This window comes from Thalassotalea marina (assembly GCF_014656435.1).
In the GTDB taxonomy this organism is placed as follows: domain Bacteria; phylum Pseudomonadota; class Gammaproteobacteria; order Enterobacterales; family Alteromonadaceae; genus Thalassotalea_C; species Thalassotalea_C marina.
Genome location: NZ_BNCK01000002.1, coordinates 294818 through 410160, shown reverse-complemented (window position 1 = coordinate 410160; position 115343 = coordinate 294818). Strand labels below are relative to the sequence as shown.

The 115343-nt window shown below is 39.1% G+C and carries 110 protein-coding genes and 1 pseudogene (2 of these 111 running past the window's edge); 34 read left to right on the top strand and 77 right to left on the bottom strand.

Annotated features, from left to right (window positions below):
- The 4 genes from IE199_RS05125 to IE199_RS05110 form a co-directional block, all read left to right on the top strand.
- Positions 1 to 162, top strand: partial view of a TrmB family transcriptional regulator gene (locus IE199_RS05125; RefSeq protein ID WP_189767941.1) — the 3' end only. Its footprint begins 714 nt before the window's first position; 162 of the gene's 876 nt are visible here — the last part of the coding sequence; its start codon lies beyond the left edge, outside the window; the stop codon is at positions 160 to 162.
- Positions 159 to 1649, top strand: a complete 1491-nt coding sequence (locus IE199_RS05120; protein WP_189767938.1) for a serine hydrolase domain-containing protein — start codon at positions 159 to 161, stop codon at positions 1647 to 1649. Before IE199_RS05125 ends, IE199_RS05120 begins: the two co-directional genes overlap by 4 nt.
- A 148-nt stretch (positions 1650 to 1797) precedes the next feature.
- Positions 1798 to 2712, top strand: a complete 915-nt coding sequence (locus IE199_RS05115) for a DUF5050 domain-containing protein (RefSeq protein ID WP_189767937.1) — start codon at positions 1798 to 1800, stop codon at positions 2710 to 2712.
- A 29-nt stretch (positions 2713 to 2741) separates the two neighbouring features.
- Positions 2742 to 3458 (top strand): SIMPL domain-containing protein, encoded by a 717-nt coding sequence (locus tag IE199_RS05110; protein WP_189767935.1) that lies wholly within the window; start codon positions 2742 to 2744, stop codon positions 3456 to 3458.
- A 144-nt stretch (positions 3459 to 3602) separates the two neighbouring features.
- On the opposite strand, the gene IE199_RS21920 is transcribed toward IE199_RS05110, so the two are convergent.
- Together IE199_RS21920 and IE199_RS21915 are read right to left on the bottom strand one after the other, a co-directional pair.
- Complete coding sequence (locus tag IE199_RS21920; RefSeq protein WP_189767933.1) at positions 3603 to 4562, bottom strand: methyl-accepting chemotaxis protein; 960 nt, start codon at positions 4560 to 4562, stop codon at positions 3603 to 3605.
- Between the two features lie 18 nt (positions 4563 to 4580).
- Complete coding sequence (locus tag IE199_RS21915) at positions 4581 to 5450, bottom strand: hypothetical protein (RefSeq protein WP_189767931.1); 870 nt, start codon at positions 5448 to 5450, stop codon at positions 4581 to 4583.
- A gap of 194 nt (positions 5451 to 5644) precedes the next feature.
- Here IE199_RS21915 and IE199_RS05095 point away from each other — a divergent pair, with 194 nt between their 5' ends.
- Positions 5645 to 6469, top strand: coding sequence for a DUF3667 domain-containing protein (locus IE199_RS05095; RefSeq protein ID WP_189767930.1), 825 nt, complete (start codon positions 5645 to 5647; stop codon positions 6467 to 6469).
- A 44-nt stretch (positions 6470 to 6513) separates the two neighbouring features.
- Positions 6514 to 6927 carry an alternative ribosome rescue aminoacyl-tRNA hydrolase ArfB gene (gene arfB, locus IE199_RS05090; RefSeq protein WP_189767928.1) on the top strand — a complete coding sequence of 138 codons (414 nt, stop codon included), beginning with the start codon at positions 6514 to 6516 and terminating at the stop codon, positions 6925 to 6927.
- Here arfB and IE199_RS05085 read toward each other — a convergent pair.
- Positions 6924 to 7496, bottom strand: a complete 573-nt coding sequence (locus IE199_RS05085; RefSeq protein ID WP_189767926.1) for a dienelactone hydrolase family protein — start codon at positions 7494 to 7496, stop codon at positions 6924 to 6926. The two genes, arfB and IE199_RS05085, sit on opposite strands and share 4 nt — an antisense overlap.
- 459 nt (positions 7497 to 7955) lie before the next feature.
- Between IE199_RS05085 and IE199_RS05080 the strand changes: the two genes are divergently transcribed.
- Positions 7956 to 8828: a LysR family transcriptional regulator gene (locus tag IE199_RS05080; protein ID WP_189768373.1), complete on the top strand. Its 873-nt coding sequence runs from the start codon at positions 7956 to 7958 to the stop codon at positions 8826 to 8828.
- A 503-nt stretch (positions 8829 to 9331) separates the two neighbouring features.
- On the top strand, positions 9332 to 10066 hold the full coding sequence (locus tag IE199_RS05075) for a YebC/PmpR family DNA-binding transcriptional regulator (protein ID WP_189767924.1): 735 nt from the start codon (positions 9332 to 9334) through the stop codon (positions 10064 to 10066).
- Positions 10067 to 10123: 57 nt separating this feature from the next.
- On the opposite strand, the gene IE199_RS05070 is transcribed toward IE199_RS05075, so the two are convergent.
- From IE199_RS05070 to relA, 10 genes and pseudogenes are all read right to left on the bottom strand, one after another.
- Complete coding sequence (locus IE199_RS05070) at positions 10124 to 10591, bottom strand: (2Fe-2S)-binding protein (RefSeq protein WP_189767922.1); 468 nt, start codon at positions 10589 to 10591, stop codon at positions 10124 to 10126.
- 5 nt (positions 10592 to 10596) lie between these two features.
- Positions 10597 to 12753 carry a xanthine dehydrogenase family protein molybdopterin-binding subunit gene (locus tag IE199_RS05065; RefSeq protein WP_189767920.1) on the bottom strand — a complete coding sequence of 719 codons (2157 nt, stop codon included), beginning with the start codon at positions 12751 to 12753 and terminating at the stop codon, positions 10597 to 10599.
- Positions 12754 to 12863: 110 nt separating this feature from the next.
- A complete protein-coding gene (locus tag IE199_RS05060; protein WP_189767918.1) occupies positions 12864 to 14489 on the bottom strand; it encodes a winged helix-turn-helix domain-containing protein in 1626 nt (541 codons plus the stop codon).
- A 156-nt stretch (positions 14490 to 14645) separates the two neighbouring features.
- On the bottom strand, positions 14646 to 16874 hold the full coding sequence (locus IE199_RS05055; RefSeq protein WP_189767916.1) for a M4 family metallopeptidase: 2229 nt from the start codon (positions 16872 to 16874) through the stop codon (positions 14646 to 14648).
- Positions 16875 to 17203: 329 nt separating this feature from the next.
- Entirely contained in the window at positions 17204 to 18412 is a 1209-nt protein-coding gene (locus tag IE199_RS05050; protein WP_189767914.1) for an iron-containing alcohol dehydrogenase, read from the bottom strand.
- Positions 18409 to 19206 (bottom strand): enoyl-CoA hydratase-related protein, encoded by a 798-nt coding sequence (locus tag IE199_RS05045; RefSeq protein ID WP_229854531.1) that lies wholly within the window; start codon positions 19204 to 19206, stop codon positions 18409 to 18411. Before IE199_RS05045 ends, IE199_RS05050 begins: the two co-directional genes overlap by 4 nt.
- A 30-nt stretch (positions 19207 to 19236) precedes the next feature.
- The gene (gene mazG / locus IE199_RS05040) at positions 19237 to 20034 is read right to left on the bottom strand and encodes a nucleoside triphosphate pyrophosphohydrolase (RefSeq protein ID WP_189767910.1); all 798 of its coding nucleotides are present in this window, start codon (positions 20032 to 20034) and stop codon (positions 19237 to 19239) included.
- 13 nt (positions 20035 to 20047) lie between these two features.
- Positions 20048 to 20536 carry a hypothetical protein gene (locus tag IE199_RS05035; RefSeq protein WP_189767902.1) on the bottom strand — a complete coding sequence of 163 codons (489 nt, stop codon included), beginning with the start codon at positions 20534 to 20536 and terminating at the stop codon, positions 20048 to 20050.
- Positions 20537 to 20594: 58 nt separating this feature from the next.
- Positions 20595 to 20723, bottom strand: a pseudogene (mazG, locus tag IE199_RS21910) (nucleoside triphosphate pyrophosphohydrolase); the annotation flags it as partial.
- A gap of 3 nt (positions 20724 to 20726) precedes the next feature.
- A complete protein-coding gene (gene relA, locus IE199_RS05030; protein ID WP_189767899.1) occupies positions 20727 to 22922 on the bottom strand; it encodes a GTP diphosphokinase in 2196 nt (731 codons plus the stop codon).
- A 184-nt stretch (positions 22923 to 23106) separates the two neighbouring features.
- Here relA and barA point away from each other — a divergent pair, with 184 nt between their 5' ends.
- Positions 23107 to 25956, top strand: coding sequence for a two-component sensor histidine kinase BarA (gene barA, locus IE199_RS05025; RefSeq protein WP_189767897.1), 2850 nt, complete (start codon positions 23107 to 23109; stop codon positions 25954 to 25956).
- A gap of 24 nt (positions 25957 to 25980) precedes the next feature.
- Here barA and IE199_RS05020 read toward each other — a convergent pair whose 3' ends face one another.
- The 12 genes from IE199_RS05020 to rpoE all read right to left on the bottom strand — a co-directional run bounded on the left by IE199_RS05020 (position 25981) and on the right by rpoE (position 35252).
- Positions 25981 to 26229, bottom strand: coding sequence for a hypothetical protein (locus tag IE199_RS05020; RefSeq protein ID WP_189767895.1), 249 nt, complete (start codon positions 26227 to 26229; stop codon positions 25981 to 25983).
- Between the two features lie 111 nt (positions 26230 to 26340).
- Positions 26341 to 26721 carry a holo-ACP synthase gene (gene acpS / locus IE199_RS05015; RefSeq protein WP_189767893.1) on the bottom strand — a complete coding sequence of 127 codons (381 nt, stop codon included), beginning with the start codon at positions 26719 to 26721 and terminating at the stop codon, positions 26341 to 26343.
- Positions 26722 to 26727: 6 nt separating this feature from the next.
- Positions 26728 to 27459 carry a pyridoxine 5'-phosphate synthase gene (gene pdxJ / locus IE199_RS05010; protein WP_189767891.1) on the bottom strand — a complete coding sequence of 244 codons (732 nt, stop codon included), beginning with the start codon at positions 27457 to 27459 and terminating at the stop codon, positions 26728 to 26730.
- A 10-nt stretch (positions 27460 to 27469) separates the two neighbouring features.
- On the bottom strand, positions 27470 to 28150 hold the full coding sequence (recO, locus tag IE199_RS05005) for a DNA repair protein RecO (RefSeq protein WP_189767889.1): 681 nt from the start codon (positions 28148 to 28150) through the stop codon (positions 27470 to 27472).
- Between the two features lie 15 nt (positions 28151 to 28165).
- On the bottom strand, positions 28166 to 29074 hold the full coding sequence (era, locus tag IE199_RS05000) for a GTPase Era (protein WP_189767887.1): 909 nt from the start codon (positions 29072 to 29074) through the stop codon (positions 28166 to 28168).
- Position 29075: 1 nt separating this feature from the next.
- Positions 29076 to 29792 (bottom strand): ribonuclease III, encoded by a 717-nt coding sequence (gene rnc / locus IE199_RS04995; protein ID WP_189767885.1) that lies wholly within the window; start codon positions 29790 to 29792, stop codon positions 29076 to 29078.
- Positions 29792 to 30712 carry a signal peptidase I gene (gene lepB / locus IE199_RS04990; protein ID WP_189767883.1) on the bottom strand — a complete coding sequence of 307 codons (921 nt, stop codon included), beginning with the start codon at positions 30710 to 30712 and terminating at the stop codon, positions 29792 to 29794. Before lepB ends, rnc begins: the two co-directional genes overlap by 1 nt.
- A gap of 9 nt (positions 30713 to 30721) precedes the next feature.
- Positions 30722 to 32512, bottom strand: a complete 1791-nt coding sequence (lepA, locus tag IE199_RS04985) for a translation elongation factor 4 (RefSeq protein WP_189767881.1) — start codon at positions 32510 to 32512, stop codon at positions 30722 to 30724.
- Positions 32513 to 32605: 93 nt separating this feature from the next.
- Positions 32606 to 33079, bottom strand: coding sequence for a SoxR reducing system RseC family protein (locus tag IE199_RS04980; RefSeq protein WP_189767879.1), 474 nt, complete (start codon positions 33077 to 33079; stop codon positions 32606 to 32608).
- A complete protein-coding gene (locus IE199_RS04975) occupies positions 33076 to 34050 on the bottom strand; it encodes a MucB/RseB C-terminal domain-containing protein (RefSeq protein WP_189767877.1) in 975 nt (324 codons plus the stop codon). The genes IE199_RS04980 and IE199_RS04975 overlap by 4 nt, the downstream gene beginning before the upstream one ends.
- Positions 34047 to 34649 carry a sigma-E factor negative regulatory protein gene (locus tag IE199_RS04970; protein ID WP_189767875.1) on the bottom strand — a complete coding sequence of 201 codons (603 nt, stop codon included), beginning with the start codon at positions 34647 to 34649 and terminating at the stop codon, positions 34047 to 34049. Before IE199_RS04970 ends, IE199_RS04975 begins: the two co-directional genes overlap by 4 nt.
- A gap of 24 nt (positions 34650 to 34673) precedes the next feature.
- Positions 34674 to 35252, bottom strand: coding sequence for an RNA polymerase sigma factor RpoE (gene rpoE, locus IE199_RS04965; protein WP_189767873.1), 579 nt, complete (start codon positions 35250 to 35252; stop codon positions 34674 to 34676).
- Positions 35253 to 35455: 203 nt separating this feature from the next.
- Between rpoE and nadB the strand changes: the two genes are divergently transcribed.
- Complete coding sequence (gene nadB / locus IE199_RS04960; protein WP_189767872.1) at positions 35456 to 37051, top strand: L-aspartate oxidase; 1596 nt, start codon at positions 35456 to 35458, stop codon at positions 37049 to 37051.
- On the opposite strand, the gene IE199_RS04955 is transcribed toward nadB, so the two are convergent.
- Together IE199_RS04955 and IE199_RS04950 are read right to left on the bottom strand one after the other, a co-directional pair.
- Positions 37023 to 37394 carry a protein YgfX gene (locus IE199_RS04955; protein WP_189767870.1) on the bottom strand — a complete coding sequence of 124 codons (372 nt, stop codon included), beginning with the start codon at positions 37392 to 37394 and terminating at the stop codon, positions 37023 to 37025. The two genes, nadB and IE199_RS04955, sit on opposite strands and share 29 nt — an antisense overlap.
- 52 nt (positions 37395 to 37446) lie before the next feature.
- Positions 37447 to 37698, bottom strand: a complete 252-nt coding sequence (locus IE199_RS04950; RefSeq protein ID WP_189767868.1) for an FAD assembly factor SdhE — start codon at positions 37696 to 37698, stop codon at positions 37447 to 37449.
- Positions 37699 to 37843: 145 nt separating this feature from the next.
- Here IE199_RS04950 and ygfZ point away from each other — a divergent pair, with 145 nt between their 5' ends.
- From ygfZ to IE199_RS04925, 5 genes are all read left to right on the top strand, one after another.
- A complete protein-coding gene (gene ygfZ / locus IE199_RS04945) occupies positions 37844 to 38818 on the top strand; it encodes a tRNA-modifying protein YgfZ (RefSeq protein WP_189767866.1) in 975 nt (324 codons plus the stop codon).
- A 12-nt stretch (positions 38819 to 38830) separates the two neighbouring features.
- Positions 38831 to 39340 (top strand): FKBP-type peptidyl-prolyl cis-trans isomerase, encoded by a 510-nt coding sequence (locus IE199_RS04940; protein WP_189767864.1) that lies wholly within the window; start codon positions 38831 to 38833, stop codon positions 39338 to 39340.
- A gap of 263 nt (positions 39341 to 39603) precedes the next feature.
- Positions 39604 to 41742 carry a TonB-dependent receptor plug domain-containing protein gene (locus tag IE199_RS04935; protein ID WP_189767863.1) on the top strand — a complete coding sequence of 713 codons (2139 nt, stop codon included), beginning with the start codon at positions 39604 to 39606 and terminating at the stop codon, positions 41740 to 41742.
- Between the two features lie 362 nt (positions 41743 to 42104).
- Complete coding sequence (locus tag IE199_RS04930; protein ID WP_189767861.1) at positions 42105 to 44246, top strand: TonB-dependent siderophore receptor; 2142 nt, start codon at positions 42105 to 42107, stop codon at positions 44244 to 44246.
- Positions 44247 to 44350: 104 nt separating this feature from the next.
- A complete protein-coding gene (locus tag IE199_RS04925) occupies positions 44351 to 45448 on the top strand; it encodes a PepSY-associated TM helix domain-containing protein (protein ID WP_189767859.1) in 1098 nt (365 codons plus the stop codon).
- Between the two features lie 194 nt (positions 45449 to 45642).
- On the opposite strand, the gene IE199_RS04920 is transcribed toward IE199_RS04925, so the two are convergent.
- From IE199_RS04920 to IE199_RS04900, 5 genes are all read right to left on the bottom strand, one after another.
- Positions 45643 to 46344: a glutathione S-transferase family protein gene (locus IE199_RS04920; RefSeq protein WP_189767857.1), complete on the bottom strand. Its 702-nt coding sequence runs from the start codon at positions 46342 to 46344 to the stop codon at positions 45643 to 45645.
- A gap of 110 nt (positions 46345 to 46454) precedes the next feature.
- Positions 46455 to 47459 (bottom strand): M48 family metallopeptidase, encoded by a 1005-nt coding sequence (locus IE199_RS04915; protein ID WP_189767855.1) that lies wholly within the window; start codon positions 47457 to 47459, stop codon positions 46455 to 46457.
- Positions 47459 to 48535, bottom strand: coding sequence for a YjgN family protein (locus IE199_RS04910; RefSeq protein ID WP_189767853.1), 1077 nt, complete (start codon positions 48533 to 48535; stop codon positions 47459 to 47461). Before IE199_RS04910 ends, IE199_RS04915 begins: the two co-directional genes overlap by 1 nt.
- A 114-nt stretch (positions 48536 to 48649) precedes the next feature.
- Positions 48650 to 48997 (bottom strand): RidA family protein, encoded by a 348-nt coding sequence (locus tag IE199_RS04905; RefSeq protein WP_189767852.1) that lies wholly within the window; start codon positions 48995 to 48997, stop codon positions 48650 to 48652.
- Between the two features lie 70 nt (positions 48998 to 49067).
- Positions 49068 to 49604, bottom strand: a complete 537-nt coding sequence (locus IE199_RS04900; protein ID WP_189767850.1) for a Crp/Fnr family transcriptional regulator — start codon at positions 49602 to 49604, stop codon at positions 49068 to 49070.
- 79 nt (positions 49605 to 49683) lie between these two features.
- Between IE199_RS04900 and IE199_RS04895 the strand changes: the two genes are divergently transcribed.
- From IE199_RS04895 to IE199_RS04885, 3 genes are read left to right on the top strand one after another with little or no spacing between them, the layout of a single operon-like run.
- On the top strand, positions 49684 to 50415 hold the full coding sequence (locus IE199_RS04895) for an SDR family NAD(P)-dependent oxidoreductase (protein ID WP_189767848.1): 732 nt from the start codon (positions 49684 to 49686) through the stop codon (positions 50413 to 50415).
- Between the two features lie 29 nt (positions 50416 to 50444).
- The gene (locus tag IE199_RS04890; RefSeq protein WP_229854530.1) at positions 50445 to 50879 is read left to right on the top strand and encodes a DUF2141 domain-containing protein; all 435 of its coding nucleotides are present in this window, start codon (positions 50445 to 50447) and stop codon (positions 50877 to 50879) included.
- Positions 50880 to 50887: 8 nt separating this feature from the next.
- Positions 50888 to 51562 (top strand): TVP38/TMEM64 family protein, encoded by a 675-nt coding sequence (locus IE199_RS04885; RefSeq protein ID WP_189767846.1) that lies wholly within the window; start codon positions 50888 to 50890, stop codon positions 51560 to 51562.
- 48 nt (positions 51563 to 51610) lie between these two features.
- Here the strand turns inward: IE199_RS04885 and IE199_RS04880 are convergent, their stop codons facing one another.
- Entirely contained in the window at positions 51611 to 52357 is a 747-nt protein-coding gene (locus IE199_RS04880; RefSeq protein ID WP_189767844.1) for an ABC transporter permease, read from the bottom strand.
- 3 nt (positions 52358 to 52360) lie between these two features.
- Positions 52361 to 53263 carry an ABC transporter ATP-binding protein gene (locus tag IE199_RS04875; RefSeq protein ID WP_189767842.1) on the bottom strand — a complete coding sequence of 301 codons (903 nt, stop codon included), beginning with the start codon at positions 53261 to 53263 and terminating at the stop codon, positions 52361 to 52363.
- A 154-nt stretch (positions 53264 to 53417) separates the two neighbouring features.
- On the opposite strand from IE199_RS04875, the gene IE199_RS04870 reads away from it, so the two are divergent.
- Both IE199_RS04870 and IE199_RS04865 read left to right on the top strand, forming a co-directional pair.
- Complete coding sequence (locus tag IE199_RS04870) at positions 53418 to 54881, top strand: sensor histidine kinase (RefSeq protein WP_189767840.1); 1464 nt, start codon at positions 53418 to 53420, stop codon at positions 54879 to 54881.
- Positions 54866 to 55531 (top strand): response regulator transcription factor, encoded by a 666-nt coding sequence (locus tag IE199_RS04865; RefSeq protein ID WP_189767838.1) that lies wholly within the window; start codon positions 54866 to 54868, stop codon positions 55529 to 55531. The genes IE199_RS04870 and IE199_RS04865 overlap by 16 nt, the downstream gene beginning before the upstream one ends.
- Here the strand turns inward: IE199_RS04865 and IE199_RS04860 are convergent, their stop codons facing one another.
- The 18 genes from IE199_RS04860 to guaB form a co-directional block, all read right to left on the bottom strand.
- The gene (locus tag IE199_RS04860) at positions 55532 to 55960 is read right to left on the bottom strand and encodes a hypothetical protein (RefSeq protein WP_189767836.1); all 429 of its coding nucleotides are present in this window, start codon (positions 55958 to 55960) and stop codon (positions 55532 to 55534) included.
- Positions 55961 to 56137: 177 nt separating this feature from the next.
- A complete protein-coding gene (locus tag IE199_RS04855) occupies positions 56138 to 56980 on the bottom strand; it encodes an SDR family NAD(P)-dependent oxidoreductase (protein ID WP_189767834.1) in 843 nt (280 codons plus the stop codon).
- Between the two features lie 17 nt (positions 56981 to 56997).
- Positions 56998 to 58224, bottom strand: a complete 1227-nt coding sequence (locus tag IE199_RS04850; RefSeq protein ID WP_189767832.1) for an ABC transporter permease — start codon at positions 58222 to 58224, stop codon at positions 56998 to 57000.
- Positions 58217 to 58888, bottom strand: coding sequence for an ABC transporter ATP-binding protein (locus tag IE199_RS04845; RefSeq protein ID WP_189767830.1), 672 nt, complete (start codon positions 58886 to 58888; stop codon positions 58217 to 58219). The genes IE199_RS04850 and IE199_RS04845 overlap by 8 nt, the downstream gene beginning before the upstream one ends.
- Complete coding sequence (locus IE199_RS04840; RefSeq protein ID WP_189767828.1) at positions 58885 to 60030, bottom strand: efflux RND transporter periplasmic adaptor subunit; 1146 nt, start codon at positions 60028 to 60030, stop codon at positions 58885 to 58887. Before IE199_RS04840 ends, IE199_RS04845 begins: the two co-directional genes overlap by 4 nt.
- A gap of 1 nt (position 60031) precedes the next feature.
- The gene (locus IE199_RS04835) at positions 60032 to 60709 is read right to left on the bottom strand and encodes a YIP1 family protein (RefSeq protein ID WP_189767826.1); all 678 of its coding nucleotides are present in this window, start codon (positions 60707 to 60709) and stop codon (positions 60032 to 60034) included.
- On the bottom strand, positions 60709 to 61836 hold the full coding sequence (locus tag IE199_RS04830; RefSeq protein ID WP_189767824.1) for an ABC transporter permease family protein: 1128 nt from the start codon (positions 61834 to 61836) through the stop codon (positions 60709 to 60711). The genes IE199_RS04835 and IE199_RS04830 overlap by 1 nt, the downstream gene beginning before the upstream one ends.
- Positions 61829 to 62539 carry an ABC transporter ATP-binding protein gene (locus IE199_RS04825; protein ID WP_189767822.1) on the bottom strand — a complete coding sequence of 237 codons (711 nt, stop codon included), beginning with the start codon at positions 62537 to 62539 and terminating at the stop codon, positions 61829 to 61831. Before IE199_RS04825 ends, IE199_RS04830 begins: the two co-directional genes overlap by 8 nt.
- Positions 62540 to 62541: 2 nt before the next feature.
- Complete coding sequence (locus IE199_RS04820; RefSeq protein WP_189767819.1) at positions 62542 to 63429, bottom strand: transposase; 888 nt, start codon at positions 63427 to 63429, stop codon at positions 62542 to 62544.
- A gap of 11 nt (positions 63430 to 63440) precedes the next feature.
- Complete coding sequence (locus IE199_RS04815; protein WP_189767817.1) at positions 63441 to 64358, bottom strand: HEAT repeat domain-containing protein; 918 nt, start codon at positions 64356 to 64358, stop codon at positions 63441 to 63443.
- Positions 64359 to 64651: 293 nt separating this feature from the next.
- Positions 64652 to 64774, bottom strand: coding sequence for a hypothetical protein (locus tag IE199_RS22075; RefSeq protein WP_268245318.1), 123 nt, complete (start codon positions 64772 to 64774; stop codon positions 64652 to 64654).
- Positions 64775 to 64874: 100 nt separating this feature from the next.
- Positions 64875 to 65519: a hypothetical protein gene (locus IE199_RS04810; RefSeq protein ID WP_189767815.1), complete on the bottom strand. Its 645-nt coding sequence runs from the start codon at positions 65517 to 65519 to the stop codon at positions 64875 to 64877.
- A 7-nt stretch (positions 65520 to 65526) separates the two neighbouring features.
- A complete protein-coding gene (locus IE199_RS04805; RefSeq protein WP_189767813.1) occupies positions 65527 to 65679 on the bottom strand; it encodes a hypothetical protein in 153 nt (50 codons plus the stop codon).
- A gap of 16 nt (positions 65680 to 65695) precedes the next feature.
- Complete coding sequence (locus tag IE199_RS22070; RefSeq protein WP_189767811.1) at positions 65696 to 66361, bottom strand: helix-turn-helix transcriptional regulator; 666 nt, start codon at positions 66359 to 66361, stop codon at positions 65696 to 65698.
- A gap of 103 nt (positions 66362 to 66464) precedes the next feature.
- A complete protein-coding gene (locus IE199_RS04795; protein WP_189767809.1) occupies positions 66465 to 66659 on the bottom strand; it encodes a hypothetical protein in 195 nt (64 codons plus the stop codon).
- An 824-nt stretch (positions 66660 to 67483) separates the two neighbouring features.
- Positions 67484 to 69595, bottom strand: a complete 2112-nt coding sequence (locus IE199_RS04790; RefSeq protein ID WP_189767807.1) for a winged helix-turn-helix domain-containing protein — start codon at positions 69593 to 69595, stop codon at positions 67484 to 67486.
- A gap of 275 nt (positions 69596 to 69870) precedes the next feature.
- Positions 69871 to 71448 carry a glutamine-hydrolyzing GMP synthase gene (gene guaA / locus IE199_RS04785; protein ID WP_189767805.1) on the bottom strand — a complete coding sequence of 526 codons (1578 nt, stop codon included), beginning with the start codon at positions 71446 to 71448 and terminating at the stop codon, positions 69871 to 69873.
- Positions 71449 to 71585: 137 nt separating this feature from the next.
- Positions 71586 to 73058 (bottom strand): IMP dehydrogenase, encoded by a 1473-nt coding sequence (gene guaB, locus IE199_RS04780; RefSeq protein WP_189767803.1) that lies wholly within the window; start codon positions 73056 to 73058, stop codon positions 71586 to 71588.
- Between the two features lie 152 nt (positions 73059 to 73210).
- On the opposite strand from guaB, the gene xseA reads away from it, so the two are divergent.
- Positions 73211 to 74554: an exodeoxyribonuclease VII large subunit gene (gene xseA / locus IE199_RS04775; protein WP_189767801.1), complete on the top strand. Its 1344-nt coding sequence runs from the start codon at positions 73211 to 73213 to the stop codon at positions 74552 to 74554.
- A gap of 6 nt (positions 74555 to 74560) precedes the next feature.
- On the opposite strand, the gene IE199_RS04770 is transcribed toward xseA, so the two are convergent.
- From IE199_RS04770 to ndk, 10 genes are all read right to left on the bottom strand, one after another.
- On the bottom strand, positions 74561 to 75244 hold the full coding sequence (locus tag IE199_RS04770) for a PilZ domain-containing protein (RefSeq protein ID WP_189767799.1): 684 nt from the start codon (positions 75242 to 75244) through the stop codon (positions 74561 to 74563).
- 92 nt (positions 75245 to 75336) lie between these two features.
- Positions 75337 to 76779 carry a ribosome biogenesis GTPase Der gene (gene der / locus IE199_RS04765; protein ID WP_189767797.1) on the bottom strand — a complete coding sequence of 481 codons (1443 nt, stop codon included), beginning with the start codon at positions 76777 to 76779 and terminating at the stop codon, positions 75337 to 75339.
- Between the two features lie 85 nt (positions 76780 to 76864).
- On the bottom strand, positions 76865 to 78073 hold the full coding sequence (gene bamB / locus IE199_RS04760) for an outer membrane protein assembly factor BamB (RefSeq protein WP_229854529.1): 1209 nt from the start codon (positions 78071 to 78073) through the stop codon (positions 76865 to 76867).
- A 41-nt stretch (positions 78074 to 78114) separates the two neighbouring features.
- Positions 78115 to 78753, bottom strand: coding sequence for a YfgM family protein (locus tag IE199_RS04755; RefSeq protein ID WP_189767795.1), 639 nt, complete (start codon positions 78751 to 78753; stop codon positions 78115 to 78117).
- Between the two features lie 9 nt (positions 78754 to 78762).
- On the bottom strand, positions 78763 to 80037 hold the full coding sequence (hisS, locus tag IE199_RS04750; protein WP_189767793.1) for a histidine--tRNA ligase: 1275 nt from the start codon (positions 80035 to 80037) through the stop codon (positions 78763 to 78765).
- Positions 80038 to 80123: 86 nt separating this feature from the next.
- Positions 80124 to 81245, bottom strand: a complete 1122-nt coding sequence (gene ispG, locus IE199_RS04745) for a flavodoxin-dependent (E)-4-hydroxy-3-methylbut-2-enyl-diphosphate synthase (protein WP_189767791.1) — start codon at positions 81243 to 81245, stop codon at positions 80124 to 80126.
- Between the two features lie 16 nt (positions 81246 to 81261).
- The gene (locus IE199_RS04740) at positions 81262 to 82263 is read right to left on the bottom strand and encodes a RodZ domain-containing protein (protein WP_189767789.1); all 1002 of its coding nucleotides are present in this window, start codon (positions 82261 to 82263) and stop codon (positions 81262 to 81264) included.
- Between the two features lie 9 nt (positions 82264 to 82272).
- Positions 82273 to 83412 carry a type IV pilus biogenesis/stability protein PilW gene (pilW, locus tag IE199_RS04735; protein ID WP_189767787.1) on the bottom strand — a complete coding sequence of 380 codons (1140 nt, stop codon included), beginning with the start codon at positions 83410 to 83412 and terminating at the stop codon, positions 82273 to 82275.
- A 26-nt stretch (positions 83413 to 83438) separates the two neighbouring features.
- Positions 83439 to 84599: a dual-specificity RNA methyltransferase RlmN gene (gene rlmN, locus IE199_RS04730; protein WP_189767785.1), complete on the bottom strand. Its 1161-nt coding sequence runs from the start codon at positions 84597 to 84599 to the stop codon at positions 83439 to 83441.
- 286 nt (positions 84600 to 84885) lie between these two features.
- A complete protein-coding gene (gene ndk, locus IE199_RS04725; protein ID WP_189767783.1) occupies positions 84886 to 85317 on the bottom strand; it encodes a nucleoside-diphosphate kinase in 432 nt (143 codons plus the stop codon).
- 296 nt (positions 85318 to 85613) lie between these two features.
- Between ndk and IE199_RS04720 the strand changes: the two genes are divergently transcribed.
- Genes IE199_RS04720 through IE199_RS04710 form a run of 3 tightly spaced genes read left to right on the top strand, consistent with a single transcriptional unit; the run spans position 85614 to position 87812 of the window.
- Positions 85614 to 85886 carry a hypothetical protein gene (locus IE199_RS04720; RefSeq protein ID WP_189767782.1) on the top strand — a complete coding sequence of 91 codons (273 nt, stop codon included), beginning with the start codon at positions 85614 to 85616 and terminating at the stop codon, positions 85884 to 85886.
- Positions 85887 to 85890: 4 nt separating this feature from the next.
- Positions 85891 to 87525 carry a PepSY-associated TM helix domain-containing protein gene (locus tag IE199_RS04715; RefSeq protein WP_189767780.1) on the top strand — a complete coding sequence of 545 codons (1635 nt, stop codon included), beginning with the start codon at positions 85891 to 85893 and terminating at the stop codon, positions 87523 to 87525.
- Positions 87522 to 87812, top strand: a complete 291-nt coding sequence (locus IE199_RS04710) for a DUF3325 domain-containing protein (RefSeq protein WP_189767778.1) — start codon at positions 87522 to 87524, stop codon at positions 87810 to 87812. The genes IE199_RS04715 and IE199_RS04710 overlap by 4 nt, the downstream gene beginning before the upstream one ends.
- Positions 87813 to 87876: 64 nt before the next feature.
- Here IE199_RS04710 and IE199_RS04705 read toward each other — a convergent pair whose 3' ends face one another.
- From IE199_RS04705 to IE199_RS22065, 3 genes are all read right to left on the bottom strand, one after another.
- Complete coding sequence (locus tag IE199_RS04705) at positions 87877 to 89568, bottom strand: NAD-dependent malic enzyme (RefSeq protein WP_189767776.1); 1692 nt, start codon at positions 89566 to 89568, stop codon at positions 87877 to 87879.
- A 147-nt stretch (positions 89569 to 89715) separates the two neighbouring features.
- The gene (gene iscX / locus IE199_RS04700; RefSeq protein ID WP_189767774.1) at positions 89716 to 89916 is read right to left on the bottom strand and encodes a Fe-S cluster assembly protein IscX; all 201 of its coding nucleotides are present in this window, start codon (positions 89914 to 89916) and stop codon (positions 89716 to 89718) included.
- A gap of 10 nt (positions 89917 to 89926) precedes the next feature.
- Complete coding sequence (locus IE199_RS22065; RefSeq protein ID WP_268245317.1) at positions 89927 to 90052, bottom strand: hypothetical protein; 126 nt, start codon at positions 90050 to 90052, stop codon at positions 89927 to 89929.
- Between the two features lie 87 nt (positions 90053 to 90139).
- On the opposite strand from IE199_RS22065, the gene IE199_RS04695 reads away from it, so the two are divergent.
- From IE199_RS04695 to IE199_RS04685, 3 genes are all read left to right on the top strand, one after another.
- On the top strand, positions 90140 to 90385 hold the full coding sequence (locus IE199_RS04695; RefSeq protein ID WP_189767773.1) for a DUF2164 domain-containing protein: 246 nt from the start codon (positions 90140 to 90142) through the stop codon (positions 90383 to 90385).
- Positions 90386 to 90419: 34 nt separating this feature from the next.
- The gene (locus tag IE199_RS04690; protein ID WP_189767771.1) at positions 90420 to 91373 is read left to right on the top strand and encodes a D-2-hydroxyacid dehydrogenase; all 954 of its coding nucleotides are present in this window, start codon (positions 90420 to 90422) and stop codon (positions 91371 to 91373) included.
- A gap of 120 nt (positions 91374 to 91493) precedes the next feature.
- Positions 91494 to 93875 (top strand): Ig-like domain-containing protein, encoded by a 2382-nt coding sequence (locus IE199_RS04685; RefSeq protein WP_189767768.1) that lies wholly within the window; start codon positions 91494 to 91496, stop codon positions 93873 to 93875.
- A 56-nt stretch (positions 93876 to 93931) separates the two neighbouring features.
- Here IE199_RS04685 and IE199_RS04680 read toward each other — a convergent pair whose 3' ends face one another.
- Positions 93932 to 95269, bottom strand: a complete 1338-nt coding sequence (locus tag IE199_RS04680; RefSeq protein ID WP_189767766.1) for an NAD(P)/FAD-dependent oxidoreductase — start codon at positions 95267 to 95269, stop codon at positions 93932 to 93934.
- Between the two features lie 13 nt (positions 95270 to 95282).
- Here IE199_RS04680 and IE199_RS04675 point away from each other — a divergent pair, with 13 nt between their 5' ends.
- A complete protein-coding gene (locus tag IE199_RS04675) occupies positions 95283 to 95903 on the top strand; it encodes a GNAT family N-acetyltransferase (RefSeq protein WP_229854528.1) in 621 nt (206 codons plus the stop codon).
- 25 nt (positions 95904 to 95928) lie between these two features.
- On the opposite strand, the gene IE199_RS04670 is transcribed toward IE199_RS04675, so the two are convergent.
- The 9 genes from IE199_RS04670 to IE199_RS04630 form a co-directional block, all read right to left on the bottom strand.
- Positions 95929 to 97446, bottom strand: a complete 1518-nt coding sequence (locus tag IE199_RS04670) for an aminotransferase class V-fold PLP-dependent enzyme (protein ID WP_189767764.1) — start codon at positions 97444 to 97446, stop codon at positions 95929 to 95931.
- A 254-nt stretch (positions 97447 to 97700) separates the two neighbouring features.
- Positions 97701 to 98987 (bottom strand): threonine synthase, encoded by a 1287-nt coding sequence (gene thrC / locus IE199_RS04665; protein ID WP_189767763.1) that lies wholly within the window; start codon positions 98985 to 98987, stop codon positions 97701 to 97703.
- A gap of 29 nt (positions 98988 to 99016) precedes the next feature.
- The gene (gene thrB, locus IE199_RS04660; RefSeq protein ID WP_189767761.1) at positions 99017 to 99994 is read right to left on the bottom strand and encodes a homoserine kinase; all 978 of its coding nucleotides are present in this window, start codon (positions 99992 to 99994) and stop codon (positions 99017 to 99019) included.
- On the bottom strand, positions 99994 to 102450 hold the full coding sequence (gene thrA, locus IE199_RS04655; RefSeq protein ID WP_189767759.1) for a bifunctional aspartate kinase/homoserine dehydrogenase I: 2457 nt from the start codon (positions 102448 to 102450) through the stop codon (positions 99994 to 99996). Before thrA ends, thrB begins: the two co-directional genes overlap by 1 nt.
- A gap of 259 nt (positions 102451 to 102709) precedes the next feature.
- A complete protein-coding gene (locus IE199_RS04650) occupies positions 102710 to 103669 on the bottom strand; it encodes a sensor domain-containing diguanylate cyclase (RefSeq protein WP_189767757.1) in 960 nt (319 codons plus the stop codon).
- Positions 103669 to 104277, bottom strand: a complete 609-nt coding sequence (locus tag IE199_RS04645) for a chemotaxis protein (protein WP_189767755.1) — start codon at positions 104275 to 104277, stop codon at positions 103669 to 103671. The genes IE199_RS04650 and IE199_RS04645 overlap by 1 nt, the downstream gene beginning before the upstream one ends.
- Positions 104274 to 104639: a response regulator gene (locus IE199_RS04640; protein WP_189767754.1), complete on the bottom strand. Its 366-nt coding sequence runs from the start codon at positions 104637 to 104639 to the stop codon at positions 104274 to 104276. The genes IE199_RS04645 and IE199_RS04640 overlap by 4 nt, the downstream gene beginning before the upstream one ends.
- A 727-nt stretch (positions 104640 to 105366) precedes the next feature.
- The gene (locus IE199_RS04635; protein WP_189767752.1) at positions 105367 to 106056 is read right to left on the bottom strand and encodes a M48 family metallopeptidase; all 690 of its coding nucleotides are present in this window, start codon (positions 106054 to 106056) and stop codon (positions 105367 to 105369) included.
- Positions 106057 to 106092: 36 nt separating this feature from the next.
- Complete coding sequence (locus IE199_RS04630) at positions 106093 to 106428, bottom strand: YebG family protein (protein WP_189767750.1); 336 nt, start codon at positions 106426 to 106428, stop codon at positions 106093 to 106095.
- A gap of 543 nt (positions 106429 to 106971) precedes the next feature.
- On the opposite strand from IE199_RS04630, the gene IE199_RS04625 reads away from it, so the two are divergent.
- Positions 106972 to 107319 (top strand): DUF3718 domain-containing protein, encoded by a 348-nt coding sequence (locus tag IE199_RS04625; protein WP_189767748.1) that lies wholly within the window; start codon positions 106972 to 106974, stop codon positions 107317 to 107319.
- Positions 107320 to 107371: 52 nt separating this feature from the next.
- Here IE199_RS04625 and IE199_RS04620 read toward each other — a convergent pair whose 3' ends face one another.
- Complete coding sequence (locus tag IE199_RS04620; protein WP_189767746.1) at positions 107372 to 108973, bottom strand: isocitrate lyase; 1602 nt, start codon at positions 108971 to 108973, stop codon at positions 107372 to 107374.
- A 328-nt stretch (positions 108974 to 109301) separates the two neighbouring features.
- Here IE199_RS04620 and IE199_RS04615 point away from each other — a divergent pair, with 328 nt between their 5' ends.
- The 5 genes from IE199_RS04615 to IE199_RS04595 all read left to right on the top strand — a co-directional run bounded on the left by IE199_RS04615 (position 109302) and on the right by IE199_RS04595 (position 114371).
- Positions 109302 to 110252: a LysR family transcriptional regulator gene (locus IE199_RS04615; protein ID WP_189767744.1), complete on the top strand. Its 951-nt coding sequence runs from the start codon at positions 109302 to 109304 to the stop codon at positions 110250 to 110252.
- Positions 110233 to 110604 carry a CidA/LrgA family protein gene (locus tag IE199_RS04610; protein ID WP_189767742.1) on the top strand — a complete coding sequence of 124 codons (372 nt, stop codon included), beginning with the start codon at positions 110233 to 110235 and terminating at the stop codon, positions 110602 to 110604. Before IE199_RS04615 ends, IE199_RS04610 begins: the two co-directional genes overlap by 20 nt.
- Before the next feature lie 32 nt (positions 110605 to 110636).
- On the top strand, positions 110637 to 111302 hold the full coding sequence (locus IE199_RS04605; protein ID WP_229854527.1) for an LrgB family protein: 666 nt from the start codon (positions 110637 to 110639) through the stop codon (positions 111300 to 111302).
- 316 nt (positions 111303 to 111618) lie between these two features.
- A complete protein-coding gene (locus IE199_RS04600) occupies positions 111619 to 113796 on the top strand; it encodes a malate synthase G (RefSeq protein WP_189767738.1) in 2178 nt (725 codons plus the stop codon).
- A 212-nt stretch (positions 113797 to 114008) separates the two neighbouring features.
- The gene (locus IE199_RS04595) at positions 114009 to 114371 is read left to right on the top strand and encodes a hypothetical protein (RefSeq protein WP_189767736.1); all 363 of its coding nucleotides are present in this window, start codon (positions 114009 to 114011) and stop codon (positions 114369 to 114371) included.
- Between the two features lie 230 nt (positions 114372 to 114601).
- Here IE199_RS04595 and IE199_RS04590 read toward each other — a convergent pair whose 3' ends face one another.
- Positions 114602 to 115343, bottom strand: partial view of a hypothetical protein gene (locus IE199_RS04590; RefSeq protein ID WP_189767735.1) — the 3' portion only. The gene runs 212 nt beyond the window's last position; 742 of the gene's 954 nt are visible here — the last part of the coding sequence; the start codon falls outside the window, past its right edge; it ends in the stop codon at positions 114602 to 114604.

The window sequence follows — 115343 nt, the reverse complement described above, 5'->3', positions numbered from 1 at the left end:
ATTGTCTTAACCGGTGTTAAACAATTAATGCCCAATAAAGACTATCAAGGAGTACAAAAGCTTCTCGATCAAACAGCACATCTGCACCCAATTTCTACAGAAAACCAAGTATTTCAACAATATTACAACCAATATAAAAATATACGTCAGGGGAACATATGAAAGTGATAAAAACATTTACGGCACTTTGTTTTGCCGCTGGTATGACAACAAGTAATGCAACAGACTTTAGCGAAGTGACTAACTTAGTTAACGACATGAAGCAGCAAACCAACTTTCCTTACGGTACAGCTATCGCAGTAGTTAAAGGTGACGAAATAATTTACCAAGGCTATTTTGGTTATAGTGACATAGAAAACAAAACAGAAGTAAATGCCGCCACGCCTTTTTATATCGCCTCAATTACCAAACCTTATTTTGCTTTATCAATGTTATTAAAAGAGCAGCAAGGCCAAATCGACGAATCCACAACAATGGCAACTTTATTTCCAAAACTAAACTTCGCCAATATCGATGCTAAGCAAGTGACGGTAAAACACTTGTTATCACATACCATGGGAATTGATAACAGCCCACTTGCCATGATCAGTGCATATCGAGGTGGTCATAGTTTAACAGAGCGCCAACAGCTAGTTGCAAATAGTTACCCTAACAGTCAAGCGCCACTAGGCACATTTGACTATTCCAATGTTGGCTACAATATTTTGAGTGTTTGGGTAGACCAGACGGAGCAAATGCCTTGGCAAACACTGTTAGATAAAACTGTTTTTCAGCCACTTTCACTGGCACATACTTCGGCATTTATATCAGATATCGATAAAAAACACTGGCAGAAAACAAAACCATATTCCATATCAAAGCCTGAACAGGAACCACTGTATTTATCAAAATACAACGACACGATGCATTCTGCCGGCGGGATGGTCAGCTCAGCAAAGGACATGGCTTCTTTTTTAATTGCTCAGCTTAATCAAGGCAAAGTTAACGGAAAACAAGTGTTCCCTGTTGAAGTCATCAAAAAATCACAACAGCCATTAGCATCACTTAATAAAAGTTACGGTGAATTTAAACGTGAGCAATATGCATGGGGTTGGTATGTAGGGCCATATTTGAATGAAACTTTGTATCATCATTTTGGCGGCTATGCAGGTACTCATTCGCACTTGTCTTTTATGCCAGAAAAAAACATTGGTGTGGTCATTTTAAATAACGAAGATATGTTGAGTTCAAAATTCACAGGCATTATTGCGAAGCAAATTTATAGCCTGTTACTAGATGACAAAAACGCTAACATTACCGCAAAAGCAGAGGCTAACACATTAAGAAACAAACTTAATCAGCTTTCACTGCAATTAGCAAAGCAACAAAAAAAATTGGCTGAAAGAAAGTGGCAATTATCATTAGAAAAACACAGCTATACAGGAAGCTACAAACATCCACTATTGGGTGAAGTGCTAATTACAAAAGATGATAATAACAGCCTAAATGTTTCTTGGGGTCACCTGTCAACAATCGCAACGGCTTATACCAAACCTGACACAATGCGAGTTGAGCTTATTCCTAATAACGGCGAAATTATTCAATTCTCGGTCAATAATCAACAAGTCACTGGCCTAACATACGATAATGTAGTGTTCGTAAAAAACTAATCCAGTTTTCCCTTATTGCATTTAAACGTTATTTTAAGTGCAATAGGCTTTTTAAGCGTTATGTTACATTTATCTCTTTTGGTTTATTTATCATTTAGTTTATCGTAATGATATTCGACATCAAAATCAGCATTAGGATAAATTAGACGTGAAACGAAGAGAGATTTTAGCAGGTATACTTTTATCATCGACTGTTGTGTTATCCGGATGTCAACTATCCCCTCCCCCCCAAGATTCTGCTTATTCCATCGCGTTCTCATACAAAAACAATGACGAACGCCACATTCATTTTGCTGATGCAGATGGTAACTACGCCAAACAAGTGACCAACCTGATCAAAATAGAAGGTTACCCATCGGTTTCTCCAGATGGAACAAAAATGGCTTTCTATGGTAAATACGATAACAACAAAACTTGGTCTATCCATATTATTAATCTCGATGGCTCAGGCATTCGCCGAATTACAAATACACCAAACGTTTGGGACAGCGCTCCATCTTGGTCTGCTGATAGTCAAAACATTACTTTTGCTCGAGAATACAAAAATGAGCAAGGTGAGTGGCAAAATGAAATTTGGCTTGCTGCTGCGGATGGCTCGAATACACACCAAGTAAAATCGCTTCGAGGTTTAGGGCCTAAATTCATCTCTAAAAATAGAATATTATTTTTTACTCAGGATAAAACTAGCGCCATTTATATCGCAAACCGCGACGGCTCTAATTTAGTCCAAATAACCCATAATGACGCCGAAAATTGGTATCCCGATATTTCACCTAACGAACAAAAAATTGTGTTTATGTCTAATAGGGATGGTAACAGAGAAATTTATACCATGAACATAGACGGTACTAACCAAAAACGTCTGACCAATAACAATGTTGACGACTGGAACCCATCTTGGTCTTCAAATGGTGAAGAAATTGTATTTACTTCAAATGTGCCAAATCAATTTTCCGACATATACAAAATGAATCATGACGGCAGTGAATTACAAAAGCTGATTACCGGCGCTTCACAAGCTTCATGGATTAAGGCAAGGTTAATACTTAACAGCGCAAAATAAACAGCAACGCACCATTAATAGGAAAAACAATGAATCAAAAATCAGGCAATAACCTGTTTTTAGCTTTAGGTATATTTTTAGGTCTTACCCTTCTAGGAGTTGTCCTGTCAAAAGCCGCTATTTCTATAAAGGAATATGAACGAACCGTTACGGTTAAAGGGCTTTCAGAAAGAGAAGTTTTAGCAGATCTCGTTATCTGGCCAATTCAATTCAGTGCTGCCAGTAATGACCTTAAACAGTTATACGAATCTTTGGATGCCAACGCAAAAAGCATTAGCAGCTTTTTAGAAACCAATGGTATCAATCAAAAGGACATCTCATTTGCCTCCCCTTCTATTACTGATAAATCTGCACAACAATGGGGTAATGAAGGTAGAGCGGAGTTTCGTTATACCGCAAGGCAAAATGTTACTGTGTATTCAAAAGAGATAGAACTGGTTAGACAGGTAATGAGTAAATTGTCTGAGCTGGGCAAACAAGGCATAGTGTTAACAGCTGGCGACTACCAATCTCAAACGGAATACATCTATGCGAACCTCAATAAAATAAAACCTGAAATGGTGGAAGAAGCCACTAAGAATGCACGAGAGGTTGCCAATAAATTCGCCGAAGATTCTAGCAGTAGTTTAGGCAAAATAAAGCGAGCATCTCAGGGGCAATTTTCAATATCAGCACGTGATAAAAATAACCCCCATATTAAAAAGATCCGTGTAGTTTCTACGGTTGAGTATTATTTATCAGATTAAACAAAAACATCTTCATCGCTGCAACACATATTAAACTGCAGCGATGAGGTTAACTAACCTGAGGTTTGTATAAGAAATAGTGCTAAATCAAAGAAAACAATAAGTTAGCAGTCTCTTATATTTCTAGGTCGAAGCTGAGGTTAACTAGACAACAAATTTTTCCACATCTTCACGCATTTGGTGTGCGTCTTTCTCTAATGACTCACAATTGCGGCAATTTTCGCTGGAGTCAACTAACAGCTGCTCTGCGGCAACTAAAATATTGCGTGTAGCATCTTCAACATTTTGTACCGTATGGCGCTGTTCCTCCGTAGCTCCGGCAATCTGTTCGATCATTTGTCTCACTTCATTCATTGCTTTTCTATTTTCGTGAATAGAGTGTGTCGCTGATACAATTTTGTCGGTTGTCACCTGACTCATATCAGCACTTTCGAGCATTTTTGCTTCAGAATCTCTCACTTTGAGCTGCAACTCTTGGATCATACGTTCAATTTCTACCGTGCTTGCCTGTGTGCGTTGTGCTAACGAGCGCACTTCATCTGCAACCACTGCAAACCCTCGACCACTTTCACCAGCGCGCGCAGCCTCAATAGCGGCATTTAGTGCAAGCAAATTGGTTTGTTCGGTAATGGCGCGAATAACACTAGTAACATTACCAATCTCATTGCTTGACTCACATAATTGGTTCATTAGTTCAGAGTTTTCTTGAATTTGAGAGCGCAATGTTGTCATCTGATCTGACGCATTTGTCATCAGGCTTTCACCGTTTTGCATTTCTTTGTCGGCGTGACTAATACTGTTTTGCACCGACACTGAACTGTCGGCAATTAAAGTGACAGATTGCACTAGCTCATGAACGGCTTGATTAACCGCTAATGTATTGTTGCGTTGATCTTCTACGGCTTCCATCGAGCGACGGTTAAGCTCCAATGAATGATGTGCGCCCTCTTCCACATGGCTACCTTTTTCTTTAATTTCGCGCACTAAACCAGCCGTAGTATCGATAAATTCATTGACCGAATGTGCCAGTTCACTGACTTCGTCTTCTCCTCCAACTTCTAAATGTTTAGTTAAGTCGCCACCACCATGGCTAATATCGTGCATTTTATTGTTCGTTACACTTTATCTTCGCAATAAACGAAACGTTTGCCACAGCAGTACAGAAGCTATTAACCCCGTGAGAAAAATCGCCATGGAAACACCTTGCTTTTGAGAGCTGATTAATGATGACTCTATAGTGTTTGACAAGTTACCACTAACCTCCAACATGCGAGCTTCAACTTCATGAATACTTTGGCGCAATTCTCCACGCTTACCCAAGTTTTGATCTAGGCCACGGTCGATAAGAGCCTGAGTAAGCTTTGCTGCAACTGTTTCAAATTGCTCAACCTTGGGTACCATACTGTGATTAACCTGACGAAAATAGTTTTGTGCCCCTGTTATTTCTTGGTGCACTAACGATTTAACTGTTAGGTCATAATCAGATTGAAAGTCGTTTTCTAACAACACAACACGTAAAATATTAGCCAAAGCATGTTTGTCGTTACTCTCTAAAACCCCTTGGTGCAAGTCTAATTCCGCTTGGTTTAATTGTGCCCGTAATCCTTCTTTACCGGTAAAACCAATAGTTCTATCAAGTTCAACTAACTGTTCTAGTTTTAGCTGGTAATTATTGAGTAAATTTAGCGATTCAGATAAGGCTAATTGGAGCTCGGGGGCATATTTAAGCTGTGAAGATAAGCGCAAAATATTACCGCGCATATCCTCTAAGCGTTGATTAAATTTTTCGACATACTTTTCTTCTTTACGCAGTAAAAAATCCTTTTCATGACGCCTTAACATCAGCATGTCATTCATAATAGCCTTAGAGTCTGCGTACTGGTGGCCTAAGTCGGCAATTTTGTTACTGGTTTGCCATAACATGATAGACATTGCAGCCATGGCGATAAACACTAGAAAAGAGATAGATAAAAAAGCAGTTCGAATAGACATAAGCGCTCCTTGCAGATGGTGACTTCTTGTCATAAAAACGTAACTTTAAAAATTATAGTCACATTTTTTAATTCCACCGCAATTCAGCTCACTTTTTGTTCTTTTCAACATTTTATTTACAAATAGTTTTGACACAATTTAATCAGTTAGCGAGAATTCGCCCCACTAATTTTGTATTAACTTATTGTTGTATTATGGATTTTAACAATCAAACAAGCTGTAAAAATTGTGACGAACCATTAACTACCCCATTTTGTGGGCATTGTGGTCAACCTAAAGCGGTAAGAATTACCTTTAAAGAGCTTATGAGAACCATACAAATGGGGCTGCTTGAGTTTAGGTCGCCCTTTCTACATACCTTTAAAATGTTGACTATTGCCCCAGGTAAAGTGTGTCGTGATTATGTTGAAGGTAAACGAGAGCGCTATTTTAATCCAATAAAGTATGCTTTATGGGTTGTTACTGTGACCGTATTTATTTCCGCATTCACAAATAACTCATTGTCGGACTTTCAAGCATTCGGTGAAATTTCGTCAACGAAAAGTGAAGATGACAAGCAGTTTAGCGCAACACTTCGAAACTTAATCGATAGCTCTCAATTTTTTATCGTGTTTTTTTATGCGGCAGTATTTGCATTGGTGTTACGGATATTTTTTCGAAAACAGGATTTTAATATTTTTGAACTTTATATTTTAGCTATTTTGCCAAGTGCACATATTACCTGGGTGACAGCAATACTCGTTGGACTTGGTTGGTATAACACCCCTAGTGGCATAGCTGTTACTACACTCATTGGTTTTGTTTTCTGCATATACGCATATACCACATTTTTTGATGGAAAATGGCTGCCAAACCTTGTTAGATCTTTGGTTAGCTATATTCTCGCAATGCTACTTTTTGTTTTCAGTTTTGGCCTTTCTATCGGTATTGCCGCCGGAGTCAAACATGCTCAAGATCAAGAAGTTTCTATAGAACAGCAAGAAGTCGTTGATGCCTTCGAAGAAACAAAAGCTAACTAATAACCTATTATTAAACTAGAGAAAAAATACGGTAAACAGCGCTTATGCTCAAAATTTCAAACACGGTTGAATTAGCTGAATGGGAAATTGAGCTAAACGCGATTCGCTCTCAAGGCAGTGGCGGCCAAAATGTAAATAAGGTGGCCACTGCAATTCACTTAAGATTCGATATCAAACGTTCTTCTTTGCCTGCAGTTTATAAAGAAAAACTGTTGGCATTGTCAGACGCGAGAATTAGCTCAGATGGTGTTATCGTCATTAAAGCACAGTCATTTAGAACACAAGAAAAAAACAAACAAGATGCGTTAGACAGACTCAAAGAGCTTATTTTATCTGCGATGGTGGTGCAAAAAAAGAGACGCGCCACCAAACCAACTAAAAGCTCTCAAACCAAGCGCATGGACAGTAAAAGTAAACGTGGTAATACCAAAGTATTGCGCGGCAAAGTAAACTATTAATTTTTACCTTGTACGGTATCTTTGATTTTATCTAACCAAGCTTGACGAGCTACTGCGTTAAAGTATTGCGAGCTTTCATTCATAAAGCCATGTAAGGCTTCCACAAAGCTTACATCAACTAACGCCTTGTTTTGTATGTTCTTTGCTAATGTTTGCACACAAAAATGTTGCTCACTCTGAGGTAATAAAACTGTTGTTGCGCATTGGGGGGATAGGTGAGTCATGTGCCTTACTTGGTTAGGATAAAAACACATTTGCCTTTTGATTAAAGGCTTTTGCATTACACTTGAAATTTGCCAAAGCGCCGAGCCCCCAACACTAAAGCCGATAGCAAAATCAACCACTTCACCTAATTGTAATGAGCAAATAAGCTTATCTGCATAGTTATTTACACCACCAATTGAAGTAAAGTAGTCATAAGCTTGTTGCTCATCACTAAAGTGCATTTTCTGGGTTTCATATGGATCAAATACTTTGATATGCCCAAGAGAGGATAAAAACTGAGAGATAAAATCTGTTGAATCATTTAAACCAAAAATATCACTGACAATTAGAATATTCACTGGCATATTTTACGTGTTTATAAATACATGGCGCATCATAACAAATCTTTTAACTATTCGGCCAACATAGAACTACATTAGCGTGCTTAGCATAAGCTAAATAATTTAAACATAGTCATTCTATGGTTCAATTATTTAGGGAATTTACTATTCCGTTAAACAGATGAAAAATACTCACTTATTCATCGAATTTATTTCATTTGTCACTTGGTTGTCATCTCGGTATGGTTTACTTGTTTTGAAGTCTCCCCAGATTTCTACAAAACACTTGTTTGATATCCTAGCGCTGCTTTTGCAGCGCTTTTTTTTGCACTAATTAAGTGCAACGGGTGATTCAATCTGAATCAACATAATAAGTAAAACTCTCAGAATTGCTTTATAGCCCAATATAAACAACAACTTACATACTAGGCATAAGCTTTGCCTAATCCATTGTGGATTAATTAATTAATAAACACTATGCCAATTCACACACCTATTAGAGGACTGCGCTCATTTTGTATAGCAGCAAAATGTTTAAGTTTTAAACATGCAGCTGAGCAACTTTTTTTGACCCCTTCTGCCGTTAGTCACCAAATTAAGCAGCTTGAGGAACAATTAGGGTTTGAGTTATTTCAACGACATACCCGTGCTATTGAATTGACCAATGCAGGTAAACAATTTCATTTAGCCATGCAACCTATTTTAAATGAACTTGAATCAACCATTTTAAGTTTCACAAACAATAGGCCCAATCAAACCATTACTATCGCCATGCCAGAGTTTTTTGCCAGCGAGCTATTTATTCCGAAGTTAAGCTCTTGGACAAAAGAACATCCAAATATCGATCTTCAACTTGAAACGTTAAAAACAGCAGATAAATTAATGTCCAACACTGATCTTTCCATCGTACTTTCTAAAGGAGTGCCAAATACAGGAGTTGCAAAAGAATTATTTCCATTACGCTATGCTCCCGCCTGCAATAAAAAACTATATCGTCAATGGGTAAATCATGGGTTTGACGCACTTAATCACGTTCCGTTAATTTTGCACCAAGCGCGTCCTTGGTCTTGGCATCAATGGGCAGACAAAGTAAATATTCACAACTTTGATCCTAAGCAAATTATCCAATTTGATACCATGTTCGGCGTTGCCAGAGCTGCACAACAAGGTATGGGCATTGCACTTATACCTTTACCAATAAGTAAGGCCTGGTTTGCTGAACAGCTGTTGATCAAGCTGTTTGATCAAGAACTCACGACCAATGATAAATACTATTTGATCCAGCATGAAACCGTGACATCTGACAACGCTTTAGCGTTATTTTCATCGTGGATCACTAACAACTTCAAGGCTTAAACCCAATAAAACAAGGCCTTACAAATAGTTGAATTTATTTCATTCGACAGAGTGATTTATCTCGTTTGTCAGGTGATAAGCGCACGGATAAAGTTGCCATATCAACACAAAGAAATCGAGTTATAAGTCAATAGCTAAACCTACTGGAGGTAGACTATGTTCATTCTGATAAAGAACAATCTAAAAAAACACGGATTATTTTATCATCAACTCAGACATTTAAGTTTCGCTCAGTGGGACGTGGAATCAGCTCAAAGTTACGTAGTTCGTATTCAAAGACAACATCTAAAATATCGTCTGCATTAACAAAGTCTCGGTGGTACTTTTATAAAGGTACCACCTTGATGCACGCATTGTGTGCACTCAGTTTTATTACAACCAGAAACATTCAACACAATATTCCTGCAAGAATTTATATTGATCGCCTACCAACACTAGAAAGCAACTGAATTGCTTGCTAGAATCTAGCCAATTTTTTTCAGAGTCAAAGAGATAGTTAGAACATGGGTAGAGCGTTCCAAAACCGTAAGTTGTCTATGGCAAAAACCGCAGCACACAAAACTAAAGTGTATTCCAAATATGGTAAAGCAATTTATGCAGTTGCTAAAAGTGGTGGCGCTGACCCAGACGGTAACTTGGCGTTACGCAGCTTAATTGATAAAGCGAAGAAAGACCAAGTCCCTGGTCATGTTATTGACAAAGCTATCGACAAAGCAACAGGTGCCGGTGGTGAAGACTATACTGAAGCGCGTTACGAAGGTTTTGGACCAGGTAACTGTATGGTGATCATTGACTGTTTAACAGATAACGGCAATCGCACGATCAAAGATGTTCGCCAGTGTTTTACTAAAACCAACTCAAAAATTGGTTCTACTGGCACAGTTTCTCACATGTTTAACCACCAAGCGGTATTTTCGTTTAAGGGTGAAGATGATGAAGCCGTACTTGAAACATTGATGATGGCTGAAGCTGATGTAACAGATGTAGAACTTGAAGACGGCATTATTACTGTTTACGCTCCACATACTGAGTTTTTCAAAATCAAAACTATCTTTGCTGATGAAATGCCAGAATATGAACTGGAAGTAGAAGAAATCACTTGGGTTCCACAAACCTACACTGAAATTACTAACGAAGATGATATTGCGAACTTCGAAAAGTTCATGATGATGTTAGAAGATTGTGATGATGTACAAAACATTTATCATAATGCTGATTTACCAGCTCAAGAAGACTAACTTTTAGTCTTAAACAAAAAGCGCTGATACCAGCGCTTTTTTTGTCTTTGTAGAAAGTTATTTTATCTCTGTCGCCAGTTGCTCGGCAGTTTGTAAAATAGCCGTTTTAATCCTTCCATAAGTACCACAGCGGCATATATTTCCAGACATAGCTTGTTCTATTTCATGAATTGAAGGTTGTTGATTTTGATTCAGTAAACTACTTGCTGTCATTAACTGACCAACCTGACAATAACCACATTGTGGCACATTATGAACTTGCCATTGACGTTTCAATGCTGTCATCAGTTCTGTATTAACATGCTCCATCGTTTCAATTGTTTGCCCTGACAATGAAGCAATAGGAGTAATACATGACCTAACTGCTTGCCCGTTAACATGCACAGTACATGCACCACATTGACCTAAGCCACAGCCAAATTTAGTAGCAGTTAGCTTAAGTTCATCACGTAATAACCAAAGTAATGGTGTATCAGCACTTAATTCAGTATGAATATCATTGCCATTGATGTTTAACTTAGTCATGGTGGTTAGGCTCCTAAAGATGAGAAATCAACAGGTAATGAAGTAATGCGCTGCCCAGTTGCACGATAAAGTGCATTGGCAATAGCAGGTTGAATGGTGCCTTGAAGTTTTTCTCCGACCCCCATTGGCCATTCAGTACTGTCAGAGGTCAACAAATCGACTTCTACACTTTGCGCTATGCGTGCCACTGGCGAGTCGTGAAAATTTGATTGCTCTATACGGCCATTTTTTAGTGTTATTGCTTGACCAAACATCATGCTCACGGCAAAAACTGCCGAACCTTGTACCTGTGCTAGTAGTCCATCAGGGTTGATCACTTGCCCATGATCTAACGAAACGATTAAACGCTTCACACGATAGCGCTCTGCCGTTCGCTCAATGATAGCCGCTACGGCGTTGTAATATTGATACGGACCAGACGGCGCTTTTTCATGACCAAATGCGACACCAAGTGACTCATTGTCTTGCAAAACGACATTTGCCAATCTAGTTTGTAAGCGCTGTAATACCTTGATTGCTCTAGTTTCAGTGATCTGTGCCAATCTAAAGTCAATAGCGTCTGCTGCCACTTGTTCAGCCAATTCATCGATAACACTTTCAATGGCAAAATGGGTATAACCATGACTGATACCTCGTAAAATACCAACCGTCAGTGGCGATTCTTGTAAGTGCACTTGAGTTTGAAAATTTTCAATTTGATAAAGGCTGGAATCTGCACCACCATATGCCACCCAGTCCCCACTAGGCGTCCCTCTATCCCTTAAACTAAAGTGATAAGGCGAAGTTGAATAGGTTGCGACTTTATGTTGCCAAGCGTAAATTTTATTATTATCTAAACGAACGGAAATACGCTGGGCATTCAGTGGTCGATAAAAATCGTGTTGAATATCATCTTCACGACTCCAAACTAGTTTAATTGGATGAGCAAATTTTTTGGCAATATAACAAGCTTCAACAATAAAATCGTCTTGTGCTCTGCGACCAAAACCACCGCCCATATAGGTCATATTGACTCGTACTTTTTCTTTCGCTAACGACAATACTTTTGCCGCTGAGCTTTGTGCATCTTGTGAATTCTGTGTTGGTGCCCAAATTTCACAACTTCCCGCCTTTAACCAAACGGTACAGTTCATCGGCTCCATGGTCATGTGCGCAACTAATGGAAATTCAAAATCTCGCGTCAGTATTCGCTCTTTCTTTTCATCCAGTAATGCAATATCGCCCTGCTCTTTCACCACTTTGCCTGGTGCATCAAGCAGTTGTTTAAACTCTGCTAGCACTTCGTTACTAGATACGGTTGCAAAATCACCTTCTTGCCATGTTATTTGCAGTAATTTTCTTGCCGATATCGCTTGCCAGTAATTATCAGCAACAACCGCAACGCCAGATGGCACAGCAAAAATCTGCTGCACTCCTTTAATTTTTGCAGCTTCTGTCGCGTCAAAACTCTGTACTTTTCCACCAAATACCGGACATCTCGCCACAACAGCCACTTTCAGTTGAGGAAGATTGACATCAAGCCCAAACATGGCGGTGCCATTCACTTTTTCTAGCAAGTCAACACGAGGTTTACTCTGACCGATAACGGAAAAGGAGGCGGGCTGCTTTAAAGCAAGTTTATCTTTGGGTAGATCTGTTTGCACCAGTTTCGACAATTGTCCATAAGTAAGGTATTGGCCTGTTTTTAAGTTGGTAACAACTCCCTGATTTGTTTTTACCTCGCTCAGTGATAACTTCCACACTTTACATGCCGCTTCTCTAAGTAATAGGTTAATTTTAGCGCCTACTTGACGATGAAAGTTCCATGCAATCAGGCTTGAAATGGCCCCTATGGTATTTTGATGACCAAAACGAGTGTCATCTGCCCAGCCTTGTTCAACAGTCTTTAACTGTTGCCAATCAGCATCGAGATCTTCAAACAACAACTGTGTAAGACTAGTACTTACGCCCTGCCCCATTTCTGCACGAGTGTTTATTACCGTAATAGAATTGTCGGCATGTAAAATTAGTAAAGGAAACTGTGCTGCATTTTCTTCATCATTTTGACGATTCACAATGGCACTATTTTCTGCTGTGAACGCCAACCCTGAAAAAAGTAAGCCCGATGTGGTCGCTGTTAATTTAAGAAATAAGCGACGAGATTGAAGGTGTGGATGAGACATTACAACCCCTAATAATTGTTTTGTCTCACTTTAAAAAAGCCTTGTAACTGCAGATACTATAAAACGCTATAATTTTCTATAATCCATATAAAACAATACGTTAAAAATCTCTAAACTTGTTTGTTCTCTAATATACCAGTCAGATACTTCCGGATATTGTCGTTAGGTAAGGTCTCTATAAGGGCGTAAATTTTATCCGTTATTTGTTGTTTATCTTCTTGAGTAACGGTATGTGTTTTAAGGCTGAGTAGTAAAAACACCTGCTCAACTTTTAAATTGTTTTGTTTCGCCACCGCCATTGCTTCAACATAATAATCATTCGTTTGCAGCTTGTCTTTTACTTGCCATTGTAGCTCTGCCAGAGCGTGTAAATTAGCCACTTGGCCATAGGGGCAACGAAATGATTCATGATACTTGAGCGCTTCAAGATATAAAGCTTCAGCTTGGGAGTAGTAGCCTTTTATCGCTAACAATCGAGCGATTTCAGTATGTGAAAACGCAACATAAAGTTTGTCTCCATATTTATCCGCTAAGGCTCTTGATTGTTCAAAATACTTATTGGCTTTTTCAAACTGTAGCTGGCTGCTCGCAATAACCCCCTGTTGAAAGACAATACGAGAATATTCGCGCATTTTTCCCTGTCGATCAGCTTCAATTAACGCTTTGCTCGCCAGTTCTTCAGCTTGTTCATAGGCACTGCGAAATCGCAACAACTTAACTAAGTAGCGCATGGCGATCACTGAGCTAGGGCGTTGATCGTGTAATACATTAAAATATTGCTCAGCTTTATCAAAATCTTGGCGGTGAAAATGCTCCATCGCTTGCAATAAGTGGTGATCAGCATATTGCTCATTAAAGTCAGTTGCCGTTTGTGGTTCTTGATAATGATGCAATATTTGTGTGACCAATTGTGGCCAAAGCTGATCTACTGTATCTGCATAGATAATGTTTTGTTTTTGTTGATATCGCCCGACAAGGCGGTAATGCAACTGATATTGCATTGGCGCACCCAACAACTTAGTTTGTAAGGTCACTGCTTCACCCACATTGGTGCGGATCATTCTTGCTTGCTGTTCAACATTATTGAGATCAAAACTATTACCTCGCGCAAGTGTCATCATCACATCTTCAACATCAAGCACGGCAAGTTTATTTTGCGCTTGTAGTTGTTTAATCATGATGTCCATACCACCTAGCCGTACCCAAGCTAAACTTTTATCGCTCACCGTATTCTCTACCGGTAAAACAACTAACTCTCGACTCATTATCGGGCTATTTAATGCACTGCCTGCTGTATCATTCGGTTGCTGCCTATCAACTTGCCAACTACTCAGAAATAGAGCCGAAAAGACAGCGAGACAAATAGTCAATAAAGCGAATATTGCGTAACGATTTTTCTTCTGTGTAGGTATTTCGTGAGAAGTTTTAGTGACAGTTTCTACTTTTGAATAAGGATAAATCCACTGGTAACCTTGACGAGGAAAGGTTTTTACCACTTCCAAAGGCTTAAAAATCGCTCTAATTTCGTTAATTGATTGAAAGAGCACATGTTCTTGAGCACCTGCACTTTGCCAAATGGCATCTAACAGCTGCTGTTTACTGTGAATAGCGTCTTGATGTTCAAGTAAATAAACCAATAGCTGTAAAGTTTTTTGTCTTATGGGTTTATCTTCATTACCAATAACAACCTTGTTGGTTAACGGGTGCAGTGTAAAATCACCAATACAATAATGCACTAATCCCTTATCCTTAGCTAAACGTCAAATTTACTGCATTGCATTGTAAAGCAATATAGTAATGATTCGCCAATCTTTGTTTTAAGTTCATGCCTTTACAGGGTGATCACTAGTTTAAAAAAAGCGCTGAGGTTATCAGCGCTTTTGTCTTTTTATTTATGGATTAGCTTGTAGCGTTAAAGTGACGCCTGATGCGGCACTATAGCCATATAAATCTAAATGCCAGCGGCCACTGGCTGGATTGTTAAATGTACAAGACTCGCTATTACCATTTTTCCATGGACGGCAATCATAGTTATTTAAGGTTGATTGGCTACCAAATCGCACATACATATCAACATCACCAGTACCACCAGAAATTGCCACCGTCATTGAGCTGTAACCTGCTGGTAAGTCATACCAGTACCGAGTCCATGCTTGTGCACCAACAGAAATATTAGTTTCTTGTTCACTAATAGGCTGTAAACCACCACCGCTAGTGCTATAACTGCCGGTTAAGCTTACATTATTTATGGCATTCCAAGCATGAACAGTAACGTGATAGGTACCAGCCTGAATATTACTAATTGAGCAGCTTTCATTACTAGTCGAAGTTTCACTATTACAATCGTAGTCAGTTAAGCTAGCTTGACTACCATATTTAACGTATAGGTCGGCATCACCAGTCCCCCCTGTAGTAGCAAAGTTTAAGTTTGATGCGCCAGTAGGTACATTTAATGTGAAGTAATGATTTGATTTTTCACCGCCGGTGATGCCACCTTGCGCCACACCATTTTGCAATGCGATAGGATCAGTATTACCCGTTGGACACGAGCCTACTCCTACAGCACACCATGCAGTTTCAACCGCTGTTTTTTCCGCGCTACCATATAAATCTTGCGCCGCTTGTGCCGTTGCGGTTCTTGCGCCCGAAAAATTAGTGCTTTGGTTCATATAGGTAGTTAATGCGCGGTAAAAAATTTGCTCAGCCTTTAATACGCCTATACCTGGCACTTGCGCAGGAGACTTACCTCTTGGATGACTGCCACCATCGACTAATAGCGCAAAAGCTAAGTTAGCAATCCCGGAGTTACCGTGGACACCACCGTAATCGTTACCGTTATTTGGGTTTGAAGTAAATGGAATACGTTCAGGGTACCAATCTTTAGAGTAGTTATCAGCGGTTGGATTTTTCATGTAACGCATCGCGTCACCCGGTGTATTTGGTGTATAGCTCTCTTCCGCTAAATTCCAATCAACGACCGTAGTGTTATCACGATACGCCTTAGCAGTTACACCGATAATATCTGACCACGCTTCATTTAACGCACCTGAGGCGTTGTTATAAATTAAACCAGCAGTATATTGTGTCACACCGTGCGTCAGCTCATGACCAATGACATCAAAACTTAGCGTTAGATCATCAAGAATATTGCCATCACCGTCACCGTACATCATCTGGCTGCCTGTCCAATAAGCATTAGCGACGTTGTTACCTAGATGCACACTAGATACCATAGTCATACCGGCATTGTTAATGCTGTCGCGATTAAAACGAGCTAGATAATAATCGTAAACTTTTGAGGCGCCATTATGAGCGCGCTGAGCTGATGCGTCGTTACAGTTTTGATTGTTAGTGCATTTTAATACACCCGGTGCAGCGTTTTGATCTTGGTTTTGTAAGTCGTAAGTTTTCCAAGACTTAGCAGGGTAAATTTGAGGGTGACGCGTCAGTAGATCAAAATTTGCTGTATCGTAAAACAGCTTGTCTTGACCAAAATCCATCCCCCCATTGTTCCAAGAAACTTCTACTTGCCAGGCTAATTTCGTTTCTCCAGAAATAGGCAGATAAACATAAACTTGTTTTGGCGCTGAAACTATCGACCCTTCTTGGCTAGCCAGCTCTGAGACACGTTTTGAATCACTGTTAATAGATGCAGAATCGCCACCGTTATTTTTGGCTAACGGGCTATCTAGATCACGAGAATTTGCTGCACTATGCTGTGCCACAATCCCCGTTACGGCATAAACTTTGTTTTTGCTTTCACCCTTTTGCAAGCCTAGTGGCTGCTTTTCCATGTGCAAAGTTACATTTGCACCAACGACAGGTATGCCATTGATTGTCTGATTTAAACGAATGTGAGACATGCCTAGTTTATCTAACCAACGATCTTTAATTTCAAATGAAACATTTGAATTTAGTTTAATACCGTACGCGTCGCTTATCACACTCGATAATTGGCTTGCACTAGGCTTAGCAGATAACAAACCCACCTCACCCGTTACAAATGATGCTTTACCGTGTTCGTTTAATTGAGTCGCTTTGCTTTCAGCCGCTAGAGTATTTGCCGAGTATGAGACGGCGTATACCCACATGGTTGAAAGTGCCAGAAGTTTAATCTTCATGTGTATTCCTTCTTATTTTGTTATTGTTTGCCCCTAATTTGGGACTTTTCAAACATAAGACAGGAATCTGTACTTCACCCAATCGTACAAAATCAGCACACGATTACATTTTGTAACATATGTAAAATAAAGGTTACAAACAAGATAATATTTGGTTTTTAATTATTATTTTCAACAAATTAAGATTGGAAAAACACATATAAAAGCTCGACACATAACAAGTTCATAAGAAAATACGAACATAGCATTAATACCTTGCTAATAAAGCCTAGTGTTAAAGCAATGATCTGAGCTATTTCATAAGTAAAATGTAGAAAAATTTTTGTTATTTAACTGTGAGTAGTTAAAAGATTTTGCAAAATATCTCGGCACTGCGCTTCATTCATTAACCTTGGTACAGGGTAATCACAATACGCTTCTTTAATTGCACGCTCGGCTAACATGTTAATATCTGCTTGTTGCAATTGTGGTAAGTGTTTAGGAATATTTAGCGTTTCAAGTAGCTGTTCTACTCGTTTAACAAAAGTGTTTGCTGCTAATTGTTCATTACAATCCATATCCACCATGTGTAAAATTTTCGCCAATTGGGCCAACTTAGTGGCAGCATTGGTCAATGAAAAATGCAATACATGGGGTAATACAATGGCATTAGCTAAGCCATGTGGAACATGATAAACACCACCTAGTTGATGAGCGATGGCGTGAACATAACCGACGGATGTTCGAGTAAAAGCGGCACCAGCATAAAAACTGGCAATCGCCATTTCAGCACGTGCTTGTTCATTATTTCCATTGGCGTAGGCAACGGGAAGAAAGTTGAAAATTTTACTCATCGCCGAAATAGCATATTGTTTTGTTAATGGATATGCGTGGCAACCGATATAAGACTCGATGGCGTGAGTTAACGCATCAATACCAGTTTCAGCCGTAATGTTAGCAGGTAACCCTTTCATCAGTGCAGGATCTAACAAAGCCACATTAGGTACTAAACAGGGGTCAATCACGGTAAACTTTTTACGGGCAGTGGCATCTGTGATCACCGCAACTAAAGTGGCTTCTGAACCTGTACCAGCAGTAGTTGGAATAGCTATAAAATATGGCAGCTTTTTACGAACTTTAAACAATCCTGCCAGCTTATTAATCGGCTTGTTTTTAGTGATACTCGCACCTATCGCCTTTGCACAATCAATCACAGAGCCACCACCAAATGCGATGATGGCATCACAACTTTCATTCCGATATAGCTCACAACCTTGTTCAACAACCGCTATAGTTGGGTCGGGTGTAACTTGATCAAATAAGGAATAACTGATCTGAGTTTGTTTTAGGGAATCTAACAAAGGCTGTACTAAATTGAGTTTAATAAGCTGAGGGTCGGAAACCACCATAACATTATTAAATTTATGTCGATGCAGTAACTCAGTTGCATCACTTATATGGTCGGCTCCTGTCACCAAGGTAGGTAACGGAATATGAATCAGTCGATTAATATAACGTCTGCCCCCGATAACTAAATGATGCAACGTTGCTTTGATCATTTTGCTAGTTTTTCTAATAACTGGTTTACCGCCTGCATATGTTCATCGTTTTGATGACACATGCCCTGAAACGCCGCACAAATATCAAGAAAGTCGTTTAACTGAGTACGCTGAGCAAGTTTCATTGAGCGCTTGGTTTTACGCAGTGCTGCAGTAGGTTTACTCGCGATTTCTTCTGCCAATGCCATCGCCTTAGATAAAAATTCATCATGAGCATAAACCGCCAATACTACCCCCATCTGCAAAGCTTGTTCAGCATTGATCACTTTACCAGTAAACGTAAGTGCCGCCGCTTGTTGATAGCCAATCAGTCGCTGCATAAACCAAGCACCACCATCACCGGGGATCAACCCCAAGTTGATAAAGGTTTCACCAAATTTTGCCTGTTCAGAAGCAATTCTAATGTCACACATATTTGCTAAATCAAAGCCTGCACCTATAGCTGGGCCATTTACAGCGGCAATAATGGGTACATCACAGTTGTGTAATGCCTTAGGAATACGTTGAATACCTTGGCGATATTTCTGTTCTAAAGTTGCAACATCGCCAGCAAAGTCGCCTTGTTTATCAGCCATATCTTTAACGTTGCCGCCAGCAGAAAACGCAGAGCCATTACCAGTGATAACCAACACCGCAATATGTTCATATTGGTTAACCCATTCAACAGTAGCGACAATATCGTCGGTAAGTTTGGTACCAGTGAGTGCATTGCGCACGTCATGGCGATCAAACGTTAACAGTGCGATATTATTTTCAACGGTAAGTTTGCTGTCACTGAGTTTGGGTAGGTTCATCACCATTTACCTTTAGTTTTTGTTTTCTTGTTATTTTAATTGGACTTTGGCATCTTGCCAGTAATCTTCAAGTTCTTGTAAATCGTGCTGTTCAAAGGATTTTTCACTTTGTTTAACCTTTTGTTCAACATGATTAAACCGTTTAGTAAACTTGCTGTTTGCTTGCCTTAATAAGGCTTCTGGGTCTTGTTTTGCATGTCGACATAAGTTGACCACAGCAAATAATAAATCACCTAGCTCTTCCGCTAGGCCATCTGTGCCTTGATCTAACTCTTGTTTAACTTCTGCGACTTCTTCTTCAATTTTTTCAAATACTTGAAACTTATCAGGCCAATCAAATCCTACGTGAGCACAGCGTTTTTGAATTTTAGCCGCTTGAGAGAGTGCTGGTAAATTTTTAGGAATATCAGCCAAAATACTGATGTTGTCATCATTATTTTTAACCGCACGTTCTTTGGCTTTTTCATTTTCCCAATTAGCTTTAATTTCTTCATCTGTTGCTAAAGCGGTATCACCAAAAACATGAGGGTGTCGTCTTATTAATTTTTCACAAACTGCAGCAACTACAGAATCAAAATCAAACTTTTTTTCTTCTTGACCCAATTGGCTATAGAAAATTACTTGAAACAGTAAATCCCCTAATTCTTTTTCCAGCTCTGCAAAGTCTTGTTGCTCAATGGCGTCTGCTACTTCGTAAGCTTCCTCTAAAGTATGAGGCACTATAGTGGCAAAAGTCTGTTTTAAATCCCAAGGACATCCCGTTTCAGGATTGCGCAATTGCGCCATAATCCACTTAAGTTTTTCTATTGAGGCTTTGTCATTTAACATTTGAAAATATCACTCACATTTTAATATTTTTGCTGAGAACAAGTTCTACATGATTTTTAATGCAGAATTCGTTTAATTCTCTTTCAAATTCTCTTTCCGAGTTAGGAATAAAAAAAATAGGAATTACAGCTTTCTTTCGATGCTCCATTGGAACAACTTCATAAAATATATATTGAAATGATTTCGTTAAAGGAATATATATTTTATGTATTTCATTTACCTTACTAATATCGATAACATTACCATTCCAATAAATCACTCTCTCATTCAGTCTCACTTCTATTTTTCGACATTTAAACCATTGATAGAGTGGAAAAACTATTGATAAAACCATAATGTATGGAGCAGTATAATATCCAACTATTCTTTTGAAACGAGTATCCTGATGCGTCCACGCATCTGGATGTTCAAAAATGTAATATGAAAAATACGCCATTATAAAAATAAAAATCACCCAAAAATGCGTGATACTGAAATAAGTGATTTTCTTTCTAAACTCCATCTTTTTACGTTTCCACGATAAAAAAATTTAACTATGTTTTCCGTGACAAATTACATTTCTCTTCTAAAGTATGAGGCACTATAGTGGCAAAAGTCTGTTTTAAATCCCAAGGACATCCCGTTTCAGGATTGCGCAATTGCGCCATGATCCACTTTAGTTTTTCAATTGAGGCCGGTTGTTCTAACATACTTTATTTTCTCTTTGCTTCTAATACATCATCAAGTTGCATAAATTTATTTAACAGGCGTTGCAGCGTTTCTTGATGAGAAATTTCGATATCAATTGTTAAGGTATTAATGTGAGTTTTACGATCTAAACGAGTTTCAAGACCAACAATTAATATTCGCTCATTGGCAATGATGGTTGATAAATCTCGCAATAAACCATGACGATCATAAGCTTTAATTTCTATGGTGACTTGATAGTTGCCTTTGTCTTGATCGCCCCACTGCACGTCAACTTCACGTTCTGGCTGTTGCGTTAACAAGTGTTGTAGCTGTTCGCAATCAAGGCGATGCACTGAAATTCCACGCCCCTGAGTGATAAAGCCACAGATATCATCTCCAGGTACAGGGTGACAACAGTTGGCCATATGCGTTAATAAATTACCAACACCCGACACAGTAATACCATTAGCATCAACTTGCTGTTTTTGCGGTGAACTACTTGGTTTAACGATAGACTGAGGGTCAAAATCAGTTGCAGGTTTGTTTTTTTCTTCCTGAGAAGCAATCGAATTTACAACTTGTTGTAAACGGGCGTTTCCCGAGCCAATGGCTGCGTATAAATCATCAACCGTATTGACGTTATACTTTGTACAAATAGGCGTTAGATCATATTTATCAATATGTAAACGCTCAAGTTCTTGTTCAAGTTGCTCTTTGCCATGAGCAACGTGTTTGTCTCTGTCTAACAGTTTAAAAAAGTGCTGAACCTTAGCGCGCGCCCTAGGTGTATGAATATAATTAAGTGAAGGATTTAACCAGTCTCTGCTTGGGTTTGGGTTTTTACTGGTAAGTATTTCAACCTGATCACCCGTATGTAATCTATGGGTAAATGGCACAATTCGACCAAAAACTTTGGCACCAATGCAACAGTGCCCTACATTTGAATGAATATAATAAGCAAAATCTAATGGCGTAGCGCCTATGGGTAAATCGATAACATCGCCATTGGGGGTAAACACATAGATGCGATCTTCAAATACTTGGCTTCTTAATTCATCAAGTAGCTCACCACTTTCACTGACATCTTCTTGCCATTGAAGGATTTTTCTCAGCCAACTGACTTTTTCATCAAAACCACTGGTTTTCCCTGAAGCTGTACCTTCTTTATAGCGCCAATGAGCAGCAACACCAAGCTCAGCGTCATCATGCATCTGACGCGTTCTAATTTGAATTTCAACGGTTTTGCCTTCAGGGCCAAGTACTACAGTGTGAATCGACTGATAACCATTGGCTTTAGGTGTTGCAACGTAATCGTCAAATTCACTCGGTAGGTGATTCCAGCTTGTGTGGACGATACCTAAAGCACCATAACAGTCTTGCAATTTATCAACGACAATCCGCACGGCTCTGACATCAAATAATTGGTCAAAGTCGAGCGATTTCTTCCGCATTTTTTTCCAAATACTGTAAATGTGTTTTGGACGTCCATAAACTTCGCCATCAATACCCGCATCTTTGATTTTTTTGTTCAGGTCTGCAACAAAATCTAACATGTATTGTTCGCGATCTAGGCGCTTTTCATCCAGTAACTTAGCAATTTTCATGTAAGTGTCGGGATGTAAGTAACGAAAGGAAATATCTTCCAATTCCCACTTTAATTGCCCGATACCTAATCGATTTGCTAATGGTGCATAGATGTTGGCTGTTTCTTTTGCCGCGAGTACACGAGTTTCCTCGTCAGACTTTTTCACTAACCTCAAGTAAACTAAACGCTCTGCCAATTTAATAACCACTGCGCGAACGTCTTCCACCATAGCTAGTAACATACGGCGAATATTGTCTACTTGATTAACTGAAACTTTACTAGATTGACCTTGTTGTAGGGTTTTAATAGCGTCCATTTGTAAAACGCCTTCACAAAGTGATAGCACGGCTTTACTGTAATTCTCTTCAACCTGTTCGAGACTAAGCAATCGATATTCGACCAATGGCACAAGAAATGCTGCGGTAAGGGAATCTTTGTCGAGATTTAAACTTGCTAATATTTCAACCATTTCCAAAGATTTGGTCTGGCACTCTTCTTTGTCGTCAAACAACGAGTGATGTTGCTGCCATATATTATTTAATGCCAGCCTTTTATCATTTGAAATTTCTAAAGAGTCTAACCAGTGACCAAAGTTTGTTTCCGTCATTTGGTGTGATTTTCGAACCGAAACCATATTACTTCCTACAAAAAGGTTTAGCTTTCATCAAGATAAACCAAAACTGGTAAAGTCATTGATATTTTTGACTTACTGATGAAAATGTTTGACGACTGTGCCATGATACAAAAGAATGAGAAAAAAGTGTGTAACAAAACACAGAAAATTCGCAATTTATTATTTGCTCGGTTAATTTGTCATTATGCATAAATTTAGTCTTAAAGACTGGGTCATTTTATTGACCATTGTTCCCACCACAATAATTGCTTTAGCAATTGCAGGTTATTTTTCTTATAACCGCCATGTTGAGCTTAACAGTTATTTGGAAAGCCGAGCACAAAGTATCATTGAACCCATCGCCATTGCAGGTGTGCATTCGCTAAAAAATAAAGAACGTGACCGATTGCGAGAACTGGTAAATTTTGCCCACCGCAGCCAATCTGAACTGGTAAAAAGCGTGAGTATCTTTACCAAAGACAATCAACTCTTTGTCACTAGCGCATACCATGGTGATATTGAATTAATGCGAATTGACTCTGGTAGCCAAATACCTGCTATAACAACTTTTCGGCATTTTGATGACTTTATCATCGTACGTTCGCCGATTATCGATGAACAAAGTGCTACTCAAGTCATTGCTAATAACATCTCTACACAAGTGACTATGGGCTATGTTGCAATTCATATAGATAAACACCAAGTGCAATATGATAAACAAAATGAGCTTATCATCGCATTTGCAATAGCCCTATTGGGTTCATTAATTAGTGCATTGTTTACCTTAAGATTGATTAAAGATGTCACTCGACCAATTTCATCCATGGTGCAAGCGGTGGACAGGATCCGTGAAGGAAAACTTGAATCACGTATTACAGGACAATTAATTGGTGAGCTTAACTTCTTGAAAAACGGTGTTAATGTCATGGCACAATCACTAAGTGATTATCGCGATGAAATGCAGCGCAGTATTGACCAAGCAACGTTAGACTTACGGGAGAGCTTAGAGCAATTTGAAATTCAAAACGTTGAGTTAGACATCGCAAAGCGTAAAGCACAAGACGCAAACAAAGTGAAATCAGAGTTCTTGGCCAATATGAGTCACGAATTAAGAACGCCATTAAATGGAGTTATAGGTTTTACTCGCCAAGTTTTAAAAACGCCTTTATCAGATACTCAGCGAGATTATTTACAAACAATTGAACGTTCAGCCAATAATTTATTGGCAATTATCAACGACATTTTGGACTTTTCTAAACTTGACGCCGGCAAAATGGTGATTGAAAAAATTCCTTTTTCAATGCGTGAAACGGTAGAAGAAACCATTGTATTGTTAGCACCTAGTGCTCATAAGAAAAATATTGAGTTATCATTACGTGTCGCACCTGACTTACCTGATTCGCTTATTGGCGATGCCATGCGCGTTAAACAAATATTGATTAACCTTGCCAATAATGCGATTAAGTTTACCGAAAAAGGCTCCGTCAACTTAGACATCGATTGCCAAAGTGCCAACAATAATGTTGCAGTGCTTAAAATTACTGTTACCGATACTGGTATTGGTATGAACAGTGATCAACAAAACACAATTTTTGAAGCCTTTGGTCAAGCGGATAAAAGTGTTACTCGACTCTATGGTGGCACAGGTCTTGGTTTGGTCATTTCACAGCGTCTTGTTAAAGAAATGCATGGTGATATTGGCTTTATGAGTGACCAACAAAAAGGCTCTACCTTCTGGTTTACCTTTCAGTGTGAAATTAACCCAATACCAGATGATGCGCTGCTTTCACCTCCGGCATTACGCGATAAAAGTATTTTATATTTAGAGCCACACACACATAGCCGAATCGCCAACAGTGAGATTTTAGAGTCTTGGAAAATGCAGGTGACACCTGTAACTAACTTAGCGGAAGTAACCAGTGCCCTATCTCGAAAAAAATCCTTTGATTTTGCTTTGCTAGGCCACGATGTTTCACCAATAGCCATCAATGATTTAAAACAGCTAATTGTTTCTCTTAAAGCCCATATTCCATCGATACATTTAGCGATAAACAGTAACTCACCAAGCTTACAAGAAGCCCTTATTGTTGTTGGCGCCAAAAGCTGTATGAGTAAACCGTTAACGCCGGAAAAACTGTGTAAAGCCCTTATTCCCCAGCACTTTGACTTTGCCAACTCTCTGACCGAAGTACTCGAGCACAAAGTGCCTATTAAAGTACTTGCCGTCGATGACAATGACGCTAACTTAAAGCTGATAGAAGCATTGTTGCAGGAGCAAGTTGCCGAAGTGATTACCGCAACCAATGGCCAAGAAGCGCTCGATTTATGTAAAAATGAAAAATTTGCGCTTATCTTTATGGATATTCAAATGCCAGTAATGGACGGGATCAGCGCCCTCAAACATATCAAAGCACAAACGTTTAACGAAGATACGCCCATTATTGCCGTGACCGCACACGCTTTAAGTGGCGAAAAAGATAGGTTGTTACAAGAAGGTTTTGACTCGTACATGACCAAACCTATTGACGAAACAATGCTTAGACACACCATATATGAGTATTGTGACTTAGATCTTCTTGGTGCCCAAGCTTCAAGAGCAAAACTGTTAAATGCCGATTTACCCTTTGAAAAATCAGTTGAGCAGCCACTACCAGCTATTGATGTTACACCGCAGTCTGGTTTTAGTTTGGAAACTTCAAGTGTTATCAATTGGCCACTGGCTTTAAAACGAGCAGGCAGAAAACCCAAGTTGGCTAAAGATATGTTAACCGGACTTGTTGAGAGTCTTCCCGAGGTTAGAACAGGCATGCAAGAAGCGATAACTTCCCAAGATCTAGAGCGAGTAAAAGAGCTTATGCATAAACTCAACGGTGCGTGTTGTTATTCTGGCGTACCCGATCTTGGCAAACTCGTGCATCAATTAGAAACTGAATTGAAGCGAGGCGCAAACATTGATGATTTAGAGCCGGAGTTTTTAGAGTTTTTTGAACATGTCGATAACGTATTAGCGTTTGCTGACCAAGCATTTGAAGAGATAGATCAAATGAGGCGTTAATAAACGCCTCAATTTAACATTTTTTTATTTTCTGATATGGATATCTGGTGATGTGTTAATGTCACCTTCTTCGGAAATAACAGCAACGCCACCATTGCACATCATTACGGCTAAGCTATGACCATTTTCTATTCGAACAAAGGCCAGTTCATAACCGAACTTACCAAGACTGCTAGCGGAAAACTTTTGCGCCAGCGATAATTTAGACCACCAAACGGATTGCTCGGGAGGCTCTCTTCTTCTGTCTACTACTGGTTGATTAGGTGACTGCATAACACACTTCCAATAACAAAAATATACACACCAATTCAGTATAGTACATTTTTTATACAAAAAGAAAGTTATGCCAAAGCCACCTATGCTGAGTTTGGTCAATTTAGTCCGTTAGCTAGACAATACAACAAATGCCGTTGCATATTCGATTTCATCTGACAACGAAATATGCCACGATTTAGCACCTAGACCTTTAGCTTTTGTCAACGCAACATCACTCAACGCTAAAATAGGTTGTCCACTTGCAAGTGAATTGATCTGCATGTGTTGGAAAGACACACCATCGGCAATACCCGTTCCTAGTGCTTTAGCTGCGGCTTCTTTACCAGCCCAGCGTTTGGCTAAAAAGGGGATTTTAAATTTCAGCTCGTTAAACACCGCTAATTCTTCAGGTGTTAGCACCCGCTTTGCCAGTGAATTAAGTACCTTTTCAGGCATCTTTTCCAAGCGACTTATTTGCACTATGTCTGTGCCAATTCCAACAACTGACATAACGCCCTACATTCTTGCTTCTAACATCAGTCTTTTCATATCACGAACTGCTTTTTCTAAACCATCGATAGCAGCACGAGCAATAATTGCATGACCTATGTTTAATTCAATGATTTCTTCAATAGCAGCGATAGGTTTGACATTATGGTAAGTTAAGCCGTGACCCGCATTAACTTTTAGTCCAATGCTGTGGGCGTACTTAATTCCTTCTTCTAAACGCGCTAATTCTGCAAGCTGTTCTTCTTCTGTTTCAGCTTCAGCATACTGACCAGTGTGAATTTCAATAAAAGGTGCTTTTGAAGCAAGTGCGGCATCAATTTGTGTTTTATCTGCGTCAATAAACAAGCTGGTTTTGATACCATGCTCAGCCAATCGAGCAACGGCGTCAGTAATTTTATCTAGCTGACCGGCAACATCTAAGCCACCTTCGGTAGTAAGCTCTTCACGCTTTTCAGGCACTAAACAGACAAATTCTGGCTCGACCTCGCAGGCAATGGCTAACATTTCTTCAGTGACCGCCATTTCTAAGTTCATACGAGTTTGTATTGTTTCTTTCATCACATAAACATCACGGTCAATAATATGACGACGATCTTCACGTAAATGAATGGTAATACCATCAGCGCCAGCATGTTCAGCCACTGACGCCGCGTGGGCAGGATCAGGATAGGTAGTGCCTCGTGCTTGTCTTAATGTAGCAATATGGTCAACATTAACGCCTAGTAAAATATCCTTCATGTGTAATTCTCTATCGGGTAAATAATTTACGGCTGTTTAATGGCCGTCCATCTAGCAAGTAATGAATCACTTGCCTCATTAATAATTTAAATGTTTGCATTGCTGCTTTGTCTAACGCTTGCTCGTTAGCAATAGCGAGCAAATGGCTGCGTTCCAACGCAGAACCTTGATTGCTTTGCTCAAACGCAATAAATCCTACGTCAGGAAGAAACTGGCAATATTGACACTTTAGGTGTTCTAACGATGAAAAATCAAGCGCATATCCAAGCTCTTGCAACAGTTGCCATTCAAATGCACGCAAAATGGGTTCAACTTCTTGTTGCTGCGCTAAACGAGAAATAGTCTCTTGATAAAAGTCAAACAGGAGAGGTGATGGCACTGATTCAGTTAACAGCTTACATTGTAATTCGTTGACATAAAGCGCGCTAAATAAATGAGTCCCAGCCAGAACAAATGACTTTCCAGTCGCTTCAATTGCTGAAGCTGACTTTAAGTTACCTTTACCTTTGAGTGTAATAACAAGTGGAATAAAAGGCTGGAGTATTGCCTTTTTAGAGTGTTTAGACGAAGAACTAACATAAGTAACCGCTGCCACCTTACCAAGATCTTTAGTAAGGAATTCAGCGATCACCTGATTGTCTTTAAATGGTCTTGAATGCAGTAAATAGGCTTGTTGCTCAACATCACGCATAACAGGGCCTGCTGGTTATCCTGAGTAATCGTCGCCATAACCTAAGCTGCGCAGTGCTCTTTCATCATCTGCCCAACCTGATTTAACTTTTACCCAAGATTCTAAAAACACTTGTCGTTCAAACAACTCTTCTAGATCTCGACGAGCTTCGCGACCAATTGTTTTTAAACGCTCACCTTTGTTGCCAATTACCATGCGCTTTTGGCTATTACGCTCAACAAGAATTAAAGCGTTTATGTGAAGTACGCCACGATCATCAATTTTAAACTGTTCTATTTCTACCGTCGTTGAGTAAGGCAACTCATCGCCTGTGAATCGCATCAGCTTTTCACGAATAATTTCTGATGCCATAAAACGACTTGATCTGTCAGTAATATAATCTTCTGGAAACCAAAACTCGCCTTCAGGTAATGCTGACAAACAAAGCTGTTTTATTTTTTCAACGTTATCACCTTTAGAAGCAGAAATAGGAATAATATCTTTAAAATTATATTGTTCACTTAACATGCTAAGGTGTGGCAATAGCTCTTCTTTGTCTTGCACATTATCAATTTTATTGATCACCATAATGCAAGGTGCACCAGTATTTTTAACTTTTTGCAGCACTAAGTTGTCGTCGTCTGTCCAGTGTGTACCTTCAACTAAAAACAGTACTAGCTCAACTTCTGCAATAGAACTACTCGCCGCTCTGTTCATTAAGCGGTTAATTGCACGTTTTTCGTCTGAATGTAGGCCTGGAGTGTCTACTAATACTGCCTGATGATGACCTTCAGTTAAGATCCCTAAAATACGGTGACGTGTGGTTTGCGGCTTTTTAGAAGTGATACTCACCTTTTGCCCCAAAAGCGCATTAAGTAAGGTAGACTTTCCAACGTTTGGCCTACCAACGATGGCAATTAGGCCACAATGATTTACCTGACTCATATTATTGACTCGCCAATTTAGCTTTTGGGTTTTTCTCTTTGATTAATTCTAGCACTTTTTGTGCAGCTGCTTGTTCAGCTTTACGGCGACTAGTGCCTTTGGTAACAACTTCGTTGTCAATTTCACTCGTGGTACAACGCACAGTGAATTCTTGATTGTGAGATTGCCCCGTTGTTTCAATCACTTCATACACTGGCAAAGCGATTCTTCTACCTTGCAAGTATTCTTGTAGTCGTGTTTTAGGATCTTTTTGCGCTTGGCCCGGTTTAATTTGTGCTAGTTTTTTGTCAAACCAAGTTAATACCAAGGCTTTGCAGGTTTTTATATCAGAATCGAGATAAACAGCGCCAATGATGGCTTCTACTGCATCTTCTAAAATAGATTCTCTTCGATGACCGCCGCTTTTTAATTCGCCTGGGCCTAATATCAAATGTTCACCCAATTCAAAGTGTCTGCCTAATTCAGCTAAAGTTACCCCTTTCACTAAACTAGAGCGCATTCGAGTTAAGTCACCTTCATTTTCTTTAGGAAACTTGTCAAACAACGCTTGAGCGATAATAAACCCCAAAATGGAGTCACCTAAAAACTCTAAACGCTCATTGTGTAAACCTTTAGCACTGCGGTGTGTTAACGCCCGCATAAGTAAAGATTGTTCTTTAAACTGATAGCCTAAGCGTTTTTCTAACTGCGCAATTGCTTGAGGCGTATTTTTTACCATTATTCAATGCTACCTATACGAGAAAATCTAATGCCAGTTGGCACCCATGTCGGTAATAGATCTTCTTGTGTTCTTTCAAAATCAAAACTTGTCCAAATAAACACCGCTTCACCAACTAGGTTCTCTTCTGGTACAAAGCCCCAAAAACGACCATCTAAACTGTTATCACGGTTATCACCCATAACAAAGTAGTGCCCTTCAGGTACTACAAACTCATCCTTTTGAGTGCCGGCTTGTTTAAAGAAATGTGCTGTTCTTGGTAATATTTGATTGTTGACTAAAATATCGTGAGTTTTCTCACCTAGCTTTAATTTATAACGCGTTAACGGTACATCACCATCGTGGTAATCACCATTGCTGACAAAGTTCTGTTCTATTTGCTTGTAACTACCACAATCTTTCACTTCATCAGTACACGCAGGTTTTATGTAAATTGATTTATTACGATAAATAATGCGGTCACCTGGAAGGCCGATCACACGTTTAATATAATCAATACGAGTATCAAGAGGGTATTTAAATACAACAACGTCACCACGCTCTGGTGCACCAATCTCAACAAATTTTTCGCGGAAAACTGGATCACGCAGACCGTAGTTATATTTGTTTACCAAAATGAAATCACCATCAAGCAATGTTGGCATCATTGAACCTGATGGAATTTGAAATGGTTCATACAAAAAAGAACGCAATACCAACACAAAGGCTATCACAGGGAAGATTTGTACTGGCGTATCGATAAAAAATGGCGCTTCCATGATTTTCGCTTCTGCGTCTGCACCTAATTCGCCTTCACATTGCGCCTGAGCTACTGCAAGTTTCAAACGACGTTGTGGTGCCCAGTGAAACTTATCTATCACCCAAACAACACCGCAAACTAGGGTTAAAGCAACCAACAAAATTGAAAAATAAACCGCCATAAATATCCTTTAGTTTTCTAATTTCAGTACCGCTAAGAAGGCTTCTTGAGGCACTTCAACGTTACCTACTTGCTTCATGCGTTTTTTACCTTCTTTTTGTTTCTGTAGAAGTTTCTTCTTACGTGAAACGTCACCACCATAACATTTTGCTGTTACGTTTTTACGTAATTGCTTAACTGTTGTACGCGCAATAATGTTGTTACCAATTGCAGCTTGAATAGCAATATCAAACATTTGGCGATGAATTAGTTCACGTAGCTTTTCAACTAACATGCGGCCACGAGCAACAGAATTTGAACGGTGAGTGATCATAGCAAGTGCATCAACTCTATCACCGTTAATCATCACATCCGCTCGAACCATGTCAGACGCTTGGAAACGAACAAAATGATAATCTAAAGAAGCATAACCCCGGCTAGTTGACTTCAATTTATCGAAGAAGTCCATTACCACTTCAGCCATGGGTAATTCGTATGTTACCGCTACTTGTTTGCCGTGATATACGATATCTTTTTGAATGCCGCGTTTTTCTATACACAAGGTAATCACATTACCTAAATGCTCTTGAGGCACTAAGATATTTGCCTGAACGATAGGTTCACGAATTTCATGAATTTCGTTAACAGGTGGCAAGTCACTTGGGTTATCAATGGATAACACCTTGCCTTTGGTAGTTTCTACTTCGTAGTTTACCGTAGGTGCCGTTGTGATTAAATCTAGGTCATATTCGCGAGCTAAACGCTCTTGAATAATCTCCATGTGTAACATGCCTAAGAAGCCTATACGGAAACCGAAGCCTAATGCAGATGAGTTTTCAGGTTCAAAAAATAATGACGCGTCATTTAAACTTAATTTGTTTAACGCATCACGAAAACTTTCATAATCGTCAGAGCTGATAGGGAAAACACCAGCGTATACTTGTGGTTGCGCTTTTTTAAATCCGGCTAACGGCTTTTCTGCTTCTTTCTTGTGGATGGTGATAGTATCACCAACAGGCGCACCATGAATCTCTTTAATACCAGCAATAATAAAACCAACTTCACCCGTTTTAAGTATGTTAGTTTCTTTTTGCTTAGGCGTAAAAATACCCACTTTATCAATAACGTGAGTTTGTCCTGTCGACATCACCAACATTTTATCGCCTTTTTTCACTTCGCCGTTCATCACACGAACAAGTGAAACAACCCCTTGATAGTTATCGAACCAAGAGTCGATAATCAAAGCTTGCAAGTTACTGTTAGGCTCGCCTTTAGGTGGTGGAATGTTTTCAACAATACATTCCAATACATCTTCAATACCTAAACCAGTTTTTGCCGAACAAGCCACCGCACCTGTAGCATCAATCCCTATAATATCTTCGATTTCTTCACACACACGATCTGGATCAGCTTGTGGTAAGTCAATTTTATTTAAGATAGGTAGGACTTCTAAGTCCATTTCAATCGCAGTGTAACAGTTAGCAACCGTTTGAGCTTCTACACCTTGGCCAGCATCAACAACTAATAATGCACCTTCACAAGACGCCAAAGAACGAGATACTTCATAAGAGAAATCTACGTGACCTGGAGTGTCGATAAAGTTTAGTTGATATGTTTCACCATCTTTAGCTTTGTAGTCTAAGGTAACACTTTGTGCCTTGATCGTAATGCCACGTTCACGTTCTAGATCCATAGAATCCAAAACTTGCTCTGCCATTTCACGATCAGATAGGCCTCCACAATGTTGGATCAGTCGGTCTGATAACGTAGATTTACCGTGGTCAATATGGGCAATAATAGAAAAATTTCGGATATTCTTCATAAAAGGGAAATAAATTTACAGCATATACAAGTCAATAGTGGCGAGATTTTATCTAATTTAACGCCTTGGGGCTATCTTTTGTTGAAGCAACTATCAATTAATCACTTCAACAGGGATATTTGAGGGTAAAACTTTGATCAATTTTACTTGCCAGCCCTCATGTAATTGGCAAGCTGATTGTCGGTTTTGTGCCAATTTATAACCAACATAGCCACCAACCACACCAAACGCCAACGCAAACAACTCATGAGAAATACCCAGAGAGTCTAGCGCCCACTGAGCCAATAAACTAGTTAAAATCAGACCAAACAATGGCCACATGTAGACTTGCCATGCAGCACTTAACAACAACTTTTCTGGCAACCCTATTAGCACTTGATCACCAAGCGTTAGCTTTTTCTCAGTGACTAAAGAAAATTCTACCGCTTTGTGATTAAACGCTTTGGCGATTTGCCCACTACCACAGTTTTCGAGTTGTTGGCAGCCACTACACGATGACTTAACCGTGGAACGCACCGTAATGTGTGTGCCATTGATTTGTGTTACTTGAGCAATCTCTTCGATCATGGGGTATTGTTCGTCACCAATAAACGAACAGAATCAGCTATGCGTTTGGCCGATACAGATGGCACCTTTCCGACCACGCTCACTTCAATACCGTTTACAACTTGATTAAGCGCAATGGTTGCACCATCAAAAACAAAATCAGCGGCTCGCTGTTGTTCTTGAGCTGGTGAAACATAAACAGAAACATGCACAAGCCCATCAGTAAATGATTGGAATTCAACCGGTTGTTTAGTGGTTAAAATACTATGGCGATTGGCATTTATATGTTTAAAACCCGACGGAAGCCAATCTACCACCCAAGACAATTTCTGTTCTTGAAAGCCCTCGGGAATAGTTACCACCTCTGGCAATTCTGTTTTCTCAAGAATGTTTAGACTTTCAGGTATCTTGTCGTCAATATCTAAGTGAGTAAATTGAATCTGCTCTAATTGCTGACCTTTCCTGTTTACAATAGCCAGTTTCAACAACAAATGTGAGCTTTGATCTAACCATACCCAATAAGCGTACTTACCCGCGTCTTTCGGTAAAATTCTCACTATTTGTGCACTTCGTCCCAACACACGACTTTTACCCGCTGGAATAATATTGTAATGCTCTTTTAGCGACAAAATATCACCACTAAAGATATTTGGAATAGGACCACTAAGCGTTTCAGTATTTACTGAATAAGGAGGTAACTCAGGCTCTATATAACTGACAACATCGCCTTTTTTAAGAACATCACGACGAGGGCCATTAAGTAAGGATAATATTTCTAAACGTTCTCCATTTTCGTTAACCCCATGAAACCAATGATATGGCTCTGCATGATTGTTTTTTACGACAACAAATGAAGTACTAAAATTTAGTGAATTAAGAGAGTGGGAAAGTTGAGTTAACCAAGACTCGGCATCATCGATAGCGTCTTGCTGCGACGCTTTCACTGGTATCGCCGACAATACCAGTGAAATAAATAGGACTAATTGTTTCATTTAGCTGATTTTTCAGCCTCTTGTATTGGAGTTTCTGTCACCTCAGACGTAGCTAGCGCTGAAATTTTCAATTGTTGCTTGTGATCTTGTAATAACGCATGAAACTTTCTGTGTTGTTCAGCCATCGTTGGTTCTTGAGAAACTCGTGCATTTTGTTGGAAGTTTAAACTAACTGGCTCAGCAATACCACCTACTGCACGACCTGTATCAGCAACTTGATATGGCGTTTGAGTATCGTTGCTCGCCACATTTTGCTGTACACCAATAACCATCATACCTGCAGCTGAGGCCGCAATAGCAACTTGCCCAAACGGCTTTGAAAACTGTACAACTTTTGCTTTGATTTTTTCTTTGATAGTAGGTTTAGCAATTGGTGCTAACACGGTAGGCTCTTCAGCGATGGCGTTGGCAATGGCATCTGTCAGATCAAAGTCTAACTCATTTGGCAATTCGTCTCGTATCGCATCACCAATGAGGTGATATCTTTGCCAAGTATCTGCCATATCATTGTCTTTAAGCACATCTTGTAAAACCGAATCATCTTGTGCCTGATAGTTATCTACCAAAGACGACACAGTTTCAAATTTGCTCTCACTCATAAAAACACCTTAACAATTTAAATTTTAGCGCTGAAGTAATGGACGAATTTTTTTATCTACAGCTTCACGAGCTCTAAATATTCTTGAACGTACTGTGCCCACAGGACATTCCATAATTATCGCTATTTCTTCGTAACTCAATCCTTCCAGTTCTCGCAGATTGATTGCTGTGCGCAAATCATCTGGTAACTGTTCGATGGTGCTAAACACCACCTTTTTTATTTCTTTCGTTAACAGTAATTTCTCAGGTGACGCATTTTCTCGTAAAGCATCACCTGAATCATAAATCTCTGCATCTTCAATTTCAACATCTGATCCCGGTGGCTTTCGACCACTGGCAACCATATGGTTTTTTGCGCAATTCACCGCAATACGATATAGCCAAGTATAAAACGCGCTTTCACCTCTAAAGTTTGGCAGAGCGCGATAGGCTTTAATAAAGGCCTCTTGCACAATATCTGGTACATCACTGTGGTTTTTTACATAGCGCGAAACTAAATTTGCCACCTTATTCTGATACTTTGTTACTAGCAGGTTAAACGCTTTTTTATCACCGCGTTGCACCTGCTCAACCAATTTCTGGTCGACGTTTTGTTCGCTCATCCGAGCCGATTCTCCTACAAACTTTTACTTATTGACATCTGGCTCACAGCAAACGCATCAAGTAGGACTGCACTTGTGCGAAAAAGTTCTAAAAAATTTAAAAAAAATAAAAATTAATTCACTTAGCCTATTAATGTGCTGTTATCGCAATGCAGAACAGGCTAAAATTCTTCGCCTATAGAATACCTCAATTATCTGCATATATGAATCAACAACATAACTGTGATGTATTAATTATTGGTAGTGGTGCGGCAGGTTTGTCGCTCGCTTTACATTTAGCGCAAAACGCTGACGTCGTTATTTTAAGTAAAAGTAAAGTAAACGAAGGCTCAACTTATTATGCGCAAGGTGGTATTGCAGCCGTTTTTGATGAAAACGACAGTATAGAGTCTCATGTCGCAGATACTTTGATTGCCGGAGCTGGCTTATGTGAGCAAGAAGCTGTGCAATATACTGCTGAAAACGCTCGTGCATGTTTAGAATGGTTAATTGACCAAGGTGTTAACTTTGATCAAGAAGATAATCAAGGTGGCGACGTAAAATACCACCTTACCCGAGAAGGCGGTCATAGCCATAGACGTATTCTTCATGCCGCTGATGCAACAGGTCAAGCGGTGCAAACCACGTTAGTTGATAGAGTAAAACAGCACAATAGGATCCGAATTTTTGAGCGTTACAATGCGATTGACTTAGTTCGAGACAACAAACAATCAGACTCCCCGTGCATTGGCGCCTATATATGGAACCGCAACAGCGAAAAAGTTGAACGCATTTTTGCTAAAAAAACCATTTTGGCTACAGGCGGAGCATCTAAGGTTTATCAATACACATCTAACCCCGACATTGCTAGTGGTGACGGTATTGCCATGGCATGGCGAGCGGGCTGTCGTGTTGCCAATATGGAATTTAATCAATTTCACCCTACTTGTCTGTTTCACCCTGATGCTGGCAACTTTTTGATCACAGAAGCATTAAGAGGTGAAGGGGCAATTTTGCGCCGTCCAGATGGCAGCCGTTTTATGCCACAGTTTGACGAACGTGCCGAGCTAGCACCAAGAGATATCGTTGCGCGAGCAATTGATTTTGAAATGAAACGCTTAGGTGCCGACTGTATGTATTTAGACATCAGTCACAAATCAGCTGACTTTATCAAACAGCACTTCCCTACGATTTACGACAAAACGAAATCTTTGGGCATTGATATGACTAAGCAGCCAATTCCTGTAGTACCAGCGGCGCATTACACCTGTGGTGGCGTTATGATTAATAACAAGGGGCAAACAGACGTTGCCAACTTATATGCTATAGGTGAAGTTGCCTATACTGGTCTTCACGGCGCTAACCGAATGGCAAGTAACTCACTACTTGAGTGTTTAGTTTATGCCCGAGCAGCAGCGCAAGATATTGAAGCGAACTTAAATCACAAACAAAGGTATTTAACGTTACCGCCTTGGGACGAAAGCCGTGTCACTGACTCTGATGAAGAAGTTGTTATCCAACATAACTGGCACGAATTACGACTGTTTATGTGGGATTATGTCGGCATTGTCAGAACAACAAAACGCTTAGAACGCGCATTGCACCGAGTTGAGCTTTTGCAAAAAGAAATTGATGAATACTATCGTCACTTTAGAGTAAGCAATAACTTACTTGAATTGAGAAATTTAGTACAAGTTGCAGAATTGATTATTCGATGTGCCATGAGCCGCAAAGAAAGCCGAGGCCTGCACTATACGTTAGATTACCCAGAAACGAATGACGAAGCTAAAGTCACCGTGTTGACTCCTGCAGCTCATTAAACTTAAAGCGTAATACCCAACGACAAAGGCGGGCGTAGTCCCGCCCAGATAAGCTATCTTTAAAAACAAACAGGTACGTTATTTTTTTGTCACCTGATTGCGCATCTTTTAACAACAACCAGCAACCAATCCAAGTTAAGCGACTGCTCGCCAGTAATTGATATTGTCCACACTGGTTGAGTTGAATTTCACCTGAATCATTAAGTTCTATGTAGCTAGTTTTACTTGTAATGCAGCTAATAGCAATACAAGTAAATGCAACACCAATGGCTAGATAAGCAAAAGAAAATAACCAAACATTTGCTGTTGCAGCTAACGCAAGATAGACGCTAAAAATAAACAAAGCTAAACACCAGTTTAACTGTTGGTTTAGCTTTGAAGGTTTTATGTTTAGCCTACATTTTGATACGCTTGAGTATAAGTTGTACCATTTCCTTAAGCTGTGGATCGTCACATTCCTCGTGCCCCATAAACCAAGCAAATAATTCAGGATCTTGGCACGTTAATAATCGTTCAAATGTCCTTTTTTGCTCTTCTTCCAAGTCATCGTATGCTTTATCAACAAAGGGCATAAATATCACATCTAACTCAAGCATACCGCGACGGCACGCCCATTTTAATCTCGCTTTATTGACTGGCGCTGACATATTTAACCTTATTTATTTAAGTCGTTTAGCCGCATTTTAGCAAACTCATTTATTCAAGAGCTAGCTTTGCTATAAAAAACTAGTAAATTACTTGTTTTTATATGCTTTGCCCCCATAACTAGGCTAATGTCACCAAAGCTTCAACATGATTATGATCCGTCAAACGACTAATTCAAAACCCGATTTATCCGCATTACCTAATACTTTTGCCATTACATTAGACAATATGTCAGCTATCTCACTAAGCGGTGAAGATAAGACAAAATATCTACAGGGACAAGTGACCTGCGACGTAACAAAACTTACAGACAGCAACTGGATGTACGGCGCACATTGTAATGCTAAAGGAAAAATGTATAGCTGTTTTCGCGTGACCGAGTGGCAAGATAGCTACCTACTCATCCAACCCAAGACTACAATGGATGCATCATTAGCAGAGCTGAAAAAATTTGGTGTTTTTGCCAAAGTAGAAATTTCACCAACTAGTGATATCAGCTATGTTGCGCTCATTGGCGATTTAACAAAACAACTTGCTTCACAATTCCCTTCATTAGGCAGCAAAGCTGGAGAAGCAGTATCAGCAAACGGTATAAAATTACTGACGGTAGATGCTAAAAGTCACACTTTAATTGCAATAGGTGAATCTGCAAAACTCCAATCATTAATCGAGCAATTATCTATTGAAGTTTACCCAGCAGATGTGTGGAATTTACTTGAAATACAAAACGGAATTCCTTTTATAGTAGATACCTCTCACGAGTACGTACCTCAGATGCTAAACATGCAAGCAATTGGCGGAATTAGCTTTACTAAAGGTTGTTATTTAGGGCAAGAAACGGTCGCCCGTATGCAATATCTTGGTAAAAACAAAAAAGCGATGTTTGCCCTAGAAGGTGCTGGCAACATAGCAGCTACGCTAGAAAAGCAACTTGGCGAAAACTGGCGAAAGGCTGGCGATGTGACTAGTGTTTACCAAAGTGATGACGGAAAAGTGTACGTTCAAGCGGTTTTAGCAAACGACACGACCAACGAAATTAACATACGATTTAAAGAAGATATTGATTCAAAATTGACGCTAACACCTTTACCCTATGCGTTAAGCGACGAAACCTCAAAATAACTAGGAATTATTATGAAAATTGCACCCAATAAGGTGGTGGTATTGCATTACGCCGTATCAGATTCTAACGACAACTTAATCGACAGCTCATATGATCATCAGCCATTGTCAGTTATCCACGGCACAGGTTACTTAATTCCTGGTTTAGAAAATGCCTTAACAGATAAAGAAGCTGGCGAAAAGTTTGATGTTTTAGTTGAAGCTGATCAAGCTTATGGGGAGCGTGTTGACGGCTATGTCCAAACCGTTCCAAAGGCGTTATTTGAAGGCATTGAAGATTTACATGTTGGCGCTCAACTGCGAGCCACAACAGATGACGGTGAGCAAACTGTAATTGTCATCGATGTGCAAGATGATGAAATCACAGTAGATGGAAATCATCCATTAGCTGGCATCGACCTGAAGTTTGATGTAGAGATCCTTGAAGTGCGTGATGCAACAGAAGAAGAATTAGCACATGGCCATGTTCATGGCGAAGGTGGATGTGGCTCTCATCACCATGACGAAGATGAAGTTCATTAATTAATTTTATTCGGTAGGTCTAATACCAACACGCCTTAGTTGATATAAGTTAATTCTGCTTTAGGCCTGCCGTTTACTGACATTTTTTCATGTCTAATTTCCGCCATAATTAAACCTCTGGCTCTAAGTTAACTCTATCATTAAATAGCGCTCTGCTATTTTTAGCTAACGGTACAATCACATCAAAGCTATACAGATTCTTGAAGCACTGCGATCTGTCACCTACACTAAAAAAATCCTTATTCCGCAATTGATGTAGTACCATGCATTTAAAAAAGGATATGCTAAAACCAACTAAGTATAGTGGCGCATTCCTAACGCTCTCACTATTTATATTCCCAGTAGCCTATGCCGACGACACTCGACTTTGGGATATGAGCCTGCAAGAACTCATGAATGTTAAAGTTTCTGAAACGGGCACACTAACTGAAACCAAATGGGCTCAAATCCCCGCTGCAGTTACCCGCGTTAGCCAGCACGATATACAACAACTTGGCGCTCGATCTTTACTTGAATTATTAGAAATAACGGTGCCAAGTTTACAGGTCATTCGCCACCATTGGGAACTTCCTCATATCGGCTTACGCGGTGTCACCAGCGACCGAGAAGATAAAGTGATGATTCGAGTTAACGGCCGAGTAATGAACGAACGTTCTGCGCGCGGCGCTATCACTGAGCGCGACTTTCCTCTGATGAGGGACATAAAACACATAGATGTGATTCGAGGAGCGGGCTCTTCAATGTATGGTTTAGGAGCAGTATCTATCGTCATTGATATAACCACTTATGATGCCACATCACACAAAGAAAATAGTGCAAGCATTCGCGTTGGTGCAGCTTCGGTGTTTAGTGCTTTTGATATTAACTTGAGTAAAGATTTCGATAATGGTCTAGGAATATATTTCAATGCTGAGCTAGCTGACATTAAAGGGGCTAACCACAAGGATGCCCCTTTATTTTTTGCTGCAGATGGCACAAGCATTTCTACCGGTCAATATGTTGCTAAAGGACAGCCCTTCCCAACTAGATCAAGAGATGGCGAAGGATTTTCATCTAAACCTTTTATTAAAAGTCACTTAGAGCTTGATTTTGAGAATACAAAATTTTGGTTACGTTACACCAAAGCAGGAAGAAACTCAGCAACAACATTGAGATATATAGCAGAGCCTTATATCAGCGAATTAGATCTAGGCATTGAAAAGGAAGGTTTGTCTAAAATTGGCTATGAACAGTTAACCGCAACACTTGATCAATCCCATAAACTCAACAGCACGTTAAAGCTTGATTGGTTAATCAGTTTTGATAAAACCGATGTCAAAAAAATTCAACCGGTGGACATTTGGGACAAGAACATTTACGGCGAAGATGAGTTATTTGCAAAGGTCTTAGCGTCATGGCAAGTAGCGAACAATTCCAATATTGCATTGGGCTTTGAATATAGTTACGAAAAATTTGGAGTTCGAAGTATAGGTGATAATTTGTCGCCTTGGCATACCCATACCAACTCAATTATTGGTGAATGGCAATGGCGACCACATCAAGATTGGTTGGTCTTCATGGGTGGTCGGCTTGATAATCACACTTATTCTGACGCTGAGTTTTCCCCAAGGTTCTCCATTGTTTATTCAAAAGATCAAATCAATTTTTATAAATTAATCATGACTAAATCTCAACGAATGAAAACTGCTATAAGGCTTCATAACCAGCAAAGCAGAAGTGACACTAGTGCAAAACCAGAAGTATTAAACAGCCTTGAAGCCCGCTATGAACGTACAACAGATAACAATCTTTTAGGCTTAAGTGCTTATTACATCGATTTAGATACTTTGGGTTGGGATCAAGCAAATAGTCGCTCTACTGTCGTTGGTAACCAAACACAGTGGGGTTTTGAATTTGAGTACAAATTTGAAATTGATCATCATCGATTTAACTTTTCCCAAGCCTTTACCAAACTTATTGATTTTGACATTGCACAACCTGGCACTCAAACATTTATAACCGCGGCTCCTTATGGCTTTGGCAACGACCTTGCGGATTGGGGAAAACACACATCAAAGTTTTGGTACAGTTATCAGTTAACGGAAAATACTAATCTAACTACGACATTACGAGCTATTTGGGGATTTGAAGGCTCACGTGATTATAGAGATTACCGAATTGCTCTTGGTGGAAATAGTGACGATATTATTAGCAAAGACTGGAAAAAAGGTTATAAAAAACAGCTGTATTTAAATATTGGCCTGCACCACCAGTTGTCAAAATTTTCAAACTTAACCTTTAATTTACACAATATACTTGGTGTCATAGATAAGGATTTAAATAAACGATCTTACCGTGACTCTATTGGAAGCTATAGAAACGAAGCCACAGCGATGTCGATTGGTTATACAATGAATTTTTAGCCGTTTGATCAGATAGTTTAAATATCTATACATGCAAGTGGTACTCATTCCAACATCTATTGGTGAATAAAACTTATAACACAAAAACAAACCTAATAACTTCTCCCAATTCTCCGCCAAATAACAACTTACCTGTGTATACCGCGTAAACAAACTATATTTCATGTTAACTAACCACTTCCCTTCAACACAAAATAAAACTTAAACAATTGTTTTTAAAATAATTTATTAAACACAAAGCACTATTGCCGGTATTAGTCATACCTAGTAATTTGTACATTTGCACAATTGTTTTTGCAAATCATTCTTATTTGCGTTATCTTTCCGTCCGATTTTTACAACTAATTTATTTAGGCTCTTTTATGACAAGTCCTTTATTTAAACTAAGTGCACTTTATATTGCTACTGCAGCAATATTTTCGGTCAATGCCTTTGCATTTGAAGACGAAAAGGAAATCGAAAAAATCCAGGTATTGGGAAACAAACACAGTAACTACTTAGCGGTTGAATCTGAAACAGCCACTAAGTTAGGCATCTCTATCAAAGAAACTCCCCAAACAGTTCGAGTAGTGACACGCGCATTAATGGACGACTTTTCATTAGATGATGTCAATCAAGTACTCGAAACCACTCCAGGCGTTTCGGTTGAAAAAATAGAAACAGATCGTACTTACTATAAGGCACGTGGTTTCGACATCCTTAACTTTCAAGTTGACGGCCTAGGTCTGCCCCAAGATCAAGGTGCATTACAAGGCACGCTTGATACCGCAATTTATCAACGAATAGAAGTAGCAATGGGTGCAAACGGTATCATGACTGGCGCGGGTAACCCTTCAGCAACCGTGAATTTTATTCGTAAACGTCCAACTACAGATTTTCGTGCTGATGTATCTTTTACTACGGGTTCTTGGTCAAACAAACGATTAGAAGGTGACGTATCTGGTAGTATTACCGATAATATTTCAGCTCGAACGGTCGTTGTTAAACAAAAGCGTGATTCATATCTTGACCGCTACGCCGTTGATCGTGATGTATTTTATGGCATAGCCGAATTTTCCCTGACAGATTCTACAACGCTAACCACTAGTTTAACTTATCAAAGTAACGATGCTGACAGTCCGCTTTGGGGAGCATTAGCCTTATTTGATAGCAAAGGGAATCCAACAAATTACGATGTATCTACCTCGACGGCTGCCGATTGGGCCTATTGGAACAATACCTCTGAACAAGCTTTTGTAGAACTTGAACAGCTGATTGGTAGTAACTGGAGTGTTGTTGCACGCTATGCACATACGCAAAACGAACAAGATTCTAACCTTTTTTACGTTTATGGCACGCCAGATGCTGAAACAGGCGAAGGTTTAAAGGGTTGGGCAAGTGATTACCAACTACGCGATCGCATTAACTTATTTGACATATATGCTAGAGGCAGCTTTGAACTTTTTGGCCAAGAACACCAAGTGGCTTTTGGCGCAAGTGAAGCTGATATGTTTTATCGTGACCGTTCTTTGTATGATAACACCTCGGGCAACGGTTACCCGAAAGTGCCAAATCTAAATGGCTGGAAAGGTAATGCGCCAATACCTGTTTTAAAGGATATTACGCCAGGCTCAGAGGGTTCTGATGTCAACAGTGAACAAAGTTCACAATATATCTCAGCACGTTTTTCGTTAACTGAAGATTTAAAATTTCTTACTGGCCTTAGACATACCAAGTGGGAAACTGAAGGTTTATCTTACGGGAATAACAAGGGCAGAAAAGAAAGTGATACCACATCACACTTTGGCTTAGTTTATTCGTTAAACGACAAGGTTAACTTGTACACGTCGCACACCGAAACCTTTGCACCACAAAGTGAAAATGACCTTACAGGACGTCAGCTAGCACCAATCGAAGGCGATACTCAAGAACTTGGTATCAAAGCAGAATTGTTTGACGCAAAACTGATGTTAAACGTAGCGTTATTCCAAGCAGAGCAAAGCAATATTGCTGTCGCCGACGTTGCAAACTCAACACCAAACAATACAGTGCACAAGGCTGCACCAGGCATTGAATCTAAAGGATATGAAATTGAGCTAAGTGGTGATTTAGGGTATGGCTTTAGTGCTAACCTTGGCTACACCAACACTGATATCGATGTATCTGACACCATTAACGCCGGCAACGTTGAAGCACAATTAGTGAAGAACTACACCCCTAAACAGGTATTTAAACTGGCAGTAAAACATGATGTTGCAACTGTCAAAGGGTTAAGTTTTGGTATGAATATGCGATGGCAAGATGACATCAGCAGAATCCAAAATCAGCAACCACTAATAGTGACAAAACAAGGTGCCTATGCGGTAGTTAACTTTATGGCAAGTTACGATATTAACGAGCAGGTTAATATAACGTTTAACGCAAACAATGTATTCGATAAGAAGTACCTAAACTCTTTGTATTGGGCACAAGGTTATTACGGCGCGCCTCGAAATTTTGCAGTCACTTTAAATTGGTCACTGTAAAAAACATAACATAAGGCCGCCGATGCGGCCTTTCTTGTTTAATAACAAAAAATTTTTGAGCTAAGCGGCTCTATAATTTCTAACAAGTTGGGGCATTATAAAAGATGAAAAAAACCCTTCACTTATGGCATCGTTATTTAGGGCTATTTATAGCGATACCACTAATCATAATCTCACTTACTGGCAGTATATTGGTGTTCAAAGAAGAAATTGATCATCTAATAATGCCAGAACTGGCCACAGTAAATGCACAACCAGGAACTAGGCTAAGTTATGATCTGCTGCGAAATAAGTTAAATCAGCAGTTAACACACTATGAAATTGGCAGCTGGGAAGTATTCGATGATGGAAAAACCGCAGACAGAGTGTATGTAATAAAACACGGCACTAAAGACTGGTACAAAGTCTATTTAGATCAATATCAAGGTATAGTGCGTTCTGCTCCTGTTGCCGTCGATTTTTACTTAACCGATTGGCTACTTGATTTACACTATAAATTTCTTATTGGTGATACTGGCCTTTGGTTTACTGGCTTAGCGTCTCTCATACTAATGTTTATGGGAATTTCAGGGCTAACTATCTATCGTCAGTTTTGGAAAAAGTTTTTCACGCTCCGGCTTAAATTAAAACGTACCGTACTGTTCAGTGATATTCACAAACTTGTTGGTATTTGGTCTGCCCCTATTTTATTAGTGATTGGTTTTACCGGTGTTTACTGGAATATCTCTGAAATTATTCATCATGAACTAGAACACAGTGACGAAGAGCACCATCTTATCACTGGACGTTTGTACAACCATGATTTATCACTCGATACTATGGTTAACACGTCAATATCACAGATGGGCGGATTCAGACCCACGTATATTCTGTTTCCATACGAGCCCGAGCTCCAAATATCCTTGTTTGGAGAAGTCAGTGATATCAGTGTTGTCACCAGTGAGTACTCATCAACGGTAAATTTTGACAAACAAAGCGGTAAACAATTACCTAACTATGATATTCGTGAAGCACCGCTATTTTTGGCCGTAGTAGACAGTTTCAGAAAACTTCATTTTGGCTATTTTGCTGGATTAACCAGTCGCATCATTTGGTGCATTATTGGTTTAACACCACTGATTTTTGCAATCACAGGAACGTATTTGTGGTTAAAGCGCAGAAAACCCCAAAAACATAAGGTGGCTGCAGTACACGCCAATTAGTGTAAACATGATTAACTAAGGCTGTGAGCGTTCTAGAGTTAAGTACAGAAATTGAATTAACAGGTGACAGAGAAATATTCGTTGATATGTTGCATTAAGTTACTTGCGAAAAACAAAAAAGCCCCAAGAGTTAATACCTCTAGGGCTTTTTTGATTGAGTTAATCCCAAAATTACTGACCAAACTCAGATTGTTTTAACCATAGTATGTTTGTTCAATTCGCTGACAAAAAGCCACTAAGTTGTCATAACTGCGTGCAAGCTGATTAAAGTTATTAAAATAATCAACAGAGATTACCTCACACAACATGGAGTAGGCTAATACATCAAATGAACTGATCTTATCACCAAAGAAATATGGCTTATCAGCCAACAAGGTTGATAGTGCACAAAAATAGTTTTTCGCAAGAGCCAACAGTTCTGACTCACTATGACGACCAAAACCTTGCCCTTTCAGTGTTTTTTTAACGTCTCGTTGCACTAATCCCGGTACAAATAATTTAAGCGGTGCTGGTAAGTCAGCAAAAAAAGTATCACGGACAATTGGCCAGGTATCTTCTTTTATCCAGCGGCTATACACCAATATCCAATACAAGCTTTCATCAAGTGCTTTACTGTATAACAGTGCTTGCGCTTTTTGTTCTTCAGACAAATGATCGTCGATGTTTACTTGGTACTTTTCGGTTAAGTACTCAAGGATAAAGTGAGAGTCAGCAATGGTTTTGTCACCGTCAGTGATAAATGGCAACTTGCCTTTTGGCGATTTTTTTAAATTATTTACATCATTAACGGTTTGATATTCCAGCCCCGCTAACTTCAGAAATAAATCCACTTTTACCACAAATGGGCTGGCATCTATCACTCCAAATGCTGGTCCAAAACCATATAACGTAATCATGTCGTCATCCTTAAGTTGATTTTTATTTGTTCAGTTGGCATTAGCATACTCAACAAGTAAAACACTGTAAACACATACAGTAAAAATAAATTAACTTAGTTTGTTACGATTTATTGCGCTTGTTGTGCAAACTTTACGCGACTTTCGATTGAAGGATGTGAACTTAAATATTGTTGTAGCTTATCGAGTTTTTCATGGTCAGCACTTATAGCAAGCAGTGCATCACCAAGTGCGGATGTTGGAATATCAAACGCCTGAAGCTGTTTAACCGCATAGCTATCAGCTTCTTTTTCTAGCTGCTGAGAAAACTGGTTTTGTACAATGGAGGTAAAACTACCGGAATATAATTCAGCAATACCCTCCATATCACCCAATACATAAGTCATTAATAGTGTTGTTGCTAATGACTCTGCAATCAACTGCATACCGTGTTGATGTTCTACATGGCCAATTTCATGAAAAACTACCGCCATCACCGCATCTTCATTATTCTTTAGCAGTTTGAGCAGTTCATCAGTTACCACAATTGTGCCCCCAGGCAGAGCAAATGCATTTGCTCCCATTGAGGGAGATTGACGAAACAACACCTGATAATTGTTTTGTTGCAAATCAAGTTGATCCAGAGATTTTTGCCACAATTGTTGCCAGCGCTGTTGAGTATTTTCATCAAGTTCAGAGGGTTTTAACATTAACTCGTCAAACACGTACATGACCTGTCGGTCGATGGACTGTTTAACAGATATTGGTACCATTGGCGTCATTTCTTTTGCAAGTTTTGGAATGCCTTTAGCAACGATGCCATAAAAACACAAAGGCACCAACAGCAGCGCCAACAAGCAAGCAAACTTGTTTTTCTCCAACCAGTCAATCACTCCGCCGTGGCGCGAATTTAGTTGACTCAATTCGCTACCTTTTGGCAAAACTAACAAACCACCACAAGGTAATTTAATTTCTTGTGGTAAATTAGCCATTGGTGGTGTAATCACTAAGTTATCAAGCGAAACACGTTGATTTACGTGCTCGCCTGAAACGATAAGCTGCTGAGATTCAACACTGAGTGTTACGTCTTGATATTGGCTGCTTTGTGCGGCAAAAAACTTTGCAAACGTGCTCATTATGTTAAAGCAACATCCACATCAAAAATATTCGCTACTTCTTCACCTAAGGCGTTACTTTGCTCCGCGATATTATCAATAACGTTTTCTTTGTTTTCATTAAGTTGCACTTCAGTACGGCCTACAACATAACGCGCTTTACGAATTTTTGCCCAAGGTAAAGCAAATCCTAAACTGAAAATAACGATAGCAAGGTTAGATAAATTTAACCAAGCTAGTGAGCCAATTGAGAAAGAAGAATCAAATTTAGCTACTTCATCTAGCTCTGTTTGTCTGAACATATGGTTACGTATCATGGTGGTATAAACTGCAGAAACTACAGTAAACACAAGGAAGTAGATCACTAAAATTACATAAGGCAGAATGGCAGATGATACACTTCCTTGTTCAATAGCCTCAGGAGTAGGCATAGCAATACCAGCCAAACCCAATGCAAAACCAAAGGTCATCACAGCAAAAATCATGGCAATAACCGTTAGAAAAGACGCAAAATAATATTGGCCAGTTTCCAGTTCAGGTTTAAATTGACGATCGCCATAATAGCTATTGCTGATCAAAAAGTTATCTATTCGTTTTAATACCCAAGGTAACAACAAATAGAAAGTAAATAGACTTGCTACAGGCAAAACTAGAAAGTTCAACAACGCTTCACCGTATTGTCCTTTAAAGTCAAAACGCACGTTGCGGTAACTGCTCATACGTAAATTAAAACGTAAACTTGCACAAATCAAAAACGGGAAAGCAAACAGTAATATCAACATCAGTACTAAACCAGCCACAGGAGAAAAGCTGGACAGTAAATAGTAACTGACAAACAAAATCACCGCGATAATGCGGCCTTTAAGAATTTGTATTGGCGTTGCTAAATAACTAAAGCGATGGCCGTCTAGTTCAGTATTGCCATAAAAATATCGTTCATTTCTCACTTTTGCCCAGGCGGAATAAATACCCAAAGTAACAATAGTGAGTAGTACGTTAACAATCCAAATTTGCCAATATTCGCCTGTTTTACCTGAAAAACTAAAAGAGACTGGCACAAATGTATTGGCAGCCTTAGGAGGGTTGTTATCTTCCATAATGATTATCCTTTTTTATAATATCTTGAAAAATTACCTTAATTTCCAAAATATTACAACATGTAACTTAATATTAACAAAGGTAGGGACGATAAACGCCCCTTCATAAAAATGCTATTTTTCAGCTGCGATGACAGAGATTTCAACGAGTAACACGTCTCTTGCCATTGGTGCTTGAACACAAGCTCTAGCCGGCGCATGCCCTTCAGGAACCCATGCATCCCACACTTCATTCATCTGCGCAAAATCTTTCATATCTTTTAAGTAAATTGTGGCAGACAACATGTGCTCTCTTGAACTGCCCGCCTGCTCTAGCAATGCATCTACTTTTTCAAGCATAGTGGTAGTTTGACCGGTAATATCATCGTTTGCGTCTTTACAAACTTGGCCACATAAATAAATAGTACCATTGTGCTTAACGATGCGACTCATGCGTGCACCAGTTTCCATTCTTTCAATCATATCGAAGTCCTAATATAAAATTTTCACTATTTTAAAGATCTATCTCTTATGCAGAAAGTAAATTTTGCTATTAACACTTTATTGCTTGAACACGTTTTTTGATCCGGCTTAAACCAACGGCTGTGACACCTAAATATTTTGCTAAATCGTGTTGTTTAACCTGCTCTAATAAATGAGGAGAGTTCTGTTTCAATAACAGATAACGCTGTTCGGCACTTAAGCACAAAAACTCATACTCCCTGCGCTCTTTTTTCATTGCAAACTGCATTAACAAATTAATGACAGTATTAGCTAAATTTATATCTTTGCGACTTTCTGCTATCAGTACATCAAAAGGTAAAGAAACCAATTCACATTCAGTTAAACATACCAAACTAAAGCTTGCGTTTTGCTTATCTAATGCGGCACTTAAACTGCCAATAACATCGCCATGGGTAATAAAAGATTTAATAGACTCTTTGCCATCCTCTGTGACATAAAACGCCTTCAACAGTCCAGATTTAACAAAATATAGGTGCTGTTCAGCTTCGCCTTGGTTAAACACATAATTATTTTTATTTTTTAACACGGGTTTACCGTGACTTAGAAAAAATTCACTTAAGTCCATTTCTGTTAACTTGGGTTAATGTTTCATTTAATACAACTCGCTAGCATTGCTGTAACTTTAATCAGTTGGAACAACCGAGATGCAACTTATCAATAAACGTATTGTTATCACAGGCGCAACCTCAGGTATAGGTTTAGCGTTAGTAAAACAGTTATCACCACACAATCAATTGATTGTTATTGCAAAAGATCAAGAAAAATTACAACGTTTAACAGTGCAATATGCCAATGTATCAACAATCAAAGCAGACCTAAGCGACTTAGCAGCAACAGAATTAGCGGCAACAAAAATCATAACGCAATACCAATATATTGATGTATTAATTAATAACGCAGCTATTCAGCATACGGCTCAATTACTCGATAACGATTTTTTATACCAACATATTCAGCAAGAGATAAACGTTAACTTTACCAGTGTATGTAGTTTGGTTTATTTACTGCTGCCTACCCTTCTTCATACACAAACCGCCATCATTTTGAATATCAATTCTGGTCTTGCCTTAGCCCCTAAAACCACTTCAGCTATTTACTGTGCGACCAAAGCAGCACTGAATGCTTTTAGCCAGTCCCTCAGCTTTCAACTTGCCAATACCAATATTTCAGTGCAGCAAGCTTTTTTACCTTTAGTTAACACTAACATGACACAAGGGCGAGGTAGCGGAAAAATCAGTGCCCAGCAAGCTGCGACAACCATCATAACAGGGATGGAGAAAAACATTGGTGCCCACGATATTGGCAAAGTAAAGCTGCTGCGACTTTTACTCAGGTTAGCACCGTCTTTTGCCAGAAACATGATGAAAGCCTACTAGAGCTAAAAATAAAGATTAAGGATTAAACAGTGAAAATACATTTACCATTATTATGGAGCCTAATATTGATGAGCAGTACGCCAGCTTTAGCACATAACTTACTTATAAATATCACTAACATCAAACCTGAAAAATCAGGGCAATTATTAGTGATGGTATTTGAAGAACAAGGTTTTCCTAAACAACATGAAAAAGCCATTGAAATTAAAACGCTCACCGGCTTAACGCCGACCATGCAAGTATCATTTGAATTAACACAAGATACTGTGGCAATCAAAGTACTGCACGATGAAGATAGCAATGGCAAAGTCACAAAAAATTGGACAGGTATTTGGCCTAAAGAAGGTCTGGGATTTTCTAATCAACAAAAGGTTGGTTTAACAGGAGTACCAAGATTTCAAGCCAGTAAAATTCAATTGGCAAGTGGTGCCAATCAACACATCGTTGAACTAAGATACCCTTAGGCGTTGATATGAAAGCTCTTTTAAAACTTATAGTTATTATTGCAAGTATCTTTGCCGTCACTTTTGTCGTTGTAAAAACCACGGGAGTACTGTCAATTGAAAAAGTTGAACATTGGTTAACCGTAGCCAAGTCTTTATCCGCTATGTATGTCGCTATTTTGGTCGTTTGCTTGTTATTTATCGATTTATTTATCGCAGTGCCAACATTAACCATTATAATTTTAGCGGGCTACTTTTTGGGTGCTAACCTTGGAGCAATATCAGCGTTATTGGGGTTATGTCTCGCCGGCATTACTGGTTACTTATTAAGTAAAAAATATGGTAGTAGGCTGCTGTCACTATTGCTCAAGGACAAAGAGCAGCAACAACAAGCTATCAATTCATTTAAAACCTATGGGTTTACCATGATCTTGCTGTCACGTGCATCCCCTATTTTACCTGAGGTTACTGCTTGTTTATCAGGCATGACAGGTATGCCCTTTAGCCGATTTATTATTGCTTGGTTCATAAGCTCAACACCTTATGCATTAATTGCAGCATATGCTGGTTCAATAAGTTCAATTGAAAATCCAAAACCTGCACTCATTACCGCTATCGTGTTAACTGCATTTTTTTGGTTTGCTTGGTTGTTATTTCATCGATACATAAAGCGCGATAAAGCTATAAAAGTTAAAACCAGCTAATATGCCTAAATGAAAAGCCTCGCAATAATGTGAGGCTTTCATGACTAGTTACACATGCACTTCTTTTCTTCCAAAATACCACGCTGACAAAATTAATACGGCGATACCAATACCTGCTCCAAGTTGAACCGCCGTTTGTTGTACATTTGGGTCGCTAACCGAAGTGCCTATGGTGTGGTATGTCCACGGATTAAACACCCAGTATTTTTCAGAGTTCATCATTTTCATACCGGCTATAGTCATGGCAACACCAACGGCAAGTGGTAACACCACATTTTTATAATGCCAACTTAAAATATGACCAAATACTAAAATTGGTAAACTGGCAATTGCGACTTTCACTAAGTGACTTAGAAATGGAGAAGAAAATGCATCTTTACCTTCATATCCGAGCAACATCATAAAACCAATGCTCAGCGATGTTAAACCATACATGATCAATGACGCTAAAATCACTATGCCCCACGCAATCATCACTTTAACCAGAAACAACTGCCACGTTTTAACAGGAAAACTCAGCATTAATCTCAGGCCCGCATGTTTGTGTTCAACATGATTGATTAAAGTAGTAACTAAGGCGATAAAAAGTGGCAACATCAGCATATACCAAAGGGACATTGTGCCCATCCAGTACATTTGCCAGCCGTCTTTTGCAATGCGCTGGCCAGATGACTCCATTACAAAAAGCAATTGAAGCAACACTACTGCTAGCGGACACAACAGTGACATTAGTAGCGCTTGTGAACGTTTTAGCTTTGTTAACTCTACCGACATTAATGTGATCATATTCATCATTTATTACCCTACTAACTGTTGCTCGCCAAAATATGTTTCTAAAGAAGCTTTAGTAAAATGAGAACTAAAGACACCGATATGGTTTGAAAACAACCAATGATGTGCGGCAATACAATTGTCTCTATCCAGATCGCTAACAACCACTAAATTGTTATCTTGTTGAAAAGCTTTGTAACCACCTTTAAGTAACAAAGCTATTGCTTTGGCTGGGTTGTCACAATCAATCAACAAACAGCCTGACTGATCCAAAAGCTCGGTTAATTTGCCCTGTACCTTAGTTGCGCCCGTTTCAATAATTGCCACATGTGAACTTACTTTTTCCACTTCATCGAGCAAATGACTTGATAAAAACACCGTACAACCTATCGCAGCTGGTAGGTTTTTTATTAAGGAGCGCATCTCTTTCATTCCTTGAGGATCAAGGCCGTTAGTTGGCTCATCTAAAAGCAAAACTTTAGGTTCACCCAATAAGGCATTTGCTAATGCAATTCGTTGTTTCATGCCCAGTGAAAATGCGGCAATTTTTTTATTGGCAGCGTGTTTCATATCGACATGTAAAAGTGCATGTTCAATACTCGACTTAGGTAAACCTTTGATGCGCTGACCAATAGATAAAAACTCGTTGGGTGTTAAATCATCATACAAAACAGGGCTGTCAATTAAACAGCCCAAATGTTTTTTGTAACTTGGGTCAAAACGGTTGATGGTTTTACCAAACATTTCTACACGACCACCGTTAAACCCCAATAACCCAGCTAAAATACGAATAGTTGTAGATTTACCAGCGCCATTATTGCCTAAAAAAGCAAACACCGACTGCTCTGGTACATTAAGCGACAGCTTTTTTAATACCTGATGATCAGCAAATGACTTTTCAACATTTTCAATCCTAATAATATCTTGCATAACCAATTAACCTTGTTTGTTAAGTGGTGCTATTACATCAATAATCTGATTAAAAAACCTCGGTCTACTGCCCTAAATTGACTAGGTCTACAGACCGATTTATTTTCAGGCCAAGTGAGGTAAACTAATAGCAAGTTAAAAATAAAAATGAACAATGAAATTAAAAGAAACCTTAGTGCAACTGATAAAGCCGTCTTTAAAGTTGCAATTTTTACTGATCATGCTTGCGGTAAGTTATCTAGGTACCGTATCGGTATTACTGATATTAGTGAGCTTATTTTCCAACCCAAGTGGCATTCAGCAACAGCAGTTTTCCACTTGGTATCAAAATCATGTTTTAACAACAGAACATTATTCAACTACGGACTCGAGTTCACCAGAATGGTCAAGCAATATCAGCACAAAACTCAGCAATTACCTAAACAAAACCGTAAACATTGAATCGCTTGGACAAGTTGATTTTCATTGGTTTGTATTAGTGGATAAAAACGCATTTTTTATCAAAGCCTACAACACAGACAACTATCATCAAGGTGATTTAACCTCACAACTTCCGATGAATGCGCGCGATGACTTAGCCGATGCACTGGTTGGGCGCTTCAACTCCGGCATCGAACCTCTAGCCAATAACAATAAGTTAGTGATCAAAGCGATAAAATCAGACGATGGCGAAATTTTAGGTGCCTTAATTAGTGAGCAAACTTGGCACTTTCCAACCAATTATTCTTTGCTAGACAGTGTTTTTAACGCCTCTTCTCTTAAGTCAATTTTGTTTATTGCATTGGCACCGATGGCTCTGATATTGCTCGTGGTATTGATACTGCTAGTTATTGCCTCTAAGCGTTTAAAAAGTGATTGGCAGCAATTTACTCAAGTGATTTCGTTTTGGCAACAAGGTGATTTTTCATCCAAATTGCCAACCGATAAGCCAAGTGAAATAGCTAACAGCTTCAGCCAGTTAAATGCCATGGCGGATGCGCTAGCACAACACATCGAAAAACAGCAACAACAAACAGAAGTGCGCGAGCGACAGTTATTAGCAGCAGAGCTACACGATACGGTAAAACAAACCCTGTTTGCCAATAACCTAGCATTAGCTACAGCCTTAAACATGTTAAATCAAGATAATCACTTAGAGGCGATGCATTATCTACAAGAAGCGATTAAAGGAAATCAAACAGCATTTGGCCAAATGAGCCAACTGATAGATACCTTGCCGACCAATGATACTCAAGCAATAGAAATAAACACTTTTATCTCGGCCTTTAAGCATGAGTTTAACGCTGAACTTATCACTATTGATATCACGCATGAGTTAACACACCCTATCAGTGCAGAAAACCTCATTCTATGCCAGAAAGTAATGACGGAGGCTCTACAGAATGTCAAAAAGCATAGTAAAGCAACAAGAATTAAGGTGCATTTTAGTCAAAGTGAACAAGGAAAGTTGCTGCACTGTTATATCGTTGATGATGGCAAGGTAACTCACATAACGCCTCAGCAAGGCTTAAATTTGATGAAAAAACGTATTGAACAAGCATCGGGAATCGTTACCATTGCGCCCGGAGCAAACAAACCTTATTGCGGAGTTGAAATTACGCTATGTCTGAACAACTAAATCAACCAATTAAACTCGTTATCGTTGATGATCATGCCATTGTCAGACAAGGTATCGCCTCTTACCTGTCTACAGTGCCAAATATTTCAATTGTTGGCCAAGCTGACAGTGGTGACATGTTATTTGAACATCTCGATGCGTGGCAGCCAGACGTGGTTTTAATGGATCTTCAACTCACCAATACACATGACGGAATTCTCGCGACAGAAACACTTAAAAAACGCACTCCGGCTTGCCAAGTGGTCATATTAACCAGCTTTCATCAGGACGATTACATCGTGCAATCGTTCAAAGCCGGCGCATTAAGCTACATTTTAAAAGATATTGCACCTGATGAGTTGGCAAGCATCGTCATCAAAGCAGCAAAAGGAGATGCCGTGCTTTCACCTCTGGTAGCCACAAAATTACTGTCGCTTACCAGCAGTCAACCAGCTGATACTTCGCTGGATTTAAGTAATAGAGAGGTTGAAGTTTTAAACCTCGTTGCTCTCGGGTTAAACAATGCTGAAATTGCTGAGAAGTTATTTATTAACATCAAAACCGTGCGAACTCACGTCAGTAGTATTTTAAATAAACTGCAATTGCGAGACAGAACACAGGTTGCTATACACGCTTGGCGTACTGGTATGGTTCAGCAGCCAAGCGACTAGCTAAACATGACAAAAACTTTGATCAACCACTGAAATGGTCGCCTTATTTGCTACTCTGACTTTTACACAGGTAGCATTCTCTTGGATTTTTTCTTTTTGCACTAAGGTAAAGTCACCACGATTATCACTGTGTAACGAATATTCAAATGCTTGATCGCTACCTTCAAATATCGCGGTAAATAAACCACCAACTAATGCACCTGCAATGCCACCAGCTACCATATCTTCGGTGTCGCCATCTGCTTCATCAATAATACCCACACCTGCACCAACCAACACACCGGTGCCAACATCAGAGGACAATTCAACTGGCCTTACTGAAACTACGTTAGCGTAAAACTCTTGAACCAAATGGTTTTCTTCTACCCGATCGACTCCAGGCGTAGCACACCCAGCTAATAACAAAGCTACAGATAAATATTTGATCATACTATTCCCCTTTATTTTCTAAAAAGATTGTATAAGGGGTAACAGCAATTTGATGTTTAAACTGTGTGTAATCTTTGTAAATAAGTGTTTGTAGGTGTTAAATTATCTAATGTTTACTATACCTACAAACCACATAAACCCAATTAAGCCAAAACCTTTGATATTGATCATTTTTGATTAAACGGCAAAATTTTCTGTCGCCAGTCGATTGGTGGAGATCTGCCAATTTTCAGTTAATACTGCAGGTGATAAAAATTTCTGTTCGACCGTTTTTACTTTTCCTTTCGATACAAATTGTCCAGCAAACATAGACGCGTCCTCTAAATTAGCTATTTTTAATATATCATCAACACCGCGTTCAACTGGTTTTAAGGTTAACGACACTAGCCAGCGAGCGATTTTAGGTAGTGCTCTATATATATCCGTTTTAACCCCACCAGGACTAACACTTGTCACCACAATATTGTCCGAATTCAGTTTATCTTGTAACACATGAGTAAATTGTATCTGCGCTAATTTTGACCGGTTATAAGCCTTATTCCAATTGTATTTCCCATCGAAATCTGAGCAATTTAAATCATAACCAGGAAGACGATAGCAATCTGAAGAAACATTAATAATGCAACCTTGTGATGCTAATTTTAGGTTGTTGATTAACGCCAACGTCAAAGCAGCATGGCTAATGTGGTTAACTACCAAGGTTTTTTCTCGGCCACACTTTGCCACTTCCTCTTTCATATGCATAGCGCCGGCATTATTGATTAATACATCAATGACGGGATGATTTGTCGATATCTTCTGAGCCACCTGAGTAACCGAATCAACATCTGAAAAATCCGCCACATAACTATAAATAACGGTATTAGGCGCATCATTTTTTACCTCATTGATAGTAAGCTTAATTTTTTCAGGACATCGAGCAATAACGATTAGCTTATGCCCCTGTATAGCGAGTGATTTAAGCACTTGTTTACCTATACCGCTGGTTGCTCCTGTCACTAATATTGTTTTTACTGTCATGTTTTTTCTCCTTAATTTTATTTTGATAAAGCGCAACTCGGCGATAACGTACAAGCCTTAGACGCTGGTAACAAACTGACCAACAGCCCCAACAAAAAGCAAAATGTCACGGTATAAATCCCCATGGATACCGGAAACTCAATTACATATTTTTCCGGTAACGCTAAGCTCGCAAACAAGGCCAATAAATAGCCAAAAAACAGTCCTACAACTCCTCCAATAGTGGTCAAGACACTGGATTCAATAATGAACAGCGATGAAATAAATTTACGACCCGCACCAATGGCCATCATCAAACCAATTTCATTGGTTCGTTCATTAATGCTGAGTAAAAAGATATTTGTCATGCCAACAGAGGCGACGATTAGTGATAAGCCCACAACACAAATTAATGTAATTGAGACAATTTTTAAGACACTGTTAAACGTGCTTAACAGCTCATCTGTGGTTTCTACTTTAAAATCATTCTCTTGGTATTGAGCTAGGTTATGCTGCTCTCGAAGTAATTGAACAATATGATTTCTTAATGACGCAACGCTACTAACATCGTTAACGTTCATTTGAATCAAAACGTCTTGCTCGACGCCGTTACCCAAAAGTGATTGGCTTGTTTGGTAAGGCATAATGATCAATTCGTCTAAATCAATTCCTAATAAGTTACCTTTTTCAGCAAGTACACCAACGACAATAAACCACTCGTTATTTATTGTAATGTACTGCCCAACCGCTTCCCCAAGTGATAAATCTTCTGCCACAGTTTTGCCAATCACGACAGAACGGCGACGTTGACTGTTGTCAGCATCATTAATAAAGCGTCCCTTTTCGACAAAGCGGCTACGCATCTTCATATAGCTAAATGTCGTACCAATCGCACTGGGTTGAATCGACTTATCTTGGAAGCGAACAACCGCCTGATTAATACTAATTATCGGCGTCACATTAGCAGTTTGTTTGCTAACTGCATTTTTGATCATTTCATATTCACCATGATTAATGATCGCCTTATTGCCTTTAAGTTGCTCAGATAAAGGCAAATATGAAGAAACTGTCAGAGTATTTGAGCCTAAATTTTCAAATTGCCAGACTAAAGAACGCGAAAGGGTTTGAGAAAAAGTTAAACCAAGTACAAGTGCCATTACCCCAATACCAACACTAACAATAATCAAGCTACTTTTAAGTGCATTGACACGTAAGCTTTCAAGAACATGGAGCACCACGTCGTATACAAAAGGTAAATTAAACATTTCCCGTCCTTAACACACCTTGTTGCAGCTTGTATGTTCTATTTGTTCTTTGTGCAACGAGAGGGTCATGTGTTACCAGCACGATGCAGTGCCCTTCTTGATTGAGTTCTTGAAACAGATTCAAAATACTATCGGCATTTTCTCTATCTAGGCTACCTGTAGGTTCATCCGCTAGAATGAGAGAAGGCTTGACCACAAGTGCCCTTGCGATTGCAACACGTTGACATTGACCACCGGAAAGCTGTCTAGGGTAATAGTCTTGTTTATCTTCTAGCCCTAATCGTTTAAGCATTGCCAATGAACGAACTCGGCGTTCAGTTTTAGACACTTTTTGCAATAACAAAGGCAACTCAATATTTTTAAGCACAGTTAAATGTTTGATCAGATGAAAGCTTTGAAAGACGAAGCCTATATTGTTCATCCGAAATGTAGTCAGCTCAGAAGAATTAAGAGACGATACTTCAATGCCATTAAACTCGTAGCTACCCGAGTTAAAACTGTCAAACCCACCCAAAATATTTAGCAGTGTTGATTTTCCCTCACCTGAACGGCCAAGTAAGCTAACAAAATCTGACTGTTGTACATTAAGATCTACCCCTTTTAATACATCCAAAACACCTTCGGACGAGTGATATCCTTTGCGAACTTTTTGTAGCGAAATCATATGGCCACCCTAACCGGTTCACCATCAGTAAGATTGAGTAAAGTGCTCATAGGCCCTACAACAATAGACTCTCCTGGGGAAACACCTTCTAAGACTTGTTGCACTTTAAAGTCAGAACTACCAACAGAAATAAATCGACGGTCAACTTTTTCGCCGTCAAAAACATAGACATATTTTGATTCATCACTTTCAACAATTGCTTCCATCGGAACCAAAACGCTCTGTATCGTCTCTGAAACTTTGAGCTTGACCAGGCAACTCATGTTTTGTTTAAGGGATAAACCGACCAAGTCAGCTTTGTTCAACGCAATACGTACTTTATTTCTAAGCCCTTGTTCACTGGTATCAACCGTTGGAAAAATAAAGCTCACCTTCCCTGCAATTTTTTTATCAGGGAATGAAGCAAAGTATATTTCTGCTAATTGGTTTTTACGCACGTTTGCCAGTGAGCGCTCATCTATTCGCACTTCAGCATATACGGCTGAATCATCTACCATAGAAATCAAATAGTTAAAATCAACATTCATTTGATTTGGGTAAACATTTTCCCCCACTGATGCGTTAACCGTTGTGATTAGCCCATCTAATGGCGCCTTTAATTGCAAATAACGTCGTTGTCCTTCAACACTTTTTATTTCCGTTTGTTTTTGCGCCAATTTGGTTTGTGCGTATTGAACATTTAACTCGGCTTTCAATAATGCTTGAGCACTTAAATCAAATTGCTCTTTGCCAATGAGTCCTTTATCGATGAGTTTGATGTTAATATCATGTTTGCGTTGAGCATCCTTAAATTCTGTCGAGGCGATAGCCAGCTCAACCTTTACGCTGCTCATTTGTTTGGTTAGTAAGTTAAATTGGTTATCAAGCTCAAAGCTGTCAAATTCGAGCAATGGTTGCCCTTTAATGACTTTATCTCCGTCTTGCACAAGCACTTTAGTCACGGTTGAGACTAACTGGGAGTCTAGATTAAGCTCCTTTTTGTAGGTTAACCGTCCCGTCGCAACTAAGTGCTCTTTTAAGCTTCCTTGCTCAACACTAACCACCTTGACTAACTTTTGTTTATTATTGTCTGCTGCCAATTTGATAAAAGGTGAACTAATTACCAGCGCAAATCCAAAAATCAGTAGAGGTTTATTTTTCATCTTAAATCACCGCATTTATTAATAAAAAGCCCCAGATAGCTGCATAGGGAACTAAATATAAAATCGTTGCCTGTTGAAAAGTAAAACTGCTCTTTTTACTCATTAAATGTCCGCAGCATACGATAAATAACAGCGTGGCTATCGAAATACTATTGGCGAAACCAAACAACACATGTTCTGGTGATAATCCAAGCAAGGCGTTGTTTAAGCTAAGAAAGTCTACTTCATACAAATTAACTTTACTTTCTTGAGCCAACCACACATAAATGCCATATAACAAATGTATGCTCGCTGTCATCAAAGATGACACTGAAGACACATTGATCGCCGTTGTAAAACCAACTTCTTGCCCTTGTGGCAGAACAAAGCGACTCACCAGTACTACATAAGCAGACAATATCAGTAGTGATATGACTAAGCTGCCAATGGCACCTAGTAACGTCGAAAACTTCAAAAAGTCGATGGTTAAAATGCTACTTAGAATTTTCTGCTCTTCGGTTCCAAGATCATCGGTCATTACTTGGATATGCAGCATATTGTCTATCAACCATTGACTGTCTACGGTGTTAAAATACCAATTCCAGAAGGCGATAATAACTGTCAAAGTTATCAGGATAGGGCCAAACTGCAGCGATGCAGCTTGGCGGTAATATACGGGGTTTTCTATTTGATTAGTCATTATATTTTCTCCTTAATGATCAGCTTCTTAATATCAAAAAGGTTATTAATACATATGCTAATATTAACGAGAATTGAGACCACTAAATGGCTGTAATCAACAGACTGGGTCAAGGCATTGTTCACGCCAGTAAAAACATTAAGTACCGGGATGAATGCAGTGTAAAAAAAGTTACCATCTCCTAAATCAACTTTAGTTAAAGTCACAATGAGAATAATCAAGACCAAACTTAGCATTTTGGCTTCTTTCATGTTTTTGGCGATACATCCAAATAAATTTACCAGTGAAGAAATTAACACCACACAAGGAATTAAGTAGAGCAATACCACCAGTACATCCTGTAGACTTAACATCTGCACATAGTTAAAAAATGCTGTTACTTTTTCACTTTCAGACTGCGTTAAACTCGCGGTATCACCATAAAAATGCTCTACTGCAACGATAGATAAAGTAATACCGACTATACCTAACAAAGCGCTTAAAGCTGAGCAAAAAGAAGTAAATGCTAACTTACCTGCAAATATTGACGTCAAGTTTTCTTTAAATTCAGCATAAAGACCAAAAGAACCTCGCTCTTTTTCTCCCGTCGTTGTATCGATACCAAAATTGACAGCACCAACAAAGCTAAACGTAATAATTAACATCACCAGTACATTGGCCAGGCTTGTACCAATGACGTTAACAATGCTTTCTTCACTTTTTAAATCAATAACTTGATAATAAGTCGAATCACTGTATTGCAAGCTCAGAAAGTCTCGTTCAATATTTTTTAGATATTGTTCGCTAGTCAGTGCGGCATTAGCTAAATACAATTCCTTGGTGGTTAGATCTAACAATGAATTGAGTTCTGATGTTTTAACCTGCTGCATCACCGAGGCTTTCTCGCTGGGCGTCACACAGCGAGTTGTCGCTAAAATCTCCGTTGGAATTTGCTGGCAATCGTTTGCTATCACCCCACGTCGCTGTTGGTTTTCACTAACCTCAATATTAGTGCTATACGTTGCTAGTGTAATGATTGGAATAAGTAACAAAGGCACTAAAAATACAATCATCAAGGTACGTGTGTCTTGAGAAAACTCTCTAAATTCTTTGCCATAAACAGAGCGAATTATTGCTGTATTAAACATTACAAACCTCCAACTTATTCATGTAAGCCGACTCTAAACTATCCGCCGAACTTTCAAATTCCTGCATTTTTAAATCGCAAACCAATGAGCCTTGTTCAAGCATTAATACACGATTTGCAATTTGATTTGCCTCAGACATATTGTGAGTAGAAACGATAATGACCTTACCTAAATCACGAATTTGGTTAATGGTTTCGATTAATTTAAAACTCGACTCAATGTCTAAACCTGCGGTCGGCTCATCAAGCATGATCACTGGAGGGTCAATCAAAAATGTTTTTGCTAATGACACTCTTTGTTTCATCCCCGTGGATAAACTACCCACTTTTTTATCAATGAAATCTTGTAAATTAAATTGCTCTATCACTTTACCAATAGCTGCTGCACTATCTTCACGGCTTAGCTCATATAAAGTGCAGAAATAATCAAGCGTTTCAAAAACAGTGAGTTCTTTATACAAGTGCTCGGCCGGTGTTAATAACTGCACTTTACCTTGGAGCTTACCGCTTAATTCAATGGTTCCTGTTGATGGACTAATAATGCCGGCAAGTAACTTCATCAATGTTGATTTACCTGCACCATTACGCCCTAATAACGCCAGCATATCACCAGGTTGAACAGTAAAATTAACGTCTTTAACTGCCCATTTATCTCCAGTTTTTCGGGATTTAAAGCACTTGCCTACCCCTTTTGCTATTAACATGATTAGGCCTCCAACCGTTGAATATGTTGTTTTAAACTTTCATTAAAGAAATCGCTTTTACCTGTTAATTTACTGCTTAGAAAAGTCGCTTGTTGAGTGATTGGTAAACGTGACGACAGCGCTTTAACAGCTGCGGTTTTAGTGCGTGGACAAGTAACCCTTTCAGCAACGTCAGTTAACAACTGTATGGTATTTTCATTGCCGACTTCCGCAGCTATGCTCGCCAATACTGGGCCACTATTTCGGTTTATCATTCGATTAACTGTGCTGCTTTGTAAATCAAATCGATATTGATTAATACGTGGCAAATCAACACTGTCCTCCATCAAATTTAAACTAATTGAAAAAGACTTTGGTGGGATCTGGTAATGAATGTCTTTTTTGGCACGATAAAGCATTACTTTACCTTCGTGTAATCGAGATGTTTTAATGTATTTCAAATCGACTTTTTCGCCAGGCAATCCAATCACCTTGTCATGATCGTACTCGTAATATTCACTTTCATAACCAGGACCAAAGTAACCCACACTTAAAAAATTAAAGTTATGGTCATGTGGTAAATAATAAAAAAATGCCTCTGGACCGCTTTGTTGGTAAGACTTGTCAGACTCACTAGGCCAGAAACAAGCACGCATGAAAAAGCGTTTTCTTCTGCCTAACATTAACACTTGAGCACCATACAAGTTATCTTCTTGAAAGTTAGCAATTTTCTCCAATTCACTGTTGATTTTCGTCGCTAAAAAAGTGCGGTTGTTTGATAACGCTTTCATCATAGGTGCAGCAGCAGCTAAGGTGTCTTGGTCTTTCATATCAACATGCTCTTCGGCATATTCAATAAACTCTTCTAACTCAATTGCATTCTCGTTCTGTGGTAATAATTCTATAGCCATTGTAGGTCTCCTTATTGGGCTGCAAACATAGCAACGCATTTCTGTGCTGTTTGTCTTACGTCTGGGTGTGGATCTTGAGTTAACGATTGGATCATTTCTTCTCCTGCGTCGTTGTCTAACGAATACAGGCTTGTTGCGGCAGACCAGCGAACAAAATGGTCTCGATGTTGGCACAGTTTTTTGAGCACAGGTGCTGACTCTTTATGCTGCAAGCTAGCCACCATCTCAGAAAACATTTCCGCACGAGATGATGATAAGTTGGCTGCACTTAACCCTAATAGAGATAGGCTGTTCAAATCATATTCACCTACCATACGAGCCGCGCTACTGACGCTGGATACTTCGTAGTAAGTTAAGTTTTTGGTGATTTCTCTAAAATGAGTTGCGTGTAAACCTGCCTTGATTTCAACAAACTGGCCATCTTGAAGCTGAATACTTTCTTTTAATCTAACTTGTGGTGCGATATCAGACTCAGCATTTTGTTCAACACATTCGTACAAGTCTAAAATGGCCCCTTTTGCCTTAGGGAAATACATCAATAAATCTTGTGGTGACGTTTGAATTGAAAAGGTTTTGTTCTTGTTATTTGTGCGATAGTCATTAACTAAAGCACCATCAAAAAAGTAAGTGTTAAACCTAAAATATGGCGTGTTTAAGATAACCCACCCCTTTGCTCGACCATTGTTAAAGTACAGTGGCAATTGGTAAAAGTCCTCTTCTAAAAAAGCCCCTAATTCTTTATTTACAGCTTGCTCGACAAAGTCAGAAGATAACAACTTGGCAAATTGTTGCTGATATTGCCAAAAATCAAAGTCTTCAACATTTTCTAACTGCTTTAATATCGCCGCCAAAATCGGATGTTTTTTATAGGTTTGATGGAGTTCTAGTTGAAATTCACTTATATCTTGTACTGTTACTTCATTTTTCATTGTTTAATCCTGCGTATATCTAAAATTGTGTTCAAATGGTTAGCACGGGGCTTCCCCTTTAAACTCTTGTATCCATTGATCACTGCTAAGTCACTTAACTAGCAACAATATGAAAAACGTTTCATTTAGTTGCGCTATTGTTACCAACAACACTAAAGTGATTGACTTATGCTACCGATGAATAAAATCTTAGAAAACTGTTACAAATGACAGGGATATGTATCGAAATTGCGAATAAAAAGCAGAAAACAAAGAAACCGGAGAAAGTGAAGTACCTTCTCCGGGGATTGGTATTACTTCAAGTAGATACCAATTGCGATACCGATCGCAATACCAGCTAATACTGCTGCTGTTTCAGACTCTAAACGTGAACCGTATACAGAAACTGGTTGAGATAGTGATGGTAAAGTTTTCATTGTATTTTCCTCTATAAATAAATAGTTTTTGTTAATTATTCTTGTCTCACAAGACAGGATTAATTATGAGGAAAAAATAAAATTTGATAACTGATAGATCTTACAGCCTGATCATAAACACCTCTTTTAGCGATTTTTCTATCATGCCTTTTACTGGACTAATTTTACGAATAACTAAGCGCTCTCCATACAGTAAGGATTGGAAGTTAGGACGCTCATTAAAACTAATGCCATAGACCATTTTTATTGACTTTCCTTCAGCTCCCATCACTAAAAGAACCTCACCTTCCAGTGACAAGTTTGATGACTGTATTACAACTTTTTCTCCTGGGCTGAAGTCATGAGTTATAGCGTAATTTGACTGAAAAAAAATCACTTCATTTTTACTTTTTTTCACTAAATAGCCAAAAAGTTCCTGATCATCACCATGGCAGCAGTCAGGATTTTTAACAAAATAACCTTGATCTCGCGCCTGTGTTACGCCTACGTGTCGCCCTGATGAGTCTTTGAATTTTGCAATTATTTGGCCTTTGTTAAGCAACTCGCCATTGGCAACAATCTGTTCGGTATAATGTGTATTAGTAGGCAACACTATTTTATACAGACTATCTCCTGTTACTTTAATGGATGTGCCCTTAGGCACATTCTCATTTACACTAACCAAGATGAAAAGCAGTGTTATCAATAAACACATAGCAATAAATATCGCTTTAATTAGGTTTGTTTTGATTAACAAGGTTTGCATAATGCACCTATTCATCGTCAAGTATTCGTTCTTGACTGTCGACTTCAGCTTCGCTTGGATCTAAGCTAAACCTATCGAGGTACTGGGCACACATAGCATCGAGTAAATTTAGCTCACTGATCCAGGTTGATTCTTCACCTTGGATACTATTGGTCATCATCAGTTTTCCTCCTTATTTAATTAACCAGCAATTGGCCTTGCAATAAACACCTAACTATTGCCTGTTGACGATTAATACTGCCGGTTTTTTCAATACAATTTGCCAAATGAAAGTTTGCCGTGCGTTCAGAAATATTGAGAATTTGACTTATTTCCCACGAAGTTTTTCCTTCTGACGCCCATTTCATACACTCCAATTCTCGCTTGGTGATATGAGGAAGCTCTTGTTGACGGCACTTTTTGTAGGCAGCAAAGATATATGGGATGATGATGGACCAAAACCACCCTAACTGCTCAATCGCTTGGGCAGTTAAGCTCGTGCACTCAAGATCTAACCCTAAGGCAAAATAACCAGATTCATTAGTAAAGCCGCTAAACGGTATCACCAAGAAACTACAACAATCTTCTTCAGGATACTGTTCAATCAACTCTTCTTTATTGACGACTAATGGCAGTCCTTTTTCGTCAAGACGACTCAATTTACTTTGCGTTGCAGAAACTACCCAATCTGGAATGCTGCCAAAGGTGTCTAGTTCTCTGCAAGTAGGCGATTTAATAACGTTTACGATAAATCCTGACCACAAATACATTTTGCCTTCACCAATGGAGCGAATAAATTCATTAAGTTTTTGTTGAGAATTTATTTGCTGAGCATTTCTAATCAACCACTCTATAGTTTTCATCTAGTTATCACCTCTCTGGATGTTTAAAAACTGCGCTATGCATAAATTAAGTGCGTGTTTCAAACCAACGACTTTTTAAATGTCCTGAGTAAACCCACGTTATTTAAAGACATAACTGAGGCGCTAATCGACAAACCACTTTTAGCACTGTGCTCTCGTCTGTTGTGGTTTCAGAAGTTGAAAGTGGCTTAACATTTTCCATTGCAACAGAAGTAGTGGAAAAACATGTTGTACAAAAAACGATTAATAAAGTGTTAAGTGAAATATTTTTAAATGTTTTAGTTGCTGAATTGTTCATTTTATTTTCCTTCCATTTTTTATGGCTAAATTGCCAGTAGTTAATGTTGAGTCTAAGCTCGGTGCTCAACAGTTAAGCTCAGTTTGGGAGGCAATTAGTGGTTTTGAAATAACCAAGCAGTGACTATTTATTGATTTGTTTGTGATGTGGGTAAAAGCCAGTTGGTAATATCTTGGTTGCAGGTATAGTCACAGTTTAGTCACAAAATAAACCACTGTATTTTATGTGTTTTTAATAAACAATTTAATTTACCTAACGATTGATTTGTTCAAAAGACATACTCAAAATGAGTTTCTAAAGAGAAAAAAATGTCAGTGTTTTTATTAAATTTTAAAAACAAGAAATGACAGCACACGAGATTTTCTAACCTTAATTTTACGGTCACATTTAAGTAGCAGTTTTTTGTCAATTGATGTCAAAACTATCGAAGCTTTATGCCTTATCTATGCATTGAAGTGCTATTTTGAGCTTAATTCAATTTCACAGATAGTTACGACTAACCACCCAAGAGATAGATTTTTACAGTTATTTATGCTCACTAACCTCATTTTACGAATTGACCTGCTCTTTTTAAACCTTGTCTAAATCAATGTTGACGTAACTCAACGTTGTCGCGCTGAGTTGGTTTATTGTGCTAACAACAAATTGTTTTAGTTAGCAGGAAGTTGAATGAGAAAATAAGTAGAATTGCTGAACACATATTGGACAAGCTGCAATGATATAATTCACATCCCCTTAAGCTTGGTAGTGCTTAAAAATGAGTTAAATATTAAAAATTGCGTAAAGTAAGAAAGTGAATACCTTAACAAGCTTTAAACTTGGTATTATTGTTTTAACCTAATCGCCACTATTTTAGAGTCTGGCAGTTGTTGACTTTGTAAAATTGCTTTGCGTCCTTCATTGTTAAGATCAAAGCTTGATGAGACCAATGATGAATCAAAATTTAAATTGTATCCTTCACCTGACACTAAGTTTTTTGCAAAAAATTGCGCTGTAATACCGTCGTGAATGCTCCAATACAATACGTCACCACGAACAAACCATGTGGAGCGTTTATCTATCATGATTTCAATACCTAGAAACTTCGCTTCACTTGTTTTATCTGACTTGCTATATACTTTGCCTTTCTCATCCCTAAGCAAATAGCCATTATTGTATTCCAGAGCAGAATAATAGCCCTCAAAAAGTTTATATTGTTGGCCTGAGACCAAATCAATATTTTGAATAGTCCACCCGTCGTTAGTACGCTCACCAAACATAATATTTTTTCCAGATTGGCCAAATGTCGCCTCTGTAGCCAATAGCCGATCACCACTGTGAATGTATTCAAGTTGTTGTTCATTACAATGTAATATTGCCAACAAGCCGTCTAAAAAAAGTAGCACTTGATCACCACTTCGGGAAATTGACTGTAAACTAATCGGAAGTTTAGAGCTAAATATTGTCGTTTTTGACTCATTACTCATTTCTTGGCTCAATAAGCTGTAGGTGTTCCCTTCTTTTCTGAGCAAGATATATTTACCGCTTTCTCCTGCAAATTTCACATCTACAATATCGTCAGCAATTCCAGTTAATACTTTTTTGTTACTGATATGCATAGAAGGAAAATCAACCTCGATAAAGAGATTGTTTTTGTCTCCTTCAGTAAGCGCAATTACTTCGCCTGCCGACGTGATATCTATGGAGTTTAGTACCACCTCATCTGGTTTTTGAACAACGGTTCTACTACCTGTCTCGATATTTAGACGCGTTAAAGAAAGTTTGTCTAAAAGCAGTATTTCATTTTTATTGAGCCACTCAACTGATAACAGAGGGGCTTCGTGGAAAAAGCGCTGTTTTACTTTGTGTAACTTGGCATCAATGAGCGATATTTTTTGTTCTACATCACCCACTATACTCACGATGGCTAATGTTGCTCCATCATTCGACATGGAAATTCGGTAATCATGAGATTCATTTTGGTAACCTGAAGTTATTTCACTTATTGATAACGTGTTTAAATCTAAATAAAACACCTGGCTATTTGCTGATTTACTTCTCATTCCGGTAAAGTAAATCCCTGATTCATCAGGTGTTAGAGCAAAGTCAGCCAAAAAATAATAATCACTAATCAAACTCTTTTTATCAATGATTTTATGTTGTTCATCAAACGCAATGGTACTTAGTGAAGCATTACCGATGGACAAATTTATATAATAAAGACGCTGGTTGTTAGGTGAAAACTCCACCCGAATAATGTTATCTTCATTAATGGTAAGCTGCTTAGTTACTCGTGTGTTTAGATTAGAAAGAAACAACTGAAAACCTTGGAAGCCTAGGTTTTTTCCAGCAAAAACCAACCAGTGACCATCATCACTTTTTGACAAATCAGTTTTTTCACCATGAAAAGTCAGTAAAGGCGAAGACAAAAAGCTAGGTGGATGGGTTGTATCCAATTCAGCCGTCTGTGCATATCGTTCGATTACAAACCTGACTCCAGTAAACGCTAAAAAAATAATGACAATCCCCACCACTAGCAGCAAAGGGATATTAAATACTTTTTTAATTGTTTCAGGACTTAGATGGGCTGACTCTACACGCAATAATTTTGCGTTAAATTTGTATCCTCGCTTATGAGCAGACTTTATGTAAGGTTCATCATTTTCATTATGCCCCAAACATGCTCTCAACTTACTAATCGCTCGTCTCACTGCCGCGTCACTTACAACTCGACCTTTCCACACTTCATTGTGCAACTCTTCAGTGAGAATATATCGGCTATCGTTTTTAATCAGGAAATGCAGTAACTCAAGTACTTGAGGCTCTACGGACAACTCTTCCCCATTTTTCATTAAAATAAGGCAACTAGAGTTAAACACAAACTCACCAAAATGAAATTCTTCATTAAGGTAAACTTCACTTTTTGGCGCTGTAACCACGAAACTGCTATCAGGCATATTTTAGTTATAATCCTTATTTTTCATTTGTTACACAGCGCCTATTTCTTTAAATTAAAAAGAAACATCCATAAGAAACATTTTGTAACACAGGTTTTGATTATGGCAAATAAATGTGAAAACCGAAACTTAGCATTAAATAGATTTTCATTATGGAATTATTATCGAGTAGATATTTTCACCAATTTTTAAGGTTTAGCGAATAAAAAAGCCCTACTGAAAAACAGCAGGGCTTGAATTGTTGGGTTACCCCATTAAACAAAAGATGAGATTAATTATTCCCATTCAATTGTTGCTGGTGGCTTACCTGAAATGTCATATACCACACGTGATATGCCATCAATTTCGTTAATAATACGGTTAGACACTAAACCTAAGAAGTCATACGGTAAATGTGCCCAATGTGCTGTCATAAAGTCGATAGTTTCAACTGCTCGCAAACTAACAACCCAGTCATATTTGCGACCATCGCCCATAACACCTACTGAGCGTACCGGTAAGAATACGGTAAACGCTTGGCTTGTTTTGTGATACAGGTCGTGCTTGTGTAATTCTTCAATAAAGATTGCATCGGCACGGCGTAATAAGTCAGCATATTCTTTTTTCACTTCCCCCAAGATACGAACACCTAAACCAGGGCCCGGGAAAGGGTGGCGGTACAACATGTCGTAAGGTAAGCCTAATTCTAAACCAATTTTGCGAACTTCGTCTTTAAATAATTCACGTAAAGGCTCAACTAAACCAAGTTCCATGTCTTCTGGTAAGCCACCTACGTTGTGGTGAGACTTGATAACATGCGCTTTACCTGTTTTAGACGCAGCTGATTCGATAACGTCAGGGTAAATTGTACCTTGTGCTAACCATTTAGCATTTTCACGCTTGCTAGCTTCTTCGTCGAATACTTCAACAAAAACGTTACCAATAATTTTACGTTTTGCTTCCGGATCTGCTTCACCTTTCAAACGATCTAAGAATCTATCTTCAGCGTTAACATGAACAATGTTTAAACCAAAATGATCACCAAACATGTCCATTACCTGTTGACCTTCGTTTAAACGCAATAAGCCGTTATCAACAAAAACGCAGGTTAACTTGTCACCAATTGCGCGATGAATAAGCATGGCAACTACTGATGAATCTACACCACCTGACAGACCAAGGATAACTTCATCATCACCAACTTGTTCTTTAATTTTTTCAATAGCATCGTCAATAATAGAGCTTGGTGTCCATAGTTTTTCACAACCACAAATATCAACAACAAAGTGCTCTAAAATACGTGTACCCTGTTTTGTGTGAGTTACTTCTGGGTGGAATTGAACACCGTAGAATTTTTTCTCATCATTAGCCATTGCTGCATAGGCACAACTTGGTGTTTGAGCAATAGTTGTGAAGCCTTGTGGAATCGCTGAAACTTTATCGCCATGGCTCATCCAAACATCTAGCATCGCATTGCCGTTGCCATTGATGTGATCTTCAATGTTTTTGAACAGCTCTGATTTAGCGATAACTTCAACCGCTGCATAACCAAACTCTTTGTGTTCTGAGCCTTGAACAGCGCCACCTAATTGTTCCGCCATCGTTTGCATACCATAACAAATACCTAAAACAGGGATACCTGCATTAAATACGTATTCTGGAGCACGTGGAGAGCCCGCTTCAGTTACTGATTCAGGGCCACCCGCTAAAATGATACCTGTTGGGTTAAACTCTTTAATTTGCTCTTCGGTAACATCCCAAGCCCACAGCTCACAATAAACACCAATTTCACGGACACGACGTGCAATAAGCTGAGTGTATTGAGAGCCAAAATCTAAAATCAGGACTCGTGAATCATGGATATCTTTGGTCATATCAAAACCTTATATAAATTTAAAAATAACAGGCTGATTAAAATCAGCCTGAAAATATTCATTTGTTGAACTACTTGTAAAAACATTCTAGTTCAAATTCGTCAACACGTTATTAGGGTTAAAGGTATACGCCTTTATTAGCCCATTCTGTAGTTTGGCGCTTCTTTGGTAATTGTCACGTCATGTACGTGAGACTCACCCATACCAGCAGCAGTTATCTTCATAAACTGTGGTTTAGTGCGCATTTCTTCAATATTGGCACTTCCTGTTAACCCCATAGAAGAACGTAATCCACCCATTTGTTGGTGAATGATAGCCGAAACAGGGCCTTTGTACGCTACGCGGCCTTCAATACCTTCAGGTACAAGCTTGTCAGCTTCTCCATCAGTCTTTTGGAAGTAGCGATCACTTGAGCCTTCTTTTTGAGCCATTGCACCTAAAGAGCCCATACCACGATACGATTTGTAGTAACGACCTTGGTAAAGTTCAACTTCACCTGGAGATTCCTCTGTACCTGCTAACATAGAGCCAACCATAACACAGTGTGCACCTGCGACTAAGGCTTTTGCGATATCACCAGAAAAACGTATACCACCATCAGCAATAACTGGAATACCAGTTCCTTGCAGCGCTTCAACGGCATTTGAAATAGCCGTCAATTGTGGAACACCAACACCAGTAACGATACGCGTTGTACAAATAGAACCAGGACCAATACCCACTTTCACCGCATCAACACCAGCATCAGCTAATGCTTTTGCACCAGCGCCTGTAGCAACATTACCGGCAACGATTTGTAAGTCAGGGTATTTAGCGCGAGTTTCTTTTACTCGATCTAATACGCCTTGTGAGTGACCGTGCGATGTATCTATTAATAAAACGTCAACACCTGCTGCAACTAGTGCATCAATGCGCTCATCTGTACCAGCACCAACACCTACGGCAGCACCAACACGTAAACGACCAAACTCGTCTTTACATGCGTTTGGTTTACGTTCTGCTTTTTGATAATCTTTAACAGTGATTAAGCCTTTTAGTTTGAAGGCATCATCAACCATTAAAATTTTCTCAATGCGATGCTCGTGCATTAATCCTAAAATTTGCTCGCGTTGTGCACCTTCTTTAACTGTGACTAAACGCTCTTTGCCAGTCATCAATTTAGACACTGGTTTTGTTAAGTCAGATTCAAACCTTAAATCACGACCAGTAATAATACCAACTAGGTTATTTTGGGCATCAACAACCGGGAAACCAGAAAAGCCTAATTCATCAGCTAGAGCCATTACTGATTCAATAGAAGCGTCAGGACTTACTGTTACCGGATCGGTAACAATACCACTCTCGTATTTTTTCACTTTAGACACTTCTTTTGCTTGTTCTGCAATCGTCATGTTTTTGTGAATAAAACCAATACCACCTTCTTTCGCTAAAGTGATAGCCAAACGTGATTCAGTTACTGTGTCCATAGACGCAGATACCATAGGTACGTTTAAGTCAATTTTTCGAGTAAGTTTAGTTTTCAGGTCGGCGGTATGAGGCAGTACCGTAGAATGGGCTGGTACTAGTAAAACATCGTCAAAGGTTAGTGCTTCTTGAGCAATTCGTAGCATCGCAACATCTCTCTAAATAGTGTGGTTAGGGAGGAAATATTGCGGCAGAATTTTAACCGTTTTCCAGATTGAGGTAAACTTAATTTTTACTATTTTCATAAAAAATTTATAATGGTGGCACGAAACTTTCTTAAACCTGCATTTTTAACCTTATGAGTCGACAATTTATCCTGCAAGTAAGTGAGTTAACCAAAAAAGTAAAATTCCTATTGGAAAGCGAATTACACACGGTTTGGTTAACTGGTGAAATATCAAATTTTGTCGCCGCCAGTTCAGGCCATTGGTATTTATCATTGAAAGATAATAAAGCACAAGTAAGGTGCGCCATGTTCAAAGGTAATAACCAAAGGGTACGTATCAGGCCACAAAATGGTCAGCAAGTTTTAGTACGTGCAAGAGTGTCTTTATATGAGCCGCGTGGTGACTTTCAGCTTATCATTGAACAAATGGAAGATGCTGGTGAAGGTTTATTACGTCAACAATATGAACAACTTAAAACCAAACTTAATGCCCTTGGCTATTTTAATTTAGATCATAAAAAACCACTGCCTAAAACCATAAATACTATAGGTGTTGTTACCTCACCTACTGGGGCAGCGATTAAAGATATTTTGTCCGTATTAAAGCGCAGAAACCCACACACTAAAGTCATCATTTATCCTGCACTGGTGCAAGGTGAAACCGCCAAAAATGAGATCGCACATGCGATAACTATCGCCAATATCAGACAAGAAGTTGACGTGCTAATTGTTGGCCGTGGCGGCGGCTCTCTAGAAGACTTGTGGGCATTTAATGAAGAGGTGGTTGTAAATGCAATATACCAGAGCCATTTACCCGTTATCAGTGCCGTAGGTCATGAAATTGATACCACACTAGCCGACTTTGTCGCCGATGTTCGAGCCGCTACCCCGTCTGCAGCTGCTGAGCTCGCTTCAAATGATATGCAAGAAGTACAACATCAGCTTTTGCAATTAAATCGACGTTTACATGCTAATTATGTGCGAGGTTTAGATAAACAAAAACAAAAGTTAGCTCACTTAACACATCGTTTGTCACAAGAGCACCCCGAGCAACAATTGCAAACACAACAGCAAAGAGCGGACGATTTAGCGATCAGGCTAAATAAAGTCATACAACATAAAATTCAAGTAAATCAGCAACTACCAACTTATCTCACAAAACGATTACTTAACGTTTCACCGATAAATAACATCAATAACCTTGCTCAAACAAGACAACAGTTAGAGCAGAAATTGCTTAAGCTAATGCAAAACAACATACAGCGACAACAGCAGAACTTTGTTCACCTATTGGAACAACTACAAATAGTTAGCCCATTGGCAACAATCGCACGCGGATACGGTGTTATTAGGCAGGACAAACAAATAGTTAAATCAATTAAGCAAGTTACTACAGGTGATGCGATTAATATTCAATTAAGCGACGGTCATATTCATGCCAATGTACTTGAGGTTGAGGAGCAACATACAAGTTAGAATGAATTATGCCTCAAGCGTAATAATATGATGCAATAATTTAATGGTACTTTCTCGTTGACTGTCATCAAACTTGACTCCCAGCGAGATACCGTTACTCACGTTTTTTTCGCTGCAAATAAGCCCTGATAGCTTTAAGTTCTCTAATTCTTGAAAGTCTTCAATATAAATGTCGAGCGATTTATCGTTGACTAACTTTAGTTCTTCACCGTTTTCAATAAACAACTGACAACCGGTTAATGACAAGTCAGTGATATGACCACGCCAATATTTATTTTCTACTCGAGTTTTTGAGACAATATCTGTATCGATGCGAATTGCACTACGTAAGCTTTGCATGCTCAACGTTTTGGGAAAATCCAATACCATGATTTTAGATGGGATTTGAAGAGTTTGTTTTATTGTTGAAACAAAGGCAGCTACAGCACCTTCATGACCTTCAATAATACCCCGCACTGTAACAGCTGCGCCTTGGGTAATAAACTGGCCAAACTTGCTAATTTTACCTGAGTCAGGAAATTGAATTAACACATATTGTTTGGGTAAATAGCCAATAAAAATGGTTCGAAACTTAGCTTTTTGACCCGCTGGCGTCGAAATATCAATGGTGACAATCGAGCCTGCTTGCATCAAACCTAAATTTCGATTTAGTCGTTGAATGGTATCAATTTTAACGGGCGACGTTGGCATATCTTAGTTCTTTCTATAAATCCATTTATTAAACTAGCTAAAAACCATTGTATTTGCAATGTGTTATACCCATCGCCCTTTAATACATAGCATTAATCGGCTTTATTATAACCTTGAGTTTTACGGGCCAACTTCTTCTGCTCGGTAAAAGAAAGCTTCTTTTTGCCGGCAAATGGGTTGCTAGTCTCTCTAAACTCAATCTTAATTGGCGTGCCCATCACCTTTAACGACTTGCGATAATAATTCATCAAATAGCGTTTATATGAAGGCGGTAAATGTTTAGTTTGGTTACCGTGAATAACGATGATTGGCGGGTTATATCCACCAGCATGAGCATATTTTAGTTTAATACGGCGACCGTTGTGCATTGGTGGCTGATGATCAAAAACTGCCATATCCAATATCTTGGTCACCATAGAAGTAGAGATACGTTTAGTTGCCGAAACAAACGCCTCTTCAACAGATTCATACAAGTGACCTACACCAGTACCATGCAATGCAGAAATAAAATGAACTCTGGCAAAGTCAATAAAGCCTAATCGGCGATCCATTTCTTTGTGAATACGGTCTTTACACGATTCATCCAGTCCGTCCCACTTGTTAACCGCAACAACCAAGGAACGCCCTGCTTCTAAAATAAAGCCCAATAAGCTTAAATCCTGATCGGTAATACCTTCTTGAGCATCGATCACTAATAAACACACGTTAGCGTCTTCAATGGCGCGTAGTGTTTTTATAACGGAATATTTCTCAACGATATCAGTAACATTTTTACGACGGCGAATACCAGCAGTATCAATTAAGGTATATTCGCGACCGTTTCGTTCCATCGGAATATAAACACTATCACGTGTTGTTCCAGGCATGTCGTAAACAACTACTCTATCTTCGCCTAGAATACGGTTTGTTAACGTTGATTTACCAACATTTGGTTTACCAATAATAGCTAGCTTTATTTTGTCGTCTTCTTCTGGGGAAAGTTCAGCAAGCTCTTCTTCCGTTAATTCAACTTCTTCACCTTCAACTTTTTCTTGGCCAAGCGCTTCAATATGTGGCGTTAGTGCTAACGTTAACAATTGTGTGACACCACGACCATGAGCTGCCGCTATTTGATGTACTTCACCCAATGCTAATTGATAAAACTCAGCAATGGCTGAGTCGGCATCAATGCCATCAATTTTATTAGCGACTAAAAAGACTTTTTTATTTTGCTTACGAAGGTAATCGGCTATGCCTTGATCTGCAGACGTTAATCCCGCTCGAGCATCAACTAGAAATAAAACAGCGTCAGCCTCTTGAATAGCCATCAAAGACTGCTCAGCCATCAGGGCATCAATACCTTCTTCATTGCCATGAATACCACCAGTATCAATGACAATAAAAGGATGTTCTTCTACTTCTGCCTGGCCATACTGGCGATCGCGAGTTAATCCTGGATAATCGGCAACTAGAGCATCTCGGCTGCGAGTTAAGCGATTAAATAGGGTTGATTTTCCTACATTGGGGCGGCCTACTAGGGCTACGACAGGAAGCATGATTACCTCAAATAATTTTCTTTAAAAAAACAACAACGGCCCTACAACATATTGCAGAGCCGCTTTTATTTTAGCACTTAATTAACTATGGCGTTTTAATTGCCTGTAAGTCGCCATCTCTAGATTGCACATACAAAATGCCATCTTCAACAACAGGTGTGCTAAAAATACCGCTACCATCAACTTCATGACGAGCGACAAAATCTCCGGTTGCTGCATCTAACCAGTGTAAATAACCTTCAAAGTCACCAACAACAACGTAGTTCCCAACAACAGCTGGGCCAGTAACGTTACGATTTGTTAACGATAACTGACTCCACTTTTCAAGACCATTTACACGATCAATCGCATAAACGTGGCCTTTTACATCAGTTAAATAAATGGTGTTTCCATCAATACTGATTTGACGGTACGATGAGTATTGGCGTTTCCATAAAATACGGCCAGTGCGAAGATCAATTGCAGCTAAGTTACCACGGGCAGATACTGAATATACTTTATCGCCGTATATCACTGGTCTTGAATCGATATCGATAACACGATCTAGTTCAGTTGACCCTGTAGGCTCACCTACCTCAACAGTCCAGCCTTGTTGACCATTTTCAATCAAATAAACCGTTAACTGGCCATCAGGAGAACCGATAACAGCACCACCAGCGGCAAGAGAAGGCGAACTAACACCACGCAAAGTAAGTGCAGGAACTTCTTGCTCTACTTGCCACAATTCTTCACCTGTTGAAGCATTAAATGCTTTAACGATGCCAGATGCAGTATTTACAACAAGCACACCAGCATCGAAGCCTGGAGCAGAAATCACTTCACCTTTAACTTTTTCTTGCCAAACCAGCTCACCAGTTTCTGCATCTAAGGCAAAAACTTCACCGTTTTCACTGCCAATATACACTCGGTTAATTGCAGCAATTGGGCCACCGTTTAAGTAGGCCGGCTTACGGCTTGAGAAAAAACCACCCTCTTCGTCAGCTTTACTTAAATCTGTGTGCCACAACTTTTTACCTGTTACCGGATCAAAAGCGTACACATCGCCGTCACGGCTGGCAGAAAACACTTTGTTATATGCAACAAATGGTTTAAGTCTTGAAAAGTATTTACTTACGCCGTCTCCAACGCTTTCTTCCCACATCACTTTAGCTTCAAATTTTTCCGTGATTTCGGTAAGTTCTACTGGTTCTGTTTCGTCAATATCATCGTCAGTTGAAGAACAAGCCATCAGTCCTGTTAACAAACAAGCAAGCAGAAGCTTTTTTTTATTAAATGTACGTTCTAGTTTTAGCACTTACTGCTCCAAATTCTATTTAGCAAAGCAATTAAATAGTGTTACTTAGTTAACACCACGGTTTCAGCTAGGTCGTCTAGTTTCATTTGTAAAACAGGGTTTCCTGCTTGACCAGACGCATCAATAGCTGCTTGATAAGCTGCACGTGCTTTATCTTGATTACCCTGTTTTAAGTAAGCATCACCTTTAATTTCTTCAATGCTTGCTTTGTATGATTCAGGTAGCGTTGCAGACAAAGTAGCAATCGCCGCGTCATATTGTTCAGTTTGCACTTGAACTTTAGCTAAACGCAGGGTCGCCAACGCTTTAATGCCTTTGTCATTGGTTTTTTCAATAGCTGTGTTTAGGTACTTTTCTACTTGAGCCCAATCTTTGTGCTCAGCAGAATCTTTAGCAAGCGCTAAAGCCGTTAAGCCTGCATAGTTTGACTCTGGATTTGCCTTGATGAATTCGTTGCCTTTATTTTGAAAAGACTCATCGCCTTCACCTGCTAACTCAAGAACTTGCTGATAACCATCAGAAGTGGTCATTTCCTCTGCGAGTTTGTTTTGGTTGTAGTAACCATATGCAATAAAACCACCTAAACCCAGCACTAATCCAGTAATAATTGCATTACCGTATTCTTGCCAAATCTTTTTAATCTGTTCTACTTGTTCTTCTTCTGTTTGATGTATATCCACAACACTTCCTTAAACTAAATTCGTTAATAAAGCAGGTATTTCGTTAATACCCACTTGTTGTTGTTCTTGTTGGCCACGCAAATATTTAATGGTAACCACTTGGTTAGCGATTTCATCTTCGCCAATAATAATGGCAATCTGAGCACCTGATTTGTCAGCTCGCTTCATTTGTTTCTTCATGTTGCCACCACCACAATGCGTTTGGATGCGTGTTTGTGGCACTTGATCTCTCCAAAGCTCAGCTAATGCAGTAGCTTTAATATCTACACCATCACCCAAACTAATGACATACGCATCAACTTGAGGGCGAATGCCTTCTAGTTTGTCTAAGCTTGTTAACATGAGTACTAAGCGTTCAATACCCAAGGCAAATCCAAATGCTGGTGTTGCTTTACCACCTAGCTGCTCTACTAAACCGTCGTAGCGACCACCGGCACATACCGTACCTTGTGCACCTAAACTGTCTGTTGTCCATTCAAACACAGTACGGTTGTAATAGTCTAAACCTCTAACTAGTTTATCGTTTATTACGTATTTTATACCAGCGGCATCTAACCTAGCTAAAACTTGCTCAAAATGTGTTTTTGACTCTTCACCAAGATAATCCATTAGCTTTGGCGCACCAACTAGTGCTTGTTGCACTTCTGGATTTTTACTATCAAGCACACGCAATGGATTGGTATGCATACGACGTTTTGAGTCTTCATCTAACAAGGCTTCTTTTTCGGTCAAAAACTCGACCAAGGCATTGCGATAAGTCGCACGTTCTTCATTAGAACCCAATGAATTAAGCTCTAGTGTGACAAATTCTGCGATGCCAAGTTCCTTCCAAAGTCTTGCTGATAGTGAAATAATTTCAGCATCTATGTCTGGTGTAGCAAAACCAAAGGCTTCGATACCAAATTGGTGAAACTGACGATAACGACCTTTTTGTGGTCTTTCATGGCGAAACATCGGCCCCATGTACCACAAACGTTGCTCTTGGTTGTAAAGTAAACCATGCTGATTGCCCGCTCTTACACAGCTTGCTGTGCCTTCAGGGCGCAAAGTTAAACTGTCACCATTTCTGTCATCAAAGGTATACATTTCTTTTTCAACGATGTCAGTGACTTCACCAATAGAACGTTTAAAAAGTGCAGTAGATTCAACGATTGGCATACGAATTTCAGCAAAGCCATAATTGCTGGCTACTTTACGTAATGTTGCTTCAACTTTTTGCCAAATATTGGTTTCAGAAGGAAGGCAATCGTTCATGCCGCGAATTGCTTGAATTGTTTTACTCACCTAAAAGGTTCTCTCTTTTTGCCAGAAATGTATAAAATGCAGCGCGCATTATAGGCAGTTTGCCTAAAAACGTAAACTAGCTGCTACTACTCGGTTATTTCTTTAAAGTCTATTTGGTTTGCTTTATCCATCAGTTTTGCTTTTGCTCGAATACGAGCTTCAAGTTGATCAACCAAATTATTATTATCAAACCTTTCTTTTTGACGAATGCCGTCTAGATAAAAGCCGCTTTTTTTACTGCTGCCCGTTAAACCAAGATCAGACACTTCAGCTTCACCTGGCCCATTAACAATACAGCCAATAATCGAAACATCCATCGGTGTCATAATATCTTCAACACGCTGCTCTAATTCATTGACTGTGCTAATCACATCAAACTCTTGGCGTGAACAGCTTGGGCAAGCAATAAAGTTAATACCACGGCTTCTCAATTTAAGCGATTTTAAAATATCGAAACCCACTTTAACTTCTTCAACAGGATCGGCAGCTAATGAAACACGTAATGTATCGCCTATACCTTCTGATAACAACAAGCCTAATCCTACAGATGATTTAACAGAGCCAGAGCGTAAACCACCCGCTTCTGTTATTCCTAAGTGCAATGGGTTATCTATTTGTTTAGCCAATAAACGATATGAGCCAACTGCTAAAAATACATCTGACGCTTTAACACTGACTTTAAAGTCGTGAAAATTAAGACGATCGAGAATATCTACATGACGCATCGCTGATTCTAACAAGGCTTCTGGTGTAGGCTCGGTATACTTTTCTTGAATGTCTTTTTCTAACGAGCCACCGTTAACGCCAATTCGAATGGGAATACCTTTATCTCGAGCAGAAGCGACAACAGCTCTTACGCGATCTTCTCGGCCAATGTTACCTGGGTTAATTCGCAAACAGTCAGCACCATATTCAGCGACTTTTAAAGCAATACGATAATCAAAATGAATATCAGTGACCAAAGGCACAGATACTTGCTTTTTAATTTCTTTAAATGCTTCTGCAGCATCCATCGTAGGCACACTAACTCGTACAATATCAGCGCCAACAGCTTCAAGTGCTTTAATTTGTGCAACGGTTGCCGCAACATCTGTTGTTAACGTATTGGTCATTGACTGAACAGCAATAGGCGCATCGCCACCTACAGGTACATTACCAACCATTATCTGGCGTGATTTTCGGCGAATGATAGGAGATTCTTTAAACATGATAATTCGCTCTTAATTAATTATCTGCATTAAGCGGCAAGGTGAATTTTGCAATATTACCGCGGTTAAACTGAGACATATCAATCGCCTCACCTGCATAGTTTATACTGACCAATTCCGGCTTACCTAATGTTACGGTAAAAGGTGCCTGTCCTGAAATGTCCATGACGTAGCCGCCTTTTTTAATTCCCCAAGCAACACGCTCACCTGTTGCATCATAAATATTGACCCAACAGTCACCAGAGAAGGTAAATTTAACATGAGTAATATTTGCAGTGGTGTCTAATGAGTTTTGGTCACTTGGTGTTTGTTCAGTGTTAGTTGTCACATCTGTGGGAGTTTTATCAGACATAGCCTGACTAACGCCTTGGCGCTCAAGTTCAGTTTGAACAGGTTTTAAGTCATCCTTGTTTGCGTTAGTTGCCTCGATATCCTGCTCTAGCTTGACCTGTGCAGAAGATTGCTCATTTAATGGAGCGATAACTTGGTCATCATTAGCAGTTGTTTTAACTTCAGACGCTAATACTAGGTTTTCATCTTGCTCATTAGCAGCAGTAGTCTCGCTTTGTGTTGCAACAGGCTCTGTCACGCTATTATTTTTTGCATCTTGCACCCACCAAACAACACTAGAACCTATTAAAATCGCCAAAATCAGATAGCTGATCCACATTAGCAGGCTATTTTGTGCTTGTTTTTCAGTTTCCTTTGAAAAACTCTGCATTTTAGTGCCCTGTTTATTGGCGACATTAAGTGCTTCATAACTCGCTAAAATGTCTTGTTCTTTAACTTCAACTAACTTAGCGTAGTTTTTTAAGTAACCACGATTAAATGTATCTGGCAAAGAAGTATCGAATACATCCTTTTCAATATTACTCACTAAACTAGCCCTAAAATTAAGTCGCTCAGCAACATCTTGCTGGCTTAAACCTAATTTTTGACGGGCAACTGATAATATCTGCCCTGGGCCGACAAATTCTACTTCTTCAGGAATATCGTTTAAATTGCTTTCTTGCGTCATTAATAGTTTCTACTGTTCATTTATTTCACTGGATGGCGCAGCTAAGTAGATGATATCACCCACTTTTATCGTTCCTGTTCGTGAAATACTATTCCAGCGCTCTATTGCTTTCATTTGAATGTTATATGTACGTGAAATTGAAAATAAAGTTTCACCCGCTTTAACAATATGGTGAGCTCTTGGCTCTTCTGGTTTTAGCGTTTGCGTAGGCTTAACATTTGTAACTGTTGCCTTTTGCTGCGGTTTACTTTTTTCAACTTGACCTGATGATGATGGAGATAACTTAACAACCCGCTTGTTAGTACTAACAGTCGTTTGCTGTGTTGATTGGTAAAGTTTTGCTAATTCATCAGCTTCAATTACGTCAAGTTCATTCAATAAATATTGTCTAGCTTCAAAAGAGTTCGGAAACATTTTCACCAACATCGCGCCATAGTTTTTTGCGATTCGTTGATTGTTTTGTTTTTCATATATTTTGTATGCTAAGGCTAACGCTTGCGAAGAAAATCGACGCGTCGATTTTTCATATCGCTTTAAATACACTTGCGCGTCTTCATAATTTGCCTTGGCATATTGTAAGCGCATCATTTGTAATAAACTCGATGCACTTGTTGGGCTGTGTTGAATTGATTTATCTAGATAATGCTCAGCTTTGTCAAAATTATTAGCTTTGAGCTGACACAAGGCTAAATTTTCATAACTTTTTGCCACCAGTAAATAAGCTGGCACCGCAATAGCTTTTAAAAATTGCTTTTCCGCTTTGTCATACTTTTCTTGCTTACACAGAAACACACCATAATTATTGAGTGTATCTGCATCTTTTGCATTTAAAGTTAATGCTTTATCAAACGCCTGTGTTGCTAATTCAGGTTCGCCAACAACATCATAATAATGTGCAAATGCGGTATACACTTGCACAAGATTAGGCGCAAAGCGTTTTGCTTTTTCTAAATTTAATTTAGCCTGAGTGGTGTTACCCATCTTTAGATAGCCTAACCCCAAAGAAATTCGTGTCATAGCAATTTCATTATTGCTAGACTCATTTTTAATCACAGGAGTCGTTTTATCATTTTCGTATGTTTGCGTAACACAACCCGTCAACGCAAACGCCATCAACAATAAACCTGTTTTTTTTAAGCTCAATTCCATGGCAACTTTAGGTGGCTAATTTTCTATCAGACTATTTTTACTGAAATTTGTTCAGGTTTCACCTGTTTTTTTTGTTCTGCGATTACCGACGTTCGTTTTGTACGATCCAATACATCACCCGCCAACTGACCGCATGCAGCATCTATGTCATCACCTCGTGTTCTGCGAGTGATAACAGTAAAGCCATAACTTTGTAACACTTTATCAAAGCGATCAATTCTAGAATTACTTGAGCGTAAGTAAGGAGAACCAGGGTATGGGTTAAACGGGATCAAGTTGATCTTGCTAGGCGTATCTTTTAACGCATGTGCAAGTTGATGTGCATGATCTGTTGAGTCATTAACTTCTTGAATCATAACATACTCAACGGTTACTGCTTTTTGCGCCTTTGAACCATCAATGTAGCGTCGTGACGCCGCCAGAAATTCTTGCAACGGATATTTTTTGTTAATTGGTACCAAAACATCACGCAGTTCGTCATTTGGCGCATGAACAGAAATAGCTAATGCACAGTCAATTTTTTCTTTCAGCATATCAAGTGCAGGAACAACACCAGAGGTACTTACCGTCACACGACGCTTTGATAAACCGTAACCAAGATCGTTTAACATATTGTCAAGCGCCGGGATCAGGTTTTTCATGTTTAGCAAAGGTTCACCCATGCCCATCATCACAATGTTAGTAATTGGTCGCTTACCAGCAATACGAGTAGCACCAATATCATTAGCAACTCGCCACACCTGACCAATAATCTCTGAAACCGATAGGTTGCGGTTAAAGCCCTGCTGAGCAGTAGAACAGAAACTACACTCTAAAGCACAACCAACCTGTGAAGATACACAAAGTGTTGCACGATTATTTTCAGGGATCCAAACTGTTTCAACTTCTTGGCCACCTTCTAGCTTAAGTGCATATTTAATCGTGCCATCTGACGATACCTGCTTTTTCGAAATCTCTGGCGCTTTGATCTCACAACGTCTAGCTAATTTTTCTCGTAGCTTTTTGTTGAGGTTAGTCATTTGCTCAAAGTCGTCATAACCAAAATGATACATCCACTTCATGACTTGGTCAGCACGAAATGGCTTTTCACCAATTGATGCAAAAAACTCTCTTAACCCTTGATGGTCAAAGTTTAATAAGTTGATCTTGCTAATCGGCGGACTTACGACTTGTGCTTGGTCACTCATGTTCAAACAACTCTCAATACTACAAAAATTAAAGGGCGCAAATTGTACACTTTTTCACCAAGTGTGACAATTTCAATTCAGCTAATGGTAAAACTTCTTTTGTTAAAAACTCTTACCATTGTCTACATTTCGCTTTATCCAATATAAAGCAAAAGGATTTTACCGAATCATCAGTAAAACCCTTTCTATATTATGACTCTTTAGGAGTCATAGCTGTTAGCCCATGCTTTAATGCAAAGAAAAACTCTAAGCCCAAAACATAGCTAATCAGCCCATGTACTTGTTATTAACGAGTGCGTGGGCAAATTTCTTCGTCAGAGAAGAAGTAAGCAATTTCACGTGCAGCTGATTCTAAAGCATCAGAACCGTGTACCGCGTTCTCATCGATAGAGTTAGCGTAGTCAGCACGTAAAGTACCAGCTAAAGCTTCAGCTGGGTTAGTAGCCCCCATGATTTCACGGTTTTTAAGAACAGCACCTTCGCCTTCTAAAACTTGAACCATAACAGGACCAGACGTCATGAATTCTACTAAAGCACCGAAGAAAGGACGCTCTTTATGTTCAGCGTAGAAACCTTCTGCTTGTTCTTTAGAAAGGTGAACCATTTTTGACGCGATGATTTTTAAACCAGCTGTTTCGAAACGGTTGTAGATTTGACCGATTACGTTTTTTGCAACTGCATCTGGTTTAACGATAGAAAAAGTACGTTCGATAGCCATGATAAAGCCTCTTGAATAATAAATTAATAAATTAAGGGTATTTAAATTGGGCGCGATTATAGACCAATTGCAGACAAAAGCCTACCGCTAATCACCAATGTTACAAATCTAGTTTCTGGCAAAATAATTCAGCGGTAATTAGTATGACGCATAAGTTAATCTTACCGAGTAATTGAGCACATTATCCTTATAAATGTGCAAGTTATCGTACAAACTTACAACGGATATTGACTTAGGAATGATAATTAGTATCATTTACAACACTTTTTTCATTGTTAACAAGTAAGTTGACGACAATGCAACGTTCAAAGAAAGATGCCTTAATTAGATTATTTTCGGCATTGATACCAGCATTTATTTTTACCAATACGCTGGGTATTTTCATCACACTATTGTTTCCATCGGCAAAAACTGAAGGTTTAAGTTATGTATTAACGTTTGCCTTTTTGTTTTATAGCGCATTGGTGATGTGGATTTTTCATACACCTTATATCAAAACTATCGCCATTGTTTTAGGCCTAGGCATTACCTTAACCGGTGGTGGAAGTTACTTAATTTATCAGGATTAAACCAATGAAAACCGGATTAAGACAGTCAATGACTTGGCTGCATACATGGATAGGGCTAATTTTATGTTGGCTAATGTATTTTATGTTTGTTACGGGAACTACTGGCTATTTCGACGAAGAAATTGATCAGTATTTAACCCCAGAAGTTGCGCACCATGAAACCGCTACAGACAAACAGCGATTTATCTCGGCTATAAACTACGCTCAAACCAATGCCATGGATGCTCCAGAGTGGTTTATTGATTTAGAAGCAAAACGTGGTGGCTTACTCACTCGCTTATTTTATCGAACACCATCTACAGAAGATGGCAGTCCCGCTACCAGTAACAATGTGTTAATCGATCCAAGATCAGGGGAGTCAGTAGAGGATATTGCAAGAAAAACGGCCGGCGGACAAACACTCTATCGCATGCATTGGCGTTTGCACTATATCAATACGGATTTTTCGTACTATTTAATTGGGGTGATTACCCTATTTATGTTTATCGGTGTAGTTTCTGGGATAATTATTCACCGAAAGATATTTACCGATTTTTTCACCTTTAGGGCACAAGGTAATGGTAAAGGATGGTTAGATATACATAATTTGGTTAGCGTTTCTAGCCTGCCCTTTCAGCTTATGATCTCGTACTCGGGATTAATTTTTATGATCACCACTTTTTTACCACTTATTGCTTTTGGCAGTTTAGGATTTGATCAAAACGCTGCCCGTGATATTTATCAAAAACTTTACCCACAAATAAAAGTTGAAAGATCAGGTATTAAAGCCACTATGTTGGACGCAGAAACCCTATATCAAAAACTGCAAGAGAAGGTTGATATTGCCCAAATTTCATCTTTACGAATAAAAGCGCCTGGCGATGAAAATGCCAAAGTTGTCGCCCACATTGCAGATAACATCTATGGCGCTAGAGCAACGTTAAAGTATGTTTTTAACGCTAATACTGGCGAATTTATCGAGACTCAAGATCGTGCAACTAACCCAGCTATGTTATTTAACAAGATAATGCTCGAATTACATGAAGGTTTATTTGCTGATATTGAACTGCGCTGGCTGTACTTTTTAGCCGGAACACTAGGCTGTTGTATGATGGCAACTGGCGCTATTTATTATGTTCGAAAACGCAAAATTAAAGTCAAACCTGGGCAAGCTATTCCAAAAAGCTTACGAAATATTGAATCGACTAATATCGCGGTAGTGATTGGCCTTTTAGCTTCTGTTGCTATGTTTTTTAACGCCAATAGATTGTTGCCTTTAGACATGGAAAACCGCGGCGAATGGGAAGTTCATGTGATGTTTATCACTTGGCTAGGCTGTTTTATTCACGCGTATTTTAGGCCAAGTGAAAAAGCTTGGATGGAGCAAACATTCTTTGCTGGGCTGTGCTGCTTAATGTTACCGATAATCAATGTGATCACCTTAGATAAACATGTATTTAGTTCACTAGCTTCTGGAAATTGGTTGTTTGCCAGCGTAGATCTGTTTTTTATCGCTTGTGCCGGTATATTTTTTTACATAGCAGCAAGAATGAAAAACAAAGCTATTACCGTACAAACACCTAACAAGAAAGTTGCACAACAACGCTCACCTAAGCCAAGGGTTTCTCAACCTGCGTTAACGAGGACAATGGGCCAATGATATTTTTATTAAGTTTTCTGCCTTTGGTATTTGGCTGCATCTGCTTAGCTTGGTCCATGCCCAAACATCACAGGCAATGGTTTAAGACCAGACACACAGCTCAACGAGAAAGGGTATTTACCATCGGTGGTTGGCTGTTGTTATTAGTTGCATTGACCATATGCATAAAACTAATGCCGATTGCACTAGGCTTAGTGTATTTCGTCGCAGTACTAACTCTAACAGTTGTTATTACTGCTTTTTCTTCAACTTACATCGACAAATCGAAAAAGAAACTTAGCTTTTAATTTGGCATTAAAAAAACGCGCCTAGAGCGCGTTTTTATTTAGCTAAACCTGAAGTCATTTACCGTTAAATGCTACAGCGTTTGTACTGTCTATAGGAAGGTTGCCAAAAGTTTCTTTCAATTTTCTCAATCAAATCTTCATCATCAATTCGCAACGCTAAACTTTGATCATAAGCTACCTTGGCAACAGCAAAGGCAATTTTTTTACTTAGATTAGCAATTTCAATTAATGGTGGTAATAATTCACCTTCACCAGTATTCGCTAACGGTGAAGCTTCAGCTAACATTTCACTGGCCACCATTAACATTTCATCGGTAATTCTGTTGATGTTCGCCGCAACAACACCTAAACCTAATCCTGGGAAAATATAACTGTTGTTACATTGTGCAATTGAGAATATTTTTCCTTTGTGCTCAACAGGCTGGAATGGGCTACCCGTCGCAACAATAGCTTGACCTTCAGTCCAGTTAATCACTTGTTCTGGTGTTGCTTCCACTTGACGTACAGGATTGCTTAACGGGAAAATTATTGGACGTTCACAATGGCTGGCCATCGCACGAATTACTTCCTCGGTAAATAAACCAGCAACGCCAGAAACACCAATTAAAATATCAGGTTTAACGTTATTCACTGTTTCTAATAGGCTGGCATATTGACCTTCAATAGCCCAATTTGCGATCGACGTTGGTAACTGTGCAAGTTGCTCTTGGAAATCTCTTAAGCCTTCCATTCCCTTGGTTACTAGGCCAAATCGATCAATCATATACACTTGGCTACGAGCAACGATAGGATCAGCGCCTTCACTGATCATTTGAGCGATGATTTGCTCGGCTATACCGCAACCGGCAGATCCTGCACCAACAAAAACAACTTTTTGGTCTTTTAATCGCACTTGTTTAGTACGACATGCCGCTAACAATGTACCCACAGTAACGGCAGCAGTACCTTGGATATCATCGTTAAAGCAACAAATTTCATCTTTATAACGATTTAACAATGGCATAGCGTTAGGTTGCGCAAAATCTTCAAATTGCAACATAACATGTGGCCAACGTCGTTTAACCGCTTTAATAAACATGTCAACAAACTCGTCATATTCTTCTTGCCCAATACGAGGGTGACGAGCGCCCATATACATAGGATCGTTCAGAAGTTTCTCGTTGTTTGTGCCAACGTCTAACATAACAGGTAAACAATAAGCTGGGCTAATACCACCACACGCCGTATAAAGTGACAATTTACCAATAGGAATCCCCATGCCACCTATACCCTGATCGCCAAGGCCTAAAATACGTTCACCATCAGTTACAACGATAATTTTTACTTTGTTTTTTGTCGCATTTCTCAAAATATCATCAATGTTATGACGCTCTTCATAAGAAACAAACAAACCACGGTTGCTGCGATAAATATCAGAAAATCGTTCACATGCATCACCAACGGTTGGCGTATAGATAATTGGCATCATTTCCGTAAGATGCTCTTGGACCAATTTAAAAAACAAAGTTTCGTTTTGATCATGAATAGCGCGCAAATAGATATGTTTATTTAGTTTTGTTTTAAAACTACTGTACTGCATATAACAGCGCTCTACTTGCTCTTCTATAGTTTCATATGAAGGAGGCAGTAACCCCATCAGATTAAACTGTTTGCGCTCTTCAGCAGAAAATGCACTTCCTTTGTTTAACAATGGTGTTTCTAAAAGACTTGGGCCTGAATAAGGAATATATAATGGACGTTGATTTTTTGTCGGCATAGTGGGTTAATTTATCAATGGGGGTAATTGTTTGGATTTTAAGCGTTAGTTGCTAGCCATTATAGTCGAACAAAGCGCGGCAACAAAGCTGAAGAGTTGGCTTATTGATAAAAAAGAGCAAAAATAGAGATAAATAACAAGTTGTCGCTAGTCAACTTCCGCCATCCAAGCAAGTTGAATTGCTTCTAATACTCTTTCTCCACAATGATTAGGGTCATCATCAAAATTTTCCAACTCAAGCACCCACTTTCTCAGTTCAGTAAAATGCAGTTTGTAAGGATCAACATCTGGGTGTTGCTCAATTAAATCTAATGCTATTTCTAATGAATCAACCCAACGATAACCCACACTATTCTCCTTAAAAAATTAAATGAAACCATAAAGCATCTGCCGCTAACATTAACGCCAGCCAAAAAACTAACAAGCGAACACGACGACAGATTGGGCAATCAGTTTGCCACCAAGCTAATTCTTTTTTCTTCACTTTTTACCACAACACTACATCTCTTCGTTTGAGTATAGGTTAATATAAATAATCCATTTAAACATCTTCAAAAAAATACTTAACACAATGGCCAATATAGAAATTAATGCAGAACAAAAAGCAGCATTAGTGCAAAAACTACAGGTATACATGGAACAAGAACTAGATGTTGACTTAGGCCAATTTGATGCCGAATTTCTAGTCGACTTTATTGGTGACAATATTGGTGGATATTTTTACAACCAAGGGCTGTATGACGCACAGCAGCTTATTTCCAGCAAAATTGATCTAATAAACGAATCTTTATACGAATTAGAGAAACCTGTAGACTGAATTAACAGGCTAAAGTAAGGACAATAGCTTTTAAATGAAATGTGTTTTTTTAGACAAAGCAACTTTTGCTGACAGTATCGATTTTCAGCCACTGCAACAATACGCCGACACTTTCGAGGTGTTTTCACTCACGCCTTTTGACAAAATCGTTGAACGCTGCCTTAATGCTGAAGTGATAATAACCAATAAAGTCGTGCTTGATGAATCGATTTTGCGTCAGTTACCTGCACTTAAACTCATATGCATTGCAGCGACAGGTGTTAACAACGTTGATTTAGCTGCGGCAAAGAACTTAGGCATTGCAGTCGCTAACGTCAGTGGTTACTCCTCTCATTCTGTTGCTCAATATGTATTTTCACAATTACTACATCACGTGGCTAAACCACACCACCATATCAATAACGTATCACAAGGCCAATGGCAGCGTAGCCCAAGCTTTTGTGTTCACGGTGAAGGCAGTGTCGAGCTTGCTAATAAAACCATGGCTATTATTGGTTACGGCAATCTAGGTCAAACCGTGGCTAATATAGCTAAAGCCTTTGGTATGAAAGTGCTTATCGCAGAGCAACAACACGCAACATCCATTAGAAATGAGCGTGTCAGTTTTGATTATGCTATTCAAGAAGCCGATTTTATCAGCATTCACTGTCCACTGACCGACAGTACTTTAAACCTATTTAACAAAGAAACCTTTTGTAAAATGAAATCATCGGCCGTTTTGATCAACACTGCACGCGGCAACATCGTCAATGAAAAAGACTTAATTGATGCTTTAAATAATGGTGAAATTGCCTATGCTGCTTTAGATGTTTTAGCACAAGAGCCGCCACCTGCTGACTACCCAACACTACTTAATCAACCAGCAAATCTTGCGATTACTGCACATATTGCTTGGGCATCAATTGAATCACAACAGCGGCTAATTAACTTAGTCGCTGATAACATCAAAGCATTTAGTGAAGGTCGTAGATTAAATCGAGTTGATTAAGTAATTATTTAAAGCTTAGATCAACAAAATCAAAGATAAGTCCTTTTATACATGGACTTTTAATTCACTCACTTTTATGATTTTAACGATAATAACAACCGTTTTAATGGAATGAACAACATGAAGATTTTTTACCGAGCACTATTTACTTGTGCTTTACTCAGTTTGCTCGGCTGTAATGGCAGCTCTGGTAAAAATGATACTGTGACCGGGCAAACCCCAGTCTCGCCATCAAAGTTAACGTTAAGTTTAGTTGACGCACAAGGCAATCAAAAACTAAGTTTTGACAAAAATGAAGCCATTTATGTTAAAGCACTTGTTCAAGGGGCAAGCAATCAGAATATTTCTGGCAGCCGTGTCGACTTCACCAATGATTTAGGTTTGCTCAGCGTCAATTCAAAACTAACCGATGCGAAAGGAACTGCAGAAATCACCATAGGCAATACAAACAACGCTTTAGGTGCAGGTACGCTTACGGCTAGTGTCGATGGTATATCACAAGCCATTGATTACGAATTTATTGACAACCAAACCCACGGTTTATCACCTAAGCTACAAATATCCCTTGAGGTTTCAGGTACTCCAGCTAATCAATTTGGTACTGACGAGCATGGCATTTTCACCGTAAAGCTGCTCACTAAAGACGGCTCACCAATTGACAACAAAAAAATAAACTTTACCACTGATATTGGCTCGCTTGAACCGTCGTCAGCACAGACCAATGCCCAAGGTTATGCCACAACAAAAATTTCCAGCACTGTCCTTGGGGCAGGCATGTTTACTGCTACTTTAGACGATAATAGTGCAATATCTGCACAACAAGGTTTTCAGGTACTAGCAACCAATAGCACCGGCGATAACGATATACGCATCGGTCACATTTCTGATGACGGACAGTTCAACGAAGGGCAAATAAAACTTAGTGTTACTGATGGTAAAATTAGTGCTGGTGGTACTTTGGGCCTTTGGGTGGACCTGATTGATTCAAATAATCAACTCGTTAATACCCCTATCACCGTAAGTTTTACCTCTACGTGTGTTGCCAATAACAATGCCAATATCGACCAAACCGTCATTACCATTCGAGGCAAGGCAAGCTCAACATTTGAAGACGTTAACTGTGCTGGGGTTTCTGGCACTGAAGATGTGATCATAGCCAGCATAAATGCCAATGGTGTAACAAGCACAGCATCAGCCATTATTGATATTCAAGGTGAACAATTAGGCTCTATTGAGTTCGTTTCAACATCGCCAAATCAAATTGTTATCAAAGGCTCTGGCGGACAAGAAAATGCCACCGTCACCTTTTTAATTAAATCAGCTATTGGTAACCCTATTGCACAGCAAGAAGTCATTTTTGATTTAGATTCACAGGTTGGCGGTGTTAAACTAAGCCGTACAAAAGGTGTGACTAACAGTCAAGGGTTAGTCACTACCCAAGTGATATCTGGCACAGTACCAGCAGTTATACGAGTAAGTGCCAAAGCCTCACTCGAAGGTGAAGAAATATCCACTCAGTCAAGCGAACTATCGATTAATACGGGGTTGCCTGATCAAGCCTCAATGACTATTGCGGCATCTGTACTAAACCCAGAAGCAAGTACCAGAGGCTCTGAGTCAATCATTACAGTTTGGTTAGCCGATAGTTACAACAACCCAGTTGCCGATGGCACTACCATCAACTTTACCACTGAAGGTGGCTCAATTGAGGAAAGATGTACAACGACAGGGGGTAACTGTAGTGTTACATGGACAGCCACCGAGCCTTACCCTAATGACCATAGAGCGACTATTTTAGCGACCGCTTCTGGCCATGAAACTTTTTTTGATACCAACGGTAATAACCAATTTGATGATGCAGATGGTAGCGCTATCAATCTAACTTCGGTTAATAGCGGTTTTGGTCGCAGCACTCCGCAAGCGTCAGGTTTTGTTGATATGTCTGAAGCGTGGCGGGACGATAATGCAAATGGCATCAAAGATGCCAATGAAACTAAGTACTTTGATGACAATGGTAATGGACAATTTGACGCACCAGACGACAAATTTAATGGTCCACAATGCCAAGGTACTAGTTGTGATGCAACAGCCAAAAAAATTACTATCCGAAAGGCGATGGAAATTATCATGTCTGATGCCTACAACCCAACCTACAAATTAACAAACGACCAAAACTCAATAACTTATTTAAGCAGCTATGGACAAAGCAGTACCCTGCCTGAAATTGCTGATGGTAGTAAAGTGTATTTTGTCTTTCATGTTGCCGACAGTGCTATGCAAACTTTACCCGTTGGTACCATTATTGATGTTGAACTAGATGGCGTAATCATTGATACACGAGAAATAGCTGACACCAACAGATCTCCAGGCTTTTCAACCATCAGGTTTCCTATGGAAAATATTGCGGGTGGCTCTTCCAAGGACGTTAACCTAACAATCACCATTAAAACAAACGATACCCTTGCTAAACCTTATATCTCGACTGAATTTAAGTTTTTGTAAACTTAGCGCAGATTAGATGACCTGTAGTCATCTAATCTGCGCCTCATAAATGTGATTTACCAATATTTATCGATAAACTTGCCATATTGAAAATAAGACCACTGACCTATTCGCCTTAAAGGTGCAAGCGGAAACTTAGGTAAAGGTGTTTGATAAAGTGGAATATTTGGTAATTCCTTTCCTGCCACTCGTTCGGCTAAACGTTTGCCGGCTTGTGCAGAAAAAGAAAGTCCTGCGCCACAATAGCCCATCGCATAAAAAATATCTTGCTCGTTATTGTGATAAACATGTGGAATATCATCCAGCGACATACAAATCCAGCCCGACCATGCATAAGCAATGTTGACCTGTTGTAAACTTGGAAAGCTGGTTTTTAAAACCGCTAATAATCGCTGTGTGTAATAAGGGTCATTCGCTGTTTGTCCGGTTATTGCTCCTCTACCACCAAATAAAATTCTGTTGTCGGGTAATTTACGGTAGTAATACTTGAGTGCTCTAGTATCCATTACCACTTGATTAGTTTTTATATTTGCTTGCTCAAGCTGGCTGTCTGTTAACGGCTCTGTGACAATAATTTGAGAGAGAACAGGTAAAGTGCGTGACTGTATTAACGAATGAAATCCCTTGGGCGTGTAACCATTGGTTGCTATCACCACTTTATCTGCTTTTACAATGCCTTGTGGCGTATGAAGTTCATAACCATTGGCCATTTTACGCCAATTTAAAACAGGTGAACTGCTATGTATAGTTGCCCCAGCCTGTTGGCTAAACTTTTGATAGCCCCAAGCAAGTTTTAATGGATTTAAGCCAAAACCATCATGAAAACGTATTGCACCATAAGCGTTTTTATCATTCATATAGTCAGATCTAACTTGCTCTTTAGTTAAAACATCGACTTGATATCCAAAACGCTTTTGCTGCAACTTTGCTAAAGCGATTAAAGGTTCCATTTGATTGGGCTTATGGGCAACTTTTAAATACCCTGAACTTTGTTTATCACAATCAATACCCTCATCAATCAAGCGATTGACCAAGTCTACCCCTTGTGACATCTCCTCATGAACGGCATGCATCACTTGTTTTCCCCAGCGTTTTTCCATTTCACTGAAGCTCATACGACCTGAATTTTTTAATACAAAGCCGGCATTTCGACCGCTGCATCCCCATGCTGTTTGATTTGCCTCTAACACAACGGCATTTATGCCGTGGTTACGTGCTAGATGCAAAGCACAAGATAGCCCGGTAAATCCGCCACCGATAATGGCAACATTTGTTGAAACTTCTCCGACAAGTTTACCGTCACTAACAGGCGATTTACCCGAAATAGTAGACCAATAACTGTCTGGGTAGGGTTCTCCTATGCCAGGGCTGACATCATGTAAAGGATCATACATCTTTGTACCTTGTTTGAAAGATAGTGATAAACTAAAACCAAATGATATGACAGCCAAAAACTATATGACAACAGATAAAATTCGCTACCAAGAAATGCAAATAGATGACTTTGAACAAGTCATTCAGTTAGGTACTGACGTTCATGGCGAGGGATATATTGATAAAACTAATCTGACCGAATGGTTTGATAAAGGAGTAACAACACAAAGTAATGCCAATTTTGTTGCTTATGACGGTGATAAACTCGTAGGCTTTCGCATCACCTTTGCACCGAACAGTTGGCAGATTGATCATTGGTGCTCACCGCAGCTTTGGCAAGTACCAAGCAATCAAGTCTGTTATTTTAAGTGTAACACCGTCGACCAACATTATCGTGGATATGGTATTGGCAGTAAATTGCTTTCACTGTCAATTAACGCTATTACAAAACAGGGCGCAACGGCGGGTGTTAGCCATTTATGGATGCAAAGTCCGGGAAACAGTGCAGTAAAATACTTTACCAAATGTGGCGGACAGTTAATTAAAGAGCACCCAGATCGCTGGAACGAATTAAGTCAAAAAGGTTACCTTTGCCCTATTTGCCATAATGATTGCCACTGTTCTGCGGCAGAAATGCTGATTCGTTTTGATTAAGCGCTAAACACCTTAGCGCTTAATATCAACCAAATAGACGTTGTAATATTGAAGGTTTTTTCACTTTGTTTGCGCTAATAGGAAGTGATTTAAAACCAGATAAACCCAATAACTCAACGTCACCTTCTTTGTTTTCAAAATCTCCAGAAGCAGGGTTAAACTTGTAGTTTTTTGACCATTCCTGCAAGTTCGCAGTCACTTGATTAATCGCGTCGACAACAAAAGCGATTTCTTTGTTGGTCATGGTTGGATGAAAAGAAGCTCTGATCCAGCCCGGTTTTTGTGCCAAATCACCAGCGTCAATCTGCTCAGTTATTTTCGATGAGGTTTGATGATCAACATCAAGCAAGATATGCCCGTAAGTACCAGCACATGAACAACCACCACGCGTTTGCACACCAAATTTGTCATTTAACAATCTAACCACTAAGTTGTGATGCGCTCCTTTAACATAAAATGAAACGATAGCTAACCGATCACGTTTGTTTGCTTCTAACATAACGACCTGTTCATTTTTTGCTAATTCTGTCATGACATAGTCTGTTATTTCTTGTTCACGATTTAAAATATTGTCAACGCCCATGGCATCTTTAACTTTTATCGCCAATGCTGTACGAATACATTGTAAAAACCCCGGTGTACCGCCGTCTTCGCGTACTTGAATGTCGTTAAAAAAGCTATGTTGTCCCCAAGGGTTTGTCCAAGTTACCGTGCCACCACCTGGATGGTCTGGTACACGGTTTTTATATAACGCTTTGTTAAAAATCAACACGCCAGAGCTACCTGGGCCGCCAAGGAACTTATGCGGCGAAAAGAAAATAGCGTCCAATGCTTGTTTTGAATTCACCGGATGCATATCAATATCAACATAAGGTGCTGAGCAGGCAAAATCAACAAAACAGACCCCGCCATGCTCGTGCATGATTTCTGCCATTTCATGATATGGCGTTTTAATACCAGTAACATTTGAACAAGCGGTAAAAGATCCGATTTTGTGTTGACGATCTTTATATTGTATTAACAATTGATTTAGGTGTTCTAGCGAAGGTAAACCATTTTCATCAGGGTTAACAATTTCTAAGGTAACATCACACTCATACCAAGAAGTTTGGTTAGAATGATGTTCCATATGAGTCACGAAAACGACAGGCTTATCAGCGTCAGCAAATTTCACATGCGGTTGCACACGTTCAGGAATTCTTAACCCTAAAATGCGTTGAAACTTGTTAATAACCCCTGTCATACCAGCATCAGCAGTGATTAATACATCATTGCTGCATGCATTAACATGCTTTTTAATAATACTTTGTGCTTCATGATAAGCATTGGTCATGGTACTACCGGTTAGGTTAGTTTCTGTATGTGTATTTGCCACATAAGGACCTAACTCTGAACTAATATAGTCTTCAATAGGCTGATATAATCTACCACTTGCAGTCCAGTCGGCATAAATAATAGGTGTTTGTTTCCCTGCAATTTGATGCGACAACTCTTGGCCAATAATATGGCGTCTGTAGGGTAAAAAATATTGCTCTAATGACATAAAACCTCCGCTTCTGATAGCAATCAATTCTACCAACAAGCTCTTTTTCAACAACAAAAAACCACACAAACAAACATATAAGCAAAATTATTTCACTAACGAGACCTTCATTGGATTCAAAAGGTAAAAATTAAGAATAAGGCGCATTATTTGAGAAAAATTTTTCTGCGATTTAGTTCTATTGTTTAAAATGCGGGAAGTTTTATGATGGGAATGTTAGAAAAAGCGGCGTGATTACGCCGCTAAATACCTGCCTATTTTAAAAGGTACTCTCTTAACTGGGCAAAATCAGCTTCTTGCTCCACCGATAAAATAGTTTCGGTGGCACATTCTGCTAACTCTTTGGGTAAACCAATGGGTTGTCCTAGTGTACTTTCTACCACCTCTTTAAATTTAGCTGGGTGTGCCGTCCCAAGGAAAACGCCGAACTCATCGTCACTTGCATTGTATTGCAACGCTTTATATGCCACTGCCGCATGCGGCTCTGTGATATAGCCTAGCTTTTGCAATGCGATCATGGTCATTTGTGTTTGTTCTTCATCAATCGATTTTGAACTAACGCAGTCTTCAGGCACTATGCCTGAGCGCAACATATGTTCAACCCTAGGCCAATTATTAGGATTGCTCACATCCATAGCGTTAGACATGGTTGCTACGGTATCTTTAGGTGACCACTCCCCCGTTTGTAAATAACGTGGCACTGTATCATTGGCATTAGTTGCGGCAACAAAGCGTTTAATTGGTAGGCCCATAGCTTTGGCAAATAAACCTGCAGTTAAGTTTCCAAAGTTACCACTAGGTACTGACACCACTAAATCTTTTAACGCCGCTTTACCTTGTTGACGATACAACTGGGCAACCGCTTCAAAGTAGTAACATACTTGTGCCAGTAAGCGGCTGATGTTTATAGAGTTAGCAGAGTTTAAGCCGATAGTTTCTTTTAATTCTTGATCGTCAAATGATTGTTTAACCAAGGCCTGACAATCATCAAAATCACCATGAATAGCAATTGTTTCAATATTTCCACCTAAAGTAGTAAACATTTTTTCTTGCAGCAAACTAATCTTGCCTTTCGGGTACAAAATAACGACACGAATGTTTTCTATACCATGAAACGCATGGGCAACTGCCGCACCAGTATCACCCGACGTAGCCGTTAAAATAGTGAGTTTTTTATCAGCACTAAACGCCTGTAAACAACGCGCCATAAAACGCGCACCAAAGTCTTTAAATGCAAGAGTTGGCCCATGGAATAACTCCAAAATGGCACGCTTTTCATTAATGGGTTGAATTTGAGCGGGAAAATTAAACGCATCGGTTACAATTTCGGTTAATTGCTCTTTTGATAAATCTTCTTTAACAAATGGATGTAAAACTTGAACACTGCGCTCTACCATAGGCAGTGCTAACAGTTGTTCTATATCGTCGAGTTTTGGTAACGACTCAGGGAAAAATAACCCTTGTTGTTTACCTAAACCTTGTTTAACTGCGCCAGCAAAACTGACTTGTTCACTACTGTCTTTTAAATTATAAAATTTCACTTAAATATCCTACTTCCTATGAATGCCAATTATGATGACGGCAACTCAATAGCGCCTTGTTTATCCACTTGGCAAACATGAACAAATCCTTCAGTACAACCATCTGTGTTTACCTTTAAATAGTTGTCATTTAACCACTTAGCAAATTCTTGTGCTTTTTCCAATTCATCAGTAATACAAAATAACGTGGGGCCAGATCCTGAAATTCCAACAGCGAGAGCTCCTTGGCTTTGCAAGTAATTACATGCATCGATAAAACCCGGCAACAACTTATTACGATATGGCTCTGCCACTACATCCTTAATTACTTGATGTGCAATTACTTTGTCTTGTCGGTGGCAGGCATCTACAAACGTCGCTAAATTTTGACCAAACTGAATTAGGTCAGCGCGACTATATTCACTTGGCAATACTTCTCGCGCCGCTTTTGTTGATACTTCAATGCCTGGATAAGCCATCACGTAATAACAATCATCAAATGTTGGTAAGCTTCGAGTAATAACCTGCTCGTCTGGGATCATTAACTGTAGACCACCAAAGTAACATGGGGCAACATTATCGTAATGTAAACTTCCGCTAATTTGCGCTTCTAGTTCTCCCATTAAACGCAACATATTTGCTTGGTCAAAATGATGAACCCCAAGCTTTTGGTAGAAGCAATTAAGCGCCTCTAGTGCCGCAACTACCGAGCAAGCACTGGAACCTAAGCCACTGCCCACTGGCATTTTTTTATCTAATGTAATAGCTACAGACACAGGTTCTAAGCCACGTTCTAATAACGCTTGATTAAAACGTAGTAAACATTGCCAGACAATATTTTGTTCTTTTTCTTTTGGTAGTTTTCCTGCAAATCTACCAACTACCGCCAATTGATCTTCGTCACTTTGTTCAACACTAACAACATCACCTAACAGTGTATTATCTATAGGTTTTACCGCTAAGCCCAAAACATCAAAACCAACACTAACGTTACCAATTGAAGCAGGAGCAAATACTGAAACTTTCATTAGTGTTGCTGCTCCCATGCTAGTGTTCTTAATAAATCACCAAAAACACCAGCCGCAGTAACTTCTGCACCAGCTCCATACCCTCTTAAAACAAAAGGTAATGGTTGATAATAACGACTGTGAATGGCCAAAGCATTCTCTCCATCTTTAATTGCATACAATGGGTGACTTGCATCTACCGCGTCGATAGACACCTGACATTTTCCATCAATAATTGTGCCTATATAGCGCAACACTTTACCTTCTTTTTGAGCGGCAGCAATTTTGGTGGCAAATGCATCATCCAAATTTGGTAAATTATTCATAAACGTGTCAATGTCACCCGAGGCGTCAAAATCATCGCCGAGAACGGAATCTACCTTAATGTCTGCAAGTTCAAGCTTCATACCGGCTTCGCGCGCCATAATAAGAAGCTTACGAGCGACATCCATACCGCTTAAATCATCTCTCGGATCAGGTTCTGTGAAGCCATTATCTTTTGCGATGGCGGTAGCTTGAGACAGTGTCATCCCCTCTTCTAACTTACCAAATATATACGAAAGTGAACCTGATAATATACCTTCAAATTGCAACAATTCGTCACCCGCTTTTATCAAACTTTGTAAAGTATCAATCACCGGTAAGCCTGCGCCAACAGTTGTTTCATACAAAAAGCGACGGTTAGTACTTTGAGCCGCTGCTCTTAAGGCCTGATAATATTGAGTTGAATCGGTATTCGCTTTTTTGTTTGGTGTAACGACGTGAAAGCCTGCTTTTAAATACTCAACATAACTCATGGCTAATGCTTCATTTGACGTAGAGTCTACCAGCACAGGGTTGATCAAATGATTTTCTCTAACAAATTTTTTAACATTATCAACTGTTAATGCCTGCACATTCTGGCCTAACTCAGCCTGCCAGTTATCAAGATCAATACCTTCGCTGTTAAATGTCATCCCCTTGCTGTTGGCAATACCGTAAACACGCAAGGAAATATTTTGCTGGTTTAATTTTGGTTGTTGTCTCGCGATTTGAGCGATCAACTCACTGCCAACAACACCACAGCCAACTAAAAATACATCAATGGTCGGTCGGTGAGAGAAAAAGTTTTGATGGCTGACTTTTAAAGCATCAGTACATTTTCTTTTTTCGATTACAACAGAGATACTACGTTCAGAAGAATCCTGAGCAATTGCTACAACATTGACTCTCGCCTGGGCAAGTGATGAGAAAAACTTTGCAGCGACACCTTGTTGATGATGCATGCCATCCCCAACCAATGAAACAATTGAAAGTTCATGTTGTAAGTTAACTGGCTCCAGCAAACCATTTAACAGCTCTAACTCAAATTCTTGTTTTAAACTATGTTCTGCTAATAAAGCATCTTCGGAATGAATGCAGAAACTTATACAGTATTCACTTGATGACTGGCTAATGAGTACGATGGAAATGTTTTCTTTACTCATGGCTTCAAACACCCGACTTGCCATGCCCACCATGCCTTTCATTCCTGGGCCAGAAACATTTACCATAGTCAAATTATCAAGGTTTGAAATCGCTTTTACTTGTTTTTGTTGCTCAACGTCGTTGCTTATTAACGTTCCAGGGGCTTCGGGGTTACTTGTATTTTTGATTAAACACGGGATGTGATACTGGGCGATAGGGCCAATTGTTTTGGGGTGTAAAACACTTGCACCAAAATAAGACAGTTCCATTGCTTCATGATAAGACAGAGCATCCAACAAGCTGGCGTCTTTGATCAATCGAGGATCTGCGTTATAAACACCATTTACATCAGTCCAAATTTCACAACATGTGGCATCTGCACATACTGCTAGTACTGCTGCCGAATAATCCGATCCATTTCGCCCTAATGTTGTCACTTGACCTTTTATATTAACGCCAATAAAGCCAGGCATAATTGCGATGTTATTCAATGCAGAATATTGTTGCTTGAACTTTTCTTTACACACCACTAAATCCGCTAGTGCATTTAAATGCTGTTCATTAGTCACTAAAAACTGTTCAGGTTCAATTAATGATGCTTGATGCCCTAGTGCTTGCAATACAGATTGTAAAATCGCAACACTTAAACGCTCACCAATACTAATAATAATTGCCCTAATATGATCTGGACAAAATGAAAGCATTACAGCTCCCTGCAAATAACGACTTAGCTGATTTTCCCAATGAGCTAAGGTTTGCTCAACATGAGTTGAATTAAAACTATCTAATGATGCCGACAGATCAGCCACAATAGTTTCAATGGCTAAATGAAAATGTTTAAGATCAGTTTGGAGTAGCTGCTCATCGGAAATGTTTTCAGCCATAGCAACTAAATGGTTGGTTACACCTTGAGGTGCTGATACCACAATAGCGAGCTCGCTTTGGTTCATTTTACTTTTAATGATATTTGCTACTTGCAAAAACTTTTCTGCACTGGCTAACGAAGAGCCGCCAAACTTTAACACTCGCATTTTACTTCCCCTAAAAAACAAAAAAGCCCGGAACCTTTGTGGTCCCGGGCTTTGACAAATAAGTTTTTTTTACACGTCAGCCAACGACCACCATCCTGTTAAGGGTGGTAGTGGTAATAATGGTAATGGTGCGTGTAATAATTTTCATGCTAAATAAAATGCCTCAAGGCGATATCAGTGTCAACACTAAATTTGAATAGAACTAGACCGAAATTGAATATTGATTTAATTTTTTTGTATAAATATTAGAAATAAGGCGCTAACAAAGAGCTGCGTCAGTAGCAAAGTCATGTGAATTGGCCACCCTATTTCGACCTAGCTTTTTCGCTTGGTATAGCGCGTAATCCGCTGAAGATATCAAATCTTCATACCGTTGATGACTTGAATCGATAACTGAAACGCCAACACTGGTAGATACTTTGATTGCAGATCCTTGGAAGTTAATCACAGTACTTGCAATGGAAGAGCGAATTCGCTCCGCAACATCCAAAGCGCCATTCAAATCGGTTTCCGGTAGGATAATTGCAAATTCTTCACCGCCATAGCGGCCAAATTGATCACAGAGTCTCAGTAACGACTTAATACGTGCTGCAGTATCAACGAGTACTTTATCACCACCTTGATGACCATAGGTATCATTGAGTTTCTTGAAATGGTCAAGGTCAAACATGATAAGTGCAACGTTGTGTCCATAGCGGCGAGCTCTTGAAAATTCTTTATCAAGGCATTCTTCCCAATGTTTGCGATTAAACACTTGGGTTAAACCATCAATGCGATTTGCTCTGGCAAGCTCATCTAGTACATGATTAAGTTTACCTTGGTAATGAGCAACATCTGTTGCGTCTTCAATTAAAATGCACACATGAGATATACCTTGCTCACCTACAATCGGCATAAAAGTACAATTTTGCGCCATGTATTTGCTGTCTGTTGTAATTGGCCTAGTATGAGGTAATTCAAACAAATGGTGTCTTTGTTCCCAAGAACAAAAACTTGGCGAGTTCAGTTGAATAACACTTGCTAGTTTTCTTTCAAACCAGCGTCTTGGTAGCTCTGGGAAAACCTCAAAAACACTTTTACCTACGACATCTTCCTGCTTTTTGTGCGCATGCACCTGCATAAAGCGATTAAATTCTACGATATTGTACTCAATATCAAGCACTAACACGCCAGTGTTAATGCGCTCAGCAATCGTATGGCAAAATGTTGAGTCTTTCATTAAAACTCTTCCAATATTCTATCTATCACCTGAGTTATGTTGACAATCGCCGACTCAGGAATCAATAAAATCATGTCACAATTAAACGAATAATCAGTGACCTGGTAGGTTATTTTAACTTTTAAAGCCAAATCCCAGTTAAATGTATGCTGTTCAATATGATCAGAAAAGTTCGACGCAGCAGAAGAAAGAAAACGTGGCGCACTATACGACATTTGGTTGTCGATTTGACTGGCAAAAACATTTAGAAATGTTGTCGTCAATATTGAGCTTAAATCAATGATTTGTTCTTCAACAGATAGTTCATCTGGTTCATAACCCAATAAATCAGCTAGTCGATCAGAATCTTTTGGTTGATAGACTAAAAGCGCTTCGCCTCGAATTCCTTCATAACCGAAAAAACCTTGGCTCACTACAGCAGCGGCACTTTCCTCAACCTTTAAAGTATCAGAAATTTGGCTGGAACTCACTTGTTCAATACTTGGCACCTTTAGATAAACAAAGGTGTCTAAGTACCTGGCTAATTGATCACTCGCCTGCCCCATAGCAACGTTTATTAACTCTTGCAGGCAGTCTTGCTGATCTTCATTTAGGTTAAAATGTGTCATATCAAACCATGTTCCTGTAAGTGTTGGTTCAATACTTCGGCTTTGACAGGTTTTCTAATGAACGCTTTGGCCCCCAACTCTAATACTTTATTCTGCATTTCAGGTTGGATATCAGCTGAGATAACAAAGATTTTTGGACTTAACCCTAGTTTTTGAATTCCCTGCAGGACACCTAAGCCATCTATTTCAGGCATAGTCAGATCTAAAAAAAGCACATCAATACTTTGGCCTCTGAGAATTTTTAACGCCTCAACGCCGTTAGTCGCGATTTTTGCATCAGCAGAAAGTGACTCAGGTAAACTTCGTAATACTTGCTTTCGAGCCAAGTTAGAATCATCACAAACAAGCACAGAAAAGCTCATTGAATGGAATTCCTTTATTGTTTTTATTTTATTGGTTCTAATTTACCCTAAAAATTGCGCGCTGTTAATGAATAAACAGTCAAAAATCGATTTTTTTTAGGCAAAAGTAGCAGAATTTAACGACAAAATAGGAATTTTTGTTGAAGTGTCAATTGATTGACTCTAGCTAGTATCCTTTCCAGCTAGTTTTAAGGGCAAAAATTTGCTTACAATGGGAACGACCTACAATCCTACAACGAATTTTAATACTACGACTGACATTACCGCTGAAAGCGTATAGATACACGCAATTTTCCAGTTATATTGACGTTGTTTCATATTATTCTCCTTTTCGTTTGGCTCCATGAACCATAGAATTGCTCTTACTGCGTATAAAACAAACAAGTTCTATGCCAAAAAGTTAACAGTTAGAAAAATCCGTTATAAAAACTAACTGAGGGTACTTAAATATTAAAAAAGCTAAGTACAAGCATATAATAGACGTTTTTTGCGATTTTCGCGTAATTTAGCCAAAAATCATCTTTAAGCTAAAACATCGAACAGTTCAAAAAGCAATCAAATTGTAAGCATAGCTAGAAGATTGAAATACAGTGAACAAATCTATGAAGGGAGAGATAAGGAACAAGGCGCTTATTGTCTGTGTTAACTAGAGCTTCAACATTGATACTCATTGCAATAAATATTTGCTAAAGGCTTACCAATAACTCTTATTAAGCTGTTAAAGCTATTAACTTTTAGGCCATACGAGATAACCTTGTCGTTGTTTAATCCATGCTTTGGCTTGATCATACCCTGCACAATGGTGCTCAACTAAAGACCAAAATTGTGCGCTATGATTTAAATGTTTTAAATGACAAAGTTCATGAATTATAACGTAATCGATAACCCATGTAGGCAACATCATCAGGAAGTAATTTAATGAGATACGCCCCAAATTATCGCAACTTCCCCACCTTGCTCTATATTTCTTCACAATAACACTTGAGGGAGTTAAACCTGTAATTTGGCTAAGTTGTTTAGTGCGTTCCGGTAAAAATTGGCTTGCTCGTTGTTTAAACCAATTTTCTAATTGCTTTTTTATTAGGGTGTTGTCTGTTTTATTGGCAGAAGTTTTGATTGTGCAATAAACGTGGCCGTCTATAACATCGACACTTGGTGTTGCACCTTTATGCACAACTATCTTATGGGCAAAGCCATTAATCCAAACCGTACCATCACTGCACAATTTATTAGCAAAACGAGCAGTCACCAGCTGCTGCTTAATTTTTTGCTCTATCCAACGTTCTTTTGTCGTGAGCAACTTATCGATATAGCTGACACTGATTTGGCTAGGCGCTTTTACCAACACCCTGCCATCTATAACTTGCAACGCAATGCTTTTTCTCTTGTTGCACCGCGTTAATACGTAGTCAATCACACTATGCTCATTTTACTAAAATGCGTAACCCGTTAACTAAGCAGCATCACTCTCTTCAGATTTTACTGCTTTAGTTTTTTCTGTTGGTTTAGGCTTTTCGGCCGCTTTAGCTTTTGCCGCAGGGGCTTTTTTCACAGCAGCAGGTTTTTTAGCTTGTAATGCAATTAATACATCATCACGATGTTTAGCAAGATAGACGCTTAGCTCTTCAATAGCACTTTCGTTCAGCTCTATTGGTGCTTGCTCGAACATTTCAGCTAAGTTGTCCGCCATGTCTAACATTTTGTCATATTCGTCAGCGGCTTTTTTATCCATAAATGTCTCTACCTCCACCCCATGTCTTATGACAACAAATCGACTTTCAACGGCCATCAGTTTCCCTTATTTCTAGTGAAAAGTTGCTTCCCCATCATAACCTTGGTACCAAGAGCAACAAACTGTATATTTACACAGTAAGATACAGTTTTTACAGAAAATTGCAATGACAAATTTTCTCCTTTGTATGGACTCTGGCTTTATTGTCGATTTTTTATGGATTTCTATTTACTAGCAGCTCAGCCAGCTTAGCTTACCCAAGAAACGTCGCTCGTTATTGCGAGTTAGTTTTAGCACCAGTTTGCCAAAAATCTAGCGATAAACGGCAAAAAGCATGTCAATGTGTGTACTTCTTACTTTCAATGTAAATAAATATCTCTAGCATCATAAAGTTTCACCTAAATTTCACACTTAAAACCATAAAATTCAAAATCTTAATAAACACCCCATCTAATTAACATCGAAAAAACTGTTTACATTCGTAGGTAACTTTATCTTAGGCCAAACCTTATGTTTATTAAACACAAGGAACATTTCGGCAGAAACTTCTTTAGTGCCAGAGTTAACCAACACAATGTTTAATAGGTTTGGAGAGATACCATGAAATTATTAATTGCGACCGCAATATTGTTGTCTGTTAGTTATAGTGTAAATGCTAGTGCTTCAACTTCTGTGCAAGCTAACAGCTATTTAGAAAATGTATTAATTAAAGTGTGCAAGGCGTCAAAAACAAATAGCTTGTTGACCTACCACAACACCCTAAAACGCTACAGACTAAAAAATAAAACTGTTGCTCAGCAAGTTGTTTGTAACGGTCAGGATATAGCTAGCTTTGCTCGCTCAAATGGCGCCCATCAAGTCGCTAAAAAAATAGAAAGAAGTATCAATAAAACGACCAGCATTACCGACATTGCATCTGTTGATAAACTATCAGTTCGTTTTGAGTAATGATAAAAGTCGCCAAACTCTAAAAATATTTGGCGACTTTCTTTATTGATTGTTAAGCAATGTTAGCAAACTGGTTCATGGTATTATCTTTACCCGCGGCTTTTAACGCAGCTTCACCAGCAAAATACTCTTTGTGATCATCGCCCATATCAGAGCCAGCCATATTTTGATGTTTAACGCAGGCTATGCCTTGACGAATCTCTTGACGTTGAACATTTAACACATACCCCAACATTCCCATTTCACCAAAGTACTCTTTCGCTAGATTATCTGTTGAAAGTGCCGCTGTGTGGTAGGTTGGCAAGGTAATAAGGTGATGGAAAATGCCTGCTTCTTTTGCCGCATCCGCTTGGAAAGTGCGAATCTTATGATCAGCTTGCAGTGCTAGCTCAGTTTCATCATATTCTGCGCTCATTAATCTATCACGGTCATAAGCTGACATATCGTTACCCTGCTCTTGCATGGCATCAAATACTTGCTGTCTAAAATTTAATGTCCAATTAAATGAAGGTGAATTGTTGTAAACCAGTTTAGCGTTTGGTATCTCTTTTCTTATTTCATTTACCATTGCACCAATTTGACCAATATGAGGCTTTTCAGTTTCAATCCAAATCAAATCCGCGCCATTTTGTAATGAAGTAATGCAATCTAAAATACAACGCTGCTCACCGGTACCTTTTTTAAACTGAAACAAATTACTGGCTAAACGTTTTGGACGCACTAGCTCACCATTTTGACGAATAAGTACATCTCCATTACTAATGTCTTCGGGCGCAACTGCTTCACAGTCTAAAAAGCTATTGTACTGATCACCCAGATCTCCAGGTGTTTTTGTCACAGCGATTTGTTTTGTTAAACCCGCTCCCAATGAATCTGTACGAGCAACGATCACTCCATCATCAACGCCTAGTTCCATAAAGGCATAACGAACAGCGTTAATTTTTGCTAGGAAATCAGAGTGTGGTACAGTCACTTTGCCGTCTTGATGGCCACATTGTTTTTCATCTGAAACTTGGTTTTCAATTTGGATACAACATGCCCCGGCTTCAATCATTTGTTTAGCTAACAGATATGTAGCTTCAGCATTACCAAAGCCTGCATCAATATCAGCAATAATTGGTACGACATGTGTTACATGATTATCAATTTCATTTTGAAGTTGAGCTGCCTTTGCAGAATCACCCTGCTCATTTGCTTTATCTAACTCACGAAATAAACCACCTAATTCTCTTGCATCCGCTTGACGCAAAAAGGTGTATAACTCTTCAATTAACATTGGAACAGAGGTTTTCTCATGCATAGACTGATCAGGAAGAGGCCCAAACTCTGAGCGAAGAGCGGCAATCATCCAGCCCGATAAATACAAGTATCGACGATCTGTAGATTGAAAATGCTTTTTAATGGAGATCATTTTTTGTTGACCAATAAAACCATGCCAACAACCCAGTGATTGAGTGTATAGGCTAGGATCATTGTCATAAGCTTCCATGTCTTTGCGCATGATACCTGCAGTATATTTAGCAATATCCAATCCCGTTTTAAAACGATTTTGTAATCTCATACGAGCGACTGATTCCGCGTTAATAGCTTGCCAGTTTGCTTTTTGATCAATTGCCGATTTTGCTGTTTCTACTGCTTGTTGATAGGTTGTCATCTTTCTGTTCTCCAAGTTTTAATTTGATTTACCAAGTGGCCGCTCGGTATGTAATTCATTCTGTAAACTGTCATGACAAGATACAAAAAAGACTAAACCAAGGAAGATGCATTTATAAAATATATATTTATTATCACCACTATTCACAAGATTTATGTTCACTTTTTAACCAACACAAATCTAGGGGCAATAGGGACAAGAGCAGAGTTCAATTCAATCGAGAATGGTTTCAGCGCAAGAAACCTTGGCATTCGACTAAAATCTAGTTGCGTAACTTAGGTTAGGTGCATAAAATTTTGTTATAAATTTTAATAAGACCATTAATTTTATGAATATTGCAAAAATAGATCTTAACCTTCTTATCTATTTAGACGTTTTACTTAGAGAGAAAAATGTCACACGTGCTGCAAACAGGCTAAACATCACACAACCAGCAATGAGTAATGGTTTAAAGCGTCTAAGAAATTTGTTTAATGATCCTATTTTAGTTAGAACTTCAGATGGTATGGTTCCGACAGAACGTGCCAGAGCGCTTTCTCCTGCAATCAGAAAAATATTGCTCGACTTAGAAGAAGCACTGCAAGGAGAAGAAGAATTCAACGAAACAAGTAGTCAGCGAGTTTTTCGAATCATGGCAAGTGACTATGCCGCGTCAACCTTACTACCTAATCTATTACGCAAAGTAAACCAAATAGCGCCTAATGTGATCATTGATATCATGACACCGAGTGATGTGCGCTTTCACGATGTAGAAGCTGGTAAAATTGACATGGCAATTAACCGCTTTGACGAGCTACCTCAGTCTTTTCATCAAAAAACCATTTGGCGTGATGGCTTCTCTTGCTTACTTAGTGCCGACAATGAATTTGTTAACCAGTTTGACCTTAATAGTTATTTATCATCAAAACATGTTTGGGTATCAAAAACTGGTTTTGGTGTTGGTGTTGGCATGGATCCTAAAGATGTTCAAAAACTTGGCTGGGTAGATGAAGCACTATCAAGAATTGGTAAAAAGCGTGATATCAAAGTATTTACTCGCAACTATCACGTGGCTATGCAATTAGCCTTTGAAGATGACTTAGTCGCAACACTACCAACTAAAGCGGCCATGTTGCATCAAGATGATCCAAACTATCGGATATTACCACCACCGTTTGACATCCCTGAGATTGAACTCAAGATGATTTGGAGTCCGTTATTGCATCATGATGCCAGCCATATATGGTTTAGGCAATTAGTCATTGAAGCGGCAAAAGCGCATGAAAGTAGAACAGCTTAACAGTTTAAAAGCACTTTATAGTTTTAGTGCTTTACTCATCTGCTTAGCGATAGGTTATCTTGTTCATTATATTGTTGGTGGCTTACCACCAGCTTTGTACGGTTTAGTCGTTTTGACATTGTCACTAAAACATCGATTAATCAGAGCCGACTTTCTTGAGCAAACAATCCAATGGATATTTCGTCATATGGGTGTTTGTTTTGTACCAGCTGGTGTTGGCATTATTGAGCATTACGAATTGGTAGCTCGTTATGGCGTTACAATGGTGTTGATCACATTTGTCACGACAATGATTTTGCTTACTCTAGTTGGCCTTTGGGTAAATATTAGCGAAAAAAGGCCAGCACCATGAGCTACTTATTGTTTGCATTCATAGGTGTTTTGTTGACCATAACCACCTATCAAGTTGTTGCTAAACTGCAAGCAAAGTTGTGCGCCATTTGGCTAAACCCTATGCTTTTTACCATTCTGATGGCGATACTTGTGTTGACGTTATTTGGTATTGATTATCAAACCTACTACCAATCAACAATAAGCCTGAACTATTTACTTGAACCCGCGATTGTCGCGCTCGGTTATCCACTGTATCAACACCTAGATGCAATAAAGAAACAATGGAAAGTCATTGCTGTCAGCTTAACGGTTGGAGCGATAGTGGCAATAAGCATTAGTTTTCTACTGACCATAAGCTTAACAGATAACTATGCTATCTCAGTGTCATTAGCTTTAAAGTCAATTACAACACCAATTGCCTTGGCAGTAACCGAGCAACTTGATGGCAATCAAGCCATTACAGCGTTTGCAATAATTATTGCCGGTTTAACAGGCGCTATAATGGGAATAAAATGGCTGTCATTGTTTAAGATTGATTCGATAAGAGCTCAAGGGTTAGCCATCGGCGCAGCAAGTCATGCATTAGGTACTGCAACCATGAGTCAAATTAGTTATGAACATACTGCTTATAGCTCTATCGCCCTAATTTATTCTGCAATTATCACCGCAATTATAGCTCCTGGAATTATCGAGCTACTCGCCTATTTAAGTATTTAGTTTATTAATTAACAGGGGGTTTACATTCATCAGGTGAATATCAAACATCAAGTTTTGCAATAACAAGGTTACCAAGATAACAAAAATACAATTTAAAAGTTAACTTACAAGAACTTACAGAAAAACATGTAATTCAAAACTTCTTAGGTAAACACACTCTCAGCATTAGCTCGACTTTAGTGCTATTGAATCTAATAAGGGAGCTAGCTAGAGTCTTAGTAATTAGAAAAAGTAATTTAAGGTAAAAGCTTTCAAGCTTTAATTCAGAACCTTTTACTACTCAAGCAATTGCAGAATAAAGACAGCGGAGTGAACAATGACAACACGTGTATCAAGCAACAACTTGTTAATTGCCAATGAGTTATACGACTTCATCAATCAGCAAGTGCTACCTTGCACTAAGCTATCTTCACAGCAATTCTGGTTGGCAATGTCTTCAATTATTGAAGAGTTCAGCGCTGAAAATCAACAGCTGCTTGAGACACGTAGCAAACTGCAGAAACAAATTAATCAGTGGCATAAAACAAATCAATATAACAGTGAAGATCTCACTAGTTATAAAAATTTTCTTCAGCAAATTGGCTACATTGAAACACCTGTCGAAGATTTCAGCATCACAACATCTAACGTCGATGAAGAGTTAGCTACTATGGCTGGACCACAACTGGTCGTTCCTATTACCAATGCTAGGTTTGCCCTAAATGCTGTCAATGCTCGTTGGGGTAGCTTATATGATGCACTTTACGGCACAGATGCGATATCTGAATCTAATGGCGCCGAAAAGTCAGGTAGTTATAATCCAGTGCGAGGTCAACAAGTTATTAATTACGGCCGAGACTTTTTAGATCAAGTAATTCCACTGAAACAAGGGTCTCACCATCAAGTTATTGACTACCAAGTTAACGATCAGCAATTACAAATTACCTTAGCCGACAAAACAACAACACAGTTGTTAAATCCTGAGCAATGGCTAGGCTATCAAGGCGCAGCTTCAAACCCTAGTGCTATATTGTTTGAACATAACAATCTTAAATTTGAGCTTAAATTTGATAGTGGCAATGAAATATCCAGCAGAGATCTAGCCGGGATCAGTGACATTATCATGGAGTCGGCATTAACAACTATCATGGATTGTGAAGACTCAGTAGCTACCGTTGATGCTCAGGATAAAGTAGTCGCTTATTCAAACTGGTTAGGTTTGATTAAAGGTGAACTTTCAACACAAGTCACCAAAGAACATCAAACTTTTATGCGCAAAATGGCCAAAGATAAACAATATTTAGCGGCTGATAACACGGCATTCACAATAAGCGGTAGAAGTGTCATGTTTGTCCGCAATGTGGGTCATTTAATGCAAAATGATGCGATATTAACCTCAGATAACCAGCCAGTATATGAGGGCTTACTTGATGCAATGGTCACCTCTTTAATTGGCTCCATTGATGTAAACTCTAACAATGAATTCAAAAACTCAAAGTTCGGTTCAATTTATATCGTAAAACCTAAAATGCATGGCTCTGCAGAAGTTGCTTTTACTGACAAAGTTTTTACCCGTGTCGAACAATTGCTAGGCTTAAACAAAAATACCATTAAATTGGGGATCATGGATGAGGAACGTCGAACTAGCCTGAACTTAAAAAATTGTATTAATGCTGCTAAAGATCGCGTGGTCTTTATCAACACAGGGTTTTTAGACCGAACTGGCGACGAAATCCATACCTCTATGCTAGCAGGCGTTGTTGAACGCAAAAACGACATTAAAAAGACGCGTTGGATATCAGCCTATGAACACCACAACGTGTTAACTGGCCTATCATGCGGTATGTCGGGCAAGGGACAAATTGGCAAGGGCATGTGGGCAATTCCAGACAATATGGCCGATATGTTAGAGCAAAAGATAGCTCACGTTAACGCTGGTGCAAATACCGCGTGGGTTCCTTCGCCTACCGCAGCGACGTTACACGCACTGCATTACCACCAAGAAAATGTATTTACTATTCAACAAAACATTGCTGACTTAAATACACAAGCACTGTTGGATGAAATGTTACAAATTCCACTTGCAACGTCAACAAATTGGTCCGAAGCGACAATCACTCAAGAGCTCGAAAATAATGTGCAAGGCATTTTAGGTTATGTAGTTCGCTGGATTAACCAAGGTATTGGTTGTTCAAAAGTACCTGATATTAATAACGTAGGGCTTATGGAAGACAGAGCAACGCTTCGGATATCTAGCCAACACATTGCCAATTGGCTACACCACGGTATTTGCCAACCTGAGCAAGTTGAGCAGGTTATAGAAAAAATGGCCAAGATTGTTGATAGTCAAAACACTGGCGACGCGACTTACGTTCCTATGGTATCTAATTGGCAAACAAGCATGGCAGTAAAAGCTGCTCGCGCCCTTATTTTTGAGGCACAACATCAGCCTAACGGATATACAGAGCCTTTATTACACCATTTTAGATACCAGTTAAAACATGGAAAGAGCTAAGGCCTGAATAAATAATATTGATTGCTTCTCCCCCATATAAATTGGGGGCTGGCGATTAATCTCAAAAATAAGACCGCTTGTCCCAAAGGTGTAGCGTAACAAGATAGTAACATTTATAGTCTAAATGTAACTAATGTTGTATAGCTGTTGCCGTTGTTGAGTAGCTAATTTATTGCTACTGACATACTTTAAATGTGGCAGGGGATTAAACGATGAGATCATTTGCAAAGCAATTATTATTAATAGGTTCTGTTGGTATTTCTTTTACGGTTTCGTCTGTAACTGAAGCTGCAGAATTAAAAGATTCACCGGAAATTTTTGCCGGTATGTCTTCATCTCATATTGTTTTTAACAACCAACATCAGTATTCACTGCTAACATTAGCCAGTGCAGAAACAGTACCAGATAAAACCTGTAAAGTGGTAAAACGAAACGAGCTTTACGAGCTATCTGCAATATTAAGTGACAAAATTCACGTTTTCCTAGCCTATTTCGACAAAAAACCTAAGTTTCAGATTGTAGAAAAAGAAGAAGATAAAAACGCTTTATCAATGAATAGGCCAAACATCAAATAAGCAACATTAGCGTTGTGCTCGCGCTTAAATCAATTGGTGTTGTGTGACTTGTCCATGCAAGTCAATTTCCAATTGGTTTGTTTTTATCACCAAAGTTTTTTTACCCCCCTTGTCATCGCAATATTCTCACAACTTACGGTTAAAATTTTCACAGCGGTAATTTCAAATAATATATCTTGCAACAAAAAAACGCGCCAGTTGCGCGTTTTTTATTATTAGGGTTAGCTACTCTAAAATTCGTAGCCTTGGCCTTTTTCAATTAATTTTGCCACTGAAATGCTATCTGCTGAACAAGATAAGATATCTTTTTTGCTAAAGACAAATATTTTATCTTTATAGCGACCATGTTCCTTTTCACCTGCAGACTTAATGATCAAGCTAACATTTTCATTTTTCGGTAATGAACGTAATCCATTGCCATACAAACAAAAAGCTTCAGCTAAAGTATTGGTTAAATTTTCATAATACGCCAAGCGTTCTTTCTCTTGAGCTGCCTGTTTAGCAATTTGAGCTTTCTGCAGCTCTTTGGCTTTTAATGATAATGCTTCCAACGCTTTTTTATGCTGCTCTTGTTCTTTGTCTAACTCTTTTAATCTAGCTTTTAATTCAGCTTTTGACGCTTCATCGGCGCGACGCAACTGAAATTCAATATCACGCTTTTCACGCTCTAGGTCTCTAATTTCATAACCAGTGTCACGCTGCTCATTTCTAATATCTCGGTACCTTTCTCGTTCTTCATGCAAAGATTCAATTGCTTTTTCATAAGTATCGGCGGCATATTCCATCGCCTGTGCAACTGACTTCTCCATTTCTATTTGAGTGTCTTCATCTATTTCAATGTCATGTGCAACCGGCGGTACAGGAGGGACTGGTGCCGTAGGTGCAAGCGCAGGCATTTCAGGCAATACAAATTTGAAATTGTAATTTCCCCATTGATTTCGGCTTGCACTTGAATTAACGGTAAAAACAACA

Bases quoted from the DNA above. Each gene is read 5' to 3' on its own strand.
- IE199_RS05120 (WP_189767938.1), top strand. From the start codon at position 159: ATGAAAGTGATAAAAACATTTACGGCACTTTGTTTTGCCGCTGGTATG.
- IE199_RS05110 (WP_189767935.1), top strand. From the start codon at position 2,742: ATGAATCAAAAATCAGGCAATAACCTGTTTTTAGCTTTAGGTATATTT.
- IE199_RS21920 (WP_189767933.1), bottom strand. From the start codon at position 4,562: ATGCACGATATTAGCCATGGTGGTGGCGACTTAACTAAACATTTAGAA.
- IE199_RS21915 (WP_189767931.1), bottom strand. From the start codon at position 5,450: ATGTCTATTCGAACTGCTTTTTTATCTATCTCTTTTCTAGTGTTTATC.
- IE199_RS05095 (WP_189767930.1), top strand. From the start codon at position 5,645: ATGGATTTTAACAATCAAACAAGCTGTAAAAATTGTGACGAACCATTA.
- arfB (WP_189767928.1), top strand. From the start codon at position 6,514: ATGCTCAAAATTTCAAACACGGTTGAATTAGCTGAATGGGAAATTGAG.
- IE199_RS05085 (WP_189767926.1), bottom strand. From the start codon at position 7,496: ATGCCAGTGAATATTCTAATTGTCAGTGATATTTTTGGTTTAAATGAT.
- IE199_RS05075 (WP_189767924.1), top strand. From the start codon at position 9,332: ATGGGTAGAGCGTTCCAAAACCGTAAGTTGTCTATGGCAAAAACCGCA.
- IE199_RS05070 (WP_189767922.1), bottom strand. From the start codon at position 10,591: ATGACTAAGTTAAACATCAATGGCAATGATATTCATACTGAATTAAGT.
- IE199_RS05065 (WP_189767920.1), bottom strand. From the start codon at position 12,753: ATGTCTCATCCACACCTTCAATCTCGTCGCTTATTTCTTAAATTAACA.
- IE199_RS05055 (WP_189767916.1), bottom strand. From the start codon at position 16,874: ATGAAGATTAAACTTCTGGCACTTTCAACCATGTGGGTATACGCCGTC.
- IE199_RS05050 (WP_189767914.1), bottom strand. From the start codon at position 18,412: ATGATCAAAGCAACGTTGCATCATTTAGTTATCGGGGGCAGACGTTAT.
- IE199_RS05045 (WP_229854531.1), bottom strand. From the start codon at position 19,206: ATGAACCTACCCAAACTCAGTGACAGCAAACTTACCGTTGAAAATAAT.
- mazG (WP_189767910.1), bottom strand. From the start codon at position 20,034: ATGTTAAATGACAAAGCCTCAATAGAAAAACTTAAGTGGATTATGGCG.
- IE199_RS05035 (WP_189767902.1), bottom strand. From the start codon at position 20,536: ATGGAGTTTAGAAAGAAAATCACTTATTTCAGTATCACGCATTTTTGG.
- relA (WP_189767899.1), bottom strand. From the start codon at position 22,922: ATGGTTTCGGTTCGAAAATCACACCAAATGACGGAAACAAACTTTGGT.
- barA (WP_189767897.1), top strand. From the start codon at position 23,107: ATGCATAAATTTAGTCTTAAAGACTGGGTCATTTTATTGACCATTGTT.
- IE199_RS05020 (WP_189767895.1), bottom strand. From the start codon at position 26,229: ATGCAGTCACCTAATCAACCAGTAGTAGACAGAAGAAGAGAGCCTCCC.
- acpS (WP_189767893.1), bottom strand. From the start codon at position 26,721: ATGTCAGTTGTTGGAATTGGCACAGACATAGTGCAAATAAGTCGCTTG.
- pdxJ (WP_189767891.1), bottom strand. From the start codon at position 27,459: ATGAAGGATATTTTACTAGGCGTTAATGTTGACCATATTGCTACATTA.
- recO (WP_189767889.1), bottom strand. From the start codon at position 28,150: ATGCGTGATGTTGAGCAACAAGCCTATTTACTGCATTCAAGACCATTT.
- era (WP_189767887.1), bottom strand. From the start codon at position 29,074: ATGAGTCAGGTAAATCATTGTGGCCTAATTGCCATCGTTGGTAGGCCA.
- rnc (WP_189767885.1), bottom strand. From the start codon at position 29,792: ATGGTAAAAAATACGCCTCAAGCAATTGCGCAGTTAGAAAAACGCTTA.
- lepB (WP_189767883.1), bottom strand. From the start codon at position 30,712: ATGGCGGTTTATTTTTCAATTTTGTTGGTTGCTTTAACCCTAGTTTGC.
- lepA (WP_189767881.1), bottom strand. From the start codon at position 32,512: ATGAAGAATATCCGAAATTTTTCTATTATTGCCCATATTGACCACGGT.
- IE199_RS04980 (WP_189767879.1), bottom strand. From the start codon at position 33,079: ATGATCGAAGAGATTGCTCAAGTAACACAAATCAATGGCACACACATT.
- IE199_RS04975 (WP_189767877.1), bottom strand. From the start codon at position 34,050: ATGAAACAATTAGTCCTATTTATTTCACTGGTATTGTCGGCGATACCA.
- IE199_RS04970 (WP_189767875.1), bottom strand. From the start codon at position 34,649: ATGAGTGAGAGCAAATTTGAAACTGTGTCGTCTTTGGTAGATAACTAT.
- rpoE (WP_189767873.1), bottom strand. From the start codon at position 35,252: ATGAGCGAACAAAACGTCGACCAGAAATTGGTTGAGCAGGTGCAACGC.
- nadB (WP_189767872.1), top strand. From the start codon at position 35,456: ATGAATCAACAACATAACTGTGATGTATTAATTATTGGTAGTGGTGCG.
- IE199_RS04950 (WP_189767868.1), bottom strand. From the start codon at position 37,698: ATGTCAGCGCCAGTCAATAAAGCGAGATTAAAATGGGCGTGCCGTCGC.
- ygfZ (WP_189767866.1), top strand. From the start codon at position 37,844: ATGATTATGATCCGTCAAACGACTAATTCAAAACCCGATTTATCCGCA.
- IE199_RS04940 (WP_189767864.1), top strand. From the start codon at position 38,831: ATGAAAATTGCACCCAATAAGGTGGTGGTATTGCATTACGCCGTATCA.
- IE199_RS04935 (WP_189767863.1), top strand. From the start codon at position 39,604: ATGCATTTAAAAAAGGATATGCTAAAACCAACTAAGTATAGTGGCGCA.
- IE199_RS04930 (WP_189767861.1), top strand. From the start codon at position 42,105: ATGACAAGTCCTTTATTTAAACTAAGTGCACTTTATATTGCTACTGCA.
- IE199_RS04925 (WP_189767859.1), top strand. From the start codon at position 44,351: ATGAAAAAAACCCTTCACTTATGGCATCGTTATTTAGGGCTATTTATA.
- IE199_RS04920 (WP_189767857.1), bottom strand. From the start codon at position 46,344: ATGATTACGTTATATGGTTTTGGACCAGCATTTGGAGTGATAGATGCC.
- IE199_RS04915 (WP_189767855.1), bottom strand. From the start codon at position 47,459: ATGAGCACGTTTGCAAAGTTTTTTGCCGCACAAAGCAGCCAATATCAA.
- IE199_RS04910 (WP_189767853.1), bottom strand. From the start codon at position 48,535: ATGGAAGATAACAACCCTCCTAAGGCTGCCAATACATTTGTGCCAGTC.
- IE199_RS04905 (WP_189767852.1), bottom strand. From the start codon at position 48,997: ATGATTGAAAGAATGGAAACTGGTGCACGCATGAGTCGCATCGTTAAG.
- IE199_RS04900 (WP_189767850.1), bottom strand. From the start codon at position 49,604: ATGGACTTAAGTGAATTTTTTCTAAGTCACGGTAAACCCGTGTTAAAA.
- IE199_RS04895 (WP_189767848.1), top strand. From the start codon at position 49,684: ATGCAACTTATCAATAAACGTATTGTTATCACAGGCGCAACCTCAGGT.
- IE199_RS04885 (WP_189767846.1), top strand. From the start codon at position 50,888: ATGAAAGCTCTTTTAAAACTTATAGTTATTATTGCAAGTATCTTTGCC.
- IE199_RS04880 (WP_189767844.1), bottom strand. From the start codon at position 52,357: ATGATGAATATGATCACATTAATGTCGGTAGAGTTAACAAAGCTAAAA.
- IE199_RS04875 (WP_189767842.1), bottom strand. From the start codon at position 53,263: ATGCAAGATATTATTAGGATTGAAAATGTTGAAAAGTCATTTGCTGAT.
- IE199_RS04870 (WP_189767840.1), top strand. From the start codon at position 53,418: ATGAAATTAAAAGAAACCTTAGTGCAACTGATAAAGCCGTCTTTAAAG.
- IE199_RS04865 (WP_189767838.1), top strand. From the start codon at position 54,866: ATGTCTGAACAACTAAATCAACCAATTAAACTCGTTATCGTTGATGAT.
- IE199_RS04860 (WP_189767836.1), bottom strand. From the start codon at position 55,960: ATGATCAAATATTTATCTGTAGCTTTGTTATTAGCTGGGTGTGCTACG.
- IE199_RS04855 (WP_189767834.1), bottom strand. From the start codon at position 56,980: ATGACAGTAAAAACAATATTAGTGACAGGAGCAACCAGCGGTATAGGT.
- IE199_RS04850 (WP_189767832.1), bottom strand. From the start codon at position 58,224: ATGTTTAATTTACCTTTTGTATACGACGTGGTGCTCCATGTTCTTGAA.
- IE199_RS04845 (WP_189767830.1), bottom strand. From the start codon at position 58,888: ATGATTTCGCTACAAAAAGTTCGCAAAGGATATCACTCGTCCGAAGGT.
- IE199_RS04840 (WP_189767828.1), bottom strand. From the start codon at position 60,030: ATGAAAAATAAACCTCTACTGATTTTTGGATTTGCGCTGGTAATTAGT.
- IE199_RS04835 (WP_189767826.1), bottom strand. From the start codon at position 60,709: ATGACTAATCAAATAGAAAACCCCGTATATTACCGCCAAGCTGCATCG.
- IE199_RS04830 (WP_189767824.1), bottom strand. From the start codon at position 61,836: ATGTTTAATACAGCAATAATTCGCTCTGTTTATGGCAAAGAATTTAGA.
- IE199_RS04825 (WP_189767822.1), bottom strand. From the start codon at position 62,539: ATGTTAATAGCAAAAGGGGTAGGCAAGTGCTTTAAATCCCGAAAAACT.
- IE199_RS04820 (WP_189767819.1), bottom strand. From the start codon at position 63,429: ATGGCTATAGAATTATTACCACAGAACGAGAATGCAATTGAGTTAGAA.
- IE199_RS04815 (WP_189767817.1), bottom strand. From the start codon at position 64,358: ATGAAAAATGAAGTAACAGTACAAGATATAAGTGAATTTCAACTAGAA.
- IE199_RS22075 (WP_268245318.1), bottom strand. From the start codon at position 64,774: ATGAAAACTTTACCATCACTATCTCAACCAGTTTCTGTATACGGTTCA.
- IE199_RS04810 (WP_189767815.1), bottom strand. From the start codon at position 65,519: ATGCAAACCTTGTTAATCAAAACAAACCTAATTAAAGCGATATTTATT.
- IE199_RS04805 (WP_189767813.1), bottom strand. From the start codon at position 65,679: ATGATGACCAATAGTATCCAAGGTGAAGAATCAACCTGGATCAGTGAG.
- IE199_RS22070 (WP_189767811.1), bottom strand. From the start codon at position 66,361: ATGAAAACTATAGAGTGGTTGATTAGAAATGCTCAGCAAATAAATTCT.
- IE199_RS04795 (WP_189767809.1), bottom strand. From the start codon at position 66,659: ATGAACAATTCAGCAACTAAAACATTTAAAAATATTTCACTTAACACT.
- IE199_RS04790 (WP_189767807.1), bottom strand. From the start codon at position 69,595: ATGCCTGATAGCAGTTTCGTGGTTACAGCGCCAAAAAGTGAAGTTTAC.
- guaA (WP_189767805.1), bottom strand. From the start codon at position 71,448: ATGACCAAAGATATCCATGATTCACGAGTCCTGATTTTAGATTTTGGC.
- guaB (WP_189767803.1), bottom strand. From the start codon at position 73,058: ATGCTACGAATTGCTCAAGAAGCACTAACCTTTGACGATGTTTTACTA.
- xseA (WP_189767801.1), top strand. From the start codon at position 73,211: ATGAGTCGACAATTTATCCTGCAAGTAAGTGAGTTAACCAAAAAAGTA.
- IE199_RS04770 (WP_189767799.1), bottom strand. From the start codon at position 75,244: ATGCCAACGTCGCCCGTTAAAATTGATACCATTCAACGACTAAATCGA.
- der (WP_189767797.1), bottom strand. From the start codon at position 76,779: ATGCTTCCTGTCGTAGCCCTAGTAGGCCGCCCCAATGTAGGAAAATCA.
- ispG (WP_189767791.1), bottom strand. From the start codon at position 81,245: ATGTTTAAAGAATCTCCTATCATTCGCCGAAAATCACGCCAGATAATG.
- IE199_RS04740 (WP_189767789.1), bottom strand. From the start codon at position 82,263: ATGACGCAAGAAAGCAATTTAAACGATATTCCTGAAGAAGTAGAATTT.
- pilW (WP_189767787.1), bottom strand. From the start codon at position 83,412: ATGGAATTGAGCTTAAAAAAAACAGGTTTATTGTTGATGGCGTTTGCG.
- rlmN (WP_189767785.1), bottom strand. From the start codon at position 84,599: ATGAGTGACCAAGCACAAGTCGTAAGTCCGCCGATTAGCAAGATCAAC.
- ndk (WP_189767783.1), bottom strand. From the start codon at position 85,317: ATGGCTATCGAACGTACTTTTTCTATCGTTAAACCAGATGCAGTTGCA.
- IE199_RS04720 (WP_189767782.1), top strand. From the start codon at position 85,614: ATGCAACGTTCAAAGAAAGATGCCTTAATTAGATTATTTTCGGCATTG.
- IE199_RS04715 (WP_189767780.1), top strand. From the start codon at position 85,891: ATGAAAACCGGATTAAGACAGTCAATGACTTGGCTGCATACATGGATA.
- IE199_RS04710 (WP_189767778.1), top strand. From the start codon at position 87,522: ATGATATTTTTATTAAGTTTTCTGCCTTTGGTATTTGGCTGCATCTGC.
- IE199_RS04705 (WP_189767776.1), bottom strand. From the start codon at position 89,568: ATGCCGACAAAAAATCAACGTCCATTATATATTCCTTATTCAGGCCCA.
- IE199_RS04695 (WP_189767773.1), top strand. From the start codon at position 90,140: ATGGCCAATATAGAAATTAATGCAGAACAAAAAGCAGCATTAGTGCAA.
- IE199_RS04690 (WP_189767771.1), top strand. From the start codon at position 90,420: ATGAAATGTGTTTTTTTAGACAAAGCAACTTTTGCTGACAGTATCGAT.
- IE199_RS04685 (WP_189767768.1), top strand. From the start codon at position 91,494: ATGAAGATTTTTTACCGAGCACTATTTACTTGTGCTTTACTCAGTTTG.
- IE199_RS04680 (WP_189767766.1), bottom strand. From the start codon at position 95,269: ATGTATGATCCTTTACATGATGTCAGCCCTGGCATAGGAGAACCCTAC.
- IE199_RS04670 (WP_189767764.1), bottom strand. From the start codon at position 97,446: ATGTCATTAGAGCAATATTTTTTACCCTACAGACGCCATATTATTGGC.
- thrB (WP_189767761.1), bottom strand. From the start codon at position 99,994: ATGAAAGTTTCAGTATTTGCTCCTGCTTCAATTGGTAACGTTAGTGTT.
- thrA (WP_189767759.1), bottom strand. From the start codon at position 102,450: ATGCGAGTGTTAAAGTTTGGCGGCTCTTCGTTAGCCAGTGCAGAAAAG.
- IE199_RS04650 (WP_189767757.1), bottom strand. From the start codon at position 103,669: ATGAAAGACTCAACATTTTGCCATACGATTGCTGAGCGCATTAACACT.
- IE199_RS04645 (WP_189767755.1), bottom strand. From the start codon at position 104,277: ATGACACATTTTAACCTAAATGAAGATCAGCAAGACTGCCTGCAAGAG.
- IE199_RS04640 (WP_189767754.1), bottom strand. From the start codon at position 104,639: ATGAGCTTTTCTGTGCTTGTTTGTGATGATTCTAACTTGGCTCGAAAG.
- IE199_RS04630 (WP_189767750.1), bottom strand. From the start codon at position 106,428: ATGGCCGTTGAAAGTCGATTTGTTGTCATAAGACATGGGGTGGAGGTA.
- IE199_RS04625 (WP_189767748.1), top strand. From the start codon at position 106,972: ATGAAATTATTAATTGCGACCGCAATATTGTTGTCTGTTAGTTATAGT.
- IE199_RS04620 (WP_189767746.1), bottom strand. From the start codon at position 108,973: ATGACAACCTATCAACAAGCAGTAGAAACAGCAAAATCGGCAATTGAT.
- IE199_RS04615 (WP_189767744.1), top strand. From the start codon at position 109,302: ATGAATATTGCAAAAATAGATCTTAACCTTCTTATCTATTTAGACGTT.
- IE199_RS04610 (WP_189767742.1), top strand. From the start codon at position 110,233: ATGAAAGTAGAACAGCTTAACAGTTTAAAAGCACTTTATAGTTTTAGT.
- IE199_RS04600 (WP_189767738.1), top strand. From the start codon at position 111,619: ATGACAACACGTGTATCAAGCAACAACTTGTTAATTGCCAATGAGTTA.
- IE199_RS04595 (WP_189767736.1), top strand. From the start codon at position 114,009: ATGAGATCATTTGCAAAGCAATTATTATTAATAGGTTCTGTTGGTATT.